Genomic DNA, 112,697 nt, shown 5'->3' with positions numbered 1-112,697 from the left:
GTTATGCACCAAAGCAGGCTCGGGCATCTTTGTAGCCGACGTACTGGGTTCGGCTTTTTCGCCCGCTTTGATCCGGCTCTTTTCGAGCAATGAACAAGCCCTGTTTGACTACATCTCATTTCGCCGCGATCTGGAGGGCTTGGCCGCGGAGCGGGCGGCGATTTATGGGTCTGACACCGATCTGAAAGTCGTCGATACGCTGTTTGCGCAGATGGAAGCCGCGCATGCAAAGCGCAACCCAACCGAAGAAGCCCAGCTGGATGCGCAGTTTCACATGGCTATCATTGAGGCCAGCCACAACGTCGTCATGATCCACATGATGCGCGCGATGTTTGATTTGCTGGCCGAGGGCGTGTTTTACAATCGGGCGATCATGTTCCGCAATCGCACGACGCGCGGGCGCTTGCTGGAACAACACCGTGCGATGAACGCCGCGATTCAGCTGCGCGATCCGGTCGCGGCACGCGCGGCCGTGGCGGGGCACATGGATTTCGTCGATCACGAGATGACCGCAATGGGCCGGGCAGAGCGCAACGAAGCTACCGCGCGTTTGCGCCTGTCGCATAACGGTGACCTATAGCGTCGCCCCTTTTGAACACCTCGAAATAGAGAACCCCGGCCACATGGACCGGGGTTCTCTATTCTAAAGGAAAGCCAGCGACCTAGTTGAAGCGGCGTTCCACTTCGCCTAGCGATGCGTCGATCAGCGCGGCGCGATCCTTGGCGGTGAACTGCTTGGCAAGCACATCGCCTGCAGCGGCCACGGCCACCGAAACGGCGCGATGCTTAACGTCGCGCACGGCCTGCGCCTCGGCAGATGCGATTTGCTCTTCGGCCGCTTTCAAACGACGCGCGATTGAGACTTGCAGGTCTTCCTTGGCTTTTTCGGCCATCGCCTCGGCGTCGCGCTTGGCAGCCGCAATGATCTGATCGGCCTGAGTCTGCACTTCGCGGGACTTGCGCTCGTAGCTGGCCAGAACCGATTGCGCCTCTTCGCGCAAACGGCGAGCCTCGTCGAGATCCGAGCGGATATTACCCGAACGCTTGTCGAGCATCTTGCCCAGCGTTCCCGGAACCTTTGCATAGAGCACAATCCCAACGAACAGCAGGAAGGCCAACATCACGATGAAGTTGGTGTTCCAGAGCGAGAAGAACGGACCTGTTGCAGCAAAGGCAGGCTGCGCAGCTATCAGGAACAGAAGTGAGAGTTTTTTCATCTTCTTACCCTTTCATCCGCGCATCAACAGCGCCGTTCACAGCGCTCTTATCGGGCTTGCCACCCAGCGCCGCGACGATCTCGCCAGCGGTATCCTTGGCGACCTCGTCAATCGCGGCCAGCGCACCGTCGCGAATATCCGTGATGCGCTTTTCCGATTCCGCAGAGCGTGCGGCAATCTCGGCATCGGCTTTGACGATAGCCGCGTCGAGATCTTTCTGAATCTCGGCCTTGGTCTCGCCAGCAATCTTTTGCGCATTTGCGCGTGCCTCGGCCAGTGCCTTTTCATAGGCGGCCTCAGCCTCTTCGGCTTTGCGCTTGAAATCTTCAGCAGCGGCAATGTCGCCGGCAATCGTGCCTTGACGATCGCCCAGCACGCCCGCAATGCGGGGCAGCGCAATGCGCGACAGCAACCAGTAGATCACCGCAAGGGCAACCATAAGCCAGAAGATCTGGTTCGGGAAACTCCCGAAGTCAAGCTGCGGCATGCCACCGGCGTCGGCGGTATGCATTTGCTCAGCGCCTGGCAGCCCGCTTGCGGCTGCGCTCGCCATGTCGTGCGTTTCGCTTGCCATGTCGTCCCTCGACCCTGCTACACGGTTTCCCTGAAAGGTCACGGGATGGGCCCCGGATGGGCCCACCCGCCTCAAGGAAAGGAGTGCCGGATTAGACGGCGAACATCAGCAGCAGAGCGACGAGGAACGAGAAGATCCCCAGAGCTTCTGCGAATGCGATGCCGATGAACAGCGTCGCGGTTTGGCCAGCGGCGGCCGAGGGGTTGCGCAATGCGCCCGACAGGAAATTGCCGGCAACATTACCCACACCGATGGCCGAGCCGCCCATACCCATACAGGCCAGACCAGCGCCGATGTAAGCACCCATTTGAACGATATCGCCTTCCATGTTCGTCACTCCTTGAGGTTGGAATTGGCAGATTAGTTGTGAACCGTGTGATCCGTTATCCCGTTAGTGTGCCGGGTGAAGCGCGTCTTTCAGATAGACGCAGGTAAGGATCGTAAAGACATAGGCCTGAATAAAGGCCACGAGAACTTCGAGCCCGTACATAGCAGCAATCGCGACGATTGAGAGCGGCGTCACCGCGATGCCGACACCTGAAAACAGGATCAGCGGCGCAAAGGCGGCGAACACTTTCATAACGGCGTGTCCCGCCATCATGTTGCCCGCAAGACGAATGGAATGGCTAACGGGGCGTACGAAGTAGGAAATCACCTCGATCAGGGCGAGGATTGGACGCAGCGCCAGCGGCGCCGAAGCAACCCAGAACAGCCCCAGAAAACCCGCGCCATGCTTGACAAAGCCAACCACGGTGACCGTCACGAAAACCAGCAACGCCAGCACGCCGGTCACGGCGATATGCGAGGTGGTGGTGAAGGCGCGCGGCAGCAGGCCAAGGAAGTTCGAGAACACGATGAACAGGAACAGCGTGAAGATATAGGGGAAGAACTTGAGCCCATCCTTACCCGTGACATCCTCGACCATCTTGTGGATAAACCCGTAGGCCAACTCCGCGATGGACTGCGCACGGCTCGGGATGACCGCGCGACCACGTGTGCCGATCACCATCATAAAGAAGATCGCAGCCACAGTGACCGCAAGCCAAAGCGTCACGTTGGTGGGCGTATACCAATGCACGGGGCCATCCCCAAAGAGCGGCCTGACGATGAACTGGTCCATCGGGTGAAACACCAGCTCATTGTGGACATCCTGCGGCACATCAGTCACGTCTGTCATCCTCTTCATCAGCTACCGATAGCGTCTCAGCCTGCTCGGCAGCACGGTCTTCGTTCATCTCTTTGGCAGAGCGCAACATTACCTTCACGCCCGCCGCGAAACCCAGCATCGTAAACAGCACCATGAACAGGGGCATCGTGCCAAACAGCGCATCCAGCCCCAATCCGATGCCGAAGCCGATACCCAGCCCCGAAACCATCTCGATCACCATGCGCCACGCCATATTGGCCTGACTTAAGTGGTGATCGACCCTTTGCGGGGGCGGCTCTTGTGCCTTTCTCACCGCAGCAAGCTTTTTCTCTAGCGCGGCAAGGCGCTTCGGATCTGGCTCGTCTGGGGGGAGATCGGACATGGAGTGACCCCGCTAAACTTGCAAGTTTGATAGCCGCCGCCCGCGCCTGAGTCAATCGCGTTAAACCCCGCTGAAGGAGCGATTAACACACTGTTTTCACAAGACATTTTTAATTTGCGTGGATTCATGGCGACGCGGAGTTCACGCAAATGCGAGCTACAGCATATTCAACCAATCGGTTGACGTTTCAAACGGCGCGCGCCATCAGATGGCTATGATGCCCCCTGCCCGCCCCTCACTCGACGCGATTTTTGCCGCCCTGTCAGATCCGACGCGGCGGGCGATACTGACGATGTTGCTTGAAGATGACATGGCTGTCACCGATGTCGCCGAGCCGTTCGAAATATCGCTGGCGGCGATTTCCAAGCATTTAGGGATTCTGGCAGAAGCCGGTTTGATTTCGCAGGAAAAACGCGGGCGCGTGAAGTGGTGCAAGCTGGAACCGCTGTCCATGCAAGAGGCGATCATCTGGATACAAGGATTTGGGCAGTTCGAGCCGCTGGATTTTGACGCGTTCGAGCGATTTTTGGAAACTGAGCTAAACGCGCCGAGCGATACGCAAAAAGAGACCCCGGACGCGATGCCGGGGTCAGGTTCGCCACGATAGAAAACGCGGGCGATCTGCGGGCCGCTCAGGCGGCGTTATAATACTCATACATCAGGTCCAACGCCTCGAGCCCGGTGATATCGGGTGCTTTTACTTCGGGTTTGGTGGCCTGAACGCGGGCTTCGGGCGTGTAATAGGCCAAATGTTCGTCGGCCTCGGTCGTAACTTGCTTGCCCTTAGGGAAGTTTACGATGCTCGTCATGGGAACTCTCTTTTTTGCTCGAGTTCCTCCCTGCGCAGTAACTTAAGGAGGTTTTTGGCTTTGCACAGTGCCCAATGCTGCAACTGCGATATGCATTTGCTGCAATGCAGCAAAAAGGGCGGCCTAAGCCACCCTGTTTGTTAGATATTGTAGCGGGTGAATTCCCGCCCCCCATGATCTAGGGCGATCAAACCGTGCGGCTGACCATCATTTTCTTGATCTCGGCGATGGATTTCGCCGGGTTCAGACCCTTCGGGCAGGTCTTGGTGCAGTTCATGATGGTGTGGCAGCGATACAGTTTGAAGGGGTCTTCAAGCTGATCAAGACGCTCGGCGGTGGCCTCATCGCGCGAGTCGATGATCCAGCGATACGCGTGCAGCAGGGCTGCTGGGCCGAGGTATTTATCGCCATTCCACCAGTAGCTCGGGCAAGAGGTCGAGCAGGACGCGCACATCACGCATTCATACAGACCATCCAGTTTTTTGCGGTCTTCGATCGACTGACGCCATTCCTTTTCGGGACGGTTGGTCTTGGTTTCCAGCCACGGCATGATCGAGGCATGCTGAGCGTAGAAATGGGTCAGATCGGGGATCAAATCCTTGACCACCGGCATATGCGGCAGCGGGTAGATTTTGACATCGCCCTTCACCTCATCCAGCCCGTAAATACAGGCCAGCGTGTTGATGCCGCCGATATTCATCGCGCAGGACCCGCAGATCCCCTCGCGGCACGAGCGGCGGAAGGTCAGTGTCGGGTCGATCTCATTTTTGATCTTGATCAGCGCGTCCAGAACCATCGGACCGCATTTGTCCATGTCCAGAAAATAGGTGTCCAGACGTGGGTTCTCCCCGGTGTCCGGATCCCAGCGATAAATCTGGAACTTTCGGATATTCTTGCCATCCGGCTTCGGCCATGTCTTGCCAACGCGGATTTTGGAATTCTTCGGAAGCGTGAACTGAACCATTTCGGTCCCCCTTTTTCCGTCAATACGAATAGAGCGGTCGCGTGGGCATGCGGCCGGATTTGCGATAGACACAGGCGTCATAGGCGGCTGAGGCGTCGCCCTGAGCCGTCCCACCAAGATTGAGCTGAAGCTCCATCTTGGTGTAGGCACCGTCGGTGGTGGCGCCCATGCGCCCCTCGCCGCTGATCGGCGCCTTCGGGGCATATTGCGTGTAGCACTGGCGTTCTGCCGTCTCGACAGGCACAGGGGCACAGGCCGAAACAACCAGCGGTAGGGCCAGCACAGCCATCGTGCGCCCCAAAGGGGCCGCCGATCCGCTTTTCTGATCTGTCCGACCCATGCGCATCCCCTAGTTCAGCCCGAACTTGTTCTTGGCGATGCAGGTCACGGTATCGGGGCGTTTGGCGATATCCATCACGGTCGAGACCGTGCTGTCGTCAATCCCCGTCACCGCAGCCTTGGCGATTGTGAACACTTCATCCATCGTGGCATTGTCGATGATGCAGTCAGTCACCGGAGCGGCATTCAGCCCCGGCATCTTGCTTTCAACGACTGTGTTGACCACCGTCTTGGCTTGCCCGCGAGCGGCCTCTTCAGCGGATTGCTGAAGCGGCGCGCTCATTTGGCAGGCGCAAAGCCCGGTCAGCGCCACAATGGACAAAAACGCGCGCATCAATAGACCCGCTTCTTGGGCGCGATCTTTTTGAGATCAATGCCGCCCTGATCTTGCGGCGTCAGCGGGTCCATATGGACGGGGCGGTAGGTCAGATCGACCTTATTGCCATCCAGATGCATGATCGAGTGCTTGCGCCATTCCTTATCGTTGCGATCGGGATAGTCCTCGTGGGCGTGCGCACCACGGGATTCCTTGCGCGCCTCGGCCCCGACGATAGTCGCCAAGGCGTTGGGCATCAGGTTTTCCAGTTCGAGCGTTTCCATCAGGTCCGAGTTCCAGATCAGCGAGCGATCCGTAACCTTGACGTCTTCGAGTTTGGCGGCAATCGCCGTCATCTTCTCGACCCCTTCGGCAAGCGATTTATCGGTGCGGAAGACGGCAGCATCAGATTGCATCGTCTTTTGCATCTCAAGGCGCAGGTCGGCGGTCGAGATGCCCCCATCGGCGTAGCGGATCTTGTCGAACCGGTCGAACACGGCGTCGATTTTGGCTTTCGGGATCGCACGGTTTTCGGTCTCGGGGTCGATGATCTGACCGGCCCGAATGGCAGCAGCGCGACCAAACACGACAAGGTCGATCAGCGAGTTTGAGCCCAGACGGTTCGCCCCATGCACCGAGGCTGAGCCAGCCTCACCTACAGCCATCAGGCCCGGGACAATTGCATCGGGGTTATCAGCGGTGGGGTTGATCACCTCGCCATGATAGTTCGTCGGGATACCGCCCATGTTGTAGTGCACGGTCGGCAGAACCGGGATCGGCTCTTTGGTCACATCGACGCCAGCAAAGATCTTGGCGCTTTCCGAGATCCCCGGCAGGCGCTCATTCAGTGCCTCGGGCGGCAGGTGGCTGAGGTTCAGGAACATGTGGTCCTTGTGCTCGCCCACGCCGCGACCTTCGCGGATTTCCAGCGTAATACAGCGCGACACCACGTCTCGCGAGGCGAGGTCTTTGTAGGTCGGCGCATAACGCTCCATAAAGCGCTCGCCTTCGGAGTTGGTCAGATAGCCCCCTTCGCCGCGCGCGCCCTCAGTAATCAGACAGCCCGAACCGTAGATGCCGGTCGGGTGGAACTGCACGAATTCCATATCCTGCAACGCAAGACCGGCGCGCGCCACCATACCACCGCCATCGCCGGTGCAAGTATGCGCCGAGGTCGCCGAGAAGAACGCGCGACCGTAGCCGCCCGTCGCCAGCACGACCATCTTGGCGTTAAAGACATGCATAGTGCCATCGTCGAGCTTCCAGCAGAGCACGCCCTGACATTCCCCGTCATCAGACATGATCAGGTCGATTGCGAAATACTCGATGTAGAATTCGGCGTTATGCTTGAGCGACTGACCGTAAAGCGTGTGCAAGATCGCGTGGCCGGTGCGGTCAGCAGCCGCACAGGTGCGTTGCACGGGCGGGCCTTCGCCGTATTCGGTGGTGTGGCCGCCAAACGGGCGCTGATAGATCTTGCCCTCTTCGGTGCGCGAGAACGGCACGCCGTAATGTTCCAGCTCGTAAACCGCCTTGGGGGCTTCACGCGCGAGGTATTCCATCGCGTCATTGTCGCCCAGCCAGTCAGAGCCCTTGATCGTGTCATACATGTGCCACTGCCAGCTATCGGGGCCCATATTGCCCAGAGAGGCAGCGATGCCCCCTTGCGCGGCCACAGTATGCGAGCGGGTCGGGAACACTTTGGTCACGCAGGCGGTGCGCAGGCCCTGTTCGGCCATACCAAGGGTCGCACGCAGGCCAGAGCCGCCAGCACCCACCACCACGACATCGTAATTATGCGTCTCGTATTCGTAAGCTGCCATTCGTCTTGTCCTGACTTATCCGTTCGCGCCCGGCAAAAGGCCGATAAAGACCATCTTGCCGAGGGCATATAGCACCGTCGCCATAATTACGTAGGCGAGCGAATGCATGGCGATTATGGCACCCTTGGCGGCGGTGCCCCGCAGGTAATCCTCGATCCAGACTTCGGTGCCTTTTGCGAAGTGGCGCATACCGACGATCACGACCAGTGCGGTCAGGATAGCCGGAAAGGGCTGTGCGAAGGTGGCGATCACCGATTGCCGGTCCATCCCAAGGGTCGTGCCCACGATGTAAAGCCAGGTCGGGATCATGAAGGCCAGTGCCACGGCCGAGGCCGACATCCACCAGTGATGTTCGGTGCCGGTGCCTGAGGCGCCTTTGCCAACGGCGCGTTTGCGATCAGTGAGGTAACGCATCTCGAGCCTCCGTTATAGATGAATGATGATAAGGGTAAGCGCGGTCAGCACGACCGAACCGATGACGCAGATCCAGCCCAGCATCTCGGCTGTCTTGATATCCATCATCTTGGCGCTGTCCCAGATCAGGTGCCGGATACCCGCAAGGTAGTGATACCAGACGCCCAGCAGCGACAGCGTGAACACCAGATCGCCGAACCACGAGGTCGCGATCGCGTTGACGAAGTTGAAATAGTCCGGGCTTGTGACAGCGGCGAGCAGCCACCACGCAAGCAGGAGAACCCCGACGATGATTCCGTTGCCGGTGATCCGCGTCAGGATCGAGGACATCGAGGTCATTTGCGGGCGGTAAATCTGGAGATGGGGGGAAAGCGGGCGTTCAACCGGTTTCGCTTCTGCCATGTTTGGTCCCTTCGTGCTGCGCCACGTGCCACGCACGATAACACCCGTGCGGCGAGGCTGGCCGGAATTCAATCTGGTGTAACGCAATTTTCACCGGAGTCACGAGGGCAGACGCGTAAAATCGACGGATTCCCGTCAAACAGGCGTGAAAAATTAATTTTGTGATCACAAATTTTTAGAGCGTGATCACATGTTACCGCTCGCAGCGCGAGTCGCGCCACGAGTCCGGCCACGCCGCCACCTAGAGCGGCATCAAGGCCCAATAGTCGAGATCAAGCAGCACCTCGGGGTCGTATTTGTCGTCTTCGCCCTTATATGCAAACGCCGCCGCGCCTTGTTTGGTGGCCACCAACCGCAGCCGGATCGCCCCCACGCCCGGCGTATCGGTTTCGACCTTATCAAGCACCTCGGACCACGCCTTGATCGTGTCGCCCGCGAAACACGGATTGGCATGGGCGCCACTGTTCAGCGCCACGATCATCTGCGCATTGGCCAGCCCGTTGAACGACAGCGCCCGCGCCATGCTGATGACATGCCCGCCATAGATCAGCCGCTGGCCATCCTCGCGGAAGGTCGCGTCGAAATGCACCTTGGCGGTGTTCTGCCACAGGCGTGTAGCGATCATGTGCTCGGCTTGCTCAATCGTGACGCCATCCACATGGTCGATCTTTTCGCCGATCTCGTAATCGCCCAAGCGATGGGACTCGCCGGCAAGGCCAAAATCGTAATCGTCGAAAGTCAGCCCGTCTGGGATCACCAGATCCTCTGCCGCCACAACTGGCGCAAGATCGGGCAGCACCGTTTCGGGCGCAGGCGCGTCAAAATCGCGTTTGCGCACCATCACCCAACGCACATAGTCCAGCACGATCTCATCAACCTGATTGAACCCGCGCGTGCGCACATAGACGACGCCCGATTTGCCGTTCGAGTTCTGCTTGACCCCGATCACCTGTGACTCTGATCGCAACGTATCACCGGCATAGACCGGCTTTAGCCAGCGCCCCTGCGCGTAACCAAGATTTGCCACGGCGTTGAGCGAAACATCCGGCACGGTTTTGCCAAACACCACATGAAAGGCGATCAGATCATCGAGCGGCGCGCCCTCCAGCCCGCAATTAGCGGCAAATTCATCACTGGAATAGAGCGCGTGCCGCGCCGGATAGAGCGCATGGTAAAGCGCGCGCTCGCCCTCCGCGACGGTGCGCGGCACGGCGTGACGGATCACTTCGCCAACCGCGTAATCCTCAAAGAAACGGCCCGGATTGGTCTTGTCCATCATTGCTCTCCCAGCTTCATGTCGGGGTGATAGTCCCCGTCGATTTCCTTTGTCACCGCCTGCGCACAACGCATCACACCGCGCGCGCCATCAAAGGCATATTGCGGATCGCCGTAGAGCTCCCAGCCCTTGGACAGGACCAGAGAGACCTTGTGACAAAAGGCCGAGGTGTCGTCCTCGGTGAGCAGGCGATAGAGTTTCATATCACGCACCAAATGGGTTGTAGCCGAACCAGATATGGATCCACGCAATCACGCCATACAGCACCAGCGTGCCAACGATCCCGCCGATTTCTTTGCCGATATTGACCTGCGGATGGGGCATGGCCGGCTTGCTTTGCTTGTTGATCAAGATCACCTCAAGCACCGCCCAAGCCAGCAGCCCGCCGAACAGGATGATCCCCGGCAGGGTCGGATTGACCAGCAAATGCGCAAGCGCCCAAGTTTTCACACCCGTAAGTTGCGGATGGCGGATCTTGCCGCTCAACCACAGCTTCATCCCCGAGACCGCAAACAGATACACCGCAAAGATCATCAGCAGGTTGTTGATGCCTTTGAGCGCCGCGTTGGGCGTCCAGAGATAAAAGACCGGATCGCTGCCGCGCCAGCCAACGAACATCAGCACAAGACTGAGCAGAACCAGCGCCGTCACCATCGGGCGCTCGGCCCCTTTCATGGCGCGTCGGAAGCCCGGAAACAGCCGTTTTGCAAGATGTGCAAGCGACCACATAAGGACGCCGAGAATTAGTAATGCCATTGTGTTAGCCCTTTAGCTGCCTAGCGCGGCAATTGCCTGTGCTTTCGCCAAGACCTGCCGCGCGGTCACGATATGCAGATTTTCCACGATCTTACCATCCACAACGGCCACGCCCTGCCCTGCAGCCTCGGCGGCCTCGAAGGCCGCGATCTGGCGCTGCGCAAGGTCGATTTCTTCCTCGGACGGGGCAAAGGCGGCGTTGCAGACCGCCAATTGCGCCGGATGGATCAGCGTTTTGCCATCAAAGCCCATGTCGCGGCCCTGATCGCATTCGAATTTGAGACCCTCGTCATCCTTGAACGCGTTGTAAACACCATCGACGATGATCTTGCCATGCGCTTTCGCCGCCAGCAGACACAGGCCCAGCCCCGCCTGCATCGGCAAACGATCTGCGCGAAAGCGGCTGCCCAGCTCCTTGGCCAGATCATTGGTGCCCATTACCATGCCTGCAAGACGCGGATGCGCAGCGATTGCCCCAGCATTCAGCATCCCCAGCGCGGTTTCCATCATCGCCCAAAGCGGCACGCCCTGAATCAGATCGGCCACCGCATCAATGTCAGCAGGGGTTGAGACCTTGGGGATCAGGATCGCGTCAACCTTGGCCCCCGCGCGGATCGCATCGGCAAAAGCCAGCACATCTTCGCGCCCCCAGGCGCTATCCAGCCCGTTCACCCGCACAATTTTCAACCGCGCGCCGTAATCGGCCTCGCTTAGCGTTTTCGCCAATAGCGCCCGCGCATTGACCTTTTCGTCAATCGCCACCGCATCTTCGAGATCGAAGATGATCGCATCACAGGCCAGTCCCGTGGCCTTTTCCAGCGCACGCTCTTTCGAGCCGGGGATATAAAGGACGGAACGGGTCGGGTGGGTCATTTGATTCTCCATCTCGCAATTTTCTTTCGCCAGATCGCACATTCCGGACAGAATCGGCAAGCCCAGATTTGCCGCGTCGCAGAAAATCGCCGCTGCAAACGGGCGATGGGCGCCCGGTTAACCTTATTTTCGCATCTTTGGCGGCAGGCTGGGGCCACGTTGTCGCGAAAGGTTTGCGCCATGCTACACAAGATGATCGCCCTGTCCTTTGGTTTTGTCGCGCTGATTTTTCTCGGCGGGCGCAGCTTTGCGCAAGAAGCCACCTGTGCGCCGCGTGATGACCTGATCGCCCAGTTACACACCCGATATTCTGAAACCCGGCGTGCGGTGGCACTGGCGGCAAACAATTCGGTGCTAGAGGTTTTTGCCGCAGATTCCGGCAGTTGGACAATTCTTGTAACCCAAGCCTCGGGGCTAAGCTGTCTGATCGCCTCGGGCGAGGCATTTGAAGCGGTGCGCGACAGCCTGCCTGCAAAGGGCGCGCCAACTTAGGCAAATAGCGATTGCTGCACCAGTTTCAGCGAGATCAGCAACAGCGCCCAGATCACGATTTTATAGAAAACCGCCGTTGGCATCCGTTTCACCAGCCACACCCCCACGAACACCGAGACCGAGGCCGGAACTGCCAAGATAAGCGCCGTGCCAAGGCTGTGCCAGTTCACCTCACCCAGCGCGATATAAGGGCCAAGCTTGGCAAGGTTCACATAGGAAAACAGCACTGTCGCCGTGCCTGCAAAGACCTGCTTTGGCAGGTTCAGCGGGATCGCATAGGTTTGAAACGGCGGCGCGCCGGAATGGCTGACAAAGCTGGTGAACCCCGCGATTGTGCCCCAGAACAGACCCGGCGCGACCTTGGCCTCTTGGCGCGCGCCCATCCTGTGGCGCAGCAGCGCGTTGAGTGAAAACACCACGCCGATAACGCCCACCAACAACGTCACATAGCGTTCGGGCACGATTTCCGCGGTGGCCCAGCCGATCCCGATGCCGAGGGTTGTGGCCGGAATCATGATCAGCAAGACGCGTTTATCGAACTCCTTGCGATAGGCCCAAAGCCCGAACATGTCAGCGATAATATAGACAGGCAGCAGCAAGCCAGCCGCCTCGACCGGGTTCATCACCACCGCCAGCACCGGAACCGAGATTGAGGCCGCCATCGGGATACCGCCCTTGGACAGCCCGACCATCACCGCCGCGAATAGCGCAAGCGCCCATCCCCATGTGCCCAGTTCGAGCATAAGCCGTCAAAACCCTGAAAAGAATCACCGCGCCGTGCTGCGTTGACCCTAAATGCCACGCGCCTGCCCGATTGGGAACCGCGCACGATGCACAGCGCTTGCGCACGTCCCGAACTCCCGCAATTTTTGCATACGATTGCATACATTTCGCGCCCCACTGCCGCGCCGCAGCGCAGAACCCTTGCCCTCGGGCAGTCAAAGGGCTAGGTCAACGGCGTCAGATTTTTCCATTCCATCCACTCGGAGGACCAAATGGCCAGACCCAAAATCGCGCTTATCGGCGCAGGCCAGATCGGCGGCACGCTCGCTCATCTCGCAGCCATCAAAGAACTCGGTGACGTTGTTCTGTTCGACATCGCCGAAGGCACGCCGCAGGGCAAAGCGCTCGACATCGCGGAATCCGGTCCCGCCGAGGGCTTTGACGCCTCGCTCAAAGGCACCACCGATTATGCCGATATCGCTGGCGCAGATGTGTGCATCGTGACCGCTGGCGTGCCGCGCAAGCCGGGCATGAGCCGCGACGACCTGTTGGGCATCAACCTCAAGGTGATGAAATCGGTCGGCGAAGGCATCGGGGCACATGCCCCCAATGCGTTCGTGATCTGCATCACCAACCCGCTGGATGCGATGGTCTGGGCTCTGCAGCAATTCTCGGGCCTGCCGAAAGAGAAAGTCGTCGGCATGGCTGGCGTGCTTGATTCGGCGCGTTTCCGTCACTTCCTAAGCCTCGAATTCGGCGTCTCGATGCGCGACGTCACCGCTTTTGTTCTGGGCGGTCACGGCGACACGATGGTGCCGCTGGCACGGTATTCGACCGTTGGTGGCATCCCGCTTCCCGACTTGATCAACATGGGTTGGACCACGCAAGAAAAGCTAGACGCGATCATCCAGCGTACCCGTGATGGCGGCGCTGAAATCGTTGGCCTGCTGAAAACCGGCTCGGCCTTCTACGCGCCCGCCACCTCGGCAATCGAGATGGCCGAAGCCTATCTCAAAGATCAAAAACGCGTTCTGCCCTGTGCCGCTTACGTCAAAGGCGCGCTTGGCCTGAACGGTATGTATGTCGGCGTGCCGACCGTGATCGGCGCTGGCGGCATCGAAAAGGTCATCGACATCAAGCTCAATAAAGACGAGCAAGTGATGTTTGACAAATCGGTCGACGCCGTGAAGGGCCTTGTTGAGGCATGTAAAGCAATCGACGGCTCGCTGGTCTAAGCGACCGCTTAGCGCGAAAAGTTTGGGGGCGTGCCGTTTGGTGCGCCCTTTTTCATGCGCTCATCAAGGGCGTCGGGTCAAAACCAAACGCATCGCCCAACCGCGCGATCAAATCGGCCTCATGCGCGATGAGGGCGCGATCAAACGCAGCCGGGCTTAGATCAACCTTGTCGCCAAACAACGCGCTCACCTCACCCACGATTGACACATTGGGGCGTGTGAGTAAGCCGTGCTCCTCTAGTTCAGCCGCCTCGTAATCGCGCACGCCCTGCACCTGCCACCACAGATCGCGCAGCCCTTCGGGATCATCTGCGCGCTCAGCCGCTTCGGAAAACTGCGCGGTACGCGGCCCGACATAGGGCACGGGTTCGCCCTTTACCTTAGTCGTGGCGCGACGCAGCATTTTGAGGATGTAATGCAGCGGCGTCAGCCCGTCGAAATGTAGCAATCGCGCGTTATAGCTGGGCCGATAGGGCAGATCATTGACCTTGCTATCCCAATGCGACAGCGGAAAATGCACGCCAATCGCGTAGCCATGCCCCGAGCGCACAATCGGTTTGCCCGCGACATGCCCGCCGACGCCGCGATTGAGAAAGCGTTTGCGCGTGCCGTAAAACAGCAGGCCCTCTTTTTCGAACCCGTCCCATTTGCGCCGGAACGCGCCTTCGAAGATCGTCGCGCCGGGTGCCTCATCCAAAAAGCAGCGCTCATCGACCTCAAAGCGGATCCACGCCTTTTGCGGGCCGGTCTTTTCCAGTTCCCACTCCAACGGGCGTTCCAGTCGGACATATTCGTCTGCGTCGCAATGCACGAGCCAATCCAGCTTGGTCTCGTTCAGAATACGCGTCGCATTGTATTTCTGGCGGCCCTGATGGCGCGCGGGGCGTTTTTTGCGCCAGCCGCGTTCCCAACCATCTTCACCGCTATGATGAATATACGCGCCCTCAACATCGGCCAGCAACGCCTCGGCCTCGGGGTTGGGGCGGTCGCAAAACACATGCACCTCGCGCGCGCCCGCGGCCAGATGATGCGCGACGAAGGCCGCAACGAGGGGCGCAGGCTCATCCACGGTCGAAACCACACCCCAACTGGGCATTCGCGTGTCTTGCGTCATACGGCTGTTATACTCCGTTCGATTACTGCGCGCGCAGGTGACTCGATTTTCGCGAGTCGCGCCAGTGCAAGCAGGCCACAGGCTGGAAATATGCATTTGTGATCACACCCAGATAGCGCGTGATCACAAATGTCGGATTTTCACCCGCATGGCGACCAAACCGGGCGATTTTGGTTTGTTACACGGCACAAACCCCCTAGAACCCCTGCCAATCGCACCAGCAACCAGCATGGGGTATCTGAGGATGAACATCCACGAATATCAGGCCAAACAGCTTCTCAAAAGCTATGGCGCACCGGTCTCTGACGGCCGCGTTGTGCTACGGGCCGAAGACGCCAAAACCGCAGCAGGCGAGCTTGACGGCCCGCTTTGGGTCGTGAAAGCCCAAATTCACGCGGGCGGACGTGGCAAAGGCCACTTCAAAGAGCCCGAAGCGGGCGAAAAAGGCGGCGTGCGCCTTGCGAAATCGGTCGAGGAGGCCGCGACGCTGGCCAAGCAGATGCTTGGCAAAACGCTGGTCACGCACCAGACTGGGCCGGCGGGCAAGCAGGTCAACCGTATCTATATCGAAGACGGTTCCGATATCGAGCGCGAGCTGTATCTTGCGCTGCTCGTGGACCGCGTGTCCTCGCGCGTGTCGATCGTGTGCTCGACCGAAGGCGGCATGGACATCGAAGAAGTCGCGGCCTCGACCCCAGAAAAGATCCTGAGCTTCTCGATCGACCCAGCTACGGGCTACCAAGCGTTCCACGGTCGCCGTGTCGCGTTCTCGTTGGGTCTGCAAGGCGTGCAGGTCAAGCAAATGGTCGCGCTACTTGGCCAGCTTTATAAAGCCTTCATGGAAAAAGACATGGAGCAGCTTGAGATCAACCCGCTGATCGTGATGACCGACGGCAATCTTAAGGTGCTTGACGCCAAAGTCGGCTTTGACGGCAACGCGATGTATCGCCAGCCCGACGTCGCAAATCTGCGCGACGAAAGCGAAGAAGATTCCAAAGAGCTCGAAGCGTCGAAATACGACCTCAACTACATCGCGCTTGATGGCGAAATCGGCTGCATGGTGAACGGTGCCGGTCTGGCGATGGCCACGATGGACATCATCAAACTCTACGGCGCAGAACCGGCCAACTTCCTTGATGTGGGCGGCGGCGCGACGAAAGAAAAAGTCACCGAAGCGTTCAAGATCATCACCTCGGACAAAAACGTCAAAGGGATCTTGGTCAACATCTTCGGCGGTATCATGCGCTGCGACATCATCGCCGAGGGCGTGATCGCCGCGGTGAAAGAGGTCGGCCTGCAAGTGCCGCTCGTCGTGCGCCTTGAGGGCACGAATGTCGAAAAAGGCAAGGAAATCATCAAGAATTCCGGCCTGAACGTGATCGCAGCCGACAACCTGTCGGACGGTGCCGAGAAAATCGTCAAAGCGGTGAAAGGCTAATTTTATGGCAATCCTCGTTAACGAAAACACCAAAGTCATCTGTCAGGGGTTCACCGGCAGCCAAGGCACGTTCCACTCGGAACAGGCGATTGCGTATGGCACCAAAATGGTTGGTGGCGTGACGCCGGGCAAAGGTGGTCAAGACCATCTCGGCCTGCCGGTCTTCAACTCGGTCCATGAGGCGAAAGCCAAGACCGAAGCCAACGCGACCGTCATTTACGTCCCCCCGCCCTTCGCAGCGGACTCCATCCTTGAGGCGATCGACGCCGAAATGGAGCTGATCGTGTGCATCACCGAGGGTATCCCGGTTCTGGACATGATGAAGGTCAAGCGCGCGCTGATCGATTCCAAATCGCGCCTGATCGGCCCGAACTGCCCCGGTGTCATCACGCCTGACGCCTGCAAAATCGGCATCATGCCCGGCCATATCCACAAGCGTGGCTCGGTCGGTGTAGTGTCGCGCTCGGGCACGCTGACCTATGAGGCCGTGAAACAGACCACCGATATGGGTCTGGGCCAGTCCACAGCAGTGGGCATCGGCGGCGACCCGATCAAAGGGACCGAGCATATCGACGTGCTCAACATGTTCCTCGACGATCCCGAAACCACTTCGATGATCATGATCGGTGAAATCGGCGGGTCTGCCGAAGAAGAAGCCGCCGAATTCCTTGCCGCCGAGCGCAAAAAAGGCCGCTGGAAACCCACCGCGGGCTTTATCGCGGGTCGTACGGCCCCTCCAGGTCGTCGCATGGGCCATGCCGGTGCGATCGTGGCGGGCGGCAAAGGCGATGCCGAATCCAAGATCGAAGCGATGAAATCGGCCGGTATCGTGGTCGCCGACAGCCCCGCGACGCTGGGCGAAGCGGTCATGACGGCGATCAAAGGCTAAGGCTAAGGCTAATCGCGCCGCGCCTTTCGGGGTGCGGCGCGGCGAAACGGAGGGCGACCCGATGCTGCTGCACACCGCCATGCGCGCGCGCCACCCCTTTGCGGGGCTGGTGATTTGCGCGCTGCTTGCGGGCTGTGTGACGCAGAGCGATCCCTCGGTCGGAACGGGGGCCGTTGGTCCCGGTGCCGAGCTTGCCCCGGCGCAAGTCAGTTCGTCCAATCATCCGCTTGGCCCGGCGGTTCCCGGCGATGGCCAATCGCATGCAATGTTTCAATCCCTTACCGGCATCAATGGCGACGCGGTCGCAGGCGTGCAAATCGGCACACCGCGCAGTTACGTCTGGTTTGACGCAGCCGCTGCGAACCCGCAACTGGTCGCCCAAGCGCCGGTGCGAATGTGCACGGCACGTGGCGCGCTCGTAAAAAGCTCCTATATCACCAACCCAGAGGACAATACGCCCGGGGTCAAAGTGCTGGTAATCGAGTGTCTGACATGAATTTTGTTTCCCCTACCATCGGTCGCGCGGCGGCTACTCAAGGAGCATTTGCATGACGAAATCGTATTTCCTGCCGGTCGTCGCCGTTCTGGCTGCCTCTGCGCTGGCGGGTTGCACCGCTCCGGGCCATCCCGACCGCGCGTTTGATGCCTATGTCGCGCCCGCTGATGTCGCGCCCGAGGGCTATGTCAGCCCCTACGCCATCCAGCCGGGCTATGACGCCGTGCGGCCCTCGACCGCTGCCACTGACACCAACCTGATCAGCGCGCCCGCACGGGTGCGTGTCGCTGTGGTCAACCCGGCAACGGGCCAAAGCGCAATGGTCACAGACCGCCCTCTGACGCTGAACGAACGCGAGCGCATGAGCGCCGAAAAGTGCCGTTCTGTCGGCAAAATACTCGTTTCAACACGGCATGTCGGCAATTCGACACTCGCTGACTGCCGCTGATCCAACTTACCCTTCGAGGTTACAAAATGACCGAACAATCCCCCAATGATCAGTTCAACGCCTCGCAATTCCTGCAAGGCGCTAACGCGGAATACGTCGAGCAGCTTTATGCCCGCTTTGCCGAGGATCCAACCTCTGTTGATACGGCTTGGGCTGCGTTCTTTGCCTCGCTGGGTGATCCCGAACAGGACGTCAAGAAATCCGCCGCCGGCGCAAGCTGGGAGCGCAACGATTGGCCGCCGGTCTCGTCGGACGATCTGACGGCTGCCCTCACGGGCGAATGGCCTGCGACCGAGGGCAAGGCCGTTGCCGAGAAGATCTCGAAGAAAGCCGCCGCTGCCGGTGTCGCCGTTGATGAGGGGGCGATCAAACGCGCCGTGCTGGACTCGATCCGCGCGCTGATGATCATTCGCGCCTACCGGATCCGGGGCCACCTCGCCGCTGATCTTGATCCGCTGGGAATGCGCGAAGATGTGCCCCATCCTGAACTCGACCCCAAAAGCTATGGCTTTACCGATGCCGATATGGATCGCCCGATCTTCATCGACAACGTGCTGGGGCTGGAAGTCGCCTCGATGCGTCAGATCATGGATCTGGTGAAGCGCACCTATTGCGGCACCTTCGCGCTGCAATACATGCACATCTCCGACCCCGAGCAATCGTCTTGGCTCAAAGAGCGGATTGAGGGTTACGGCAAGGAAATTACCTTTACCAAAACCGGTCGCCGCGCGATCCTCAACAAGCTTGTCGAGGCCGAGGGTTTTGAGAAATTCCTGCATGTGAAATACATGGGCACCAAGCGGTTCGGGCTTGATGGCGGCGAGGCGCTGATCCCCGCGATGGAGCAAATCATCAAACGCGGCGGTCAGTTGGGCCTTGAAGAAGTCGTCATCGGCATGCCCCACCGGGGCCGTCTGTCGGTTCTGGCAAATGTGCTCAGCAAGCCGTTCCGCGCGATCTTCCATGAATTCCAAGGCGGCTCGTTCAAGCCAGAAGATGTCGATGGGTCAGGCGATGTCAAATATCACCTCGGCGCTTCGGCGGATCGCGAGTTTGACGGCAACAAGGTTCACCTGTCGCTGACTGCCAACCCCAGCCACCTTGAGGCCGTGAACCCCGTTGCATTGGGCAAAGTGCGCGCCAAGCAGGACCAGCTGAACGATCAGGCTGATCGCTCTAAGGTGATGTCGATCTTGCTGCATGGCGATGCGGCCTTTGCCGGTCAGGGCGTTGTTGCGGAATGTTTCCAGCTTTCGGGCATTCGCGGTCACCGCACCGGCGGCACGATCCACCTTGTCGTGAACAACCAGATCGGTTTCACCACTGCACCGCACTTCTCGCGCAGTTCGCCCTATCCGACCGATCTTGCACTGATGGTCGAAGCGCCGATTTTCCACGTCAACGGCGATGACCCCGAGGCCGTGGTCCATGCCGCGCGCGTGGCCATCGAGTTCCGCCAGAAGTTCCACAAGGACGTCGTGCTCGACATCTTCTGCTACCGCCGCTTTGGTCACAACGAAGGCGACGAGCCGATGTTCACCAACCCGGTGATGTACAAGGCAATCAAGACCCACAAGACCACCTTGCAGCTTTATACCGAACGTCTGATCGCCGACGGGTTGATGCCCGAAGGCGAGATTGAGGATATGAAAGCCGCGTTCCAATCCCATCTCAACGAGGAATTCGAGGCGGGCAAGGTGTTCAAACCGAACAAGGCCGACTGGCTTGACGGTCGCTGGTCCGGCTTTGAGCAGGAAAAGGCGGAATATGAGCCCGGCTCGACCGCGCTTTCCCCCGATACGCTGGCCGAAATCGGTCACGCTTTGGTCACGCCGCCCGATGGGTTTGCGCTGCATAAAACCGTCGCGCGTCTGCTTGAGAATAAAAAGCAGATGTTTGAAACGGGTACGGGCTTTGACTGGGCAACCGCCGAGGCGTTGGCTTTTGGTTCGCTCGTTACCGAAGGGTGGCCAGTGCGCCTGTCAGGGCAGGATGCTACACGCGGTACCTTCTCGCAGCGCCATTCGGCCTTTGTCAGCCAGACCGACGAAGATCGTTATTACCCGCTCAATCACATCCGTGAGGGACAGGCCCGGTTCGAAGTCATCGACTCGATGCTAAGTGAATATGCGGTGCTAGGCTTTGAGTATGGCTACTCGCTGGCCGAGCCGAACACGCTGACCCTTTGGGAAGCCCAGTTTGGCGATTTCGCCAATGGCGCGCAGATTATGTTCGATCAGTTCATCAGCTCGGGTGAGCGCAAATGGCTGCGCATGTCGGGTCTTGTCTGCCTGCTGCCGCACGGCTTTGAGGGGCAAGGCCCCGAACACAGCTCGGCCCGTCTTGAACGGTTCTTGCAAAATTCGGCGGAAGATAACTGGATCGTTGCGAATTGTTCGACCCCGGCGAACTACTTCCACATTCTGCGCCGCCAGATCCATCGTGACTTCCGCAAACCGCTAATCCTGATGACGCCGAAATCGCTGCTGCGTCATCCCAAATGCGTGTCTAAGGCCGATGAATTCACCACCGGCTCCACCTTCCACCGCGTGCTGTGGGATGATGCCGAAATGGGCAACTCGGATCTCAAGCTGAAACCCGATGACAAGGTCAAACGCGTCGTGATTTCCTCGGGTAAGGTCTATTATGATCTGCTCGCTCAGCGCGATGAACGCGGGCTTGATGATGTCTATCTGCTGCGTCTCGAACAGTTCTATCCGTTCCCCGCGCAGGCGATGACCAAGGAACTCACCCGGTTCAAGAACGCCCAGATCGTCTGGTGTCAGGAAGAGCCGAAAAACCAAGGCGCGTGGAGCTTTGTCGAGCCCTATATCGAATGGGTTCTCGCCAAGATCGACGCCAAACATGCCCGTGCGCGCTATGTCGGTCGTGGGGCTTCGGCCTCGCCCGCAACGGGTCTGGCGAGCCGCCACAAAGCCGAGCAAGAAGCGCTCGTCAACGATGCATTGGAGGGTTGATCAATGTCCACTGAAGTCCGCGTCCCCACGCTTGGTGAAAGCGTCACCGAAGCCACCGTCGCCACCTGGTTCAAGAAGCCCGGCGATCCGGTAGCCGTCGATGAGATGCTGTGCGAATTGGAAACCGACAAGGTAACCGTCGAAGTGCCCGCCCCCGCGGCTGGCACTTTGGGCGAGATCGTCGCCGCCGAGGGAGAAACCGTTGGCGTTGACGCCTTGCTGGCAACAATTGAAGCCGCTGGTGCAGGTGCCAGCACTCCGAAACAACAAGATAAACCGGCGGAGAAGCCCGCTGCAGCCCAATCGAATGAGGGAAAAATGGTCGATGTAATGGTGCCCAGCCTTGGTGAATCTGTCACTGAGGCCACAGTTTCGACGTGGTTCAAAAAGGTTGGCGACGTGGTCGCGGCCGATGAGATGCTCTGCGAGCTGGAAACCGACAAGGTTTCGGTCGAAGTGCCCGCCCCTGCGGCTGGTGTGTTGAAAGAAATCGTGGCCGAAGAAGGCGCGACCGTCGATGCCTCGGCCAAACTCGCGGTGATCGCCGAGGGCGAAGGTGCAGGGTCCGGTGACAGCGCACCCAAGGCTGACGAGAGCAAAGCCAAGGCCCCCGCCAAAGGTGGCAAGGACGTCGAAGATGCGCCCTCGGCCAAGAAACTGATGGCCGAAAAAGGCGTGGACCCGTCCTCGGTTCAAGGCTCGGGCAAAGATGGCCGGATCATGAAAGAAGACGTGGCGAAGGCGGCAAGCGCACCGCAAGCGGCCTCGGTCTCGGTTGCGCCCGCCCCCGCAGCCGCCCCGCGCGGCCCGGTCAATGCCGATGACGGCGCACGCGAAGAACGGGTGAAAATGACCCGCCTGCGCGCCACCATCGCCAAACGCCTGAAAGACAGCCAGAACACCGCCGCGATGCTGACCACCTATAACGAGGTGGACATGTCGGGCATCATGGGCCTGCGCAACGAATACAAAGACCTGTTCGTCAAAAAGCATGGCGTGAAACTGGGCTTCATGTCTTTCTTCGTCAAAGCCTGCTGCCACGCGCTCAAAGAAGTTCCCGAGGTCAATGCCGAGCTTGACGGCAACGAGGTGGTTTACAAGAACTACGTCCATATGGGCGTGGCCGTTGGCACGCCTTCGGGTCTCGTGGTGCCAGTGGTGCGCGATGCCGATCAGATGGGCTTTGCCACGATCGAGAAAACCATCGCCGAAATGGGCACCCGCGCGCGTGACGGCAAACTCTCGATGGCCGATATGCAGGGCGGCTCGTTCACCATTTCGAACGGCGGCGTCTATGGCTCGCTGATGTCCTCGCCAATCCTCAACCCGCCGCAATCGGGCATCCTTGGCATGCACAAAATCCAAGACCGCCCGATGGTCGTGAACGGTGAAATCGTGATCCGCCCGATGATGTATCTCGCCCTGAGCTACGATCACCGCATCGTCGACGGCAAAGGCGCGGTGACGTTCCTTGTGCGGGTAAAAGAGGCGCTCGAAGACCCGCGCCGCCTGCTGATGGATCTGTGATGCAGAAGGAGGACTTTGATCAACAAGTTCGCTTGGAATATTATCGTTCTGGAGTGCAAGTGACCCGCGAGATTGGCGTCATGGCACTTCGGACGCTAATAACGCTGAACAGCGGCGCGTTCGTAGTCCTCCTAACTTTCATTGGGAATACAGCAGCACAATCGCAATTCTCAGTTCCCTTGGAGAACCTAAAATACGCAATGTTTGCGTTTCTGGTGGGTATCTCGCTTAGCTTCGTCGCGATAGCATACACCTACGCTGTCTCGCAGTCAGCGAGCCCTTATCCGAAGGAGAGTTCCAATCTCGACGGGCTGTATCTCTATGTGGTGCTCGGTATCTCCACTCTTAGCTTTGTCGCGTTTGTAACTGGGGTTGGGACAGTGGTCGCGGGGGTTCAACTTGCTAATTCTTGAGACCCTGCCCCTTCCTCTTGATCGAAATATCCTCTGGGGGTCCGGGGGGCAGACAGCCCCCCGGTCGACCCGCGCAATGGGAGCACCCGCATGACCCCCGAACTCACCATCCTCGCAGTTTCGATCATTCTGCATATGGGCGTCATGGCCGCCTATTCGGTTAAGGCCAACCGTGAACTTGGCCCGAAATACCCGCTATCCCCGCGTGATGGCGCGCCGCCAAAGCCGCTGTCGCAAAGTTGCTCGCGGCTGCAACGGGTGATGAATAACTCGTTCGAAAGCCTGATCCTGTTCGCCCCCGCCGCGCTGATGGTCGGCCTGACGGGGCAGTCAAACGGGGTCACGGCGACGCTTGCGGTGGTCTTTTTGATCGCCCGCATCCTTTATATTCCTGCCTATGTGATGGGGCTTGTGCCGGGGCGCTCGCTGATCTGGGGCTTTGGATTTTTTGCAACTCTGGCGCTGGCGATTGCCGCGCTGATCTGACCTTTAAGGAGCAAAAGCAATGGCTGACTATGATGTGATCGTGATCGGCGCGGGTCCGGGCGGCTATGTCTGCGCGATCCGCTGCGCCCAACTGGGCCTGAAAACCGCCGTGGTCGAGGGCCGCGAAACGCTGGGCGGCACCTGTCTGAACGTGGGCTGTATCCCGTCCAAGGCGATGCTGCATGCCACGCATTCGCTGCACGAAGCCGAACATAACTTTGCCAAGATGGGCCTTAAGGGCAAATCTCCTTCGGTCGACTGGAAACAGATGCAGGCCTACAAACAAGATGTTGTTGATGGCAACACCAAGGGCATCGAATTCCTGTTCAAAAAGAACAAGATCGACTGGCTCAAAGGTTGGGGTTCGATCCCCGAGGCGGGCAAGGTCAAGGTCGGCGATGACGTGCACACCGCCAAGTCGATCGTGGTTGCGACCGGGTCCGAGCCGTCTTCGCTCCCCGGCATCGAGATTGACGAGAAAACCGTTGTGACCTCGACCGGCGCGCTGTCTTTGGGCAAAATCCCGAAGGCGATGGTCGTGATCGGCGCGGGCGTGATCGGACTGGAAATGGGCTCGGTCTATGCGCGTCTGGGCACCGAGGTGACGGTGGTTGAATATCTCGACGCGATTACGCCAGGCATGGATAGCGAGGTCGCGCGCGGCTTGCAGAAAATCCTCACCAAGCAGGGGCTGAAATTCGTCCTTGGCGCGGCGGTGCAGGGTGTCGAGGTCAAAAACGGCAAGGCGACCGTTAAATATCAACTGCGCAAGGACGACAGCGAGGCCACGATTGACGCCGAAACCGTGCTTGTGGCCACGGGTCGCAAACCGTTCACCGAGGGGCTGGGACTTGACGGTGCGGGCGTGGAACTGCTGCCGCGCGGCCAGATCAAGACCGATGAGCATTGGCAAACCACCGCCAAGGGCATCTACGCCATTGGTGACGCGATTGTCGGCCCGATGCTGGCCCATAAGGCCGAAGACGAGGGCATGGCGCTGGCCGAGGTCATCGCGGGCAAGCATGGCCATGTGAATTACGGCGTGATCCCCGGCGTGATCTACACCACCCCCGAGGTTGCCTCGGTGGGCCAGACCGAAGAGGCACTCAAGCAAGAGGGGCGGGCCTACAAGGTCGGGAAATTCTCATTCATGGGCAATGCGCGCGCCAAGGCGGTGTTTCAGGGCGACGGTTTTGTAAAGCTGATCGCGGACAAGGAAACCGACCGTATCCTTGGCTGCCACATCATCGGCCCCGGCGCGGGCGATCTGATCCACGAGATTTGCGTGGCGATGGAATTCGGCGCCTCGGCGCAGGACGTGGCCCTGACCTGCCACGCCCACCCAACGTTCTCGGAAGCCGTGCGTGAGGCCGCCCTGGCTTGCGGAGACGGCGCAATCCACGCCTGAACGAAGAGTGCCCTACCAAAAACCAAGGGCGGCTCTGTGGCCGCCCTTTTCCAAATTTAAATACGAGAAATCTTAGTTCTTGACGCCTTTGAATTGCGCCACGATGTCGGGGTAGCCGTAAACATCCAGATTGGCATCACGGCGCGCGCGCTGCGAACTTGACGAAATACCCGTCACGATCACACCGATCAGCCCCGCGCCTGCCCCCGCAGCCGACGCGTTCTGGTCGATCTTTGTGGTCGTGTCATTGATCGGCTGCACGATTTTGAAATACTTCTCGCCCTCATAGGTGCAGGTCAACGAGGCCACCGGAGTGCGCGGCCCCATATTAGGCGACACGACGACCGCCGGGGTCACGAAATCGGCATAAAACCCATCAGCTTTGAACTGGCACGGAACGCCTTTAACTTCCTGATAACTTCCTTTGGTCGAATAGGTCCGAACGGTAAAATTCGACGTGCCTTTTTCGTTCAATGTCTTGGTCGCGCGATACGGAATCGGTTCCTGTTCAATCGGTGCCGCAGCGCAGGCGGATAGAATAGCCCCCGCCCCAATCAGAAGAATAGCTTTGTTCACGAGTGTCCCCTTGTCTTTGTCTTTAACACCGCCGTGTTAGCGCAACTTGTTTTAAAGAAAGATAAAAAATGTGCCGTCTCGCCGAAGTCACAGGAAAATCTCCGCAGGTGCGTGGCCCGGGCGCAACAAACCTACACAGCTACCGCCCGTCCTCAATCCTCGCTATGATCCGCTGCGGCTTGCATTTTATCGGCGAATTCACGGCGCAGTTCTCGGCGCAATTCGGCGGCATGCCAGCGGTGTTTTTCTTCGCGCGTTTCCGGCTCCAACCTGGCCACGGCCACGGGTTTGCCGTCCTCATCGACTGCGACCATCGTGAAATAGCAGCTATTGGTGTGGCGGCGTGTCCCTGCGGTGATGTTTTCCGCCTCAACCCGGATCCCGATCTCCATCGAGGTGCGACCCGTATGGTTCACGCTGGCGCGAAACGTTACCAGCTCGCCCACATTAATCGGTTGCTGAAAGGTCACCTGATCGACGCTGAGCGTCACCGCGTAGTGGCGCGAATAGCGCGAAGCGAGAGAAAATGCGACCCGATCAAGCCACGCCAACAACGCGCCGCCATGCACCTTGCCCGAGAAATTCGCCATCTCGGGTGTCATCAGCACCGACATTTCCAACCGCTTGCGTTCTTCGGCGCTGAGTGGGGTCGTCATGGTCTTCCTTTCAGATTACACCGCGATATTGTCGATCAGGCGCACATCACCCAGCCAAAGCGCCGCCAGCATCCGCACCGGCTCTGACAGATCGGACGCAGGGCGCAGACCATCGACTGTGCGCAGCTCCAGATATTCGATGTCGCGAAAGCCGGCTTCAAGCAGTTCGGCCTGCGCATCCATCAGCGCGCCTTGCACGGACTTGCCCTCGCGCATGTCGCTGGCCGCCGCCTGCATCATCGCGTACAAAACAGGGGCGATGGCACGTTCCGCCGCGCTAAGGCGAACATTGCGCGACGACATCGCCAGCCCGTCTTCCTCACGGATCGTGGGACAGCCGATAATGCGCACCGGGATATTGAGATCGCGCACAAAACGCTGCACGACCTGCAATTGCTGCCAGTCTTTTTCGCCAAAGAATGCGCGCCCCGCCTGCGTCATGCCAAACAGCTTGGAGCAGACCGTGGCGACCCCGTCGAAATGGCCGGGACGAAACGCACCTTCCAGCGGTTCGGTGATGCCGCTGACCGAGACGGTGGTGGCAAAGCCATCGGGGTAGACCTCATCAACGCCGGGCGCGAACAGCACATCGACGCCCTCGCTATCAAGCAGCGCCAGATCATGCGCCTCGTCGCGGGGGTATTTTTCCAGATCCGAGGCATTGTTGAACTGCATCGGATTGACGAAAACCGTCACGATCACGCGGTCAGACTGTTCACGCGCGGCGCGGGCCAGCGACAGGTGACCATCATGCAGCGCGCCCATCGTCGGCACCACGCCCACCAGCATCCCCGAGCGTTTCCACCCCGCCACCTTCTCGCGCAGCTCATCAGCGCTGCGGATCACTTCGGTCATTTATTCACCTCATCGGCAAAGACATGTTCGGGGCCGGGGAAGGCGCGCGCACGGACCTCGGCAGCGTACCCGGCCACGGCGGCTTCGGCGGCCTCGCCCAGCGCGCCAAAGCGTTTGACGAATTTCGGTTTGAACTCGGTGAACAGGCCCAGCATGTCATCAACCACCAGCACCTGCCCGTCACAGCCCGCCCCTGCGCCGATGCCCACGGTGGGAATGGCAATGTCAGCGGTGATCTGATCGGCCAAGCCTTGAGGCACCTTTTCCAGCACGACCGAGAACGCGCCCGCATCCGCCACCGCGCGCGCATCCGCAATCAGACGCGCGCGATCGTCGCCACGCCCCTGCACCTTGTAGCCGCCCAGCGTGTTCACCGACTGCGGCGTAAGGCCAATATGCGCCATCACCGGAATACCCCGCGCGACCAGAAAGGCGATGGTGTCGGCCATATGCTGACCGCCCTCCAGCTTGACCGCGCCTGCCCCGGTTTCGGCCATCAGGATTGCGGCATTGGCAAAGGCCTGCTGCGGGCTTTCCTCATAGCTGCCAAATGGCATGTCGATCACCATCAGCGCGTGCTGCAAGCCCCGCGCCACCGCCTGCCCGTGCATCACCATCATCTCCATCGTGACGCCAAGGGTTGAGGGCAGGCCATGTAAGACCATCCCCACGGAATCCCCGACCAGCACCAGATCGCAATGCGGATCGACCGTTTTGGCGATCGGCGTGGTGTAGGCGGTCAGGCACACAATCGGCGCGCCGCCTTTCATCGCGGCAATATCGGCGGGCATTTTCTGGCGAACGGTTCCGGTGACACTCATCGCGGGTTCTCCCTTGCTTTGGGGCCAAATACCTAGCGGCACGCGCCCGATAAGAAAAGATATGACTGCGCCAACGCCGCGTTACAGGGCAAAGCGGCACGATTATTCCCCCTGTGGCTCGCGATTGATCGCCCCGCCGTGATCTTTGCTTGATCGCCAAGGCAAACCCGCCGATCATCCCCTTGTTCAAAGCTATCGGAGAACCCCATGAAGATGCGCCTTTTCACTGCCCTCGCAGCGCTCGCGCTATCGGCCACAAGCGCTTGGGCTGCCAAGGATACGATCACGCTGGGCATGGTGCTTGAGCCGCCAAACCTTGACCCCACGGCGGGTGCGGCGGCGGCGATCGACGAGGTGGTTTACGCCAATGTCTTTCAGGGTCTGACGCGGTTTGGCCCCGATGGGTCGATCCGCCCCGATCTGGCGAAAAGCTGGGATGTGTCGGGCGATGGCACGGTTTACACCTTTCATCTGCAAGATGGCGTGACGTTTCAGGACGGTTCAAGCTTTGACGCGGAGGATGTGAAATTCTCGCTCGATCGCGCGCGTGCCGAGGATAGCGTCAATGCGCAAAAGCAGTTGTTTGCGGGGATCGAAAGCGTTGAAGTGGTCGATCCGCTGACGGCGAAAGTGACGCTGAACGCCCCCGATGGCGCGCTGCCGTTCAAGCTGGCTTGGGGCGATGCGGTGATGGTCGCGCCTGAAACTGCCGATCAAAACGCAACCCACCCTGTTGGCACCGGGCCGTTCATGTTCAAGGATTGGGCGCAGGGCGATCATATCACGCTAAGCGCTTATGAAGGTTATTGGGGCACGCAGCCGAAACTGCGCGAGGCAACGTTTCGCTTTATCTCTGATCCGACGGCGGCGTTTGCCTCAATGATGGCAGGCGATGTCGATGCCTTCCCGAACTATCCCGCGCCTGAAACGGCGGCGCAGTTCAAATCCGATCCGCGTTTCAAGCTCATCATCGGCTCGACCGAGGGCGAAACCATTTTGGCAATAAACGAGCGCAACGCGCCGCTCAACGATATCCGCGTGCGTGAAGCGATTGCCCATGCAATCAACCGCCAAGACCTGATTGATGGCGCGATGTTTAGCTATGGCACGCCGATTGGCACCCATTTTGCACCGCATAATCCGGCCTATGTCGATTTAACGGAACTGTCGAATTACGACCCTGAAAAATCCAAGGCACTGCTAAAAGAGGCAGGCGTGAGCAATCTAAAACTTCGACTTGCGTTGCCGCCGCCCTCTTATGCGCGCCGCTCGGGCGAGATCATTCAGGCGGAACTGGCCGCCGTAGGTATCCAGACTGAGATCACCAATATGGAATGGGCCGATTGGCTGGAACGGGTGTTCAAGGGCCATGATTACGACCTGTCCATCGTCAGCCATACCGAGCCGATGGATATTGGCATCTACGCCCGGCCCGATTACTATTTCGGCTATCACAGCGAGAAATTCGACGCGGTGATGGCAGAGTTGGACAAGACCTCGGACGCGGCCAAGCGCACCGAATTGCTGCAAGACGCCCAGCGTATTCTGGCGCAGGATTATGCCAATGCCTTCTTGTTCCAGCTGCCCAAGATCGGCGTGGCCAATGCCAAGATCGAAGGCTTGTGGGAGAACGCGCCCACGCAGGCCAATGATCTGACCGAGGTCTATTGGGACGATTGAGAGGGCATCGATAAAACGCCACCGCGCACCCTGCCCTTTATGGATTTAACAGACAGTTTGGCACGAATGTAGCCAACCGACGCTCGCTAACAGGAGAAAACTATGAACCAAATCAAACGCCGCCTGTCCGCCCTCATGCTGGGGGTCGCCGCAACAGGGATGCTCGCCGCCGCCCCCATTCAGGCCGAGACCGTCAAGCTGACCATCCTTGGCGTGGGCGATATCTACAATTTCGACGGTGACGGGGAGCGCGGTGGTTTTGCACGTCTCAACGCGGTCGCCAAGAAAGAGCGCGCCGACAATCCCAACACGCTGTATGTTTTTGACGGCGATATGCTGTCGCCCTCGCTGCTATCGGGCATCGACGAGGGGCAGAACACGATTGATCTGACCAATCTCGTGCCCTTCGACATCGCGGTGCCGGGCAATCACGAGTTCGATTTTGGCCCCGAGAATTTCGAGCAGAAGATGGCGGAATCGAAATATCCTTGGGCCGCGATCAATATCGCGCAGGCCGATGGCTCGCCCATTCAAGGGCTTGGCGGCGTGATGACCAAAGAGATCGCGGGTCTGAAAATCGCGCTGATCCCGGTCGCCCAAGACACCACCCCCGAGGTCGCGAATTCCGGTGATCTAGTTTTCAAACCCACCGTCGACACCGCCATTGCAGCTGCCAAAAAGGCGCGCGAAGACGGGGCGGATCTGGTGATTGGCGTGGTGCAAACAGATCAGAGCAACGACCGCAAGCTGATCGCGAGCCAGGATTTCGACGTCATCATGTCGGGCGACGATCACCTCAACGCCATGTTCTATGACGGGATCACCGCCTATGTGGAAACCTCGATTGACGCACGCTTTTTGCAGCCGCTCGATCTGACGGTCGATGTCACCGAAAAAGACGGCGAGCGCAAAGTAAGCTGGACGCCCTCCTTCCGCTGGATCGACACCGCCGATGTGACGCCCGACCCGGACTCGATGAAACTTGTCGACGGGTTCAAAAAGCAACTCGATGACAATCTAGGTCAGGTGCTTGGCACTTCCGAGGGACCGTTGGATTCGCGGCGCAACGTGGTGCGTTCGCAAGAAAGCGCGATGGGCGATCTGATTGCCGATGCGCTGCGCGATGCGACCAAGGCCGATGTGACGCTGATCAATGGCGGCGGGATTCGCGGCGATACGACCTATGACGCGGGTCACAAGCTGACGATTAAGGACGTGATGACCGAGCTGCCCTTTGGCAACAAAACCGTCGTGACCGAGATCCCCGGTTCGCAGCTACTGGCGGCGCTCGAGAACGGCTTTAGCCAAGTCGAAAAAGGCGCGGGCCGCTTCCCGCAAGTCTCGGGGATGGATGTGGTCTATGACCCGAGCGCACCTGCTGGATCGCGTGTGGCCTCGGTGATGATCGGTGGTGAGCCGCTTGATCCGAACAAGGTCTATAAGGTTGCGACGAACGATTACATGCTGGGTGGCGGTGATGGCTATACCGCACTGGGCGGTGGCAAGGTGATCATCAATGCGGGCAATGGCAATCTGATGGCCAATGACGTGATGACCTACATTGAGACCGCTGGCACCGTGACAACCAAGCTGGACGGTCGCATCAAAAAGGTTGGCGAGTAAAATCGAACGCTGAATCGCATCGCCCTTGGCCGCGGCCTTGGACGATGCCTTTTTTCGCGGGTGGCTTTTTTAGCGGGTGGCTTTAGGCGTTTTCAGCCATCTTTTTCGTCCAGGCGAATTGCTGCATCGGCGCATCTACCGGCGTTCGCGCAAAGTGATTGGTGTAGTTCGACATCACCTTTTGCGCGACGCCAAGGATCACTTCTAGGATTTGGCGCTTAGTATAGCCCGCATCAAGAAAAGTCTGCGATTGCACATCTGTGACATAGCCACGCTGGCGAACCACCTGCAAGGTGAACGTCCGCAGCGCTTCGAGATGGACATTGGGCAGCGGCGTCTCATCGCGCAACGCATCAGAAATCGCGTCATCCACCTTCATCATTTTCGCGATGCCGGTGTGGGCGGGCACGCAATAATGGCAGGCATGCTCGACGTTGATGGTCTGCCAAATGACCGTCAACTCGTCTTTGTCAAAGCTGGTTTCCTGCGCGAACAAGCGGTGCAGTTCCTTGTAGCCTTCTAGCAAAGCCGGCGCTTCGGCCATGGTGGCATGCAGGCCGGGCAGCCGCCCGAAAGATTTTTTAGAATCTTCCAAAAGCGCGCGGCTCGCTTGCGGGGCACTGTCGAGTGTGTGGATCGGAAAGTCGGTCATGCTTATCTCCCAAGGGGCATTTTTGAGCGATCACTCAAATTCATTTCTCATCCCTAACTTTACTTGAGCGATCATTCAATATATATTTTGAGTGATCGCTCAAGTATCGACAAATCGGGATCGAATGAAATGGCAAGACAGGCCAGCTACGACAGGGACGCCGTGCTGAAACGCGCGCTCGAACTCTTTTGGGCCAAGGGGTATCACGCAACCTCGCTCAAGGATCTGGAGGTCGCGCTTGATATGCGCCCCGGCTCAATCTACGCGGCCTTCGGGTCAAAAGAGGCGCTCTATGGCGAGACGCTGCGTCTTTATGCGCAGATGTCCCAAGCTCAATTCGAGGACTTGCTGGCCAAGGCGCCAACCCGACTGGCAGGTCTGGCCGCGCATGTGCGCGCCTTAGGATGCGTCGCGCCGGGCAGCGTGCCTTCGCGCGCCTGCATGCTGGTCAAAACGCTGCTTGAGACGCCCGATAATGACCCGATCTTGCGCCAGTTGACCGAGGACATGATGCGCAAGGTCGAACTCGCGTTCGCCAACATTTATCGCGCCGCGCGCGACGCCGGAGAAATCCCCGAAACCGCCGACCCCGAGCGTCTGGCCAGCCGGTTACAGATCGAGATTTTCGGCCTGCGCGCGTATGCTCAGCGCACCGATTCGGGGGCGCGCGTTGCGGCGCTGGCCGATGATATTGCACGCGATATCGAAGCACTGGCCATATCTGCGCCCGAACCCGCAAACTAAAAGCGGCGCCGTTCTTTTACAAACGACGCCGCCGGATCAAGATCACACGCTTTATCTTAGTTGCTGGCGGTGCAGGGGACCGTTCCCGGATAGCCGCAATCCGGAGAATTGGCAGTCTCGCCCGAGGCCCCGACCTGCTCAGCCATTTGCACCGAAGCCTGATGCTGTTCTTGCTCGACCTTGTTGGGATCTTGGATCATCCCGGCCTTCCAAGCCTCTGCATCGGCGTTAATCGCAACCTGATTGTAGGCTGACACGACATACCCTGAATGCAATTGCACGACCGGGCCTTCCATCTCGAGGCTTTCTTCGCGGTTGCGCACCTTCACCTCAGTCCCTTTCGGGATCTTCGCGAACAGGTCGATGATGTCTTGGTTGAACAGCCGGATGCAGCCCGCCGAGGTCGCCCGCCCGATCGAGGACGGGTCCATCGTGCCGTGAATACGGTAATAGGTATCCCTGCCGTTCTTATACAGATAAAGCGCACGCGCCCCGAGCGGGTTATCCAGACCGCCGGGCAGCCCGTCTTTGAGCGGGCCATACAGATCAGGATCTTCCTTGATCATGTTCTGCGTCGGCGTCCAGCTGGGATATTGTTGTTTGCGATCAATCGTGGCGTCACCGGCAAAGCCCTTGCCCTCACGTCCGACAGCCACGCCGTAGCGTTCTGCCTCCCCCGGTGCCGTGATGTAATACAGAAACCGCGCATAAGGATCGACGACGATCGTGCCGACCGCCTCGGGGCCATGATAGGGGACCGTCTGGCGGCGGTTGCGCTCGACCAGATACTTTGGATTGACCGCCTTGATTTCGTTACCGTCATCTTCGCGTGCCTGATATTCCGACGGAACAGCTTTGCTGGACTGCGTGGGCTGGGCATATTGATGCGGATCGCTGGCACAGGCGGCCAGCGCTACCAAAGCGGCAGCCATCAAGGCGGGGCGGGTCACTCGTTTGAATAGCGTAGAACTCGTGATCACTTAACTTTTCCTGTCTGTCTACGGGGCATGCGCAAGCGCCCCTCGGCCGAAGGTCAACCCCCCAGATAGTGCAAAGTTCCTCTAGCTCACACTAACATGAATGTGAACAACATATATCGGCGGGAATCTGCCCCCTTGACTGTCCGGGGGCGGCAGCGGACCTTGCCGTTTATGCGCCGCTACCTGTTTCGCCGCCTGATAATATTACTGGCCAGCCTATGGGTGGCAAGCGGGGTGATTTTTCTCCTCGTCGAAGGCGTGCCCGGCGATCCGGCGAGTTTCATGCTGGGCGTCAATGCCGCGCCCGATACGTTGGCCGCCTTGCGCGCGCAGATGGGGCTCGATCAACCTTTCGTATGGCGCTATCTGCATTGGCTGGGCGGCATGCTTAGCGGCGACTTCGGCACCTCGTTTACCTATAAAGTTCCGGTGGCAGGCTTGATCGCGGCGCGGCTGGCAGTATCGCTGCCGTTGGCGGGGATTGCGCTGGCTCTGTCGGTGGCGTTGGCCTTGCCGATGGGGTTGCTCGCGGCGGCGCGGCGCGGAAAAGTCAGTGATGGTGCGGTGATGACGGGCACGCAGCTTGGCATTGCGGTGCCCAATTTCTGGTTTGCGATGCTGTTAGTGTTGCTGTTGGCCGTGCGCTGGCAATGGTTTCCGGCCGGGGGTTTTCCGGGCTGGTCCGATCCGCTGATGGCGCTGCGTGCGCTGACGCTACCCGCCATCGCGCTGGCGCTACCGCAGGCAGCGATCCTGACGCGGGTTCTGCGCTCGGCGCTGATTGAGACGTTGGGGCAGGATTACATCCGAACGGCCCGCGCCAAGGGGCTAAGTCGCGCGCGCGCCCTCACCCGGCACGCGTTGCGCAACGCGCTGATCCCGGTGCTGACGATTTTGGGACTGCAATTCTCGTTCCTACTGGCGGGCGCAATCATCATTGAAAACGTGTTCTATCTGCCCGGCCTTGGGCGGCTGATTTTTCAGGCGATCACCCAGCGCGATTTGATCGTGGTCGAATCGGTGGTGATGGTGCTGGTTTTTGCCGTGATCATGGTGAACTTTCTCACCGATCTGGCCTATGCGGCGGTCGATCCCCGCTTGCGGAGGCGCACATGAAGATGTCGCTAATGATCGGGGCCGTGCTGAGCCTAGGCGCGCTACTCGCCGCGCTGATCTCGCTGGTCTGGACGCCTTATGACGTCGGCGCGCTTGATATTGCGCATAAGCTGCAGGGGCCAAGTGCCGCGCATTGGCTGGGCACCGATCATTTCGGGCGCGATATTGCCTCGATGCTGATGGCGGGCGCGCGCACCTCGCTGGCGGTGGCACTGGTGGCCGTGAGCATCGGAATGGGGCTGGGCGTGCCGCTGGGGTTGTGGGCGGCGGCCCGGCGCGGATCGTGGCTGGATGAGGGGATTATGCGCGCCAATGACCTGATCTTCGCGTTTCCCGCGCTGGTGATTGCGATCCTGATCACCGCGACCTTCGGCCCCTCGGCCACCAATGCGATCATCGCTATCGGCATTTTTAATATCCCCGTTTTCGCACGGGTCACGCGGGCAGGCGCACTTAGCCTGTGGCAGCTTGACTACATCCGCGCGGCGCAAGTGGCGGGCAAAAACCGCGCGCGGATCTCGGGTGAGCATATCCTGCCTAATATCGCCAATCTGCTGATCGTTCAGGGCACGATCCAGTTCAGCCTTGGCATTCTGGCCGAGGCCGGGCTGTCCTATGTCGGGCTTGGCGCGCAGCCGCCCACGCCAAGTTGGGGGCGGATGCTGGCGGAATCGCAAACGATGGTCACGCTGGCGCCCCATGTCGCGATCATGCCGGGGCTGGCGATCGTGCTGACGGTATTGGGGCTGAACCTGCTGGGCGACGGGCTGCGCGATGCGCTGGACCCGCGCTTGCGGGGGCGGTTGGCATGACGCTGTTGACGCTTGATCACCTGAACGTCCAGATCGGCAAACTGGCGATTCTGCGCGATGTCAGCCTAACACTGGCGCGCGGCGAGATCCTTGGCCTTGTGGGCGAAAGCGGCTCGGGCAAGTCGATGACCGCCTTGGCCGTGATGGGCCTGCTCCCCGAGGTCACGCGGATTTCGGGCGATATCATGCTGGGCGGGGTGAACCTGCGCCACCGATCAGAGCGCGAGATGTGCCAACTGCGCGGCAATGACATTTCGATGATCTTTCAGGAACCGATGAGCGCGCTCAACCCGATGATGACCATCGGCGACCAAGTGGCCGAGACGCTGATGCTGCACCGCAAGATGCCGCGCAGCGAAGCCCGCAGTATCGCACGCGAGAAACTGGACCGAGTGGGGCTACGGGCACCACGTTTTCCGCTGTCGCTGTATCCCCATGAACTGTCAGGCGGGCAGCGTCAGAGGGTGGCGATTGCGATGGCGATTGCACTGCATCCCAAGCTGCTGATCGCAGATGAGCCAACCACCGCGCTGGATGTTACCACGCAAGCCGAGGTTCTGGATCTGCTGCGCGATCTCGCGCGCGAAGAAGGCATGGCGCTGATCCTGATCACCCATGATCTGGCGGTCGTGGCGGGAATGGCCGACCGGGTAGCGGTAATGCAAGCGGGGCAGATCGTGGAGACCGCGCCGACCGAGCCGCTGTTTCGCGCGCCGCGCGCCACTTATACCCGCACCCTGTTGGCCGCCTCGACCCATCACCCGCCGCCCGCGCGGCGCCCTAGCGCCAAGCCGCTGTTGCAGGTCGAAAACGCCACGCGCACATACAGCCTGCCCCGCCCCTCTGCCTTTGCGCCCCGGCCCGAATTGCGCGCGGTCGATGACGTGTCCTTCACCCTTCATGCCGGGGAATCGCTGGGGCTGGTGGGTGAAAGCGGCTGTGGCAAATCCACCCTCACCCGCGCGATCCTTGGCCTTGATGCGCTGCAAGGCGGCGCGATCCAGCTTGACGGCCACTCCATCAGCCCCGCGATGCCCAGCGCGCAGCGCGCCAATATGCAGATCGTGTTTCAAGACCCCTACGGCTCGTTCAACCCGCGCCAGAAGGTCGAGCGGCTGGTAGCAGAGCCGTTTCACCTGTCGGGGCGGCCCACCGATTGGCGCGACCGCGTGGCCGAGGCACTGCGCGAGGTAGGCCTTTCCCCGGACGACAAGTCGCGCTTCATCCATGAGTTTTCCGGTGGCCAGCGACAGCGTATCGCGATTGCGCGCGCGCTGATCATTCGCCCCAAGCTGATCGTTCTGGATGAAGCCGTGTCGGCGCTGGATGTGCAGGTGCGCGCGCAGGTGCTTGATCTGCTGAGCCATCTGCAAGCCACGCATGATCTGGCCTACCTGTTCATCTCGCATGACCTGTCGGTGGTGCGCGCGGTGACCTCGCGTTGTCTTGTGATGCAAGCGGGGAAAATCGTCGAGGAAGGGACGAGCGAGGCCCTCTTCACCACCCCGCAAAACCCCTATACACAAACTCTGATCGCTGCCACGCCGCGCATTCCGCAACATTGGAAGGAGCCTGCATGACCCTGCCCCTCTGGTTCGACCCGACCGAAATGCTGATCGGCGGGACATGGCAAACTACGCAGCACACCCTGCCCGTCGAAAACCCCTCTACCGGAGAGGAAATCGCGCAGATCGCACGCGGACAGGCCAGCGATATCGACGCAACCGTTGGGGCCGCCCACGCCGCGCTAGAGGGTGAATGGGGCCAGTTGAGCGCCGCCGAGCGTGGCCGCCTGTTGCTGGCAATGTCGCGCCGAGTCACCGAGCGCGCGGTAGAACTGGCAACGCTTGAGGCGATGGACGTAGGCAAGCCGCTTGCCCAAGCGCGCGCCGATGTCACGGCACTGGCGCGCTACCTCGAGTTTTATGGTGGGGCGGCCGATAAGGTGATGGGCCAGACGATCCCGTTCCAGCAAGGCTACACCGCTTACACCCTGCGCGAGCCCCATGGCGTGACCGCCCATATCGTGCCGTGGAACTACCCGATGCAGATTATCGGGCGCTCGGTCGGGGCGGCGCTGGCGATGGGCAACGCGGCGGTGCTCAAACCCGCCGAGGAAGCCTCGCTAACCGCATTGGCATTTGCACGCATCGCGCAAGAGGTCGGGATGCCGCCCGGTGCGATTAACATCGTGCCCGGCCTTGGCGAAGAGGCGGGCGCGGCGCTATCGGCCCATCCCGGCGTGAACCACATTTCCTTTACCGGATCGGTCGCCGTGGGGCAAAAAATCCAAGAGGCGGCGGCAGCCAATGTCGTGCCGGTGACGCTGGAACTTGGGGGCAAATCGCCGCAACTTGTGTTTGGGGATGCCGATCTGAACCGCGCCCTGCCGTTTCTCGTGAATGCCGGTATTCAGAACGCGGGCCAGACCTGTTCGGCCAGCTCACGTATTCTGGTGCAGCGTTCGATTTACGATGATGTGCTTGAACAGATGGCCGCGCGCTATCGCGATCTGGTGGCCGGGCCTGCAATGGCAGATCGCAATCTCGGTCCGCTGATCTCGGCGCGCCAGAAAGAGATTGTCGAGGGCTATCTGCGCCTTGCCGCCGATCTGCCGATTGCCGCGCAGGGTCAGATCGCCCCCGATGCGCCTGAGGGCGGCCATTACGTCGCGCCCACGCTGATCGGCGGCGGCTTTGGCGCGCATCGGCTCGCCCAAGAGGAAATCTTTGGCCCGGCGCAGATCGTGATCCCGTTCGAGGATGAGGACGAGGCCATCGCGATTGCCAATGGCACCGAATACGGCCTCGTCGCCTCGGTCTGGTCCGAGAATGGCGGGCGCACGATGCGGCTGGCGAAACGGCTGCGCGTGGGGCAGGTGTTTTTGAACAATTACGGCGCAGGTGGCGGGGTCGAACTGCCCTTTGGCGGGATCGGCAAATCGGGCCATGGCCGCGAAAAAGGGTTTGAGGCGCTTTACGGATTTTCCGCGCTCAAGACGGTGGCGGCGTGGCACGGATAGTGCTTTGATCGGGCATACGAAGTTGGGGGAGACGGGATGAGACTTGAGGGAAAGACCGCGATCATAACCGGCGCGGGATCGGGTTTTGGCGCGGGGATTGCACGGCGCTTCGCCGCAGAGGGCGCGCAGGTGATGGTGGCCGATCTCAACAAGGAAGCCGCGCAATCGGTAGCGGATGAGGTCGGTGGGATTGCCTGCGAGGTCGATGTCAGTCGCGACGCCTCGGTCAAGGCGATGGCGCAGGCCGCGCAGGAGGCCTGGGGGCGGATCGACATCCTGGTAAACAACGCTGGCATCACGCATCTGCCCAAGCCGATGGAAGATGTCAGCGAAGACGAGTTCGACCGCGTGCTCGCGGTGAATGCGAAATCGGTTTACTTATGCGCGCGCCATATCGTGCCGTTAATGAAGGCTGCAGGGACTGGCGCGATCCTGAATGTCGCCTCAACAGCCGGGGTCAGCCCGCGCCCCAATCTGAGCTGGTATAATGCCTCGAAGGGCTGGATGATCACCGCGACCCGCGCGATGGCGGTGGAGCTGGCTCCGATGGGCATCCGGGTGAACGCGATCAACCCGGTTGCCGGCGAGACGCCCCTGTTGAAAAGTTTCATGGGGCAGGATACGCCCGAGATCCGTGCGAAATTTCTGGCCACGATCCCGCTGGGGCGGTTCTCGACCCCTGAGGATATGGCCAATGCGGCCTTGTTTCTGTGCTCGGACGAGGCCAGCATGATCACCGGAGTCGCGATGGAAGTGGATGGCGGGCGCTGCATCTGACAATAGAGCCGGGGGCGCTGCCCCCGAAACCCCCGGAGTATTGAGAGCTAGATGAAAGCAGGGCCGAAAAATCTGATTACCGATGTCGAGGGATTGCTGGTGGGCAACGCCCAAGATGCGTCTTTGAGTTCGGGAGTGAGCGTGCTGACCGGCGCGCGCCCGTTCACGGCGGGGCTGCATGTGATGGGCGGTGCGCCGGGCACCCGCGAGAGCGATTTGCTCGCCCCTGATCGGCTGGTGCAGCAGGTTGACGCGCTGGTTCTCTCGGGCGGTTCGGCCTTTGGTTTGGCGGCGTGTGACGGCGTAATGGCCGGGCTGCGCGCACAGGGGCGCGGGTTCGCGGTGGGCGATCAGCACGTGCCGATTGTGCCCGGCGCGATCCTGTTTGATTTGCTCAACGGCGGGAACAAGGATTGGCAGGCGAACCCCTATCCGGGGCTGGGGCTGGAGGCGTTTCTGGCGGCAAGCGACAAGTTTGCGATCGGCACAGCGGGCGCTGGATTTGGCGCGATGACGGGCACGCTGAAAGGCGGGTTGGGCTCGGCCTCGGCAGTGCTGGAAAACGGGCTGACGGTTGGCGCGCTGGTGGCGGTAAACGCCTTGGGATCGGTGAACGTGGGCAAGAGCGCGCAGTTCTGGGCCGCGCCTTGGGAGATTGATGCAGAGTTTGGCGGGCTTGGTGCGGCGCGCGCGCACGACCCTCATTTTGAACCCGAACCCGCCAAGCGGGCGGGCGAAGCCACGACGATTGCGATTATCGCTACCGACGCGGCGCTGGATCAGGCGCAAGTGACGCGGATGGCAACGGCAGCGCATGACGGGATGGCACGCGCAATCCATCCCTCGCACAGCCTGCTTGATGGCGATCTGGTTTTTGGCGCTGCTACCGGGGCAAAAGAGCTTGCCGATCCGCTGCGCGACACGTTCCAACTTGGCCATGTCGCCGCTTGCGTGCTTGCCCGCGCGATTGCGCGCGCCATCTATGAAGCCCAGACGATGCCGGGTGATATCCAGCCCTGCTGGCACGACATTCACGAAACTTCGGCGCGGGGCGCGGATTAACCTTGCGACCGAGCACTGAAAATTGCGGAGGACACCATGCTTGACGACAAGACTGACCTGAAATCGATCCTCAAAGACCCCTCACTGCTGGTGAGTAAGGCCTTCGTGGCGGGCGAATGGGTCGATGCCGATGACGGCACGACCTTTGATGTCACCAACCCCGCGCGCGGCGATGTAATCTGCACCGTGCCCGATCTGGGGCGCGCTGAGACCGCGCGCGCCATTGAAGCTGCGCGGATCGCAATGAAGGCGTGGGCGGCGCGTACCGGCAAGGAGCGCGCGCAGGTGCTGCGCAAATGGTTCGATCTGATGATGGAGAACCAGGACGATCTGGGCGCGATCCTAACCGCCGAGATGGGCAAGCCGCTGGCCGAGGCCAAGGGCGAGGTGGCCTATGGCGCGGCCTTTATCGAATGGTTCGGCGAAGAGGCCAAGCGCGTTTATGGCGAAACCATTCCCGGCCACATGCCCGACAAGCGCATCACCGTTATCAAGCAGCCGATTGGTGTTGTCGGCTCGATCACGCCGTGGAATTTCCCCAACGCGATGATTGCGCGCAAGGCCGCGCCTGCGCTTGCGGTGGGCTGTGGTTTCGTGTGCCGTCCGGCCTCGGAAACTCCTCTATCGGCGCTGGCGATGGCGGTGCTGGGCGAGCGCGCGGGGCTGCCCAAAGGGATCTTGTCGGTCGTAACCTCAAGCAAAGCGTCCGATATCGGCAAGGAGTTCTGCGAGAACCCGACCGTGCGCAAGCTGACCTTCACCGGTTCGACCGAGGTGGGACGTATCCTGCTGCGCCAAGCTGCCGATCAGGTTATGAAATGCTCGATGGAGCTGGGCGGCAACGCGCCTTTCATCGTATTTGACGATGCCGATCTGGATGCGGCTGTGCAGGGCGCAATGGCGTCGAAATTCCGCAACAATGGCCAAACCTGCGTCTGCGCCAACCGGCTATATGTGCAGGCGGGTGTCTATGATTCCTTTGCGCAGAAGCTTGCTGATGCGGTCAATGCGCTGAAGGTAGGCGACGGGCTTGAGGATGGCACTGATGCCGGTCCGCTGATCAACGAAAAGGCGGTCGTAAAGGTGCAGGATCACATCAAGGATGTGGTCGATCACGGCGGCAAGGTTGTCACCGGCGGCGCGCGCCACTCCAAGGGCGGCACCTTCTTTGAACCGACGGTACTGACCGGGGTGACGCAGGATATGAAGGTCTCGACCGAGGAGACCTTTGGTCCCGTCGCACCGCTGTTCAAGTTCGAAACCGAGCAAGAGGCAATCGACAAGGCCAATGCGACGATCTTCGGTCTGGCGAGCTATTTCTACGCCCGCGATGTCGGACGCATCACGCGGGTTCAGGAAGGGCTGGAATACGGGATTGTCGGCGTGAATACCGGCATCATCTCGACCGAGGTCGCGCCCTTTGGCGGGGTCAAGCAATCGGGGCTTGGTCGCGAAGGCTCGCATCACGGGATCGAGGATTATCTCGAGATGAAATATATCTGCCTATCGGTTTGACGCTAGGAAATCAGGAGTTGTCCCCGCTCGTATCGGCTAGGTTCGGTGCGGGGGCAGCGCCACTCAGACTGGACGGCGGATCTCAGGCAGGGCGGCTTTAACCAGCGGATGCAGCGCTTGTTCAGGCGCGCCATCCAGAAACTGCGCGCGCATCGCAGGCGCCCAGTTGGCATTGATATGATCGGCCACGGCGCGCGCCTGATCGCCTGGCTGGCTTTCAAAGAAGGTTGCGATCTGATTGGCCATATGACCGAGTTTCTCTGGGCTCATATGATGGCCTCCTGCGGTTGGGTGAATATGGCAAGGTTGCGCCCGGCCCGTGCGATCAGGGTCAGGCCGGCGGCCTCGGCCTCGGTCACCGCGAGGGCCGTGGGGGCAGAGGGACCGGCGATCACCGGAATGCCGTAAATCGCGGCCTTCTGCACCAGATCGACCGACAGCCGCGAGGTCATCACTAGCGCGCCGCTTGCGCCTGCGATGCCAGCACGCGCGAGCGCGCCGATCAGCTTATCCAACGCATTGTGGCGGCCCACATCTTCGCGCAGCGCCACGATGCCACGCCCCGGCTGCCAAAACGCGCTGGCATGGGCGGCGCGGGTTTCGTCTTGCAGGGGTTGATGATGGCGCAGCGCATCAATCGCCGCCTCGGCCTGCTGCGGCGTGATTTGCCATGCCGCAGGGCGCAGGCGTGGCAGGCTGCGCCGGGCCTGTTCGAGCTGCTCGATCCCGCAGAGCCCACAGCCGACCGGGCCAATCGTGGCGCGCCGTCGCTGCGCAAACCGCGCACCGGCGGGCGCGGCAAGCCAGCTACGCAACTCAATCCCGGCCTCTTGATGGGCGATTTCATAGCGGGTGATCTCGGCGGGCGTTTCGATCAGCCCCTCACTCAGCGCAAAGCCCAAGGCGAAATCTTCAAGATCGCCCGGCGAGGCCATCATCACCGCCTGCGCGACCCCGTCATAAATCAGCGCGACCGGCACTTCCTGCGCCAGCTGCACGCGCCCGCCACCGGGCAAAGCCCAATCGCTTACGCTCATTGCGCGGGCTCGATCTGGCGCGTCAGCACGCTTTGCGCCTCGTAAAGTTCCTGCCAGCTTGAGGGTCCGTTGGACAGCGCCACCTGCACCGCCGTGACCTTGTATTCCGGGCAGTTCGTCGCCCAGTCGGAATTGTCTGTGGTCACCACATTGGCCTGCGTATCGGGGTGGTGGAAGGTGGTGTAGACCACGCCGGGCGAGACCCGATCCGTCAGTGTCACGCGCAAGGACGTCTCGCCCGCGCGCGAGGCTAGACGCACCCAGTCCCCATCCGAAATGCCGCGCGTTTCCGCGTCATGAGGGTGCATTTCCAGCAGATCCTCGCCATGCCACACCGAGTTTTCCGTGCGCCGGGTCTGCGCGCCCACGTTATATTGCGACAGGATGCGCCCGGTCGTCAGCAGCAGCGGGAAGCGCGGGCCGGTGCGTTCCTCCGTCGCGATATAGGCGGTGCGGATAAACCGCCCCTTGCCGCGCACGAACCCATCGATATGCATCACCGGCGAGCCCTCGGGATGGGCTTCGTTGCAGGGCCATTGAATCGAGCCTTGTGCATCAAGCAGGTCATAGGTGACGCCTGCAAAACTGGGTGTGGTGCGCGCGATCTCATCCATGATCTGCGAGGGATGCGTGTAGTCCCAATCCGCGCCCAGCGCATTGGCCAAAGCCTGCGTGACCTCCCAATCGGCCAGCCCTGCTTTGGGCGCCATCACGCGGCGCACCGGGTTGATCCGGCGCTCGGCATTGGTGAAGGTGCCGTCCTTTTCAAGGAAGGTCGAGCCGGGCAGGAACACATGCGCATAGCGCGCAGTCTCGTTGAGAAACAGGTCATGTACGATCACGCAATCCATCGCGGCAAGCCCGGCAGCGACATGGCGCGTGTCGGGGTCGGATTGCAAGATATCCTCGCCCTGAATATAGAGCGCTTTGAAATCGCCCGATACCGCCGCATCCAGCATATTGGGGATGCGCAGGCCCGGCTCGGGGTCGAGCATGGTGTTCCACTCGGCCTCAAACATCGCGCGCGCAGCGTCATCGGACACATGGCGATAGCCCGGCAGTTCATGCGGGAAGCTGCCCATGTCGCAACTGCCTTGCACGTTATTCTGGCCCCGCAACGGGTTCACGCCCACGCCGGGACGCCCGATATTGCCCGTCATCATCGCAAGGTTGGCAATCGCGATTACGGTGGTCGAGCCTTGGGAATGCTCTGTCACGCCCAGCCCGTAATAGATCGCCCCGTTCGGTGCGCTGGCATAGGTGCGCGCGGCTTTGCGCAGAGTTTCGGCGGGCACGCCGGTCAGCTCGGCCACGGCCTCGGGGGAATGGGCGGGATCGGCGGCGAATTCGGCATAATCGGCCCATTCATCCCAATCGCAACGGCTACGAATGAAGGCATCGTCGAACAGCCTCTCGGTCACGATCACATGCGCCAGCGCGGTCAGCACCGCGACGTTCGTGCCCGGACGCAGCGGCAGATGCAGCCCGTCGCCCATATGCGCGGATTCCAGCAGGTCAATCCGGCGCGGGTCGATCACGATTAGCGCGGCCCCCTGACGCATGCGCTTACGCAAGCGCGAGGCAAAAACCGGGTGGCCATCGGTCGGGTTCGCGCCAATCACTACGGCACAATCCACCTGCTCGACGCTATCAAAATCCTGCGTGCCTGCCGAGGTGCCAAACGTCTGCTTCAACCCGTAGCCGGTGGGCGAGTGACAGACCCGCGCGCAGGTATCGGTGTTGTTCGTGCCCATCACCGCGCGCGCAAGTTTCTGCACGAGGAAGGTTTCCTCATTGGTGCAGCGCGACGAGGTAATGACGCCGACCGAGTCCTTGCCATGTTCAGCTTGCGCGCGCTTGATACCCTTCGCGGAGAATTCTAGCGCCTCGTCCCAGCTTACCTCGCGCCACGGCTCGGTAACGGCATCACGGATCATCGGATTCAAGATACGGTCGCCGTGATTGGCATAGCCCCAGGCAAAGCGCCCCTTCACGCAAGAGTGGCCCCGGTTCGCCTTGCCCTCTTTCCACGGCACCATGCGTACCAGCTGATCGCCGCGCATCTGCGCCTCAAAACTACACCCCACACCGCAATAGGCGCAGGTCGTTACCACCGCGTGTTCGGGGATGCCGATGTTCTCGACGGTTTTCTCCTGCAAGGTGGCGGTCGGGCAGGCCTGCACGCAGGCACCGCAACTAACGCAATCGGAGTTCAGGAAATCATCCGTGCCCGTTGAAATACGCGCATCAAAGCCGCGCCCCTCAACGGTCAGCGCGAACGTGCCTTGCACCTCTTCGCAGGCGCGCACGCAGCGCATGCAGACAATGCATTTCGCCGGATCATAGGAAAAATACGGGTTCGAGACATCCTTGGCGATGTAGCGCGGGTTTTCGCCCTCGGCGGCGCGGGTCTCGAAATGGTTTTCGCCCGGTGCGTAGCGTACATCGCGTAACCCCACCGCGCCCGCCATATCCTGCAATTCACAATCGCCATTGGCCGCGCAGGTCAGGCAATCGAGCGGATGATCCGAGATATACAGTTCCATCACGCCACGGCGCAGACGGCCCAACTGCTCGGTCTGGGTCTTGACCACCATGCCTTCGCGCACCGGGGTCGTGCAGGACGCGGGCGTGCCGCGCATTCCCTCGATCTCGACCACGCAAAGCCGACACGAGCCGTAGGCGTCCAGCATGTCGGTGGCGCACAGCTTGGGCACGCTGATTCCGGCCTCGGCGGCGGCGCGCATCACGCTGGTGCCTTCGGGGACGGTGATATTCATGCCGTCGATGGTCAGGCAAACGGGCGCACCAGTTTTCGCGGGCGTGCCCTTGTCCTTGATCGGGATAATGAAGTCTTTCATTCCGCAGCCTCCCGCACCGGGGTGAATTCGTCAGGGAACAGCCGGATCGCCGAGCGCACCGGGTAAGGCGTAAATCCCCCCATTGCGCACAGCGATCCCTTTTCCATAATCTCGCACAAATCCTGCAATAAAGCGATTGCCTGCGGGTTGCCCGCCGCGATCTGGTCCAGCGTTTCCATGCCCCGCACCGCGCCGATCCGGCAGGGCGTGCATTTCCCGCAGCTTTCAATCGCGCAGAATTCCATCGCATAGCGCGCTAGTGCAAGCATGTCGGCGCTCTCGTCATGAACCACGAAACCGGCATGACCGACCAAGCCGCCCTGTTCGGCGAAGGCTTCGTAGCATACCGGCAGATCGAAATCCTCGGCCCCATGATAGGCCCCCAAAGGCCCGCCCACCTGCACCGCCTTAAAGGATCGCCCCGAGGCCGTGCCGCCACCGATATCATTGACCAACTCGCCCAAGGTCAGTCCGAACCCGGTTTCAAACAGCCCGCCATGGGCGACATTGCCTGCGATCTGGATCGGGATCGTGCCACGCGAACGCCCGAGGCCATATTCGGCATAAGCCGCCCCGCCATGCGCCATGATCCACGGCACAGCGGCCAGCGACAGCACGTTGTTCATCACCGTGGGCTTGCCAAAAGCCCCTTCCAGCGCGGGCAGAGGCGGCTTGGCGCGCACCATGCCACGCTTGCCCTCCAGCGAGTTCAGAAGCGACGTTTCCTCGCCGCAAATATAGGCCCCCGCGCCCACGCGCACTTCAAGATCAAAGCGCGGCCCCTGCCCCAGCAGCGCGCCGCCGATGACGTTGGCATCGCGCGCGGCAGCAATCGCGGATTGCATCACGCGGATCGCATCGGGGTATTCCGAGCGAATATAAAGATAGCCCTTGGTCGCACCCACCGCGAGCGCGGCAATCGCCATGCCTTCGATCAGGCAGAACGGGTCGCCCTCCATCAACATACGATCCGCAAACGAGCCGCTATCCCCCTCATCCGCATTGCAGACGATGTATTTCTGCGACGCGTCCGCGTCAGCAACGGTTTTCCATTTGATCCCCGTCGGGAAACCCGCGCCGCCACGCCCGCGCAGGCCGGAATTGGTGATTTCCACAATCGTAGCCTCTGCGCCAAGCTGCATTGCGCGTTTCAGCCCGTCCCAGCCCTCGGCTGCCTCGTAATCGGCGAGGGACAGCGGGTCGTTGCGCCCACACCGCGCGAAGGTCAGCCGCGACTGACGCGCGAAAAAGGGGATATCCTCTACCGGGCCAAGCGCATTCGGGTGCGCGCCCGGTTCAAACAAGGCTGGCACGTCCTCGGGGGTCATCGGACCAAAACCGTGCCGCACGCCGTCCACCTCAATCTCGACGAGCGGTTCCAGCCAGACCATCCCGCGCGTGCCGTTGCGAATGATCGTGACCTCGCGCCCGCGCAGCCCCGCAGCCGAGGCGATCGCGGCTGCAATCTCATCGGCACCATAGGCTTTGGCGGCTGCATCAGCGGGAACCCAGATTTTCATTGCGCGCCCTCCGTCACTAGCGCCTCAAGACGCGCCGCACTTGCGCGGCCGATCAACTGCCCATCGACCTGCGCGGCGGGGCCACAGGCGCACAGGCCCAAACAATAGACCGCCTCTAGCGTGATATCGCCCTTGGTCTGACCCATTTTCATTCCCAAAGCCGCCTCAAGCCGCGCGATCATGTCAGCTCCGCCCATCGCCTGACAGGCCTCGGCCCGGCACACCTTGATCACATGACGCCCAGCGGGTTGCGCGCGAAAATCATGATAGAATGAGACCACGCCCGCGACCTCGGCGCGACCAAGACGCAGCGCATCGGCGATGGGCTGATACACCACCTCGGGCACATGGCCGAATGCCGCTTGCACGTCATGTAAAATGGGCAGCAGCGCCCCTTCGCGCCCCCGATGGATCGCAAGGATTTCGGCCAGCCTGTCATTGGTATTCATAGCGTCCTCCCACGCCCATAGTGCGACTAGCTTGCCCCACCTGACAAGTCACGGATCTGACAATCGCGAACAGGCGCGGTCCGGATGCGTCATTTGCCGTGCCTGCGCTTGCGCGGGCGGGGGCGAGCCTCTACATCCCTAGACATGAAACTGATCCAGCGCCTCCCCTTCGTCAAGAAACCGCCCTTTGTTGCCGTGCTGCGGTTGCACGGGGCGATTGGAATGTCGCGCCCCGGATCGCCGGGTCTGTCTGATGCCGCAATGGCGCCGCTGATCGAACGCGCCTTTGCGCGGGGCAAGCCGGTGGCCGTGGCGCTGCTGATCAACTCGCCTGGCGGCTCTCCCGTGCAATCGGCGCTAATCGCAAGTCGTATTCGCCGACTGGCCGAGGAAAAAAACATTCCCGTTCATGCCTTTGTCGAGGATGTGGCCGCTTCGGGTGGCTATTGGCTGGCATGTGCGGCCGATCACATCTGGGCCGATCCGACCTCGGTTATCGGCTCTATCGGGGTGATCTCAGCTGGCTTCGGCCTTGATCAATTCATCGAAAAATACGGGATTGAGCGGCGCGTGCATACGGCGGGCGGATCGAAAAGCTTCATGGACCCGTTCCGCCCCGAAAAAGACGAAGATGTCGCGCGTCTGAAACGGCTTCTTGAGGATATGCATGTCAGCTTCGTCGAGCATGTGCGCGCGCGGCGCGGGGCCAAACTGGCGAGTGATCGCGACCTGTTTACCGGCGATATCTGGACCGGGCGGCAGGCGCTGGCCGAGCAAACCGGGCTGATCGACGGAATCGCCCATGCTGTGCCAAAGCTTAAAGAGTTATACGGTGACAAAGTGCGCACGCTGGCCTATGCGCCCAGACGCTCGATTTTCAGCCGCTTTGGCGCGCAGTTCGGTGCCGAGATCGGGATGGGCGCGTCCGGTGCGCTGATCGACACCGCAGAGGAGCGCGCGTTGTGGGCGCGTTACGGGCTGTAATCCCATGTTGATCAAGGGCATGACCCTGTTTCTCGTCGTGATGGCGGTGCTGGCAATGTTCGGCAAGCTGCGCATTCCAGGCAGCAAAACCGCACGAAAATTGTCAGGGCGCTGCCCCGATTGTGGCCGTCCCAAGATTGGCCGCGCACCTTGCCCGTGCAAAAAAGGGCGGCGTGGATGACTTGGGATTTGGGCTATATCGCGGTCGGGCTAGTCTTGCTGGTCGTCGCGGGCGATCTGCTGGTCAAAGGCGCGGTGGCCTTGGCGCTGCGCTTTGGCATTCCGGCGCTGATTGTCGGGCTGACAATCGTGGCCTTTGGTACCTCGGCCCCTGAGTTGATGGTGTCGGTCGCCGCAGTTCTGGACCACGCGCCAGCGCTGGCGCTAGGCAATGTTGTGGGCTCGAATATCGCTAATATCCTGCTGGTGTTGGGCTTGCCTGCGATCATCTCGGCCATTCGCACGGATGAGCAGGACATGCGCGAGAGCTTTGTTCTGATGATCGGGGCGACGGTTCTGTTCATTGTAGTGGCCTATCTTGGCCCGATCGGCTGGCCGCAGGCGCTGGTGCTGCTGGCGGGGCTGGGGGTCATCTTATTTCGCCAGATCCGCGAGGCATTGGCCCATCGCGCCAATCGCGTGCCCGATGATGAGATCGCCTCGGTCGATCCCCACACGCCGGGCTGGCAGATTGCTCTATTGTTGCTGGCCGGGCTTGTTGGACTGCCGATCGGGGCGGATCTGCTGGTGGACGGCGCTAGCAACATCGCCTCGGCGATGGGCGTTTCGGATGCAGTGATCGGACTGACGCTGGTGGCGCTGGGCACGTCCCTACCAGAACTGGCGACCTCGGTCACGGCGGCCATGAAGGGGCGATCCGATGTGGCGTTGGGCAATGTCGTTGGCTCCAACATATTCAATTTGCTGTGCATTATCGGTGTGGCGGGGATGTTCGGCAATATCCCGGTGCCCGCGCAGATGCTGCATTTCGACTTTTTGGTGATGCTGGGCGCATCGCTGTTGCTGATACCGTTCATCTTTCGCAAGCGCGCAATCGGGCGCTGGGTGGGCGTGGCATTCACGCTGATCTATCTAGTCTATATCGCAGCACTCTTGATTGGGGGGCGGGTATGAAGCGGGCTTTGATAACTGGCGGGGCCATGAGGCTGGGACGTGCGATGGCGCTGTATCTGGCGGGGCGCGGCGTTGACGTGGCGATCCATTATCACGGTTCGGACGCAGAAGCCGAGACTACGGCGGATGAAGCCCGCGCCAAGGGCGTGTGCGCCGAGATCCTGCAGGCAGATCTGCTGGATGAGTGTGCCACCGCCGATCTGGTAGAGCGCGCGGCGCGGGCGCTGGACGGACCGCTCGATCTGCTGATCAACAATGCCTCAATCTTTGAATATGACACACTGAAATCTGCGAGCCGAGAAAGCTGGGACCGTCATTTCGGCTCGAACCTACGCGCGCCCTTCGTGCTGATGCAGCATTTCGCAGCCCAAGTGCCGCAAGCCGAGACCATCCACGCAGAGCCGCGCGCGCGCGCAATGGTGCTCAACATGCTCGATCAGCGGGTGCGCAAGCTGACCCCCGAATTTATGACCTATACGCTGGCGAAGATGGGGCTGTGGACACTGACCCAGACCGGGGCGCAGGCGCTGGCGCCGCATATCCGCGTCAATGCAATTGGCCCCGGCCCGACCCTCCAAGGCGCACGCCAATCAACCGAGCATTTCATCAAACAGCGCGCCGCCACGATCCTCGAGAGGGGCGCAAACCCCGACGATATCTGCGCAGCTTTGGGCTATTTCATGGATGCACCCGCCGTCACCGGGCAGCTTCTCTGCGTCGACGGCGGGCAACATCTGGGCTGGAAAACTCCCGATGTTCTCGGCCCGGAATAGCGCCCCGCAAAGCGACGCAACGTCAAGTTGTGCACCGCCCCGAACTTCGACACGAATCTGTTACAAAAGTCTTAATTTTTTCAATACCTTGCGTGATGTTGAAAAAATTTCGGTTTGCTTACATGCGTTTAGCGTTGTGCCTATTTTTTGTGCAAATCAGTTTTCTGCCAAGAGTCCAAGGAAGAATCCGCGTTCCACGGAATTTGCCAACAGTGTTATCCACAGAAATGGTGGACATGTTTATCCTTGAACCCACATCCGTAAGGTTGCAGCCAAAGCAGAGAATCAAAGCCGCGATATGACCAAGACTGACGACGATCCCGAAAATGCCCAGGCCCCCGCCGCGACACGCCCCGCGCATGGGATGACGGGGCATGCGCTGATCGCGGATTATCTCAAGCGGCTCGACGGCTCGCCCGGCGTTTACCGGATGCTCAATGCCAAGGGCGAGATCCTCTATGTCGGCAAGGCGCGCAATCTGAAAGCGCGGGTGTCGAACTATGCGCGCCCCTCGGGGCACAGCGCGCGGATCGCCCGGATGATTCGCGAAACCGCCTCGATGATGTTTCTCACGACGCGCACCGAGACCGAGGCATTGCTGCTGGAACAAAACCTCATCAAGCAACTCAAGCCGCGCTACAACGTGCTGGCGCGCGATGACAAAAGCTTTCCCAATATCCTGATCGCGACCGATCACCCCTATCCGATGATCAAAAAGCATCGCGGCGCGCGCAAGGAGAAGGGCCACTACTTTGGCCCCTTCGCGAGTGCTGGCGCGGTCAATCGCACGCTCAACCATCTGGAGCGGGTGTTTTTGCTGCGTAACTGTTCGGATTCGATGTTTGAAAGCCGCACCCGGCCTTGTCTGCAATATCAGATCAAGCGCTGTTCCGGCCCCTGCGTGGGCAAGATTTCCGAGGCCGATTACGGGGCCTTGGTCGATGACGCCAAGCGGTTCCTCGAAGGGAAATCGACGACGATCCAGCGCGAGCTGGCCGACCAAATGCAGGCCGCCTCTGAGGCGATGGAGTTCGAGCGCGCCGCCGCCCTGCGTGACCGGATCAAGGCGCTGACCAACGTGCAACAAAGCCAAGGGATCAACCCGCGCACCGTGCCCGAGGCCGATGTGATCGCGCTCCATTCGGAGGGCGGGCAGGCCTGCGTGCAGGTGTTCTTCATCCGCGCCAATCAAAGCTGGGGCAATCACGATTTCTACCCGCGCACCGGGTCGGGCGCGGAAGCGCCGGAAATCCTGCAGGCCTTTATCGCGCAGTTTTACACCCACCGCCCGCCGCCGCGCCTGTTGTTGCTGTCCCATCCCGTCGAGGACGAAGAGTTGCTGGCCGATTTCCTGTCCGAACGCGCCGAGCGCCGTGTCGAAATTGCCGTGCCGCAGCGGGGCGAAAAGGCCGAGCTGGTGGAAAACGCCGCGCGCAATGCCCGCGAAAGTCTGGGCCGGAAGATGTCGGAGAGTGCCGCGCAGGCAAAACTGCTGGCCGGTGTGGCCGAGGCGTTCGGGTTGCCCGCCCCGCCTGCGCGCATCGAGGTTTACGACAACTCGCATATTCAGGGCGCGCATGCGGTGGGCGGGATGATCGTGGCGGGGCCTGACGGTTTCATCAAAAGCCAGTATCGCAAGTTCAACATCAAGGGCACCGATCTGACGCCGGGTGATGATTTCGGCATGATGAAAGAGGTTCTGACCCGCCGTTTTGCGCGACTTCTGAAAGAAGACCCCGAGCGCAAATCCGATGCTTGGCCCGATCTGCTACTGATTGATGGCGGCGCGGGGCAGGTCTCGGCGGTGCATGAGATCATGGTGGAGATGGGCGTGACCGATATCGCGATGGTGGGCATTGCCAAGGGCATTGACCGCGATCACGGCAAGGAAGAATTCCACCGCATCGGCCAGCGTCCCTTTGCGCTGCCGCGTCAAAGCCCGGTTTTGTATTACATTCAACGTCTGCGCGACGAGGCCCACCGCTGGGCGATTGGCACGCATCGCGCGAAACGCGCCAAGGCAACGATGGCCAATCCGCTGGATGAAATCCCCGGCATTGGGGCCACGCGAAAACGCGCGCTGTTGCAGCATTTCGGTTCGGCCAAGGCGGTCAGTCGCGCGGCGCCGATTGACCTGATGGAGGTTGAGGGGATATCGGAGGCGATGGCCGAGACGATCCATAACTTCTTCAATGAAAAGGGCTGAGGCAATGGCCGATCACAGTCCGCGCGCCCTGACCCGCATCGCTGATCTGGAAGATGTGGGGCTGACCACGCCGCATGCGCGCGATGATCTGCAAGCGGTGGCTGATGCGTTTCGCATTCGCCTGACGCCGGAAATGCACCACGCCATCGCGACGCCCAGCGATCCGGTGGCGGCGCAATTCGTACCGAGCGCTGCGGAACTGGTGACGCGCCCCGAGGAGCTAGCAGACCCGATTGGCGATAACGCGCATTCCCCCGTGGCGGGGCTGACGCATCGCTATCCCGACCGAGTAATTTTGCACATCACCAAGACCTGCGATGTCTATTGCCGCTTTTGTTTTCGTCGAGAAACGGTAGGCGAAACCGGACCCTTGCCACAAGACCAACTTGACGCGGCGCTGGATTATATTGCGGCAACTCCGGCGGTGCGCGAGGTGATCTTAACGGGGGGCGATCCGCTGACGCTGTCGCTGCGGCGGCTATCAGAGGCGCTGAAACGGCTTGGCGAGATTGCGCATGTCGACCAGATCCGGCTGCACACCCGCGTGCCAGTTGTCGCGCCCGAGCGCATCACGCCCGATCTGTGCCAAGCTCTGCGCGCCGCACGTCCCGCCGTATGGATCGTGCTGCATACCAACCACGCGCAAGAACTGGCACCCAATGCGCGCGCCGCGATTGCGCGATTGGTGGATCACGGCATTCCGATGCTGTCGCAATCGGTGCTGCTTGCGGGGGTGAACGACACTATTGATAGCCTTGAGGGTTTGATGCGCGCGCTGACAGCCCTACGCGTAAAACCCTATTACCTGCATCACTGTGATCTGGCGCGGGGCACCTCGCATTTTCGCACCACGATTGCCACGGGCCGCGCGTTGATGGCCAAGTTGCGCCAGCGGTGTTCAGGCATGATGATCCCGACATATGTTCTCGACATTCCCGGAGGGTTTGGCAAAGTGGCGATCAATGCTGATCATGTCACACCCGACCCGATGCCCGGCCACTGGCGTATCACCGACCGTCTGGGCAATATTCATGATTACATAGACCCCGTGCCTGAGACGCGGTGACGCGCCCTCTTTCTCTTTTCTCACCGCCCCGCTAGGTTGCCAGACATGAAATGGAACATCCCCAACATTCTGACTGTGCTCAGACTTCTGGCGGCCCCCGGTGTGGCCGTCATGTTCCTGTATTTCCAGCGCCCTTGGGCGGATTGGTTTGCGCTGGCACTATTCGTTGGGGCTGCGGTCACCGATTGGTTTGATGGCTACCTTGCGCGGCTGTGGAAACAGGAAAGCAAGTTTGGCGCGATGCTCGACCCGATCGCCGATAAGGTAATGGTGGTGATCGCGCTGGTCGTTTTGACAGGTTATTCGGGGATGAATCCGTGGTTGATCTTGCCCGCGACGGTGATTTTGTTTCGCGAGGTATTCGTGTCGGGGCTGCGCGAGTTTCTGGGTGCAGATTCGGGGCGTTTGCGAGTGACCAAGCTGGCCAAGTGGAAAACCACCGCGCAGATGGTGGCGATTGCAGTGCTGTTTCTGGGCACCGGGCTGGCCTATCTGGAACAGGGGCGCGCACCGCGCGCGGGTGAGGGCGACATTCCGATGGGCGCAAGTGTGGCCGATATCGCAACCCATGTGGGGCTGGTGCTGATCTGGATTGCGGCGATTTTGACGGCAATCACGGGTTGGGATTATTTCCGCAAGGCACTGCCCTATCTCAAGGATTCGGGCGATGATTGATGTTTTGTATTTCGCTTGGGTGCGTGAACGCATTGGCCTGCCGCGTGAGCAGATTGAGACGCAAGCGGCCACGGTGAACGATCTGGTCGCAGAGCTGCGCACGCGCGAGCCGCGCTACGAGGCTGCGTTCGCCGATCTGAGCGCGCTGCGGGTGGCGCTTGATCAAGAGCTGGCCGCTTTTGACAGCCCGCTTTCGGGCGTGCGCGAGGTTGCGTTTTTCCCGCCGATGACGGGGGGCTGAGGTGAAAGTCTCGGTCCAGCCCGAGCCCTTTGATCTGGGCGCTGAACTGGCCGGATTTGGCGCAGGCCGATACGATGTCGGCGCGGTGGTCAGCTTTACCGGCGTGGTGCGCGATGACAGCGGCGCCATGGAGGCGCTTGAGCTGGAACATTACCCCGCCATGACACAGCGCGCGATTGCCCAGATTGTCGATCAGGCCGTGATGCGCTGGGATCTGGCGGATGTGATCGTGATCCACCGGCATGGGCGGCTGGGCATTGGCGAGCAGATCATGATGGTCGCCACCGCCGCGCGCCATCGCGCTGCGGCCTTTGAAGCGGCAGAATTCCTGATGGATTACCTCAAATCCCGCGCCCCGTTCTGGAAGAAAGAGCACGGGCGCGACGGAACCTCATGGGTGGCCGCGAAAGAAGATGATGAAGAGGCGCTGAAACGCTGGTGATCAGCGCATCAGCAGCATCGGTCCCATCGGACGTCCGGCCAGAATATGCAGATGATAATGGGGCACTTCCTGCACGCCATCCTCGCCCGCATTGGTGATCGCGCGAAATCCGCTGCCCGTGCCATCCGGCGCCGCGCCGATCATCTTGCAGACCTGCCCGGCGGTGCGGGTGAAATCAAGGATCTCGGCATTGGAAGCCGCATTGCAGAAGTGATCGAAGGTCACATAAGGCCCTTTCGGGATCACCAGCACATGCTCGGGGGCCTTGGGGGAGATATCACGAAACGCCAGCGTATACTCGGTCTCAAGCACCGTATTGTTGGGAATCTCTCCACGCAAGATCTTAGCGAAAATATTTTGATCGTCATATGCGTATGCCATCGCGCCGCTCCTCAGTCTTTGAACAGATACTCAATTTGTGCCAACTCTTGCGCCAGCTCGGGCGAGATGTCGAGCGTCTGGACCAAGGCACGGGTGTTATCCTCAAGCGAGCCATCCTCGCGCATCAGGGCGAAATGTTCAAACTCGGCGTCGCGCAACCGCTCGCTTTCAAAGGCCATATCGGCGCGGATCGTGGGCAACACCTGCTCTAGCACCTGAGGCGGCGTTGTCTTACCAGCCAGCCCGACACGACGCGCATGCCCAGCAAGATAGTCATCACTGAAAGAACACTCGATTTCCAATAGTCGCGTTTCGCATTTATCGGCAGCAAAATCGCGGATCACGTCGAAGGCCGCCAGATCAAGGCAAATCAGCATCCGGTCCGTCCCGGCATGTTCAAACAGCATCCGCATCAGCGCGCGACGATGGCGATTGCGCTTTTCCTTGGTCTTCTCGATGCCCCCAAGGTCCGGCAGCTCACCCATCTCGTCAAAGACATATTCCATCGCTGTCATCTCGTGGCGTTTGCGTAGTTCGGCCACCAAGCGCTTGGCAACATGCCATTTTTTGCACGTCACAATGATCAAGGTGCGTTCGCGCCCCAGCGTCGATTCCGTCTCCCAGAAACGCGGGGCGAACCGGCGCCCTTCGCGCCCGCGCCCGGTCAAGAACGCATGCAACGCGCGCCCCTCGTTCGAGATTGCGAATTGCGTATCTTCCTGCGTCCAAAGTGCCCCGAGCCGCGCCTTGAGATCGCTGGCCTCGGCGCTGATTTTGCGCGCGAACAGATAGTCCTGCGCCAACAGCAAGTCATAGTGATCATTGTAGAAATGTGCGGGCATCCCGTAATCGGTGAACATTAAAAACGTCAGCGTGCGGGTGCGAATTTCGGATTCAGGGACAACATGGCGCACGATGGTCTGGAAAAACGTCTCATCGGGAATCCATGAGGTGCGGAAAAACCGCATTACATCGGGGCGAGTGCGGGCGAAATCGAGCACCCATTCGATCGTGCGACGCCGCAGACACCACCATTGCGAGCCGATCATCATCTGGATATCGGCGGGCACCTCACGTGTCAGGCCAAAGCGTTTTTGCAAATTGTAGCTGGCATAAAAGCGCTTGGGTTGCGTGCGCTCGTTGAAGTGGTGACGGTAGATCAGTCGCTCTTCCTTCATCCCGGTCTTGATCCAGCCCGAGGTGAAGAAATCGAAACTCTCGATGTAATCCGCCTCTTCGGCATCCAGAAAATCATGGGCATATTTGGCTGTCTTGATCTGCATGCAATCGCCCGAAAGCATGTAGAAATGCGTGGCGCGCGGGAAGTCCTCGACGGCGGCTTTCACCGCCTCTAGCGTGGCGGCGACAAGGCTCCATTCGCCCCAACCACATTTCAACCGTTTGCGGGCAAATGTAACGTTGGGGTTGGCGTCGAGAGCCGCGTGCAGCTTGCGAAAATCAGCCGGAGCCGCGCTGGCATCAAAATGGATCGCCACGAAATCGCCCGCTGCGGTCAACCGCTCAGCTTGCGCGATAATGCCTTCGGGGTCTTTATGGGTCAGCAAGATGAAGGCGATTCGGGCCATTCGGGAAACGATACCGTGTTTGTTGCGGTCATTATCTGCCTTGTTAGCGTCAATTGACGTTGAAAAGACAGTGCTTCTTTGATCTTTAAGGCATATTTATTGCGTCTTGGCTAAGATGGCCAACACTGACGCGTGCGGAGGTTGCGTATGGGCTTTCCAGGTACCTGGATGACAGAAAGCGAGAGCATGGTGTACCGCGTGGTGCCCAAATGCGCTTGCTCATCCATCGGTCAGATCATGTTCTATAGCGATCACGGGCGCTTCTTTGACGGCGATATCCACGACTCGACCAAGGGCCTGCATAAGTGGGCGCAAGACAATAGCCAAAAGCTGATTACGTCGAATGTGAAAACCCATAAAAGCTATGCGTTCACCTGCGTACGCAACCCCTATGGGCGCATCCTGTCGTCCTTCTTCGATAAGATCGCGGGCATTCAGCGCAACGGCAAACGATATCGTGGCAATCTGGTGCCCAAGCTGGTGCAAAATTACGGGATCGAGGTCGGCTCACCCGAGGATGAGTTCGATTTCGACCAGATCGCCTCGTTCCGCCGTTTCCTACTGTTTGCGCGCGATACCATCCGCTGGCGCCGCCCGATGGAGCCCGATATCCACTGGTCGGCCATGTCGGGCCATGTCTCGACCTTCATCGTCAATGGCGGGCGCTACAACAACATCTTTTTCACCGAGAAATTCGATGAGGGCATGCAAAGCGTGCTCGATGACATCGAAACGCCGGTCAAAATAGACCTGAAGAAAGTGCCTCGTTTCAATGAATCCGAGGGGCATGGCCCCAAGCGCGCCCATAAGATCAGCGAATATTTTGACGATCTCTCGCGTCATCTGATCTGGGAAATCTACAAAAAGGATTTCCAGCTGTTCCAATATGATTTCGACGATCCTGACAACAAAATGCCAATCGGTGAGATTGATCTCGAAGAAGTGCACGCGAAACTGGGCGACTGATCTGCGTAAGGGCGCTTGTCGCCATCCGGGCGCGCTCTACTTGGGGCGGGTCTAATTCTCCTGCAAGCGGAGCCCTCCCTCATGACGCTTAGCCCCCGCGACGCACGGGCCGTGATTCTTTCACTGGCCCTTGGCACTTTTGGTATTGGCGTGATCGAGTTCGCCTCGATGGGGCTATTGCCGTTTTATGCGGCTGATTTCAGCATTACCGAGGCACGCGCCGGGCACGCGATTTCGTCTTATGCGCTGGGGGTGGTTATTGGCGCGCCGATTTTGGCGGTGTTAGGGGCCAAGCTGCCGCGAAAGGGGTTTCTGATCGCTTTGATGGCGTTTTATGCGCTGGCCAATCTGGCCGCCGGGGCCGCGCCCAATTTCACCAGCTTTGTCATTGCGCGGTTTTTCTCTGGGCTGCCGCATGGCGCTTATTTCGGAATGGCGATGCTGTTTGCCGCCGATCTCATGCCCAAAGGCAAGCGCGCGCAGGGGATTGCGTGGGTGATCAGCGGTTTGACGGTCGCCAATATCATCGGGGTGCCGCTGGCTGGGGCCATCGGGCAATATTTCGGCTGGCGCTGGGGCTTTGCAATTGTCGCGGCACTGTGTGGGGGATCGGCCATGATGATCGCACGCACCGCGCCCGCCGTTGCACCCGACCCCAATGCCAGTCCCATGCGGGAACTGGGCGCGCTGACCAATCGCTCGGTCTGGTTGACGTTGGCGGTGGGGGCGATCGGCTTTGGCGGTGTGTTTGCCGTTTATTCCTACCTGTCAGCGGCAATGATTGCGACCCACGCGGGGCCGGATTGGACGATCCCGATCGCGCTTTCGGCCTTTGGTGTGGGCGGCACGGTTGGCAATGTGATCGCGGGCAAACTGTCGGACTGGTCGCGGTTTGGCGCAGGACTAATCCTGCTGTGCGGGATGGTCGTGATGCCGCTGCTCTATACGCTGACGATCGGGGATTGGCGGGCGATGGCGCTGGCCATGGTGGCGTTGGGCATGACCGCAGGCATGGTCATTCCAATGCAGGTGCGCCTGATGGAAGTCGCGGGAGATGCCCAGACGCTGGCGGCCGCGCTCAACCACGCAGCGTTTAATTTTGCCAATGCGCTGGGGCCATTTCTGGCGGGGTTGGCGCTCAGCGCGGGCTATGGCTGGCAGGCGACGGGCTATGTCGGCTCGGCGCTGGCCGTGGCCGGGTTGGCGTTTTTAGGTATCGCCTACCTAGATGCCCGGCGCGCCAGCCCGCTTAGGGCGGTATCGATCAGGCCGCCCGCTTAAGGCCGATCTCGGCGGGAATAAACACCTCATGCAGCGCCTTGATCGCGGGTTGCAGATCATCGCGTTCCAGCACGAATTGCACATCAACATTGCGCGGACCCTGCGTGGCCCCCACGCTTTCCAGCCCCGCGTCGGCAAGCGCCTGCAAACCCCGCGTCAGCGTCGAAAGCCCGCGCAGATCGCGCCCGATCACCGCCGCCATCGCCAGCATCCGCGCCGAGATTTGCGCCGTAGGGTAGCGCTTGCTCAGATCTTTTTCGACGCGTTGCAGCACCTCGATGGGGGCATCGACATAATGAGTGATCGTGTTCGCATTAGACGCCTTGGAAACGATGCGCACGTCATGGCGCGTTAGGGTTTCAAGGATCGCCGCGTCATAGCCTTTGACGCCAACCATATCCTGTTCGAACACCTCGAGAGAGATGATTTCCAGCCCCGTCACGATTTCCACGGCGGGCGTATCGGCGGGCTTGTCATCAATCAGCGTGCCCGGATCGCCCGGCTCAAACGCATTGGTCACGCGCAGCGGCACATCGGCCTGACGCAGGGTCTTGGCAGCTTTCGGGTGGATCGCCTCCATCCCCATGTTGGAAAGCTGATCGGCCACGTCATAATTCGTGTGGCCCAGCTTACGGACGCTGCCCGTGCCGACCAAATTCGGATCGGCAGAGGACAGGTGAAATTCCTTGTGAATGATCGCTTCGCGCGCGCCCGTTAGCGCCGCAAGCCGCGAAAACGTCACTTCGGAATAGCCGCGATCAAACTCGCGCATCAGCCCCTCAGAGCACTGCGCGTAGCCCGTCACGATGGGCATTTCGGTGCTGGGATCGACGTCTTTCATCGCGTTCAGGATGCGCGAATCCAAGTCGTGATCGGTCTCGTCACGCCAGCCAGACAGATCTACCAGCCGCGCATTCACGCCCGCACGTTGCAGCAAAAGCGTGGTGACATAGGCCGAGTGCGCCTCGCCCAGACCCGACAGCAATTCGCGGATCTGCAGCATATGCTGGGACAGCCGGAAATGCCCGTATGAACACAGCCGTTGCAGATCGATCAGGCAGTTGCGCGCGCCCTCGATCCGTTCGCGCACGAATTCTCCCGCCTGCGCACGATCACCGAGATGATCGAGCACAGCCTCATGCGCCGCGACCATCGCCGCCGAGACACGGTTCAACGCCTCGTGCCAGCCATGGTCGCTATCGGCCTTGGCAAATTGCGCATAAACCCCGGATTCGCCGGTTTTCTTATGCTCAAGCAACAGGTTGGTGATGCCACCAAAGGCCGAAACCACGAAAATTCGACTATACAGATCGGCCTCTTTGCGATCCCCGATGAACAACGTCTCGCGCAACTCGTTGAGGCGGCTCATCGAGCTACCGCCGATCTTCTCAACAGTGTGGTTTTGCTGGGTCATATCTGCCCTCATGCTTGTGCGAGATCTTCAGCCGGGGCGTAAGATCCATCCTCGCGGTGGACCTCGGTGCCAGTGACGGGCGGATTGAAACAGCACGCCATCACAAGGTCTTCGTCCCCTGCCACCAAGCGGTGATGATCATGCAGGTTAAGCGCATACATCACGCCGGGCTTGATCTCGTGGCGGGTGCCATTGTCGAGCTCGGTGATATGGCCATTGCCCGAGATGCAATAGACGCTCTCAAAGTGGTGCTTGTAGTGGAAGGTGTGATCCGAACCCGCCTTGAGCGTCGTGATGTGAAACGAAAAGCCCATCTTGTCATCAGCCAGCAGCATCCGCACGCTGGTCCAGTCGGCATCCGCCACGGCGCGGTCGGTCGTTTTGAGTTCGTTGAAGTCGCGAACGATCATATCGTGTCTCCGTATCTGTGTAGTTGAGGCGGCGAGGCGCTTATTCTGCCGCGATCTTGGTGCCCGAGGCCATCACTTCGCTGGTCGCCTCATGCAGGATTGCCAGACCCGTGCGGAAAGTTTCCATCGGCGTGGTGAGCGGCGCAAGCACCTTGACCACCTGATCTTCATTGCCCGAAGTCTCGATCACGAGACCCTTTTCAAAGCACAGGCCGCAGATTTCCGACGCCAGTTCACCAGTGCCAACATCGACGCCTTGCATGAGGCCACGGCCCTTGAGAAACGCGCCCGGCACCAGATCGGCCACGGCGGCGAGGCCCTCACGCAGCACGTCAGATTTCACGGCCAACTCACGCTGGAACGTATCATCGGCCCAGAATTTTTTGATCGCCACGGTCGCGGTCACGAAGGCATGGGTGTTGCCGCGGAACGTCCCGTTATGCTCGGCCGGGCCGAACACGTCGTAATCGGGGCGGATAAGCAGCAGCGCCATCGGCAGGCCGAAGCCCGAAATCGACTTGGCCTGCGTCACCAGATCGGGCATCACACCCATCTTCTCGAACGAGAAGAACGTGCCCGTGCGCCCGCAACCTGCCTGAATGTCATCGATAATGAACAGCGCGCCATGTTTGCGCGCGACTTTCTCGACGCCCTGAATAAATTCGGGGCTGGCGGCGTTCAGACCGCCCTCGCCCTGCACGGTTTCCAGCATGATCGCGGCGGGGGCATCCACACCGCCCGAGGCGTCCGAAAGCATCTGATCAAGCAGCGCGACCGAATCCACGCCATCAGCGTAATCGTCGTAGGGCAGGCGGGTGACGCCCTGCGTCTCCATCCCCGCGCCGCCTCGGTGATAGCCGTTGCCGGTCGCAGCCAGCGCGCCCATCGTCACACCGTGAAAGCCGTTGGTGAAAGCGATAATGTTGGTGCGCCCGGTGGCCTTGCGCGCGATTTTCATCGCTGCTTCCACGGCATTCGCTCCTGTCGGGCCGACGAACATCACCTTGTGATCCATCCCGCGCGGGGCAAGGATATGATCAGTGAACGCGTTCAGGAAATCGGCCTTGCTGTCAGTATGCAAATCCAGCGCGTGACCCATCTTGTTTTCCAACAGATGGTTGATCAGTGCCTCTTTCATATCCGGGTCGTTATGCCCGTAATTGAGCGAGGAGCAGCCCGCGAGAAAGTCAATATAGGTGTTGCCCTCGGCATCGGTCAGCTCCGAGCCTTGGGCGCTGGTGAACACGGTATCGAAGCCACGGCAATACGAGCGGGCATTGGATTCGCGCTGGGTGAAGATCGTTTTGTCATGAGGGGAGGTCATGGGTGGCTCCGTCTATTTGGGATGAAAGGGCGGCGCGATCGGTTTAGGCGGCGGCGCGGGCCTCTTGCGGGAAGGTAATCGTGACCATGTGCTCGGTCGCGGCATGGCCGTCAAAATGGTCGTCTTTGTGGAAATGCGCCGCGTCGGTCAGCTCACCGCCAACCGAGCGCGCGAAGGACCGAAATAGCCCCCAGCTTGCGTCGTTGGACTTCGTGATGGTGGTCTTGAGCCGGGTGCAATCGGCCGTCTCATCTCGGTCAGTCAGGTGGCGCAGCATCCGCTTGCCAAGACCCAGACCCCGCGCCTCGGGCGCCACGGCGACTTGCCAGACAAAAAAACTTTGCGGGTCCGAGGGCGCGATATAGCCCGAAACCCACCCCAACAACTGACCGTTCCGCTCGACCATCACGCAGGTGTCGCGGAAATGGTCGCATTGCAGCAGGTTGCAATACATCGAGTTTTCGTCAAGCGGCTTGCAACGCTGGATTAGCTTCCAAATCTCGCTGCCATCCTTGGCATCGGGCTTGCGGAATACCAGAGCGGGCTTTGACTTGATCGACTCGATTTGCGGCACGTTTCCTGTCCTTCTTTTGCTTCGAATGACTAAGTAACCCACCCAGCCAGAAATTTCAACAAGCGAACTACAAAAGCGCAGCAAAGGCTCATAATCCCCTTTAAATAAAGGACAAATTGCTATAGATATCATTCGTATGGCAAATGAAAATAACTTCGCCCAAACGAGTAAGCTTAGGAAAACAAAGCAATTGAACGCCTCGGCGCTCTCTGCAATATTGGGCCATCTTGATGACAAAGAGGCCCGCCATCTCATGGACCGCGTTGATACCAGCCTGATTGCGCTGCGCCGAATTCTGCGCGCAACCGAGATGTTCGGGCGTGATCTAGCCAAGGCAGCGGGACTAACGCCGGCGCAGTTTCGCGTCCTTCAGGTAGTGGCCGAAAACGGGTCATCGACGCCCAAAGCCATCGCCACCCGGATGAGCGTCAGCCAAGCCACGATGACAGCCCTGCTCGACAAGCTTGAACGCAAAGAAATGCTGACGCGTCAACGCTCGCAGAAGGATCGCCGCCAGACCGATATTGCGATCACCCCTCAGGGGCGCGCCGCAATGGAGGATGCACCAGACGCGCTGCAGCAGATTTTCGTGCGCCGCTTTGAGGCGCTTGAGGATTGGGAACAGGCACAGCTGATCGCCTCGCTTGAACGGGTCGCCTCGATGCTGGATGCGCAGGAAATTGATGCCGCACCTGTACTGGATTGGGGCGATATTTCGGGCCGTCCCAGCTAGGGCGCAACCGCTATTGCAACTGGCGAACCTCACCGCCACTGTGGCTTGATCAACGATCGGAGCCATATATGCCGCTTGCCAAAGCCCCCTTCAGCCAGTCTGAATATGATCGCCGCATCCGGCTTGTGCGCCAGTCGATGGCGGAACGCGGCATCGATGTGCTGTTCGTCACCAACCCTTCGAACCAGTTTTGGTTGACCGGATATGACGGCTGGTCGTTTTACACCCATCAGGGCGTGATCCTGCCGCTTGAGGGCGCACCCTCGTGGTGGGGTCGTTTTATGGATGCCAATGGCGCGCGCCGAACGGTCTGGATGGAGGAGGAGAACATCCTTCATTACAACGATATAATGGTGCAATCGGAGGTATCGCACCCGATGGAGGATCTGGCATCGCGCCTGCGGATCATGGGCTATGGAAATGCCCGGATCGGGGTCGAGATGGAGACCTATTTCTACACCGCCAAGGCTCATGCCGTTCTGCTCGAAGGGCTGCCCGAGGCCGAGATGATCGACGCCAGCGTCTTGGTGAACTGGCGCCGCGTAATAAAATCGGAAGAAGAATTGACCTTCATGCGCCGCGCGGCGCGGATTTCCGAGTTGGTGATCACCCGCGCTATGGATCTGATCGAACCGGGGATGCGCAAGCATGACCTCGTGGGCGAGCTGTATCGCACCGCCGTGCAGGGCGAGGAGGATAGTTGGGGCGACTACCCCGCGATCGTGCCGATGTTGCCCTCGGGCGAAGATGCCTCGGCCCCGCACCTGACTTGGAATGGCGAGGCGCTGAAATCGGGCGAGGCGACCTTTATCGAGCAATCGGGCTGTTACCGCCGCTATCATGCGCCGCTGTGCCGCACGGTTTTCCTGGGCAAGCCGCCACAACATATGGTGGATGCCTCGCAGGCGCTAACCGAGGGGTTGAATGCCGGCATCGAAGTGGCACGCGCAGGCAATCGGGCCTGCGACATCGCGCGCGCGCTTAGCACTGAATTGCTCAAGGTGGGGATCGAGCGACCCAATCGCGCGGGCTATGCTGTGGGCTGCTCCTACCCGCCCGATTGGGGAGAGCATACTGTCTCGATCCGCGATACCGACGAAACCGTTCTGGAACCCGGCATGACATTTCACTTCATGCCCGGCCTATGGATGGACGATTGGGGGATGGAGACGACCGAGACGATCCTGATCCGTGAAAACGGGGCCGCCGAACCGCTGAGCCATATCCCGCGCAAGCTGTTCATCAAGGATTAGGGTGATGCGTCTTGCCACCACCCGCGCGATCCTTGGCGATCTGATCGGATTTCCCTCGGTCTCTTCGCAAAGCAATCTTGCGATCATCCACTACATCGCCGAGCGGCTGGAGACAGGGGGCGCGCAGGTCGAGGTGATGCTGGATGAGAGCGGGCAGAAGGCGAATCTCTTTGCCACTTTGGGCGCCCCGCGCAGCGGCGGGCTGGTGCTGTCAGGGCATTCCGACGTGGTGCCAGTGAGCGATCAGGACTGGTCGAATGATCCGTTCGTGATGCGCGAAGACGGGGGGCAGCTGTATGGGCGCGGAGCGTGCGACATGAAGGGTTTCATCGCGGCATGTCTTGCCAGCCTTGATACGCTCAGCGCCGCCGCGCAGACGCGCCCGATCCATTTCGCCTTCACCCATGATGAAGAGGTCGGCTGTCTGGGCGCGCAATCGCTGGTCAAGCTGTTGGCCGCGCGCGACGTAAGGCCCGCGCTTTGCATCATCGGCGAGCCGACCTCAATGCAGGTCTATGATGGCAACAAGGGGTGCTGCGAATATACCGTGTGCTTTGAAGGGCTGCCCGGTCACAGCTCGGCCCCCGACAAGGGCGTGAACGCGGTGGAATACGCTGTGCGCTATATCAATCGACTGTTCGATTTGCGCGCCGAGTTGGTGGCGCGCTGTCCGCCCGGATCGCGGTTTGATCCGCCGGAAACGACGCTGAACGTGGGCGCCTTGCATGGCGGCGTGTCGCATAATGTGATCGCCTCACGTGCCGAGTTGAACTGGGAGATGCGCCCGATCAACGCCGCCGACATGCAATTCGTGAAAGACGCGATCGCCACCTATGTCGCCGACACCCTCCTGCCCGAGATGCGCGCCATTGCTCCCGAGGCGGGGATTGCGACCGAGACCGTGGGAGAGGTGCGCGGACTGGAGCCAATGGATGACAACGCCGCGCGCGATCTGGTTTTCGCGCTGACGGGGCAAAACCATGCGGGATGTGTGGCCTTCAACACTGAGGCCGGGCTGTTTCAAGCGATCGGGATGGACGCGGTGATCTGCGGGCCGGGTTCGATCGAGCAGGCCCATAAGGCGGATGAGTTCGTCACGCTTGATCAACTATCCCAATGCCTAGGTATGCTAGAGCGGCTGGGCGAGCCGCACTAGAGGCGCGAGCCCTTACCGACAGCTCTGGCGCCAAGTCACCAACCCCAATATTTTCTTGCGTTAAATCGGGGAGTATCTTCATCTGAACGCAACGTAGTAACGTCGAAAAGGTTGCGCCCAAGGTGAAGTCCATTTACGACACGCCTATGTCGGATTTTGACAATTCCAATATTTGCCCCATCATAGGCAACATCTTGCCGACACTGGCCCGGTCAAAGTTCCGGGCCCGATGGCCGATCCCGCGGCGGCAGCCCGCGCGGCCCTACTTTCATAATAGCTGCCACCACAGGAGGATACGCATGAAGAATTCCACACTCGCCAGTCTATTTCTGGCACTGCCGCTGAGCGTGCTTGCCGCACCGGCCGCATTCGCCGCTGACGGTGAATGCGGAAAGGTCACCGAAGCCGAAATGAACTGGGCTTCGGCCGGTGTCGCGGCATGGGTGGACAAGATCATCCTTGAAAACGGCTATGGTTGCGATGTGACGCTGGTCACTGGCGACACGATGCCGACCTTTACGTCGATGAATGAAAAAGGTGAGCCAGACATCGCCCCCGAGCTTTGGGTGAACGCCGTGAAAGTCGCGCTCGACAAAGCTGTCAGCGATGATCGCATGGTGATCACAGCTGAAATCCTCAAGGATGGCGGCGTCGAAGGCTGGTGGATCCCGAAATACATCCAAGAAGCGCATCCCGACATCAAGACCGTTGATGATGCCCTGAAGTATCCCGAATTGTTCCCCGATCCCGAGGATTCCTCGAAGGGCGGCATCTATAACTGCCCGGCGGGCTGGAACTGCCAAATCTCGACCTCGAACCTCTATCGCGCCTATGACGCCGAGAATAAGGGATTCAATCTGGTCGATACCGGATCCGCAGCCGGGCTTGATGGCTCAATCGCGAATGCCTACGAGCGCAAGAAAGGCTGGCTGGGCTACTACTGGGCCCCGACCGCAATCTTGGGCAAATACGAGATGGTCAAGCTGGATGCCGGCGTGCCCAACGACAAAGCGAATTGGGACGAATGCACCTCGCAGCCTGACTGCCCCAATCCCGTGCCGAATGCCTATCCGGTGTCGGATGTGTTCACGGTCGTGACCAAGGACTTCTCGGAAAAGAACGCCATCGCAATGGGCTACCTGTCCAAGCGCGAATGGTCGAACGACACCGTGGGCAAATTCCTGGCTTGGCAGACCGACAATCAGGGCACGAACGAGGATACGGCTTACTACTTCCTCGAGAACTACCCGGACGTCTGGAAGGCTTGGGTATCCCCGGAAGTGGCCAAAAAGGTCGAGGACGCGCTCTGATCGCGACCTGAAATCTTTGGCGCGCGTGGGGTCTCCTTGCGCGCGCTTCATATTTGCAAAATCTTATCGGCACGCGACCAGAGGACTTTATAGATGGCAGCTTCCTGCTGGGGCCTTCCGGAACTCTTGTGTGAGTTCCCCGCCCTCTCCGACAAAAGCCTGCGCCTGATGCGTCTGGGAATCGACAATGGTTTCCGTGACATCGTGCGCCATTATTCCAACCAGATCGACGCGGCGACCCGCCCGTTGCAATGGTTTCTCAACACGCTTGAGAACGCCTTTACCAATACGCCTTGGTTTATCGTTCTCGCGGTCATCCTTGTCGTGGTCTGGCTGGCCTCGCGCAGCATCAAGATTGTGATCGGCTCTGCTATCGGCATGGCGCTGATCGGGGTCTTCGGTCTGTGGGAAGATACGATGACGACGCTGGCGATGGTCGCCGTGGCAACAATGATTGCGATTGCACTTGGCTTGCCGATTGGCATTCTCGCCGCGCGCTCTGACCGCTTTCAATCGGTGCTCAGCCCGGTGCTGGACGTGATGCAGACGATGCCGTCTTTCGTCTATCTGATCCCGGTCGTGGTGATCTTTGGCATCGGCAAGGTGCCCGGCGTGATTGCCGTTGTGATTTATGCCGTACCGCCGATGATCCGCTTGACGAACCTTGGGATTCGCCTTGTCGACAAAGAGGTAATCGAGGCTGCCGACGCGTTTGGTGCCAACTCGCGCCAAAAGCTATTTGGCGTGCAGTTGCCGCTGTCCCTGCCCACGATCATGGCAGGCGTTAACCAAACCATCATGATGGCGCTGGCGATGGTCGTCGTGGCCTCGATGGTCGGCGTTGGCGGTCTTGGCAAAAACGTTCTGCAAGCCATTAACAACCAGTTCTTCACGATCGGGTTCCTGAACGGGTTCGCCCTTGTCGCGATTGCGATTATCTTCGACCGTGCCAGCCAAGCCTTTGGCAAACGGTTGCAGAAACATTCGGAGGTCGGCCATGACTGATAGCACGAGCAATCCGCCCGAAAACCGCTCGGGAATTGAGATCCGCAATCTCTACAAGATCTTTGGCCCGAACTCCGAACGCTATGTGGATGCCGTCAAGAACGGCATGAGCAAGGACGAGCTGAACGACAAACACAACCACGTGCTGGGGTTGCAGAATATCAACCTCGAACTGCCGCCGGGTCAGATCTCGGTGATCATGGGGCTGTCGGGGTCGGGCAAGTCGACCCTGATCCGTCATATCAACGGGCTGATCATGCCGACGGCGGGAGAAATCCTGTATAACGGGCGCGACGTCATGAAAATGACGGCCGATGAGTTGCGCGAATTTCGTCGCCACGAAACGGCGATGGTGTTTCAAAAATTTGCGCTATTGCCCCACCGCACCGTGCTAGAGAACACCCGCTACGGGCTGGACATTCAAGGCATCGACACCGCCAAATCCAATCCGATTGCGCGCAAATGGATCGACCGCGTGGGCCTGTCGGGCTATGAGGATTACTATCCCAACCAGCTTTCGGGCGGTATGCAGCAGCGCGTCGGTCTGGCGCGTGCGCTGGCCAATGACGCAGATATCTTGCTGATGGATGAGGCGTTCTCGGCGCTTGACCCGCTTATTCGCATGGATATGCAAAAGGTTTTGCTGGATCTCCAGGCCGAGTTGAAAAAGACCATCGTCTTCATCACCCATGACTTGGATGAGGCGCTGCGCCTTGGCGATACAATCGCGATTCTGCGCGATGGCAAAGTAGAGCAAGTCGGCACGGGCCAAGAAATCGTACTGCATCCTGCCAATGATTACATCGCGGAATTCGTGCAAGAAGTGAACCGTGGCCGTGTGATCCGCGCGGCAACCGTTGCCACCCCGCTGCCCGAGGGAGATGTCGCCCTGCCCAAGCTGCGGGTGAAGGGGACGACCACGCTGGAACTTGCCGCGCGCAAGCTGGCCGACAAGGATGTGCGCAGCGCGACCGTTCTTGGCAAGGATGGGCGCCCGATGGGTGTGATCGACATGCATACCATGCTGACGGCAATGGTCACGCCGTCCGAGGTGGATGATAGCGATGACGATCTGGACGAAGAGGACGCCGCCTGATCGGGCAGCGTCTTACTGGCGGAGCATATGGCAATAGGCCAACTTGCTCCGCCAAAGCCTTGGCGCAAAGGCGCTAATCAAACAGTTTTGGATGGGTGACGCAGTCAGGATCGCTTGAATGCGACCCGCTTCTAAAGCGACGCGATTAGAACCAGCTCGGCCCGCGTTTGGACAGGCGTGCCATGTTCGCTTGAGTGTGATGGCCGATGCGGGCCATTGATTCCGAAACCACCCGGTCAGGAGTATGCCCTTTCATCAGCGCGGTAAAAGCGGCGTGTCCCGCCTCAAGCACGGCCATCGGCTTTTCCTGCACCATGCGGACATTTTCATTTTCGGGAACATTCCAGAGCCCGGCAATGCCGGCTAGGCGCATCGCGATTACCGATTGCGCCTCAAAGCCAATTTTTGCTGCATCGAAACCGATACGGATCGCTTGAAGGGGGTCCATGTAGTGCCTCGCATTTTTTGCCATTGCAGGCCCGGAAATCCGAGACTTACACATCATTGTTAAAATATTGTGCCCTTTGTACCCGATCCGCCACCCCAATATGAAATTTACGTTGAGTCATGCACGATCAGATGAAAAACGCGCCTCATAAGACACAGTCGCGCCCCTCAGCACCAATTCGCCTTGATTTCACACCTTTGTGAGCCAAATTCGTCAGCAGTTCTTAGTGTTTGTTGTTTATTGTGCGCCTATGCAGTGACCCATGTGCATTGACTCCACCCGCCAAAGCGAACCATCCGGTTCAAAACCCGACGAACCTCGCACGAATGTGACCGAATTAACCGACGGACCCTATAAAATGATCAAACGCCTCCTCATTGCCATCGTGCTGCTCGTTCTCGTCGTGGGCGGGATCGTCGGCTACAATATGTTCCGCTCCAAGATGATCGCGCAATACTTTGCGACGATGAAGCAACCCCCCGTCGCGGTTTCCGTGAGCGAGGTAAAACCGATCACCTGGACGCCAGGGCTTGAGGCGATCGGAACAGCATCGGCAGCGCAAGGCACAGATCTGGCCGTCGAAATGGGCGGCACGGTGCAGGAAATCAATTTCAAATCCAATGACAAGGTCACGAAAGGTCAGCTTTTGCTGAAAATCGACGACCGGTCCGAGCGCGCCGATCTCGAAGCTGCGAATGCTGGATTGGATCTGGCGGAAACGTCTCTCAAGCGCGCGCGTGAACTGTCGCAGCGCGGCGTGTCGGCAACCTCGAACCTTGATCAAGCCGAGGCCACCGCGCAAGAAGCCCGCGCAAGCGTTGCAAAGCTGCAAGCAGTGCTTGAGAAAAAGCGCCTTGTTGCACCCTTTGACGGCGTGGTGGGTATTCCACAGGTAGAGCTGGGCCAATACGTGGCCACCGGTGCGACCTTTGCAACGCTGCAAGATCGCGACCACATGCGCGTCGATTTCACGCTGGCCGAACAGCAGGCGCGTCAAGCCGTGGTCGGTCAAGCCGTGGAAGTCACAACTGAAGATGGCACGCTTGATCTCAAGGGAGAAATCACTGGCGTGGAGCCCAAGATCGACGCCAATTCACGCCTTGTGACCCTGCGCGCCGATGTCGCCAATGACGATGAGCGCCTGACCCCGGGCCAATTCGTGCATGTCCGGGTGGTCCTTCCCGAGGAAAAGAACGTGATCGCGCTGCCGCAAACGGTCGTCAGCTCAAACCTTTATGGCGATTCGGTCTTTGTCGTGCGCAAGGAAACGCCTGAAGGCTCGGACAAGCCGCAACTGGTTGCCAAGCAGGTCTTCGTCACTTTGGGGCGTCGTTCTGGCACGCTGATCGAAATCACCAAGGGCCTGAAAGCGGGCGACTTGGTGGTGAATGCCGGACAGAACAAGCTGACCTCGGGCGCGACTGTGAGCATCGACAACACGATCTCGCCCGATCCGGATGCCCCGAGTCAGGCTGACGTGATGAAGGCGCTCGGTATGCCTGAAAGCACCGGCCAAGACGCCGCGAAATCGCAGTAAGGGGCGCTGAATATGAACGTCTCTGAAATCTTCATCCGCCGCCCCGTCTTGTCGATGGTGCTGGGTGCCTTCATGCTGCTGATCGGCGCGCAGGCCTATTTTAACCTGCCGGTGCGCGAATACCCAGAGGTCGAGGAAACGGTGGTCACCATCACCACCGCCTATCCCGGGGCCTCGCCGGAACTGATCCAAGGCTTTATCACCTCACCGATCGCGGCTGCGGTCGCCACGACCGAAAATGTCGATTACGTCACCACGCAATCGCGCCCCTCTGCGTCAGTGATCTCGGTTCATATGAAATTGGGCTCGAATTCCGACGCCGCGATGACCGAGGTTCTTTCCAAGGTGCAGCAGGTCAAGGGAGAGCTGCCAAGCGATGCCAAGGATCCGGTCATCGTCAAGGGCACGGGGCGTACATTCGCGCTGATGTATCTCGCCGCGATGAACCCCAACATGACGCCCGAGCAACTGACCGAATACCTCAATCGGGTCATCAAGCCGCGCATGTCCACGATCCCCGGCGTAGCCCAAACGCAGATTATCGGCGCGTCCGATTATGCAATGCGTATCTGGCTTGATCCCGACAAGCTGGCAGCCCGTCAGGTAACCGCCTCCGAAGTGCTTGGGGCCATTCGCGCATCCAACTTCCTGTCCGCACCGGGCAAGACGAAAAACGAATATGTCGCCCAGTCGATCACCCTGCAATCGACGCTGCAAACGCCTGAGGCTTTTGGCAAATTGCCGATCCGTTCTAACGGCGACGAAGTCGTACGTCTGCGCGATGTCGCCCGGATCGAGCTTTCAAAAGCCGCCGAAAACGAGATCGTCACCTTTGACGGCAAGCAAGGCACATTCCTTGGCATTTCGCCGACGCCCGCAGCCAACCCCTTGGATACAGCGGCAGCCGTGCGCAAGGAGCTGCCTGCGATCAACGCCACACTCCCCGAAGGCATGAAGATCGAACTGGTCTATGACTCCACCGAGACGATCTCGGCCTCGATCAAAGAGGTGTTCAAAACCATCGGCGAGGCAGTGGCGATCGTTGTGGTTGTGATCTTGCTGTTCCTCGGTTCGTTCCGCTCGGTCGCGATGCCCATCGTGACGATCCCGCTGTCGCTGATTGGCGTGCTTGGGGTGCTGATGGCGCTGGGTTATTCGATCAACTTGCTTACGCTGCTGGCAATGGTGCTGGCAATCGGTCTGGTGGTTGATGACGCTATTGTCGTGGTGGAAAACATCCACCGCCATATCGAGGACGGAATGAAACCGATCCCCGCCTCTGTGCAGGGCATGAAGGAAATCACGGGTCCTGTGGTTGCTATGACGATCACGCTGGCCGCCGTGATGACGCCTCTGGGCTTTACCGGCGGGTTGACGGGGCAGTTGTTCCGCGAGTTCGCATTTGCGCTGGCGGGGTCGGTGATCTTGTCGGGCATAATTGCCTTGACGATCACCCCGATGATGGCGGGCAGGCTACTGGTGCATGGCGACGCCAAAGGCTTCCAAGCCTTTGTAGATCGCAATTTCGAACGGCTATCGAACTGGTACGGGCGGCGCGTGGGGGGATCGCTTGATGTGCGCCCCGTGACGCTGCTGATCGTCGTCGCACTGATGGGTGTGACGGGCTTCATGCTGGTGAACACCTCAACCGAGCTGGCCCCGGACGAAGATAACGGCGCGCTATTTGCACTGCTAACAGGGCCGCAATACGCAACTACGGACTACACGCAAAAATACATCGACAAGATTGCCAAGGACACGGCTGGCATCCCCGAAGTGCGCACCGATTTCTCGATTGCAGGCTTTGGCGGGGCGACCAATTCGGGCATCTATATCTGGGCGCTCAAGGATTGGTCCGAACGCACCCGCAGCCAGAAAGAAATCCAGCAGGAAATCCAAGGCGATCTGGGTAAATCCACCGGACTCCAAGGCTTTGCCTTTGCGCCGCCCTCCCTGCCGGGCACGGGCGGGGGCTTGCCGATTTCGGTCGTGCTGCAATCGATCCATTCGTCCAAGCGCGTGGCCGAGGTCGCAGAGGAAATCAAGAACAAGGCACAGGCCTCGGGCAAGTTCATCATCGTGCAAAACTCGCTCAATTTTGATAGCCCGCAGGTGAGTGTGACTATCGACCGGGACCGCGCGGCGGCACTGAATGTGCCGGTGTCCGATATCGGGACAACATTGGGCCTGCTGGTGGGTGAGGCGTCAGTGGCGCAATTTGACCGCGATTCCAATAGCTACGATATCATCCCGCAGGTGCCGCAAAAATTCCGCGCCAACCCTGAAGAACTGGGGCGCTATTATGTGCGCGCGGCCAATGGTGCGATGGTGCCGCTCTCGGCGCTGGTCAAGATCGAAACCGGGGTGAATGCAGCCTCGATCGAACAGTTCAATCAGCTTAACTCGGCCACGATCACCGCCCTGCCCCTGCCCGGACAATCAACGGGGCAAGGGTTGCAAACAATCACCGACATCGCCGATCAGGTCATGCCCGAGGGCTTTTTCCTGAACTATTCGGGCCAGTCACGGATCGAGAAAAGTCAAGGCAACACGATCCTGATCGCCTTCGCTGCGGCTGTGCTGGTGATCTACCTGGTGCTTGCCGCGCAATTTGAAAGCTTCCGCGACCCCTTCATCATCTTGATGACCGTGCCGCTGGCGATCTTTGGCGCAGTGCTGCCGCTCAACCTTGGGTTGGGCACGCTCAACATCTACTCCGAGGTGGGGCTGATCACGTTGGTCGGGCTAATTACGAAACACGGCATTCTCATTGTCGAGTTCGCCAACCAGCAACGCGCGCAATCGGGACTGACACGGCGACAGGCAATTGTTAAGGCCGCCCAGACTCGTCTGCGTCCGGTCCTGATGACCACGGCGGCTATGGCGCTCGCCGTGGTGCCTTTGATCTTGGCAGAAGGGGCTGGCGCGGCTGCGCGCTCGGCCATGGGTATCGTGATCTTCTCGGGGCTGCTGATCGGGTCGATGTTCACGCTATTCATCGTGCCGATGTTTTACACCTTCATCTCGCCCTCGGACAAAGCTTGGGACGCAGCAGAAAAACGGCGCGTCGAAGCGGGCTAAACCGTTGCTCTACCTTCCGGACCGCGCGCGTGTTTGGCGCGCCCGGGACGCTCCGCGGGGAGTAATTTGAGCTAGATGAAAGGCGGTTTTTATTAACCCGGCTTTCATCCTGATTTGCTACCCTGTCAGAGCAGTACAGGCTGGAGAGCCGATGACTGCGCTAGGTGAAACGCGCCCCGCCTCCCTTACTCAGGCTTGGTGGGGTGCGTGACCGCCATTTCATCTAGCCAGAAATACTCCCGCCGGAGGCATGCTTTTTAGCAAAGGTGCGGGACGCGGCTTAGCGCTTAGCATCCTCCAAGATCATCGCCGCCGCCTTTTCGGCGATCATCATCGTGGGCGCGTTGGTATTGCCCGATGTGATCGCCGGCATGATCGACGCATCCGCGATGCGCAGCCCCTTGAGCGCCTTAAGCCGCAGCCGCTCATCAACAACCGCGCCATCATCCGCGCCCATCCGGCAGGTGCCGACGGGATGAAAGATCGTCGTGCCGATTTCACCCGCGGCGCGCACTAGATCGGCCTCGGTCTGATAGCTTGGGCCGGGTTTGTATTCCTCGGGGTGGAATTTCGAGAAAGCTGGCTGCTCGGTTACACGACGGACTTGCCGAATGGCTTGCGCAGCCACGCGCCGATCGCCCTCGGTTGAAAGGTAATTGGGTGCAATTGTGGGATGAGCGCGCCAATCTGGGCTGTTGATATGGATCGAGCCACGGCTTTCGGGGCGCAGATTGCACACGCTGGCTGTCATCGCTGGAAAGGGGTGAACCGCGTCGCCGAACTTATCAAGGCTGACGGGCTGGACATGATATTCCAGATCGGGCGTTTCCTTTTCGGGAAAGCTGCGTGTGAAAACCCCCGCTTGCGAAGGCGACATCGACATCGGCCCCGAACGGAACAACGCATATTCCATCCCGATCTTGGCTTTGCCCCATAGCGTTGAAGCCATCGTGTTCAGGCTTTTGACCCCATGAACCTTGTAAATCAACCGCAGTTGCAAATGGTCTTGCAGGTTTTCGCCCACGCCGTCCACTTCGGCAATTGACGTAATGCCATTATCGCTGAGCACATCGCCGCGCCCGATCCCGGACATCTCAAGGATTTGCACCGATCCGACCGAGCCCGCCGAGAGCACCACCTCGCCCGCACGCACCTCGCGGCTTTCGCCGTTCTGGTTATAGCGGATGCCGATCACCCGGCCCTCTTCGATCACCAGTCGTTCGACCTGCGCCCCCGTCTCAACGCGCAGATTGGGCCGCCCCATCGCTGGTTTGAGAAACGCTTTCACCGCGCTCCAGCGCCAGCCCTTTTTCTGGGTGACGTGAAAATAGCCGCCGCCCTCGTTTGTGCCGGTGTTGAAATCATCGGTGCGCGGGAAACCAGCCTGTTCGGCAGCCTCAAGAAACGCATCCAGCATATCCCAGCGCACGCGGGCTTTTTCGACGCGCAACTCGCCGCCCGCACCGTGCGAGTCACTGTCGCCTTCGTAGAAATCTTCCTGTTTTTTGAAAAGGGGCAACACATCATCCCAGCCCCAGCCGGTGCAACCGGCTTGACGCCACATGTCAAAATCTCGTGCCTGACCGCGCATGTAGATCATGCCGTTGATCGACGAGCAGCCGCCCAAAATACGCCCGCGCGGATACAGTAATTCGCGCCCGCCAAGGCCCGGATCGGGGGCGGTTTTATAGCCCCAATCGGTGCGCGGATTGCCGATGCAGTAGAGATACCCGACCGGAATATGCACCCAATGGTAATTGTCGCGCCCGCCTGCTTCGAGCAGAAGCACCCGATTTTTGGGGTCCGCCGAAAGCCGATTGGCCAAAACGCAGCCCGCGCTTCCCGCGCCCACTATAACGTAATCGAACTGATCCATGCGCCCCTCCCTGACATGCCTCCGGTGGCGAGTGTCGCAAGTGCTGCGCGCAGGAACAAGGGCCGCACCGGGCCAATCGCGCAAAACGAGTTTGCGAAAACGCCTGATCGGGGCTTGCCCCGGGGTGGGGGCATCCGATCTAAGACGTGAAAGTATCGGAGAAACCCTGTTGTTCGCCTATCGACTTTTGAGCAATCTGATCGCGCTGCCGGTTCTGCTGTGGCTGGTTTGGCGTGTGTTGCGGCGCTCGGAGAGCGGTGCGCAGGCGCGTCAGCGTCTTGGCGGCGGGGCGCGTGTTTCCAATGCGATTTGGGTGCACGCGGCCTCCAATGGCGAGTTGACCTCGGCACGCCCGTTGATCGAGGCGCTTTTGGCCGACGATCCCGCGCTGCGCGTGCTAATCACGACCAATACCGTGAGCGCGCAGGATCTGGCTCATAGCTGGAACGATGCGCGGATCATGGCGCGGATGGCACCGCTTGATCATCGCGCGGTGGTGGCCCGGTTTTTAAACAGCCATCGCCCGCGCGCGTTGATCATAGTGGAAAACGAGCTTTGGCCCAATCGCATGGTGCTGTCAGCGGCGCGTGGAATACCGGTGATAGTGATCGGCGCGCGCATGTCAGCGCGCTCGGGCGCGCGTTGGACCAAGACCGGCTTGGGGCGGCGGGTCGTCGCGCAGGTCAGCGCGCTTTCGGCGCAGGACAAGCAGTCGGAAGCACGGTTTCTTGCATTGGGCTTGGCGCCGGATCGCCTGCTGCCCTGCACCAACCTCAAGACCGCAACTGCGACACGCGAGGCCCTGCCGCTGGACTGGCCACGCGCGACTACCGTGCTGGCAGCCTCGACCCATGAGGGCGAGGAGGCGCAGGTGCTGGCCGCGTTCGCGCAGGCCCGCGCGCACCGTCCCGACTTGCGCCTGATCCTTGCGCCGCGTCACCCGCGCCGCGCCCCCGAGATCGCCGCGCTGATTGCCAAGGCGGGGCTGGCCCATACCACCCGCTCGATGGGTGATCCGCCCAGCGCCGAAGTCTATCTTGCCGACACGATGGGCGAGATGGACAATTGGTATGCCAGCGCCGGGATCTGTTTCGTGGGAGGCTCTCTGGTGGAAAAAGGCGGGCACACCCCGTTCGAACCCGCCGCCCATCACTGCGCCATCCTGCACGGCCCGCATGTCGAAAACTTCCGCGACGCTTACGCTACGCTTGATGAGCAAGGGGGTGCAGTACTGTGTAAAACCACCGCGGATCTTGCCGATGCGATGGCCACCATAAGCGCCGCTGATCAAACCAAATTAACGCAGGCCGCGACCACTGCATTAGGGCCAGCGGCAGATATTTCTGCCTTGGCTAGGGCCGTGCGCGCGCGGCTCTGAACGTGCCAAACCCCTTGCATTGCGGCGGATTTTGCTTATCTGCTGAGGTATCAGAACGGAGTTTCGTAAGATGATCCGCTACACTTTGCAATGCGATCAGGGCCATCGATTTGATAGTTGGTTCCCCTCGGCCGATGGGTTCGAGGCGCTTGCGACTGCTAGGCAACTTGACTGCGCAATCTGTGGTTCCACGGCGATCTCCAAAAGCCTGATGGCCCCGTCTGTGACGCCCGCGCGTGACAAGACGGTAAAATCCGAGGCTCCGGAACGCCCGCTGTCCACCCCGCAAAATGAAACCGAGCAGGCCCTCGCCATGATGCGTCGCCAGATTGAGAAAAATTCGGATTATGTCGGGGTAAATTTCGCCACCGAGGCGCGCGCGATGCATAGCGGCGACAGCCCCACCCGTGCGATCCACGGCGAGGCAAAGCTGGAAGAGGCGCGCAAAATGTTGGAAGAAGGGATACCCGTTCTCCCCCTGCCCTTCCTGAGCGGTCGCAAAACCAACTGAACCGTTTCAGCATCCAACGGTTGCACGTTGAAGGAGACACAATGCTCAATCCTGCCGATCAAGCCTTCGCGGTGCAGTTGACGCAGGCCGTCCCCGACTTGCGCATTGACGCCCCCGAGCCGCGCTATCTGCAAGAGCCGCGCGGCCGCCATCAGGGCAATGGCGGGCTGCTGGTGCGCCCTCAAAACACTGCGCAGGTGGTCGACGTTTTGCGCACCTGCAACGCTGCACGCGTCGGCGTGCTGCCCTATGGCGGGGGCACCGGGTTGGTTGGTGGGCAGATCATCGAAACCGGTCCTGCGCCGGTCATCTTGAGCCTTGAAAAGATGAATGCCGTGCGCGCGGTGACGGGCCATGTGCTTGAAATCGAGGCCGGGGCAACCCTGCAGGATGCCCATGACGCTGCCGAAACTGCGGGACGACTTTTTCCCCTGACCATCGCCAGCCAAGGCAGTGCGCAGATCGGCGGTGTGTTGGGCACCAATGCGGGCGGCGTGAACGTGCTGCGCTACGGCAATGCGCGCGAGCTGTGTCTGGGGGTTGAGGCGGTGCTGGCCGATGGCACGGTGATCTCGGGCCTGCGCCATCTGCGCAAGGACAATACGGGCTATGATCTCAAGGACGTGCTGATCGGATCCGAAGGCTCGCTTGGCGTTATTACGGCGGCCACGCTGCGGTTATTCCCGCGCCCCGCCGCGCTTGGCACGGCGATGATGGTGGTGCCCAATCCGGCCGCAGCGCTGGCCTTGCTGGAACTGGCCGAGGCGCGCATGCCCGGCTGCGTATCCGCGTTTGAACTGATCGCGGGGCAAGGTTTGGCGTTTCTCAATGCGGTCGGCCCGCAGGTGCATCAACCCTTTGCGCAGCGCCCCAAATGGTCGGTGCTGATAGAAATCGGCCTGCCCGAGGGCCTTGATCCGCAAGACGCGCTGGCGGGGCTATTTGAGGCCGCAGAGGGTCTTGTCAGCGACGGGGTGATTGCCAGTTCCGACACACAGCGCGCGCAGATGTGGGGCCTGCGCGAAAGCCTGCCCGAGGCGAACAAGCGTATCGGCTCAATCTCAAGCCACGACATTTCGCTACCCTTGCCCAAGCTTGCGGAATTCATCGGCACCGCACGCCGCGAACTGGCTGCGCTGGGGGACATGCGGATTAACTGCTTTGGTCATGTCGGCGATGGCAACCTGCATTTCAACGCTTTCCCCGCCGAAGGGCGCAACCGGGCGGAATACGAAAACCTGCGCGGGCGCGTGGCGCAGGTGGTCTATGATCTGGTGGATGGATTTGGAGGCTCGATCTCGGCAGAACACGGGATCGGGCGGGTGAAAGTGCGCGATCTGGAACGCTACGCAGACCCCGGCAAGCTGATCGCGATGCGCGCCATCAAGGCCGCGCTTGACCCGAACGGCATCTTGAACCCCGGCGCGGTGCTGGCGCAAAACTGAATGCACCCCGTCAGATCACTCTGACGAGGTGCAGCGCTTTGGTTCACGTGTTTGCAAGCAGCCGAACCATCAGCCCTGCATAGCTATCCGTGATTCCCATTGAGATTTGGTTAAGCGCCGTCGAACTCGCACAGAACATGCACATTCATTCCCAGTTTCTCCAGCAGCTTGCGCCCTCCCAATTCCGGCAGATCGACGATGAACGAACAGCCCACAATCTCACCCCCCACGCGCTCGATCAGCTTGATCCCGGCCCCGCAAGTGCCCCCCGTTGCCAGCAGATCATCGACGATCAGCACCTTTTCGCCGGGTTGGATCGCGTCCTCATGCATCTCCATCACCGCCTCGCCATATTCCAGTTTATAGGCCTGCGAGATCGTCTGGCCAGGCAGCTTACCCTTCTTGCGGATCGGCACGAAGCCCTTGGAAAGTTGATGCGCAATTGCGCCACCCAGAATAAACCCGCGCGCCTCAAGCCCGACGATCTTGTCGATCTGCTGGCCCGCCCACGGGTGCAGCATCTGATCAATTGCCATGCGAAACCCGCGTGGATCGGCAAACAGCGTGGTGACATCGCGAAACATGATCCCCTCATGGGGAAAATCGGCGATGGTGCGGATGTAATCTTTGACAGTTTTGGTCTGGGGGCTCATCTGATCAGGCTCCGAATTGGGGTTTGGCCACCATTAGCCAGAAAACGCCGAGAAGGCCAAGAAAAGCAGGCCAGCCCAGCGCAAACCAGAGGCGATAGTGCCGCAGGGCGCGGGCGGGCAGCGGCTGGCCCGTTTGCAATGCGGTGTCTGCGAGATCGCGGATCTGCATTTGCAGGCGCACCACCGGAACCCAGCAGAGAAACGCCAAAACATAGAGCGCATAGCTTGCCAGCAACCACGGCTCGCTCAGCGACCACCCCTGTAGCAAGATCAACCACAGTCCCGTCAGCGGCTGCAAGATGCCCGCAGGTGTGGTGAATATCCAATCGGCCACGACAACACCCGAGGCCACCGAATGGATCGTCTCGACGCGGCGCGTGCGGATCGCCCAAACCATCTGGAAAGCCGTGCCGATGCCAGTGCCGAACAACACCGTCGAGGATAAGATGTGCAGCCATTTGCCGATCAGATACCAGTCCATCAGCGCTCATCCACAAGGGCGAGATGGATCAGAAGCAGCGCAAGCACCGGCAGGTTTTTCAGCATCCCGCCAATCGGATCCAGCCAGAGGCCGGGCGACAGGATCGACAGGCCAAGCGTATATCCGGCAACGACCAGAAACTGAGCGATGGCCGTCGCCTTTGGCTGCCAATTGGTCAACAGCGCCACGCCGATCGCCGGATCAACCACGCCACCACTGCGCGCCAGTGGCATCGCGATGGCGGCGGGCAGGCTTGGCACCGTGGCGATCACCGCCATCATCGGGGCCATTAGCCCGACCACGCCCGAGCCAAGCCACATCACCGCCAGCACAAGCCGGGTCAGCGGCTTGAGCAGATAAAGCCGCGCGTGCCACAAATCTTGCGTGCCTGCGGGACGCGCGGCGATGAACGCGGTTGCGCTGCGCGGACGTTTTGAGATGGCTTGCAGCAGATCGGTCGGGTCGGCCAAAACTCCCGCATCAAGCTGCGCCACCGCCGTGGAGGAGATCGGCCCAAGCGCCAGCCAATCGCCAAGCCGCCCCAGCACGCGGGCGACCGGGCTGGGTAAGCACAACTCGGGCACAGCGCGCAGCCCCAGCCAGCGCCGATACATCGCGCCAAGCTGCGATTGGCTCAGTGTCTCGGGGCCACCGATGTCATAGGGACCGAAACCGGGCGGGGTGCTCAGACACTCAAAAATCACCGTTGCCAGATCGCTGGCATGGACCGGGTTGAACGGTTGCGTGCCAGTGCCAACCACCGGACGCAGAAACGGCAGCGCCGCAAAGGCGCGCAGGGCGGATGAGCCGCCATATGACGTCTCACCCAGCACCAGACCGGGGCGCAGGACGGTCACGTTTGATTGACCCGTCAGCCGCGCCTCGCCTTCGCGACGCCACTGGGCAAACGGCGTATCAGCGTGATCAATTCCTACGGCGGAAATATGAACCAGATGCCCACCATCACGCGCCGCAAGAACGGCCTTGGGGGCGCATATGTGCACCGTGCGAAACGCGGTCTCGGGCCCGGTTAAGAGTCCTGCGCAGTTTACCACATGCACCCCGCCTGCCAAACGCGAGCGCCAAAACGCGGGGTCATGGGTTTGCGGATCGCCTAAATCAGCGCGCAGCGTGGCAAAACCCATCTGCTCAAGCCGCGAGACGCAGCGCGCGCAGGCGATCACCTCAACCCCTTGACCCCGCAAGAAGAAGGCGACGTGACGGCCAATAAACCCGTCCGCGCCCAGCAGCAGAACTTTCACAAGACGCGACCTGCCACGGTTTTCAACTTCGCCATTATCGCAGGATCGCGCTTGGCCGGAGCGGTCATAATCGCGCTATCAAGCGCATGAGAGCACCCCTCGCTGCAATCGCTGACAGGCCCCGCCAAAAGCGCGGGCAGCGCGGTCACGAGGTCACGCGCCTTGGACGCATTTTTCTGCGCCACCGCAATCACTTGGGCCACATCCACCGCGTCGTGGTCGGGATGCCAGCAATCGTAATCGGTGATCATCGCGATGCAGGCATAGCAAATCTCGGCTTCACGGGCGAGCTTGGCCTCTGGCATGCCGGTCATGCCAATCACATCCGCACCCCAACTGCGATACAGCTCGCTCTCCGCCTTGGTCGAGAACTGCGGCCCTTCCATCGCAATGTAGGTGCCGCCTTGATGCACGCGCACGCGGATTGATTGCGCGGCGGTTGCGCATTGACCCGCGAGGCGCGCACAGACCGGATGCGCCACCGAAACATGGCCAACTAAACCGGGGCCAAAGAACGATTTTTCACGCGCAAAAGTGCGGTCGATATATTGATCCACGATCAGGAAATCGCCAGGCGCATAGGCCTCTCTCAGCGAACCAACAGCCGACACAGCGACCAGATCGGTCACGCCAAGCTGTTTCATCGCGTCGATATTGGCGCGGTAGGGCACAGTCGTAGGCGTGTGCACGTGGCCCCGCCCGTGACGCGGCAAGAATGCCATTTTGACGCCATTCAAAGCACCCGTCAAAACCTGATCCGAGGGCGCGCCCCACGGCGTTTCCAGACTGACCCAAGTGGCATCTTCCAGCCCGTCGATTTCATAAAGGCCCGAGCCGCCGATCACCCCGATCATCCTGTCCATTCCGCAAATCCCTTGGCTGTCATTTGATGTCGACGCGAGCCTATGCGCAGCGGGCGCGCGATAAAAGGGGATTGCGGCACCGTGATGAGCAGTCTATCGGCGCTCAGGGGCGCAGCGATTGCGCGAGGGGGTTGGCAGTGGAAAATATACGCGGATCGATCCTGATGGTGGCGGCGATGGCGGCCTTCTCGATGGAGGATATGTTCGTCAAATCCGCCGCCTCCCATGTCGCGGTCGGGATCGTTTTGATGATCTTTGGCCTTGGCGGTATGGCAGTGTTTGCCACGCTGGTTGCGGCGCGCGGGCAGTCGTTAGGGCATCGCGCAATCTTGTCCCCGCCGATGCTGATCAAGCTATGTTTGGAAGTGGTGGGGCGGCTTGGCTACACGTTGGGCATCGCGCTGACGCCTTTGACGAACGCCTCGACGATCTTGCAAGCAACCCCGCTTGTCGTCGTCGCAGGCGCAGCGATTGTTTTTTCCGAGCGCGTCTCGGCGCGGCGCTGGATTGCTATCGGGATCGGATTTCTCGGCGTGCTGATCGTGTTGCGGCCGGGGCTTGAGGGGTTTGTGCCAGCCGCTATGTGGACTGTGCTGGGCATGTTTGGCTTTGCGGGGCGCGATTTGGCCACCCGAGCCTGCCCACCCGTTTTGTCAAATTTCCAGCTTAGCTTTTACGGCTTTGCAATGCTGGTGCCGACCGGCGCGCTGATTTTGGCGATCACCGGGGGGGCTGGCCTGCCCGACGGGGTCGCGCTGCGCGATATCGCGGGCGCGGTGTGTTTTGGCACCTTCGCATATTGGGCGCTGACCAAGGCGATGCGCATGGGCGAGGTCTCGGTCATAACGCCGTTCCGCTACACGCGGTTGATTTTTGCGCTGATCCTTGGCGCTTTGGTCTTTGGCGAGCGCCCCGATGGCGCGATGATCATCGGCTCGGTTCTGATTGTGGCAAGCGGGCTATATACGTTGCTGGAACAGCGCCACGCGCGCCGGTTGGCTTAATCGGGCCGCTTCATTTCGAACAGATCGCTCACGGCAGCATAATCGTGATAGCCCAGCCGAGACAGCCGGTCGGCGGGCAGATAGCGACCATCGTGCAGACAGGCGTCTTGAATGTGGATGCCCGTCACCTCGCCATGCACAAGAAAATTGGCCTGCCCGAGCAGCTTAATCACCTGCACCACGCGACATTCCAGTGCCGCGGGAGCCTGTGCCACACGCGGGCAGATAATTGTTTCGCACTCGGCCTTTTCAATCCCGCATTGCGTAAACTCATCCGTGCCAGCAGGGAAATTCGCGCAAGAGGCATTCATCTGATCTTTCAGCGCCGAGGTCACGAGGTTCACGCAAAACACCCCCGATTCACGCAACTGCGCCACGCTGTCCTTAGTGCCCTCGCGATCCGGTTTCACCCCGGTCGAGGCAAAGATTACCTGCGGCGGCGTATAGGCGACCGCGTTAAAAAATGAATACGGCGCAAGGTTGTCGCCCAACGCCGCTCGCGTGGAGATCCACGCAATCGGACGGGGGGCAACAATGGCGTTGAACGGGTTATGCGGTAGGCCATGGCCATCTTGGGGTCGGTAAAACATCGTCACTCCTATTTGATCCCGAACTTAGCGCGTGATACCGCCTCTGACAGGGTAAAAGGGCATGCGCGATGTATCAGCTCGAAGAAGAGACTGACGGGGACTGGTGGGAGGTAGAGGCGCTGTATGACCTGTGCTTTGCGCCCGGTCGCACGGCGCTGTCGTCTTACCGGCTGCGCGATGGCGTCGATAAGGTGCGCCCGCTGTGCCTGACCCTGCGCCAAGACGGTATTCTGTCCGCTGTGATCCGTTATTGGCCAGTGCGGGTCGGCGAGGCGCAGGTGTTGCTTCTTGGGCCGATTGCCGTGCACCCGACGCGCCAAGGCGAGGGCTTGGGAGGCTTGTTGATACATGAAAGCCTGACCGAGGCGCATCGGCTGGGATGGGAACGTGTGCTGCTGGTGGGCGATGCGCCCTATTACGCGCGCTTTGGCTTTGAGCGCCTTGAGGGCGTCGAGATGCCGCCGCCCACAAACCCGGATCGCGTCTTGGGTCTTGAACTGGTGCCGGGGGCTTGGGAGCATGTGCGCGGCCTGGTCGAGAAAGCCAGATAATTGCCGAACCGCCCCAGCGGCCCCATATATGGGGTTAAGACATGGAGGCTTTGATGGCAGAGATTCTTCCCCCGGTAACCGATCCGGTCCTACTCAAGCAAATCGACGCGCTGGCCAAACGCCACCGTGCTGCGGGCGGCGTGGTGATGCATCTGATTGGCTATATCGGCAGCTCTGCCGAAAGCCTGTTGGGCAAGCTGCCCGGCCCGGTCCGCTCGGGGCTTGAAGGCGCGACAGAGCACGCTTTGTCTGGTGCGATGGTGGCGGCGGAACGCTCGCGCGGGATCGTGGCGGATCGCCCCGACTGGATGAACCGCACGCTCACGGCGGCGATGGGGGCGGCGGGCGGCGCTGGCGGGCTTGGCAGTTCGCTGGCGGAATTGCCCTTTACCGTGACAATGCTGCTGCGCGCGATTCAAGGGATCGCGGCAGAACACGGGTTTGATCCGTCTTCCGAGGAGGTGCGGGTGGAATGTTTGCGCGTTTTCGCCTCGGCGGGGCCGCTTGATGATGATGACGGGATGGATCTAAGCTTTCTGGCCGCGCGTACCACGATCACCGGACCAAGCCTGAAATCGCTTGTCGCCAAGGTCGCGCCGCGCCTGTCCGCCGTTCTGGGCCAAAAACTTGCCGCGCAAGCCGCCCCTGTTTTGGGCGCGGTGGCGGGCGCTGCGGTGAATTATTCCTTCACCAGCTATTATCAAGAAATCGCGCGGGTGCATTTCGGGTTGAAACGGCTGGCACGTGACAGCGGCGCGGATGAAGGCGTGTTGCGCGAAGAACTGGTAGCGCGGCTGTCAAAAAATTAAGCCGCCACGCCCCTCACAAATGTGCCAGATAGCTGGTCACGGCGGGCCGCACCGAGGCCTGCCCCTCATTGCGCGCGCGTTGAATGATCTGGCGCAGCTCGGTGAGGTCCGAGCGCCGGATTAGATGCTTGACCGGCCCGATTGAGGCCGGGCGCATCGACAACGTGCGAATGCCAAGCGCAGCGAAGGTCAGCGCCTCAATCGGGCGGCCTGCGTCTTCGCCACAAAAACTGAGCGGCGTATTCGCTACCGCACAGCGCGCGATGATGCGTTCAAGGAAGGTCAGGAATGACGTGTCGAGCGTGTCATAGCGCTTGCGCACCCGTTCGTTTTCACGATCTGCGGCAAAGAAGAACTGCTTGAGATCATTGCCCCCGATCGAGATAAAATCACAGGCATCGTAAAAGCTATCAGGCGCAAAGCCCAACGACGGGGTTTCGAGCATTGCCCCAATGCTCAGCTCCTCGGGCACGGGTCGGCCCAACTGTGCCTCACGGTCGCGCACCCGCAACAGCATATCGCGCGCGGCGTAAAATTCCTCGGGCAGCGCGATGAACGGGAACATGATCGACATCGCGCGCCCGTTGCCTGCGCGCAGCAACGCCTGCAACTGCATCCGCAGCACGCCCGGCTTGTCCAAGCCCACCCGCAGCGCGCGCCAGCCCATCGCGGGGTTCGGCTCGTCCTGCGGTTTCATGTAGGGAACGACCTTGTCCGAGCCGATATCGAGCGTTCGGAAATACACTCGCTTGCCAGCGGCGGCATCCATCACCTTGGCGTAAAGCTGCGCCAACTCACCGCGGCGCGGCACGCGGGTTCGCGTCAGGAATTGCAACTCGGTGCGAAACAGCCCAACGCCCTCGGCACCAGATCCCTTGAGCGAGGGCAGATCCGCCATCAGCCCCGCATTCATCACCAGCGAAACCGTCTGCCCCGACAGGTCCGTCGCGGGCAGATCGCGCAAATCGGCATAGCGTTTTTGTGCCTCGGCCTGCATCGCGATCTTGTCGCGGAAGGCATGGGCGACACTTTCCTCGGGGCGCAGATGCACCACGCCCTGATCGCCATCGACCAAAATTTGATCGCCGTTCAGCGCCTCGGCGGTGATGCGCCCGGCATGGATCACCAGCGGGATCGACAACGCGCGCGCCACGATCGCGGCATGGCTACCCACCGAGCCTTCTTCCAGCACCACGCCCTTGAGCTTGCGGTCGTAATCCAGCAGCTCTGCAGGCCCGATATTGCGCGCCAGAAGTACCGGGTTTTCGGGCATTTCCGCCCCGGTATCGCTGCCCTGCCCCGTCAGGATGCGCAGCAGGCGGTTGGACAGATCGTCCAGATCATTTAGCCGCTCGCGCAGGTAGGGATCGGGGGCCAGCTTCATGCGGGCGCGCGCGGAGTTCTGTTCTTTCTCGACCGCAGCTTCGGCGGACAGGCCGGCGTCGATGTCTTCGCTCATCCGGCGCTTCCAGCCCTTGGAGGCCGCCAGCATTTTGAAGGTCTCAAGAACCTGACGCTGATCCTTGTCTATCACCTTGATATTACCCAACATCTCGTCGACGCGCTCGCGCAATTCTTTGATGCCAGCATCAAGACGAGCCTGTTCGGCCTCGGGGTCTTCGCCAACGGGATTGGTCACAACAACGCGCGGTTCGTGCAGCCAGACCCGGCCTTCGGCGGCGCCCTCTTGGCCGGAGGTGCCGCGAAACATCGACGGAAAGCGGTGGGTTGCACCAATCTCGGCGTTCTCGCCCCCGACGAATGCGCCAAGTTCCGTCATTTCGGCCAGCACCATCGCGACGACATCAAGGCCGTAAAGCTCGTCTTCGGTAAACGAGCGTTTTTCCTTGGATTGCACCACCAAAACGCCCAGCTTTTCCCCCACGCGCTGGATCGGCACGCCGACAAAGCTGGAATAAATCTCCTCGCCCGTCTCGGCCATATAGCGAAAACCGGGCTCGGAGGGGGCGTCAGCGGTGTTGATCGGACGCCCCGAGCGCGCAACACGCCCCACCAGACCTTCGCCAAGGCGCATGCGCGTGTGGTGCACAGCTTCGGGGTTCAGCCCCTCGGTGGCGCACAATTCCAGCGTTTCAGGGTCGCGAAACAGATAGATCGAGCACACCTGTGTACCCAGCGAATCCGCGATCAAATGGGTGATCCGGTTCAGCCGATCCTGACCATCGCCATCGGTCGCCAGCGTGTCGCGCAGCCGCTTGAGCAGCGTGCGACTATCGCTATCGCTATAGTCCACCATTAAAAAATTCGCGCCCCCGTGTGGAAGGCCTGTCAAAATCTATCAGGCTTTGTCCAGTTCGAACACATCATGCAGGGCCTGAACCGCAAGTTCCAGATATTTGCGGTCCACCAGTACCGAAATCTTGATTTCCGATGTCGCAATGACCTTGATGTTGACGTTTTCAGCAGCCAGCGCTTTGAACATCTGCGCCGCAACACCAGCATGGCTGCGCATGCCAATGCCAACAACCGAGATCTTAGCGACATCTTCATCTGCAATCAGATCGTCGAAATTGATCAATCCGGCGTCGCGGGCATCTTCCATCGCCTTGCGGGCGCGCGGCACTTGGTTGATCGGGCAGGAAAAGGTCATGTCGGTGACTTTCACCGCATGTTTGGCCTGATGCTCCGAGATGTTCTGCACGATCATATCGACATTTACACCCGCATCGGCGAGCGGCCCAAAGATCGCGCCAGCAATACCGGGGCGGTCCTCGACCGTGACCAGTGTCATTTTCGCCTCTTCACGCGAAAAGGCCACGCCGGAGACAACTTTCGATTCCATGATTAGATCCTCGTCGCAGACCAGAGTGCCCGATTTCTCGTCGGTTTCTTCAAAAGAGCTTAGCACACGCAGCGGCACCTTGTAGCGCATCGCCAACTCAACCGAGCGGGTTTGCAGCACTTTCGCGCCAAGGCTTGCCAGTTCCAGCATTTCTTCAAACGCGATCCGGTCGAGCTTGCGCGCCTTGTCCGACACGCGCGGATCGGTGGTGTAGATACCGTTCACATCGGTGTAGATATCGCAACGCTCGGCGCCAAAGGCGGCGGCAAAGGCCACAGCGGTCGTGTCCGAGCCACCCCGGCCCAGCGTGGTGATCCGGCCCTCATGGCTCAGCCCCTGAAAACCAGCGATCACCGCGACCTTGAACCCTTCGGCGAATTTCGCATCTAGATTGTCGCGCGGGATCGACGTGAAGCGCGCCGCGCTATGCGCCGAGGTCGTGTTGATCGGCACCTGCCAACCCTGCCAGCTACGCGCCGATACGCCCATCTCCTGCAGGCGCAGCGCCATCAGCCCGGCGGTCACGTTCTCACCCGACGAAACCACAGCGTCATATTCGCGCGCGTCATAAAACGGCGATGTGGTCTCGACCCAGTTCACCAATTCATTGGTGCGCCCCGACATGGCCGAGACGATGACGATCACATCATAGCCGCGTTCAACCTCGCGCTGCACCTTTGCGGCTGCATGCGCGATCCGGTCGAGGTCGGCAACCGACGTTCCGCCGAATTTCATTACCAGAATTGGCATCGAAACCCCCTTGGGCTTAATCGCGCCCCTGCTAGCGCGAAGCGCACGCACACGCAAGGGATTTGGCGTGCGCGCTCAGCCGACATCCGTGCGCCCGCGTCGATCAGATCGCAGGTTGGAATACAGCACATGATTGCGCCAGCGTCCGTTGATCTGCAGATAGCTTTGCGCCACGCCCTCGTATTTGAAGCCGGATTTTTCCAGCACCCCGCGCGAGGCGGCATTTTCGGGAAGGCAAGCGGCCTCGATTCGGCTGAGATCGAGCGTGGTAAAGGCGTAATGCACCACAGCCTCGATGGCCTCGCGCATATAGCCTTGGCGCGCATGGCGCTGCCCGACCCAATAGCCCAAAGTGCCCGCCTGCGCCGGTCCGCGACGGATATTGTCCAGCGTCAGCGCGCCTAGAAAGCGTTGATCGTCACGCCGGATCAGGAACACCGGCAATGCCGTATCGGACGCAACCGCCCGCGCGGCCCAATACACCCGATTGGAAAACGCCTTGCGGCTCAGGTGATCTGGTGACCAGCTTGGCTCCCACGGGACCAGAAAATCACGTCCTTCGGCACGCAGGCTGGACCAAGCGCCATAGTCGCCGTGCTGGGGCGGGCGCAACGTCATGCGCTCCGTCTCAATGCGCACCTGCCGACGACGCTGGAACATTACGCAGCAAGCCTTTCGCGCACGGATTGCAGCGAGGGCGCCTCATCTACCGGACCATAGAGCGCCAGCGCCGTGCGCCCGCTATCGGCCAGCCGTTCAGCAAAGGCGCGCACAGCGTCGCGGGTGACGCCGTCGATGCGCTCCGAGGCCTCTTCGATGCTGGGCACACGCCCCCAGACATGCAGGCTGCGCGCCATGCGTTCGGCGCGCGCAGAAGCACCCTCAAGCCCCATCAAGAGCCCCGCCTTGATCTGCACACGGGCGCGCGCGATCTCGGACTCAGACATATCCTCGGCGGCGCGCTTCATCTCGTCCACGGTCAGTTCCGATAGCCCCTTGATCTCCTCACCGGAAGTGCCCGCATAGATCGTGAACATGCCGGTATCTTCATAGGCCCCGGCCTGCGAGAAAATCGTGTAGCACAGCCCGCGCTCTTCGCGGATCTTCTGGAATAGCCGCGAGGACATGCCACCGCCCATAGCAGTTGAATAGACCTGCACGGTGTAAAGATCGGCATCGCGATAGCTTGGTGCCTCAAAGCCCAGCGCGAAATGCGCTTGCTCGAGCGTCTTGACCTCGCGCCGCTCATGGCCCGACCAAGCAGCGCGCTCTGGCGCGGGGTTGAGCGAGGGCGCCATGCCGCCAAAAATCGCCTCAGCGCGTTTGACGATATCGGCGTGATCGACCGCACCCGCCGCCGAAAGAATCATCTGATCGGGGCCGTAATGTTCACGCACGAATCCCGACAGATCGTCACGCGCAAAGGCGCGCACACGCTCCGCCGGACCAAGGATCGTGCGCCCCATCGGCTGGTTGGGATAGGCCGCCTCTTGCAGCCAGTCAAAAATCACATCGTCGGGCGTATCCAGCGATTGCCCAATCTCTTGCAAGATCACGCCACGCTCGACCTCGATTTCGCGCTGATCGAAAATCGGGTTGAGCAGAATATCGGAAATCACATCCAGCGCGAGCGGCACATCGGCCTGCAAAACACGCGCGTAATAGGCGGTCATCTCACGCGAGGTATAGGCGTTGATATAGCCGCCCACATCTTCAATCGCCTCGGCAATTTGCAGCGCAGTGCGCGATTTCGTGCCTTTGAATGCCATGTGCTCCAGAAAATGTGCGATGCCGTTCTGCTCGGGGCGTTCGTGGCGCCCGCCCGCCGTAACCCAGATCCCGATAGAGGCCGAGGCCAGCCCCGGCATCTTTTCGGTCACAATACGCAGCCCGTTTTTCAGGGTCGTCATTTCAATCATTTACGGCGTCTTTCACGGATCAGCGCCTCAAGGGCGGCAAGGTCATTGGGTACGCGGGTGACGCGCTCGTCTCGCTCAAATAAATCGGCCATGCGCGACGGCAAGGCGGGGCGGATGCCCGTGGCCTCCTCGACCGCATCGGGGAATTTGGCGGGATGCGCCGTAGCGAGTGTTACCATCGGCGTGGACGGATCGCGCGCCAGCGCCTCCTTGGCAACATTCACGCCCACGGCGGAATGCGGGCACAGCAATTCACCGGTTTCGCGCAAGCTGTCGCCGATCTCTTCCATCGTGCGCCCCTCACCGACCGCACCACTGTCATAGACTGCGCGCAAGGCCCCGATGGCGTTGGGCGAAACGGTGAAGCTACCGTCTGTTTTCAGCTCGTCCATCAGCGCCGAGATCGCCGCCCCGTCTTTGCCGTAGGCCCAGAACAGCGCGCGCTCGAAGTTCGAACTCACCTCGATATCCATCGACGGGCTGATAGAGGGCGTCACGCCGCGCTTGGTGTAATCGCCTACCTCAAGACAGCGATGCAGAATGTCGTTCTGGTTCGTCGCGATCACCAGACGCTCAATCGGCAGACCCATTTCCTTGGCGAGGAAGCCAGCAAAGATATCGCCGAAATTGCCGGTGGGCACTGTGAAGCTGATCTTGCGATGGGGCGCGCCCAAGGCCACGGCGGCGGTGAAAAAATAGACGATCTGTGCCAGCACGCGGGCGAAGTTGATCGAGTTCACACCCGCCAGCCCGACCTCGTCGCGGAAGGTGAAATCGTTGAACATATCCTTCAGCTTGCCTTGGCAATCGTCGAAATCGCCATCCATCGCGAGCGCATGCACATTGCCCTCAATCGGCGTGGTCATCTGGCGACGCTGCACCTCGGAAACGCGGCCATGCGGGAACAGGATGAACAGATCGACATTATCCAGACCGCGAAACGCCTCAATCGCGGCAGAGCCGGTATCGCCCGAAGTCGCACCGACGATGGTGATCTTCTGGTCGCGTTTCGCCAGCTCGATCTGGAACAACTGCCCGATCACCTGCATCGCGAAATCCTTGAACGCGAGGGTGGGGCCGTGGAACAGTTCCAGCAAGAAGTGGTTGGGCGCAAGCTGCACCATCGGGGCGCGCGCCGCGTGATCAAAGCCCGCATAGGCCCGCTTGATCGCACCACGCAGCTCTTCCTCGCTGAACGTCTCAGAGACGAAGGGCTTCATCACCCGATAGGCGACCTCTTCATAGGGCTGCCCGGCCAGTGCCGCGATCTCATCGCTGCTAAACTGGGGAACGGTTTCGGGCACATACAAACCGCCATCGCGCGCAAGGCCCGTCAGCATCGCATCGCCAAAATTCAGAACCGGGGCCTGCCCCCGTGTGGAAACATAACGCATGCTCAATCCTTAGATCGGTTGCCGCCTGATACGCCACAGAAGAAAGATTGTCATCCCGGCCCAGACGATTGCGAGCAAAAACCAAGTGATCGCGTATTGCAGGTGATCGTTGGGAATGCCGGTGATGGTGATCGGCTCGGGGGTGATGCCTTGCGCGTCGCCCTGAACTTGAGCGGCGACAACGAGGATCGGTTCAGTTCCCAGCGCCTTAGCCATCGCGGGCACGTCGCGGGCAAACCAAAGGCCCGTCTTGGCATCAGGGGGCGGGGTGTAGCTGTCGGTCTCATTGGGCCAGTGCAGATTGCCCGTGACGATCAGCGCGGTGGGCGGACGGGCGCTATCGCGGCCCGACTCGGGTAGAAATCCGCGATCCAGCAAGATGCGGCGGCCATCGCCGGTCTCAAACGCGGAAATCACGCGATAACCCGCGCCCACACCTTTCTGCCCCGATAGCACCAGAATCTCCTGTCCCGTCGTGCCGCCCGCTAAATCCACGGGATGATATTTCAACGCCTGAGTATCGGTGCCTTCGGGCGGCAGTTCTTGCGGATCGCCGCCGATCTTGGCGGAAATCTCGGTCAGCATCGCGCGTTTCCATTCCAGCCGGTTGAGCTGCCATACGCCCAACGAAATCAGGATCGCGCAGCCCACCACGCCCAGCAGTAACGGAAATACAAAACGGGTCATTGCCCCTCCAGAAATACGGCGCGCCACGAAAACGGCGCGAAGGTCACCCCCCGCGCCGTCTGAAAGCCAGCCAAAAGGGGGCGCTTACGCGCTGCCCCAGACATAGATCGAAGCGAATAGGAACAGCCAGACCACATCGACAAAGTGCCAATACCAGGCCGCCGCTTCAAAGCCGACATGACGATCCGGCGTCATCTGGCCCTTGGTAATACGGATCAAGCAGACCAGCAGGAACAGCGTGCCGATGATCACATGTGCGCCATGAAAGCCCGTCGCCATGAAGAAGTTCGCGCCGTAGATATTGCCCGACAGGCCGAAGGCCGCATGGCTGTATTCATAGGCCTGCAACACGGTAAAGCTGAAGCCCAGCACCACCGTAAGGATCAGGCCTTGCTTGACCGCCTTGCGATCATTGTCATGCACCAGCGCGTGGTGTGCCCAAGTCAGCGTCACGCCCGACAGCAGCAAGATCACCGTGTTGATCAGCGGCAGATGCCACGGGTCAAACGTCTGGATGCCCGCCGGGGGCCAAACACCATCCACCGCCGGGCTTTGCGGGCCCATCGGATACATCGCATGCTTGAAGAAGCTCCAGAACCAGGCGGCAAAGAACATCACCTCGGACATGATGAACAAGATAAAGCCATAGCGCAGCCCGATCGCGACGACAGGCGTATGGTCGCCAACTTCGCCCTCGTGGACAACATCAGACCACCAGCCATACATGGTATAAAGCACCACCAAAAGCCCGGCGAAGAACATGTAATGCGTGATGCCAGCCATCCACATGACGGCCCCGAACAGCATGATAAAACCGCCCAGCGCGCCCAGTAACGGCCAGATTGAGGGCGGCAGGATGTGATAGTCGTGGTTCTTTGCGTGGGCCATGCGTCTCCCTCCGATGGCTTTAATTGACCGTCTCTGCCGCCAAAGGCGGGACCGAGGCGTGTTGCTCGGGCAGATCGGTTTCGTAGAAAGTGTAGCTCAGTGTCAGCGACTTGATCCGTTTCGCATCGGCATCATTGACGATCTCTGGATCGACAAAGAAGCTGACCGGCATTTGCACCCGCTCGCCGGGTTGCAAGACTTGCTCGGTAAAGCAGAAACACTGGATCTTGTCGAAATAGTAGCCCGCCACATCGGGCGAGACGTTATAGCTTGCCGTGCCCGCGATCACGCGGTCGGTGGGGTTGTAGGCCTCATAAAAGGCCAACCCGTTCTGCCCAATTTTCAGCTTCATCTCGGTCTTGACGGGTTTGAATTCCCACGGCATGTCGCGCGCCACATTGGCATCAAAGCGCACGGTGATCTCGCGATCCAGTACATGATCGGGCAATTGTTCCGCGACATTTGTCGTGCCGCCATAGCCCGTCGTTTTGCAAAACCAGTTGTAAAACGGCACCGCCGCCCAAGCCCCCGCCCCCATCACGACGACCAGCGCAAGCAGCGAGAGCACCACGCGCGTGTTCGACTGTTGTTGGGGGGATTGGCTCACTTTTCCACCTCGGTTTTGGCGGGGACGGCACTGGTCGGCTCGACAGGCAGTGCCGAAACGCGCGGTTGGTGGTCATAGCCCTCTAGCTTGCTGCCACGCTCGACCTTGACCACGGTCAGGCCGAAAACGATGGCGACAAAGCCCAGCAGAACCACGCCCAGCCCCGCATTGCGCGAGAACCGGCGGGTGTGAAGCTCACTGTCACGCGTGATTGCCATGTCTTACCAGATCCCCATACCAAGATAGCTGAGCCCAGCCTCGCCCAGCAAAGCCAGAAAATGTCCAAAGAGATAGATCAACGAGAAGTAGAAGAACCGCTTTTCAACAGCGTATTTATCGGCCTCTGCCTGCGCCTCGGAGCGGCCATGAATCGCGATTGCGCCCTTGATGAACAGCGCATTCATCACGATTGCCGTCGCGAAATACAGCGGCCCGCCGATCGAGGTAAACCCAATGCCAACAGCCAGAGGCGCAAGGACCAGCGCATAGCCAAGGATATGTTTGCGCGTCACCGTGCGGCCATGCGTCGAGGTCAGCATCGGCACCTTGGCTTCGTCGTAATCTGCCTTCATGAACAGCGCGAGCGACCAGAAATGCGGCGGCGTCCATAGGAACACCAACAGGAACATCGCCACCGATTCGATGGAAATCCCGCCCGTGGCCACAGCCCAGCCAATCATCGGCGGGAAGGCCCCCGCCGCGCCACCGATCACGATATTCTGCGGCGTCGCGCGTTTTAGCCACATCGTATAGACGACAACGTAGAAGAAGATCGTGAAGGCAAGGAAAAGTCCGGCAAAAACATTGGTAGCCAAGGCCAGCATGACGCAGGAAATGCCCGACAGCGCGAGGCCAAAGCCCAGCGCCTCACGCTCACTCACCCGGCCAGCGGGGATCGGACGGTTGCGCGTGCGCCGCATAATCCGGTCGATATCGGCATCATACCACATGTTCAACGCGCCCGAGGCACCACCACCCAGCGCAATGAACAAGATCGCGACGAATCCCACAAAGGGATGCACCGGGACAGGCGCCACAACCAGCCCGACGAAGGCGGTGAAGACAACAAGCGACATCACCCGCGGCTTCAGCAGCGCGATATAATCGCCAAACCGGGCCTCGTTGTCTTGCTGGATATAGCTAATGTCACTCATCTACGCTGCCTTTCAGGTGCCAATGTCACGCGCTCAGTTCTGCGCGACCTGGATCGCCTGCCTTGCCTCGACCGAAGCAAAGTCGTTTTTCGCGCGGGCAAGCCAGTCAGCGTAAACCTCGGGTGAAACAACTTTCACCACGATCGGCATATACGCGTGGTTGGTGCCACACAGTTCCGAGCATTGCCCGAAATACACACCTTCTTGATCAGCCTTAAACCACAATTGCGCGATCCGGCCCGGAACGGCGTCTTGTTTCACCGCAAAGGCCGGCACGGTCCAGCTGTGAATCACGTCAGATCCCGTGACCTGCACCACGATCGACTTGCCCACAGGCACGACCATCGCATTGTCAGCGGCCAGCAAATATTCATCCGGCGCATAGCCGTGGTCAGCCAGTTCATCCTTGCCCAGCATGATCGAATCAAAGCTGACGCCCTCATCAGGGTATTCATAGCCCCAGTACCACTGATAGCCCGTGACCTTGACGGTGATGTCACCCTCGGGGATTTCCTGCGAATTCCAAAGTGCGGGCAGCGAGAACGCCCCGATCACAACCAGAATGGCCACCGGCACCAGCGTCCAGGTGATTTCCAGCGGCGCATTGTGGGTGAACTTGCGCGGCGTCGGATTGGCGCGGCTGTTAAAGCGTAGCAGCGCATAGAAGATCAGCGCAAAGACGACGACGCATGTCGCGGCGACAATCACCAGCAGCATGTGATCCAGCCATTGCTGATCTTCCGCGATGTTTGACGAGGCCGGTTGGAACCCGGTTCCGCCCAGATGCGGCTTGCCGATCACCGGCAGCCCCTTGATCATGTCCTGAGCCGAGGCCTGCCCGGCGACAAAAGCCGTCAGCAAAAACGATGTGACAGCGGCCGCGAACGCGCGACTGTTGCTTGCAAAACGCATTATTCCCATTTCTCCCTTATGACGACACTCCCAGCCGCCTAACAGGAAACCGACACTCCCATATCGGTCACCCGTTGTATGATCTTAGTTTAAAATCATATTAGAGGGGGATCGCAAGCAAAAGCTGCGACAATCTGTCAGAATTGATCACATACGTTTGGAGACCCAATGCCCCAGCAGGACCGTTTTGCCCCTTTCGAGACTGCGCTCGATCAGTCTTCGGCCCTGCATCTGCTGCGTGAGGCCACCGCTGGCGCCGAAGATGGCGAGCTGTTTTTAGAGCAACGCCGGTCCGAGGCGCTGGTCTTTGATGATGGTCGCGTCAAGACGGCATCTTATGATGCCTCCGAGGGATTCGGTCTGCGCGCCGTCAAGGGCGAGGTGGCGGGATACGCCCATTCCACCGAGATTTCCGAATCTGCGCTGCGCCGCGCCAGCGAAACCGCACGTCTCGCCGTGGGCGATGGCGGCGGCGAGATGGCACCGCCACCCCAAGGCACCAATTTGCATCTATATAGTGACGTCGATCCAGTCTCGGACACGCCCTTTGCCGCCAAGATCGACATCCTGCGCGAAATCGACGCCTATGCCCGCGAATTGGATAAACGCGTGGTGCAGGTTTCGGTCAGCATGGGGGCAAGCCTGCAAGAGGTCTTTATCCTGCGCCCCGAAGGCGGCTTGGTCAGCGATATTCGCCCGATGGCGCGGCTCAATGTGTCGGTCATCGTCGAGGAAAACGGCAAACGTGAATCTGGTGGCCATGGTGGCGGCGGGCGGTTCGGGCTGACGGGATTGATTGAGCCTGCGCATTGGAAACCCGTCGTCTCCGAGGCCCTGCGAATCGCCCTTGTAAACCTACGCGCTGAGCCTGCGCCTGCGGGGCAGATGGATGTGGTGCTTGGCCCCGGCTGGCCCGGAGTGCTGCTGCATGAAGCGGTGGGTCACGGACTTGAAGGCGATTTCAATCGCAAGAAATCCTCGGCCTTCGCCGGGCTGATGGGGCAGCAAGTGGCGGCCAAGGGCGTGACCGTGCTGGATGACGGCACGATCCCGGATCGGCGCGGCTCGATCTCGATTGATGATGAGGGCACGCCCTCGGGCAAGAACGTGTTGATCGAAGATGGCGTGCTGGTCGGCTTTATGCAGGACCGCCAGAACGCGCGGCTGATGGGCGTCAATCCCACGGGCAACGGGCGGCGCGAAAGCTATGCCCACGCGCCAATGCCGCGCATGACCAACACTTATATGCTCAATGGCGACGCCGAGCCGGGCGCGATTCTGGCCGATCTCAAGGACGGGATCTACGCGGTGGGCTTTGGCGGTGGTCAGGTCGATATCACCAATGGAAAGTTCGTCTTTAACTGTACCGAAGCGTATCGCGTGAAAAACGGGGTTGTCGGTGCGCCAGTCAAGGGCGCCACTTTGATCGGTGATGGCCCCACGGCGATGCGTCAAATCCGGGCTATCGGTAACGACCTGGCGCTGGATCCGGGCATCGGTAATTGCGGCAAGGCGGGGCAATGGGTGCCCGTGGGCGTGGGGCAACCGACGCTGATGATCGGTGGGCTGACCGTTGGCGGATCTGCGGCGCGCTAAATCTTAGCCAAATCTGCATACGCCCCGACGGTCTCTGGACGGTCGAATTAAGCGCGCGCATAGGCCCCTCAACTTAAACACGAAAAATTTTCACAAAAATCGCCTCAACTCCGGATCTAGTAACGACTTGTTAACACTAACGAGTCAGAAAGGGAGTGCGATTGAGGCGGAGGATCGGATGAAAGCAGATTTGTTTTCTTACCCCACCCCCTTCACCCCACCCACCACGGAAGAAGATGAGCTGTCCTTCCTCCGCCTCATTCGTTCCCGTCGGGTTGGGCCGACGACCTTTCACCGCATGATCCGCGAACATGGCACGGCGCAGGTCGCACTGGCCGCTTTGCCCGATGTGGCGCACGCGGCGGGTGTGTCAGATTATCAAATCTGTCCCGAAGGCGTGGCGCTGGCCGAAATCAAGGCGGGACGGCGCGCGGGTGCGCGTTTGATCTGCCACGGCAGCCCCGCTTATCCCCGCGCGCTTGCTGAAATCGACGATGCTCCGCCGATCCTTTGGGCGTTGGGTCGCCTTGAATTGCTGCACAGCCCAATGGTTGCGATGGTTGGCGCGCGCAATGCCTCGTCGCTGGGGCTGCGCATGGCGCGCCGTCTGGCCGAGGGGTTGGGCGAGGCTGGTGCCACTGTAGTTTCGGGGCTAGCGCGAGGCATTGATACCGCAGCCCATACCGCTGCATTGCCAACAGGTACGATCGCGGTGCAAGCAGGCGGCATTGAGGTGACCTACCCGCAAGAAAATGCGAAACTGGCGGCGGAAATTGCCGAACACGGCCTGCGGTTGTCCGAAAATCCGCCCGGAACACAGCCTCAGGCGCGCCATTTCCCGCAGCGCAATCGGATCATTTCGGGACTGTCCTCAGGCGTTGTCGTCGTCGAGGCCGCAACGAAATCGGGCAGCCTGATCACGGCGCGCGATGCATTGGATCAGGGCCGCGAGGTGATGGCCGTGCCGGGGCACCCGATGGATGGCCGCGCAGGCGGGTGCAATCTGTTGATCCGAGACGGGGCGATTTTGGTGCGCGGGTCTGAGGATGTGCTGGCGGCATTGCAGGCCGTGACAGCGCCCCCGCAAGCCGCGCCCGATGAGATCGCCCCATCGCCCGCCCCGCGCGAAACCGCGCAAAAACCTGCCTCAAGTGCTCCCCCGCTAGAAGTTCGCATTACCGCCTGCCTCACCCCGTCTCCGGTGGCCGAAGATCAGGTGATCCGCGATTTGGGCGTGAGCGCCGCAGAATTCGCCCGCGCGCTGATGGTGCTTGAAATCGAAGGCCACATAACCCGCCATCCCGGCGGATTGATCAGCGCCCCCGTCTAAGCGCCCTACCGCGCGTGCAAACCTGCCGGTCATTCAGGGCGCATTGACAATCGCCCCCAAACGCCCACATGTTCCGCGCCCAGAGCATTTACCCTAAGAATTGTGAGGTCCGTTATGGCTGTTGTCGTCGTCGAATCCCCGGCTAAAGCCAAGACGATCAACAAATATTTGGGGTCTGACTACACCGTTCTCGCCTCGTTTGGGCATGTCCGTGACCTGCCACCGAAAGACGGTTCGGTCGATACGGACAACGATTTCGAGATGAAATGGGAAGTCGCGAGCGACTCCAAAAAGCACATGAAGGCGATCACGGATGCGTTGGCGGATGACGACACGCTGATCCTCGCAACTGACCCTGATCGCGAAGGCGAGGCGATTTCGTGGCACCTGCAAGAGGCGCTGGAGAAGAAGCTTAAGGGCAAGAATGTCAGCCGCGTCACGTTTAACGCGATCACGAAATCCGCGATTCTTGAAGCGATGAAACATCCCCGCCAAGTCGATGCGCCCTTGGTTCAGGCCTATCTGGCCCGCCGCGCGTTGGATTATCTGGTCGGGTTCAACCTGTCGCCCGTTTTGTGGCGCAAGCTGCCCGGTGCGAAATCGGCAGGGCGGGTGCAATCGGTCTGCCTGCGCTTAATCGTTGAGCGCGAGATGGAGATCGAGGCGTTCAAGGCGCGCGAATACTGGAGCGTGGCGGCAAAACTACTGACCCCGCGCGGTCAAGAATTTGAGGCACGGCTTGCAGTTCTGGGCGGCAAGAAGCTAGAAAAATACGATCTGGCCAATGAAACGGCGGCCGAAATGGCGGTGCAGGCGGTCAGCTCGCGCGATTTGTCGGTGACCTCCGTTGAGGCGAAACCCGCCTCGCGCAACCCCTACCCGCCCTTTATGACCTCAACGCTGCAACAGGAGGCCAGCCGCAAGTTCGGCATGGGCGCCAAGGCCGCAATGTCGGCGGCGCAGCGGCTCTATGAGGCCGGGCACATCACTTATATGCGGACCGACGGCATCGACATGGCCCCCGAGGCAGTGACGGCCGCGCGCGAAGCGATCAAGGACAAGTTCGGCGCGAAATACGTTCCCGACAGCCCGCGCATCTACAAGAACAAGGCCAAGAACGCGCAAGAAGCGCACGAATGTATCCGCCCCACCGAGATGGCCAAAAGCCCCGATCAGCTCAAGCTGGCCGATGATCAGTTCAAGCTGTATGACCTAATCTGGAAGCGCACGATTGCCAGCCAGATGGAGGCCGCGCGGTTCGAGCGCACCACCGTTTTGATCGGCTCGGATGACAAACAGGTCGAGTTGCGCGCGACCGGGTCTGTCGTGACGTTTGACGGGTTTCTCAAGGTCTATGATCAGGGCCGCGACGATGATGAGGGCGAGGATGCCAACCGCCTGCCCCAGATCGCGCAAGGCGAGGCGCTGAGCCCCGCGAAAGCCTCGTTTGAAGAAGCGTTCACCAAAGCCAAAGGCGACGAAGACGCTGTGATTGAGGCTGACGGGGGCGCGCTGCGTCGCTGTCCGGCGGCGATCATTGACGGACATGGCGCGGTGCTGGGCGCACAGCATTTCACCCAGCCCCCGCCGCGCTATACTGAGGCCACGCTGGTCAAGCGGATGGAAGAGCTCGGGATCGGGCGTCCCTCGACCTATGCCTCGATCGTGACGACGATTCAGGACCGCGGTTATGTGCGCAAGGACAAGAACCGGCTGATCCCCGAGGATACCGGGCGGCTGGTGACAGCATTCCTAAGCAATTATTTCAAGCGCTATGTCGAGTATGATTTCACCGCCGATCTGGAAGATCAGCTTGATGATATCTCGGCAGGAGATCGCGATTACAAAGAGGTTCTGGCCCGGTTCTGGCGTGATTTCTCAGCCGCGCTTGCGGAAACATCCGAACTGCGCATCACTGAAGTGCTCGACAAGATTGACGAAGTTCTCGGCCCTCACATCTACCCCCCGCGCCCCGACGGGTCCGATCCGCGCGTCTGTCCTCTGTGTGGCAAGGGCCAGTTGCATCTGAAAACGGCGCGCTCGGGCGGGGCCTTTATCGGCTGCGGCAACTACCCTGAATGCCGCTATACGAGGCCCCTGTCGGCACCTGATGGCGACGATGACTTGCAGGCGCTCGATGGCAAGGTTCTGGGCTATGACGACGATCAGCCCATCACCCTGCGCGTCGGGCGTTTCGGCCCCTATGTGCAAAAGGGCGAGCCGACCGAGGATGTGCCCAAGCCGCCGCGTGCGTCCCTTCCCAAAGGCTGGAAACCCGAGGAAATCGACCTTGAAAAAGCGTTGATGCTACTGAGCCTGCCGCGCGAAATCGGCCCGCATCCCGAAGATGGCGAGTTGGTCGAGGCCAGCATTGGGCGCTACGGGCCGTATGTGAAACATGGGCGCGTTTATGCCAATATCCCCGATGTCGATGAGGTTTTCACCATCGGCATGAACCGCGCGGTCGAAGTGCTGGCACAAAAGGCAGCCAAGGGCGGGCGCGGTGCTGCGGCCACGCCGATCAAGGAACTCGGCGAGCATCCCGATGGCGGACCGGTGCAGGTCATGCCGGGGCGCTACGGACCTTATGTGAAATGGGGCAAGGTTAATGCGACCCTGCCCAGCGGCATCGAACCCGAAGCCGTCACGATGGAAGAGGCCCTGCCCCTGATCGCGGTGAAAGCGGCCAAAAAGGGTGGCGCAAAGAAGAAGGCCGCCCCGAAAAAGGCGGCAGCCAAGAAACCGGCAGCTAAAAAGCCTGCCGCCAAGAAAACAGCCGCTAAAAAACCGGCGGCCAAGAAGGCCCCGACGAAAAAGGCCGCCGAAAAGGACGAGTGAGGGCGCACCCGCCCCACTGCGCGCGCCCGGCCCATATGTCGGTCGCGTCCCTTTGCCCGCACGAAAGTGACTGCAATCCGTGCTCGCGCCGCATTGCGGCAATTGACTCCGCTGCGCCCCCTTGCAAGGATCGCGCGCAAATGAGCGGAGGAATTCATGAACAAGGTTTACGGTTCTGCGAAGGAGGCTCTGGACGGGCTGCTCTTCGACGGGATGCTGATCGCTGCAGGGGGCTTTGGCCTGTGCGGCATTCCCGAATTGCTGATCGACGCGCTGGTCGAAAGCAAAGTCAAAGACATCACCATCGCGTCCAACAATTGCGGCGTGGACGGATTTGGTTTGGGCAAATTGCTCGATACCAAACAGATCAAAAAAATGATGTCATCTTACGTTGGGGAAAACGCCGAATTCATGCGCCAATACCTAAGCGGTGAGCTGGAGCTGGAGTTCAATCCGCAAGGCACGCTGGCCGAACGGATGCGCGCCGCCGGTCACGGCATCCCCGGTTTTTACACCAAAACGGGCGTGGGCACGGTGATTGCCGAGGGCAAAGAGCACAAAGATTTCAACGGCGAAACCTATATCCTTGAAGAAGGCATCTTTGCCGATGTCTCGATCGTCAAGGCGTGGAAAGCCGATGAAACCGGTAACGCGATTTTCCGCAAGACCGCGCGCAACTTCAACCCGCCCGCCGCGATGTGCGGCAAGACCTGCGTGATGGAGGTCGAGGAAATCGTGCCCGTCGGCTCACTTGATCCCGACTGCATCCACCTACCGGGCATCTATGTGCATCGCCTCGTTCAGGGCGAGCATGAAAAGCGCATCGAGCAGCGTACGGTACGGCCCCGCAGCGACAAGAGCAAAACGCCTGCGGGCACGGGGGAGGAAGTCTGATGGCTTGGGATCGCAATCAAATGGCGGCGCGCGCCGCGCAAGAACTGCAAGACGGAACCTATGTGAACCTCGGGATCGGCATCCCGACGCTGGTTCCCAATTTCATCCCCGAGGGCGTGAACGTCACGCTGCAGTCGGAAAACGGGATGCTCGGCATGGGGCCTTTCCCCTATGAGGGCGACGAAGACCCCGATCTGATCAATGCGGGCAAGCAGACGATCACCGAACTGCCCCAAACCTCGTATTTTGACAGCTCAATGAGTTTTGGCATGATCCGGGGCGGCAAGATCGCGATGGCGATTCTGGGCGCAATGGAAGTGGCCGAGAACGGCGATCTGGCGAACTGGATGATTCCGGGCAAGCTGGTCAAGGGTATGGGCGGCGCGATGGATCTGGTCGCGGGCGTTGGCCGTGTGGTCCTGGTCATGGATCACACCAACAAGCATGGCGACAGTAAGGTGCTCAAGGCTTGCACCCTGCCGTTGACCGGCACGGGCGTGGTTAATCGCATCATCACCAACATGGGTGTGCTGGATGTGGTCGAGGGCGGTTTGAAGATCGTCGAGACTGCCGACGGCGTCACCGAGGACGAGCTGCGCGCCGCGACCGAGGCGACGATCATCAACTAAACCGGGAAGGGGGCGCTGCCCCCGTCGCCGGACGGCGACAATCATCAGATAAAAGGGGGGCGCTGCCCCCGCCTCCCTGATGGGAACCCCCCGGGATATTTCAATCAAGAGGAAGGGCGGGCCAGTAGGTTCGCCCTTTGTCTTGGAAAGCTGTGAGCCAGACTCTATGCTCGCGCCATGATCAAGCTCGACCACCGCGATATTGAAATTCTGTGCGTTTTGGCGCGTGAGGGGCGCGTGTCCAAGGCGGTTCTCGCCGAGAAAATCAACCTGTCGGCCACCCCCGCGTGGGAGAGGCTGAAGAAGCTGGAAAAGCACGGGCTGGTCACCCGCTATTGCGCCGAATTCAACCTGCGCAAGCTTGGCCCGCATGTGACGCTGTTTGTTGCGGCTGAGCTGACGGACCACACGGCGGCCAGTTTTCAGCGGTTCGAGCGCGCGCTCGATCACCACGATGAGGTCGTTGGCTGTTGGGCGCTGGGGGGCGGGTTTGACTACCTGCTGCATATCATCACCCGTGACATTGAAGCCTATCAAACCCTGATCGACACGATGCTGGATGCGCGCATCGGCATCGCGCGCTATTTCACCTATATCGTGACGAAGCAGGTCAAAGGCCCCTGCGCCCCGCCCTTCGCGTTGCTCGCAGGTCAATCGGACTAGGTGGCGCGCTGAAATCAGGCCAAATCAAACGCGCGAGCAGTCCTTTTGGACTGTTATCTGGCGCAATTTCCGGCACTCTCGGGGCGAAACGAGGTGGCAAAGCCGCCCCGCCCGACAGACAAAGGAGAGAGCATGCTGACCAATGACCAACTCGACAAATGGGATCGCGAGAATTTCTTTCATCCCTCGACTCATCTCGCCCAGCACGCACGTGGCGAGACTCCGACGCGGATCATCACTGGCGGCAATGGTGTGTTCATTGAGGATCGAGACGGCAACAAGCTGCTGGATGCGTTTGCGGGGCTGTATTGCGTGAATGTCGGCTATGGCCGCACCGAAATTGCCGATGCGATTGCCGAGCAGGCCAAGGAACTCGCCTATTATCACGCCTATGTCGGGCATGGCACCGAGGCATCAATCACGCTCGCCCATATGGTGCTGGAGCGCGCACCCGCCCACATGTCCAAGGTCTATTTCGGGCTTTCCGGGTCGGATGCGAATGAGACCAACGTCAAGCTGATCTGGTATTACAATAACATCCTTGGCCGCCCCGAGAAGAAGAAGATCATCTCGCGCTGGCGCGGCTATCACGGCTCTGGGCTGATGACCGGCTCGCTGACGGGGTTGGAGCTGTTTCACAAGAAATTCGATCTGCCGCTGGCGCAGGTGGTCCACACCGAGGCACCGTATTATTTCCGCCGCCCCAAGGCCGACATGAGCGAGGACGAGTTCACCGCCCATTGCGTGAGCGAACTTGAGGCGCTGATTGCGCACGAAGGGGCTGACACCATCGCGGCGTTTATTGGCGAGCCGGTTTTGGGCACCGGCGGCATCGTGCCTCCGCCCGCAGGGTATTGGCAAGCGATCCAAGCCGTCTTGGACAAGCACGACATCTTGCTGGTCGCCGATGAGGTGGTCACAGGGTTCGGGCGTCTGGGCACAATGTTTGGCTCGGATCACTACGGCATGAAGCCCGACCTGATCACCATCGCCAAGGGTCTGACCTCGGCCTATGCGCCGCTGTCGGGGTCCATCGTGGGCGAAAAGATGTGGAAAGTGCTGGAACAAGGCACTGATGAAAACGGCCCGATTGGTCATGGCTGGACCTATTCCGCGCACCCGATTGGCGCGGCGGCAGGCGTGGCAAACCTTCAGTTGATTGACAAACTCGGGCTGGTTGCCAATGCCGGGTCGGTGGGCAAATACCTCAACGATGCGATGCGCGATGCGATTGGCGATCATGCCCATGTCGGCGATGTGCGCGGCGAGGGGATGCTGTGCGCGATTGAGTTTGTGAAAGATCGCAATGCCCGGACCTTCTTTGACCCCGCCGACAAGATCGGCGCGAAGCTAGCAGGCGCAATGGTCGAGCGCGGCGTGATTGCGCGGGCGATGCCGCAGGGCGATATCTTAGGCTTTGCGCCGCCGCTTTGCTTGACCGAAGCCGAGGCCGATCAAATCGTTGCAACCACCGCCGAGGCTGTGAAATCCGTGCTGGGCTAGGTCCAACGCACCAAGCATTTTAAAGGGGCGGCTCATCTCGGGCCGCCCCTTAAATTTTGTCGCCTCTTGCGAAACAACGCCATATTCCTGCCCCGATCTGTCGCTAAAACCGGGGCAATGAGCAGCACCTTTGAAAATACCGCCGCGCCCAAGCGCCCCCTGCCCCGCAAATGGCGAGATCGCGCATTGTTGGGCGGGCTTTTGGCATTGCTGGGCTTTGGCTTGATCGGGCTGGTTTCGGCCACCGGATGGCGCGAGACACTGGCCCAAATCGGGCGGCTGCATTTGTGGCAAATCGCGGGGCTTCTTGGCCTGTCGCTGGCGAATTATTTGTTGCGTAGCCTGCGCTGGCATGTGCTGGCGCGCCGTCTTGGCCTGCCCACCGGGCTGTTTCAGGATGCCCGCCATTTCTTGGGTGGGTTCGCGATGTCGGTCACGCCGGGTCGCGTTGGGGAGCTGGTGCGGATGCGGTGGCTCAAACGCGAAACCGGTTGGGCGGTGGAACGCACCGCGCCGCTTGTGCTGATGGACCGCGCCGGAGATCTCGCCGTGATGGCGCTGATTCTGGGGCTGTCGGTGTCGCTTGCTGCAGGCGGGATTGCAGGCGCTTTGCCTGTCACGCTATTGGCCTTTGGCGCTGCAATTGTCGCCACGCGTCCGCGCCTCCTCGCCGCGCTGATCACCTATTCCTACCGTGCCACGGGGCGCGCTGCCCGGATGTTTGCCCGCGCGCGCGGCGCTGCGCGCTCGCTGTCGCGGTTCACCCACGGGCCGACCTTGATCGCAGCGCTCGGGCTTGGCCTGATCGGCTGGCTCGCCGAGGGTTACGCTTTTCACCTGCTACTAGGATGGATGGGCACCGATATCGGGCTTTGGAAAGCGGTCGCGATTTTTGTATTCTCGACGCTGGCGGGTGGGCTGACCGGCGCGCCGGGCGGGCTTGGCGGAGCAGAGGCCGCAATGGTCGCGCTGTTGTCGCTTGATGGCGTGCCGCTTGAAGTGTCCGTGCCCGCCACCGCCGTTATCCGGCTGACCACCTTGTGGTTCGCCATCGCAATCGGTCTAGCGGTGTTTCCGTTGGCTGAACGCGCCTCTCAAAAGGGCCGCATATAAGGCCCCATGACACGAGCAGTATGATGGACTGGAAAGACAGTGAATATGCCGGTTGGGGCCGCGCCTTGCGCGCGAAGGGGGTGATTGCGCGCCCTGATACGCGCGCAGCCCTAAACCGGCTTGATGCCGCCCCGGCCTTCGGGATGCGCCGCTCTTATGGGGATGCGGCGCTCAATTCCGATGGGCGCGCGATTGATATGAGCGGGCTGGACCGCCTGATCGCGTTTGACCCTGACACCGGCCATTTGCAGGTCGAGGCGGGCGCGCGGATTGGCGAGATTGCAGCCGCCTTCGCCCCGCGCGGCTGGCTGCCCGCCGTGATGCCGGGCACCGGCTTTGCGACCGTTGGCGGCTGTATCGCGCAAGACGTGCATGGCAAGAACCACCATCATATGGGTAGCTTTGGCCAACATGTGCGCCAGATCGCTCTGCTGCAAAATGGTCAAGAAATCAGCGTTAAACCCGGCTCACGTCTGTTCCGGGCGACCGTCGGTGGGCTGGGCCAGACTGGGGTGATCTTGCGTGCCACGATCCAGATGCAACGCTGCGCAGGCGATGTGATGCTGGTCACCGAACGCCGCGCGCCCGACTGGGAAACGCATCTGGCGCTGCTGGATGCCTCTATGGCCAGTTATACGGTGGGCTGGATCGATGCCACAGCAACGAGTGATGCGCTTGGGCGCGGGATCGTCGAAGAGGGTGAAAGCGCCTCCGGCCTCGTGCGCAGACCCAAAGGTGCGCGCAAGGTGCCCTTTGACGCGCCCCATTTCGCGCTGGCCGCCCCGGTCGTGCGCGCCTTCAACCAAGCCTATTTCTATCGGGTGCCTGCGCGCGGACGTTCGGTCGTGCGCCCATTGCAGGATTTCTTCTTCCCGCTCGACAAGATCCACGACTGGAACCGACTTTATGGCAAGCGCGGGTTTCACCAGTTTCAATGTGTCGTGCCCCTTGAGGCCGCTGACAGCCTGCGCGCGATGCTGGCAGAGATTGCGGTGTCGGGGCTAGCCTCGCCGCTGGCCGTGCTGAAACGCATGGGGCCGGGGCGCGCGGGTTATCTGAGCTTTCCGATGGAGGGCTACACGCTGGCCATCGACTTTCCCAACCGCCCCGCCGCGCGCGCGTTGATCAAACGGCTCGAGGCGCGCGCCGCCGAGGCCGGGGGCAGATTGTATTTCGCCAAGGACAGCTTGGCCGAGGGCGCGCAGATCGCCGCGATGTATCCGGATTTGCCGAAATGGCAAACAGAAGTGGCCAAGGCCGACCCGGCGGGGGCATTGGAAACCGACATGACCCGCCGTCTGAATCTCAGGAGAGCAACATGAACAGCAGCTGGATTATCTTGGGCGCGACCTCGGGCATTGCCCGCGCCGTGATCCGCAAACTCGCAGCCCAAGGCCACGGGATGTTTCTGGCCGGGCGTAATATGGCCGAGCTGGAAGCAATCGCCGCCGATTGCCGCCTACGCGGCGCGCGTATGGCCGAAGTGATGGCATTCGATGCGCGAGATCACAGCAACTATGGCGACCTCATCACCCGGCTGCGCGATGAGGAGGGCGAACTGAACTGCGCCGTCTTCACAGGTTCAATGCCAGAGCAAGAGGCAATCGATGCCGATCCCAACATGATCGAGGGCGTGCTCGCCGATAGCCTAACGGGCCCCGCGACCTTCCTACAAATGCTCGCCCCGCTAATGGAAGAACGCGGCTGCGGCGCAATTGCGGGTGTCGGCTCGGTTGCGGGCGACCGCGGACGACTTGGCAACTATGTGTATGGCGCTGCGAAAGCGGGTTTTGCGACCTATCTGTCAGGGCTACGCAACCGCTTGGGCCGCTCGGGCGTGCATGTGATGACGATCAAACCCGGCCCGGTGGACACGCCGATGACCTATGGCATGGAACTGCCCCTGATGACCACGCCCGACGCAGTGGCCGAAGACATCCTTAACGGGCTCGCGCGCAAGACCAACGTGATTTATACGCGCAAGATCTGGCGCCTAGTGATGGGGATTATCCGAGTGATCCCGGAACCGATCTTCAAGAAAATGTCGATCTAAGGCGCTTGCCTCATGTTTGGATGCCTCCGGCGGGAGTATTTTTAGCCAGATGAAATGAGCATCTCTTTCATCTGGCTCGAAATACTCCACGGGGGTCTGGGGGTGTGAAACCCCCAGCGCGCGCCGCCAACCTAGCCGCCGAACCATTGCGCCCAAAGGCCAGCGGCCCAGAACATCAGCGACAACATGATCATGATCAACCCCAGCCCGAACTTGTCGCGCATGGCAAAAACGATCGGGTCGTAATCTTGTTTACCAAACCAGCCGAGCGCGACCATGCGGATCAGCCACCAGCCGAGCGGAATCATCGCAATCCACATCAACCAAGTGTCGGGATAGAGCACCTCTCCCTGATCGGAGACGGTATAGAGGAAGAACACCAGTAGCGCGCCGAATACGCCCAGCCCCGCGACATTGACCAGATCGCCTCTGTCGCCTCTGCCATAGCCGCGCCCGGGCAGGCGCTCATCCGAGGTGGCGAGTGTCAGTTCGGTCAGCCGCTTTACGCAGCCCAAAGCGATGAAGACAGGGAAGATGAAGATCAACATATAGACCGACACATCCACTTGCCCCGCAGCCGCCCCCGCCACGACGCGAATTGTATAGAGTGAGGCCAAAGTGGCGATATCGACCCAGCGCATCCGCTTGAGTTTCAATGAATAAGCGAGGGATGTGAGCGTGTAGAGCACAACAATGCCGAAGAACGCCCAATTGAGTATCGCGGCAATGCCAAGCGCGCTGAGCGCTAAGACCACAAACGCCATCATGCCGACCCGGATCGGCACAGCGCCGCTCGCGAAGGGGCGGCGGCATTTCGTCGGGTGCAGGCGGTCGGCCTCAAGGTCGAGCAAATCGTTGATGATGTAGATTGAGGACGCCGCAAAAGAAAACGCGACAATGCCCAGCAGGATCGGACCAAACGTATCCAAATCAAAACGGTGCGAAGCGATCAGTGGCAACAAGAGCAGCACGTTCTTGACCCATTGATGCGGTCGGATCGCTTTGAGCAGGGCGCGCCATGACCAGCCGCCCTCCAGCTCGGTCACTTTCGGCAAGCTGCTGACGGCGGTCACGTCGCCCACGACATAGGCTCGATCGGCATGGGTCCAGATCGCCATATCGGTGGCCTCGTTGCCCGCGTAGTCAAAGCCTTTCTCGCCATAGGTCGAAACAAGCGCCTGCGCCTTGGCCTCACCTTTAAGATTAGTCTGCCCGTCCGATGCAAACACGCGTTCGGACAAATCATGGACGGTGGCCAACGTCTTGACCTGCGTTTCATCCGAGGCCGAGGCCAGTACAACTTCACGCCCCTCGTCCTTTGCCTGCGCAACCTCAGCGGCCACCGAGGGTGTCACCGGCATCAGATCAAGGCGCAACGGCACGATGCGTGCCAATTCAGCCTTGAGCTTGGCGGGCTGCGAAAAGTAACGCGCGGCGGCGCGCAATGTCGGCAGCGGCGCGCGGCCAAGTCCGGCCCAAAATGCTTCGAATAAGAGATCGGTCTTTAAAAATGTGCCATCGACATCCAGCACAAGCGGTTTCTTATTCGTCATTCCTAACCTTTCACCCGAAATACGCAGCCATCGCTTACCAGCTCTGGCGGCGTCAGGCACAGGCCCCGCGCGACCGCCCAAGCGGCCAGCACCTTGGGCACGTAATCACGCGTCTCCGCGAACGGCGGGACGCCATCATTTTTCTTCACGTTATTTTCACCCGAGTTATAGGCCGCGATCACCATCAGCGGGTCGCGGTCAAACTCTTTCATCAGCCAGTTCAGATAGGTAACTCCGCCCGAAATATTCTGCGCCGGATCAGTGCTGTCGGCGACGTCAAAACGATCTGCTGTCGCCGGGATCAACTGCATTAGACCGACTGCGCCAGCATGGCTAACTGCGGCGCGATTGCCCCCCGACTCCACCGAGATCATCGCAAGAACCAGAGCGGGCGACACTTCGGTGCCAATTGTGGCCTTTAGAATATCGGTGCCGTGGGCCTGTGCGATCTTGGCAAGATCCGCCAGACGCGGCGCGCGCACGGCCCCGCCTTGGGGCCCCTGAGACAATGCCGCGACCGCTGATTCAAAGCGCCCGGCACGGTCTTCCCGTTTGGGCGACACCTTTTGCCAATACCAAGCGTATTTCGCGCGACCTTTCGGTGCGCTCGGGCCACCACTGGCCTGTTTGTCGCTATCGGGCGATGGTTTCGTCACGGGCTGCCAAGGCGCTTTTGACATCGCGGCCAACTCGCGCTGCTGCTCGGCAGGGTCGATTTGAATGGTGATGAACCGCTTTGTGCCCGGTTTCGGTGGCACTAAGCGTTTCGCTTTCCAATGATTCACGGTCGGCGTGGACATATCAGCCCACACCGGCACAGCGGCCATCGCCGCAAAGACTGCAATCGTCACTGCTTGTATCGCGCGCATTGCGCCACCCGCTCTTTGCCCCGCGCAGCTCTAACGGCCGCGTCTGTACCGTTTATAGGGGAAACAGAGCAAAAAAATCCAGAAAATCAAGCACTCAGCGGAACGATTCGCGCCAGAGAGGTGATGCAGCAACAGCAAAATTTGGAACAATAGAAGGCTATCAGAAATAATTTATCACTTCATTTCATATGGTTACATATAAAATCTCGAAAAGATTAAGCCTTCGTAAAAATTCCCCATCGCTGCCCCAATCCCGCCACCTTCCGGGGGCCATATGTACCCATGCCGCAAGACGGGGACCAAGGTCAGAACTGGTCGAGAACTCGAGGCGCGGATGTGTAAAGCA

Annotated in this window: 112 protein-coding genes (1 of these 112 cut by a window edge); 57 read left to right on the top strand and 55 right to left on the bottom strand. The window is 60.3% G+C overall.

Translation table 11 applies throughout. The features are described from left to right. On the top strand, positions 1-580 hold the 3' portion of the coding sequence (locus ACN0SD_RS12100) for a FadR/GntR family transcriptional regulator (protein WP_417808499.1). 188 nt of this gene lie to the left of the window's left edge; 580 of the gene's 768 nt are visible here — the last part of the coding sequence; its start codon lies beyond the left edge, outside the window; its stop codon occupies positions 578-580. 82 nt (positions 581-662) lie between these two features. On the opposite strand, the gene ACN0SD_RS12095 is transcribed toward ACN0SD_RS12100, so the two are convergent. The 5 genes from ACN0SD_RS12095 to ACN0SD_RS12075 all read right to left on the bottom strand — a co-directional run bounded on the left by ACN0SD_RS12095 (position 663) and on the right by ACN0SD_RS12075 (position 3,320). Beyond that, positions 663-1,217 (bottom strand): F0F1 ATP synthase subunit B, encoded by a 555-nt coding sequence (locus ACN0SD_RS12095; RefSeq protein WP_417808498.1) that lies wholly within the window; start codon positions 1,215-1,217, stop codon positions 663-665. A gap of 4 nt (positions 1,218-1,221) precedes the next feature. After that, a complete protein-coding gene (locus tag ACN0SD_RS12090; RefSeq protein ID WP_417808497.1) occupies positions 1,222-1,791 on the bottom strand; it encodes a F0F1 ATP synthase subunit B' in 570 nt (189 codons plus the stop codon). Positions 1,792-1,882: 91 nt separating this feature from the next. Next, the gene (locus tag ACN0SD_RS12085) at positions 1,883-2,119 is read right to left on the bottom strand and encodes a F0F1 ATP synthase subunit C (RefSeq protein WP_038066250.1); all 237 of its coding nucleotides are present in this window, start codon (positions 2,117-2,119) and stop codon (positions 1,883-1,885) included. A gap of 63 nt (positions 2,120-2,182) precedes the next feature. Beyond that, positions 2,183-2,968: a F0F1 ATP synthase subunit A gene (locus tag ACN0SD_RS12080; protein WP_417808496.1), complete on the bottom strand. Its 786-nt coding sequence runs from the start codon at positions 2,966-2,968 to the stop codon at positions 2,183-2,185. Further along, the gene (locus ACN0SD_RS12075) at positions 2,952-3,320 is read right to left on the bottom strand and encodes an AtpZ/AtpI family protein (protein ID WP_417808495.1); all 369 of its coding nucleotides are present in this window, start codon (positions 3,318-3,320) and stop codon (positions 2,952-2,954) included. The genes ACN0SD_RS12080 and ACN0SD_RS12075 overlap by 17 nt, the downstream gene beginning before the upstream one ends. A 217-nt stretch (positions 3,321-3,537) precedes the next feature. Here ACN0SD_RS12075 and ACN0SD_RS12070 point away from each other — a divergent pair, with 217 nt between their 5' ends. Further along, positions 3,538-3,927 carry an ArsR/SmtB family transcription factor gene (locus ACN0SD_RS12070; protein ID WP_417808537.1) on the top strand — a complete coding sequence of 130 codons (390 nt, stop codon included), beginning with the start codon at positions 3,538-3,540 and terminating at the stop codon, positions 3,925-3,927. Between the two features lie 25 nt (positions 3,928-3,952). Here ACN0SD_RS12070 and ACN0SD_RS12065 read toward each other — a convergent pair whose 3' ends face one another. The 11 genes from ACN0SD_RS12065 to ACN0SD_RS12015 all read right to left on the bottom strand — a co-directional run bounded on the left by ACN0SD_RS12065 (position 3,953) and on the right by ACN0SD_RS12015 (position 11,292). Next, a complete protein-coding gene (locus ACN0SD_RS12065; protein ID WP_417808494.1) occupies positions 3,953-4,129 on the bottom strand; it encodes a hypothetical protein in 177 nt (58 codons plus the stop codon). A gap of 187 nt (positions 4,130-4,316) precedes the next feature. Next, positions 4,317-5,093: a succinate dehydrogenase iron-sulfur subunit gene (locus tag ACN0SD_RS12060; protein ID WP_038132583.1), complete on the bottom strand. Its 777-nt coding sequence runs from the start codon at positions 5,091-5,093 to the stop codon at positions 4,317-4,319. Between the two features lie 19 nt (positions 5,094-5,112). Beyond that, a complete protein-coding gene (locus tag ACN0SD_RS12055; RefSeq protein WP_417808493.1) occupies positions 5,113-5,433 on the bottom strand; it encodes a hypothetical protein in 321 nt (106 codons plus the stop codon). Between the two features lie 9 nt (positions 5,434-5,442). Continuing rightward, the gene (locus ACN0SD_RS12050; protein ID WP_417808492.1) at positions 5,443-5,766 is read right to left on the bottom strand and encodes a succinate dehydrogenase; all 324 of its coding nucleotides are present in this window, start codon (positions 5,764-5,766) and stop codon (positions 5,443-5,445) included. Then, complete coding sequence (gene sdhA, locus ACN0SD_RS12045) at positions 5,766-7,571, bottom strand: succinate dehydrogenase flavoprotein subunit (RefSeq protein WP_417808491.1); 1,806 nt, start codon at positions 7,569-7,571, stop codon at positions 5,766-5,768. Before sdhA ends, ACN0SD_RS12050 begins: the two co-directional genes overlap by 1 nt. A gap of 15 nt (positions 7,572-7,586) precedes the next feature. Then, a complete protein-coding gene (locus ACN0SD_RS12040) occupies positions 7,587-7,985 on the bottom strand; it encodes a succinate dehydrogenase, hydrophobic membrane anchor protein (protein WP_417808490.1) in 399 nt (132 codons plus the stop codon). A 12-nt stretch (positions 7,986-7,997) separates the two neighbouring features. Continuing rightward, positions 7,998-8,387 (bottom strand): succinate dehydrogenase, cytochrome b556 subunit, encoded by a 390-nt coding sequence (sdhC, locus tag ACN0SD_RS12035; RefSeq protein ID WP_417808489.1) that lies wholly within the window; start codon positions 8,385-8,387, stop codon positions 7,998-8,000. A 241-nt stretch (positions 8,388-8,628) separates the two neighbouring features. Continuing rightward, on the bottom strand, positions 8,629-9,663 hold the full coding sequence (locus tag ACN0SD_RS12030; protein ID WP_417808488.1) for a MaoC family dehydratase: 1,035 nt from the start codon (positions 9,661-9,663) through the stop codon (positions 8,629-8,631). Continuing rightward, entirely contained in the window at positions 9,663-9,866 is a 204-nt protein-coding gene (locus ACN0SD_RS12025) for a DUF1737 domain-containing protein (protein WP_417808487.1), read from the bottom strand. Before ACN0SD_RS12025 ends, ACN0SD_RS12030 begins: the two co-directional genes overlap by 1 nt. A gap of 1 nt (position 9,867) precedes the next feature. Further along, positions 9,868-10,419 (bottom strand): NnrU family protein, encoded by a 552-nt coding sequence (locus ACN0SD_RS12020; protein ID WP_417808486.1) that lies wholly within the window; start codon positions 10,417-10,419, stop codon positions 9,868-9,870. A gap of 12 nt (positions 10,420-10,431) precedes the next feature. After that, a complete protein-coding gene (locus ACN0SD_RS12015) occupies positions 10,432-11,292 on the bottom strand; it encodes an HpcH/HpaI aldolase/citrate lyase family protein (protein WP_417808485.1) in 861 nt (286 codons plus the stop codon). A 180-nt stretch (positions 11,293-11,472) separates the two neighbouring features. On the opposite strand from ACN0SD_RS12015, the gene ACN0SD_RS12010 reads away from it, so the two are divergent. Continuing rightward, a complete protein-coding gene (locus ACN0SD_RS12010) occupies positions 11,473-11,784 on the top strand; it encodes a hypothetical protein (protein ID WP_417808484.1) in 312 nt (103 codons plus the stop codon). Here ACN0SD_RS12010 and ACN0SD_RS12005 read toward each other — a convergent pair. After that, the gene (locus tag ACN0SD_RS12005; RefSeq protein ID WP_417808483.1) at positions 11,781-12,527 is read right to left on the bottom strand and encodes a sulfite exporter TauE/SafE family protein; all 747 of its coding nucleotides are present in this window, start codon (positions 12,525-12,527) and stop codon (positions 11,781-11,783) included. The genes ACN0SD_RS12010 and ACN0SD_RS12005 overlap by 4 nt on opposite strands. Before the next feature lie 252 nt (positions 12,528-12,779). Here ACN0SD_RS12005 and mdh point away from each other — a divergent pair, with 252 nt between their 5' ends. Next, positions 12,780-13,742, top strand: a complete 963-nt coding sequence (gene mdh / locus ACN0SD_RS12000) for a malate dehydrogenase (RefSeq protein WP_417808482.1) — start codon at positions 12,780-12,782, stop codon at positions 13,740-13,742. Between the two features lie 52 nt (positions 13,743-13,794). Here the strand turns inward: mdh and ACN0SD_RS11995 are convergent, their stop codons facing one another. Then, the gene (locus ACN0SD_RS11995) at positions 13,795-14,838 is read right to left on the bottom strand and encodes a glycosyltransferase family 2 protein (RefSeq protein WP_417808481.1); all 1,044 of its coding nucleotides are present in this window, start codon (positions 14,836-14,838) and stop codon (positions 13,795-13,797) included. Between the two features lie 262 nt (positions 14,839-15,100). On the opposite strand from ACN0SD_RS11995, the gene sucC reads away from it, so the two are divergent. From sucC to lpdA, 9 genes are all read left to right on the top strand, one after another. Then, on the top strand, positions 15,101-16,294 hold the full coding sequence (sucC, locus tag ACN0SD_RS11990; protein ID WP_417808480.1) for an ADP-forming succinate--CoA ligase subunit beta: 1,194 nt from the start codon (positions 15,101-15,103) through the stop codon (positions 16,292-16,294). Between the two features lie 4 nt (positions 16,295-16,298). Continuing rightward, entirely contained in the window at positions 16,299-17,183 is an 885-nt protein-coding gene (gene sucD, locus ACN0SD_RS11985) for a succinate--CoA ligase subunit alpha (protein WP_417808479.1), read from the top strand. Between the two features lie 61 nt (positions 17,184-17,244). Beyond that, positions 17,245-17,679, top strand: a complete 435-nt coding sequence (locus ACN0SD_RS11980) for a hypothetical protein (RefSeq protein WP_417808478.1) — start codon at positions 17,245-17,247, stop codon at positions 17,677-17,679. 52 nt (positions 17,680-17,731) lie between these two features. Continuing rightward, positions 17,732-18,127 (top strand): hypothetical protein, encoded by a 396-nt coding sequence (locus tag ACN0SD_RS11975; RefSeq protein ID WP_417808477.1) that lies wholly within the window; start codon positions 17,732-17,734, stop codon positions 18,125-18,127. 26 nt (positions 18,128-18,153) lie between these two features. Then, entirely contained in the window at positions 18,154-21,105 is a 2,952-nt protein-coding gene (locus tag ACN0SD_RS11970) for a 2-oxoglutarate dehydrogenase E1 component (RefSeq protein WP_417808476.1), read from the top strand. Positions 21,106-21,108: 3 nt separating this feature from the next. Beyond that, a complete protein-coding gene (gene odhB, locus ACN0SD_RS11965) occupies positions 21,109-22,632 on the top strand; it encodes a 2-oxoglutarate dehydrogenase complex dihydrolipoyllysine-residue succinyltransferase (RefSeq protein ID WP_417808475.1) in 1,524 nt (507 codons plus the stop codon). Beyond that, positions 22,632-23,045, top strand: a complete 414-nt coding sequence (locus ACN0SD_RS11960; protein WP_417808474.1) for a hypothetical protein — start codon at positions 22,632-22,634, stop codon at positions 23,043-23,045. The genes odhB and ACN0SD_RS11960 overlap by 1 nt, the downstream gene beginning before the upstream one ends. 90 nt (positions 23,046-23,135) lie before the next feature. Further along, positions 23,136-23,531 (top strand): MAPEG family protein, encoded by a 396-nt coding sequence (locus tag ACN0SD_RS11955; protein WP_417808473.1) that lies wholly within the window; start codon positions 23,136-23,138, stop codon positions 23,529-23,531. Positions 23,532-23,550: 19 nt separating this feature from the next. Continuing rightward, positions 23,551-24,939: a dihydrolipoyl dehydrogenase gene (gene lpdA / locus ACN0SD_RS11950; RefSeq protein ID WP_417808472.1), complete on the top strand. Its 1,389-nt coding sequence runs from the start codon at positions 23,551-23,553 to the stop codon at positions 24,937-24,939. A 72-nt stretch (positions 24,940-25,011) separates the two neighbouring features. Here the strand turns inward: lpdA and ACN0SD_RS11945 are convergent, their stop codons facing one another. From ACN0SD_RS11945 to panB, 4 genes are all read right to left on the bottom strand, one after another. Continuing rightward, the gene (locus tag ACN0SD_RS11945) at positions 25,012-25,515 is read right to left on the bottom strand and encodes a hypothetical protein (protein WP_417808471.1); all 504 of its coding nucleotides are present in this window, start codon (positions 25,513-25,515) and stop codon (positions 25,012-25,014) included. Between the two features lie 152 nt (positions 25,516-25,667). Continuing rightward, complete coding sequence (locus tag ACN0SD_RS11940; protein WP_417808470.1) at positions 25,668-26,171, bottom strand: acyl-CoA thioesterase; 504 nt, start codon at positions 26,169-26,171, stop codon at positions 25,668-25,670. 15 nt (positions 26,172-26,186) lie between these two features. Further along, positions 26,187-27,026, bottom strand: coding sequence for a pantoate--beta-alanine ligase (gene panC, locus ACN0SD_RS11935; RefSeq protein ID WP_417808469.1), 840 nt, complete (start codon positions 27,024-27,026; stop codon positions 26,187-26,189). Beyond that, positions 27,023-27,847, bottom strand: coding sequence for a 3-methyl-2-oxobutanoate hydroxymethyltransferase (panB, locus tag ACN0SD_RS11930; protein WP_417808468.1), 825 nt, complete (start codon positions 27,845-27,847; stop codon positions 27,023-27,025). The genes panC and panB overlap by 4 nt, the downstream gene beginning before the upstream one ends. 207 nt (positions 27,848-28,054) lie before the next feature. Between panB and ACN0SD_RS11925 the strand changes: the two genes are divergently transcribed. Together ACN0SD_RS11925 and ACN0SD_RS11920 are read left to right on the top strand one after the other, a co-directional pair. Further along, complete coding sequence (locus ACN0SD_RS11925; RefSeq protein ID WP_417808467.1) at positions 28,055-29,527, top strand: ABC transporter substrate-binding protein; 1,473 nt, start codon at positions 28,055-28,057, stop codon at positions 29,525-29,527. Positions 29,528-29,629: 102 nt separating this feature from the next. After that, complete coding sequence (locus tag ACN0SD_RS11920) at positions 29,630-31,150, top strand: bifunctional metallophosphatase/5'-nucleotidase (protein ID WP_417808466.1); 1,521 nt, start codon at positions 29,630-29,632, stop codon at positions 31,148-31,150. An 82-nt stretch (positions 31,151-31,232) separates the two neighbouring features. Here the strand turns inward: ACN0SD_RS11920 and ACN0SD_RS11915 are convergent, their stop codons facing one another. Beyond that, complete coding sequence (locus ACN0SD_RS11915) at positions 31,233-31,802, bottom strand: carboxymuconolactone decarboxylase family protein (RefSeq protein ID WP_417808465.1); 570 nt, start codon at positions 31,800-31,802, stop codon at positions 31,233-31,235. A 129-nt stretch (positions 31,803-31,931) separates the two neighbouring features. Between ACN0SD_RS11915 and ACN0SD_RS11910 the strand changes: the two genes are divergently transcribed. Next, complete coding sequence (locus tag ACN0SD_RS11910; RefSeq protein WP_417808464.1) at positions 31,932-32,546, top strand: TetR/AcrR family transcriptional regulator; 615 nt, start codon at positions 31,932-31,934, stop codon at positions 32,544-32,546. 56 nt (positions 32,547-32,602) lie between these two features. Here ACN0SD_RS11910 and ACN0SD_RS11905 read toward each other — a convergent pair whose 3' ends face one another. Continuing rightward, positions 32,603-33,526 (bottom strand): L,D-transpeptidase, encoded by a 924-nt coding sequence (locus ACN0SD_RS11905; RefSeq protein WP_417808463.1) that lies wholly within the window; start codon positions 33,524-33,526, stop codon positions 32,603-32,605. A gap of 171 nt (positions 33,527-33,697) precedes the next feature. Between ACN0SD_RS11905 and ACN0SD_RS11900 the strand changes: the two genes are divergently transcribed. From ACN0SD_RS11900 to ACN0SD_RS11870, 7 genes are read left to right on the top strand one after another with little or no spacing between them, the layout of a single operon-like run. Further along, entirely contained in the window at positions 33,698-34,642 is a 945-nt protein-coding gene (locus tag ACN0SD_RS11900) for an ABC transporter permease (protein WP_417808462.1), read from the top strand. After that, positions 34,639-35,454 carry an ABC transporter permease gene (locus tag ACN0SD_RS11895; protein WP_417808461.1) on the top strand — a complete coding sequence of 272 codons (816 nt, stop codon included), beginning with the start codon at positions 34,639-34,641 and terminating at the stop codon, positions 35,452-35,454. Before ACN0SD_RS11900 ends, ACN0SD_RS11895 begins: the two co-directional genes overlap by 4 nt. Continuing rightward, the gene (locus ACN0SD_RS11890; protein ID WP_417808460.1) at positions 35,451-37,034 is read left to right on the top strand and encodes an ABC transporter ATP-binding protein; all 1,584 of its coding nucleotides are present in this window, start codon (positions 35,451-35,453) and stop codon (positions 37,032-37,034) included. Before ACN0SD_RS11895 ends, ACN0SD_RS11890 begins: the two co-directional genes overlap by 4 nt. Next, positions 37,031-38,476: an aldehyde dehydrogenase family protein gene (locus ACN0SD_RS11885; protein ID WP_417808459.1), complete on the top strand. Its 1,446-nt coding sequence runs from the start codon at positions 37,031-37,033 to the stop codon at positions 38,474-38,476. Before ACN0SD_RS11890 ends, ACN0SD_RS11885 begins: the two co-directional genes overlap by 4 nt. A gap of 36 nt (positions 38,477-38,512) precedes the next feature. Further along, complete coding sequence (locus ACN0SD_RS11880) at positions 38,513-39,253, top strand: SDR family oxidoreductase (RefSeq protein WP_417808458.1); 741 nt, start codon at positions 38,513-38,515, stop codon at positions 39,251-39,253. A 51-nt stretch (positions 39,254-39,304) separates the two neighbouring features. Next, the gene (locus tag ACN0SD_RS11875) at positions 39,305-40,315 is read left to right on the top strand and encodes a P1 family peptidase (RefSeq protein WP_417808457.1); all 1,011 of its coding nucleotides are present in this window, start codon (positions 39,305-39,307) and stop codon (positions 40,313-40,315) included. A 36-nt stretch (positions 40,316-40,351) separates the two neighbouring features. Next, a complete protein-coding gene (locus ACN0SD_RS11870) occupies positions 40,352-41,830 on the top strand; it encodes an NAD-dependent succinate-semialdehyde dehydrogenase (protein ID WP_417808456.1) in 1,479 nt (492 codons plus the stop codon). A 63-nt stretch (positions 41,831-41,893) separates the two neighbouring features. Here the strand turns inward: ACN0SD_RS11870 and ACN0SD_RS11865 are convergent, their stop codons facing one another. Genes ACN0SD_RS11865 through ACN0SD_RS11845 form a run of 5 tightly spaced genes read right to left on the bottom strand, consistent with a single transcriptional unit; the run spans position 41,894 to position 47,697 of the window. Further along, positions 41,894-42,100, bottom strand: coding sequence for a formate dehydrogenase subunit delta (locus tag ACN0SD_RS11865; RefSeq protein ID WP_417808455.1), 207 nt, complete (start codon positions 42,098-42,100; stop codon positions 41,894-41,896). Then, the gene (gene fdhD / locus ACN0SD_RS11860) at positions 42,097-42,867 is read right to left on the bottom strand and encodes a formate dehydrogenase accessory sulfurtransferase FdhD (RefSeq protein WP_417808454.1); all 771 of its coding nucleotides are present in this window, start codon (positions 42,865-42,867) and stop codon (positions 42,097-42,099) included. Before fdhD ends, ACN0SD_RS11865 begins: the two co-directional genes overlap by 4 nt. After that, positions 42,864-45,728: a formate dehydrogenase subunit alpha gene (gene fdhF, locus ACN0SD_RS11855; RefSeq protein WP_417808453.1), complete on the bottom strand. Its 2,865-nt coding sequence runs from the start codon at positions 45,726-45,728 to the stop codon at positions 42,864-42,866. Before fdhF ends, fdhD begins: the two co-directional genes overlap by 4 nt. After that, positions 45,725-47,248 carry an NADH-ubiquinone oxidoreductase-F iron-sulfur binding region domain-containing protein gene (locus tag ACN0SD_RS11850; RefSeq protein WP_417808452.1) on the bottom strand — a complete coding sequence of 508 codons (1,524 nt, stop codon included), beginning with the start codon at positions 47,246-47,248 and terminating at the stop codon, positions 45,725-45,727. Before ACN0SD_RS11850 ends, fdhF begins: the two co-directional genes overlap by 4 nt. Next, positions 47,245-47,697, bottom strand: coding sequence for a formate dehydrogenase subunit gamma (locus tag ACN0SD_RS11845; protein WP_417808451.1), 453 nt, complete (start codon positions 47,695-47,697; stop codon positions 47,245-47,247). Before ACN0SD_RS11845 ends, ACN0SD_RS11850 begins: the two co-directional genes overlap by 4 nt. A 144-nt stretch (positions 47,698-47,841) precedes the next feature. On the opposite strand from ACN0SD_RS11845, the gene ACN0SD_RS11840 reads away from it, so the two are divergent. The 8 genes from ACN0SD_RS11840 to ACN0SD_RS11805 all read left to right on the top strand — a co-directional run bounded on the left by ACN0SD_RS11840 (position 47,842) and on the right by ACN0SD_RS11805 (position 55,218). Next, the gene (locus tag ACN0SD_RS11840; protein WP_417808450.1) at positions 47,842-48,681 is read left to right on the top strand and encodes a S49 family peptidase; all 840 of its coding nucleotides are present in this window, start codon (positions 47,842-47,844) and stop codon (positions 48,679-48,681) included. Positions 48,682-48,858: 177 nt separating this feature from the next. After that, the gene (locus ACN0SD_RS11835) at positions 48,859-49,815 is read left to right on the top strand and encodes a calcium/sodium antiporter (protein ID WP_417808449.1); all 957 of its coding nucleotides are present in this window, start codon (positions 48,859-48,861) and stop codon (positions 49,813-49,815) included. Continuing rightward, on the top strand, positions 49,812-50,588 hold the full coding sequence (locus tag ACN0SD_RS11830) for an SDR family oxidoreductase (protein WP_417808448.1): 777 nt from the start codon (positions 49,812-49,814) through the stop codon (positions 50,586-50,588). Before ACN0SD_RS11835 ends, ACN0SD_RS11830 begins: the two co-directional genes overlap by 4 nt. 364 nt (positions 50,589-50,952) lie before the next feature. Next, complete coding sequence (uvrC, locus tag ACN0SD_RS11825; RefSeq protein ID WP_417808536.1) at positions 50,953-52,794, top strand: excinuclease ABC subunit UvrC; 1,842 nt, start codon at positions 50,953-50,955, stop codon at positions 52,792-52,794. 4 nt (positions 52,795-52,798) lie between these two features. After that, complete coding sequence (locus ACN0SD_RS11820; protein ID WP_417808447.1) at positions 52,799-53,860, top strand: lysine-2,3-aminomutase-like protein; 1,062 nt, start codon at positions 52,799-52,801, stop codon at positions 53,858-53,860. 45 nt (positions 53,861-53,905) lie between these two features. After that, a complete protein-coding gene (gene pgsA / locus ACN0SD_RS11815; RefSeq protein ID WP_417808446.1) occupies positions 53,906-54,535 on the top strand; it encodes a CDP-diacylglycerol--glycerol-3-phosphate 3-phosphatidyltransferase in 630 nt (209 codons plus the stop codon). Continuing rightward, the gene (gene moaD / locus ACN0SD_RS11810) at positions 54,528-54,776 is read left to right on the top strand and encodes a molybdopterin converting factor subunit 1 (RefSeq protein WP_417808445.1); all 249 of its coding nucleotides are present in this window, start codon (positions 54,528-54,530) and stop codon (positions 54,774-54,776) included. The genes pgsA and moaD overlap by 8 nt, the downstream gene beginning before the upstream one ends. 1 nt (position 54,777) lies before the next feature. After that, positions 54,778-55,218 carry a molybdenum cofactor biosynthesis protein MoaE gene (locus tag ACN0SD_RS11805; protein ID WP_417808444.1) on the top strand — a complete coding sequence of 147 codons (441 nt, stop codon included), beginning with the start codon at positions 54,778-54,780 and terminating at the stop codon, positions 55,216-55,218. On the opposite strand, the gene ACN0SD_RS11800 is transcribed toward ACN0SD_RS11805, so the two are convergent. Next, positions 55,219-55,599: a histidine triad nucleotide-binding protein gene (locus ACN0SD_RS11800; protein WP_417808443.1), complete on the bottom strand. Its 381-nt coding sequence runs from the start codon at positions 55,597-55,599 to the stop codon at positions 55,219-55,221. Positions 55,600-55,610: 11 nt separating this feature from the next. Further along, positions 55,611-57,185, bottom strand: a complete 1,575-nt coding sequence (locus tag ACN0SD_RS11795) for a DUF5928 domain-containing protein (RefSeq protein ID WP_417808442.1) — start codon at positions 57,183-57,185, stop codon at positions 55,611-55,613. Positions 57,186-57,332: 147 nt separating this feature from the next. Between ACN0SD_RS11795 and ACN0SD_RS11790 the strand changes: the two genes are divergently transcribed. Both ACN0SD_RS11790 and ACN0SD_RS11785 read left to right on the top strand, forming a co-directional pair. Beyond that, on the top strand, positions 57,333-58,151 hold the full coding sequence (locus ACN0SD_RS11790) for a sulfotransferase family protein (RefSeq protein WP_417808441.1): 819 nt from the start codon (positions 57,333-57,335) through the stop codon (positions 58,149-58,151). An 81-nt stretch (positions 58,152-58,232) separates the two neighbouring features. Further along, the gene (locus tag ACN0SD_RS11785) at positions 58,233-59,432 is read left to right on the top strand and encodes an MFS transporter (protein ID WP_417808440.1); all 1,200 of its coding nucleotides are present in this window, start codon (positions 58,233-58,235) and stop codon (positions 59,430-59,432) included. Here ACN0SD_RS11785 and ACN0SD_RS11780 read toward each other — a convergent pair. The 4 genes from ACN0SD_RS11780 to ectA are packed head-to-tail and all read right to left on the bottom strand — an operon-like array spanning position 59,416 to position 63,154. Next, positions 59,416-60,846 carry an aspartate kinase gene (locus tag ACN0SD_RS11780; RefSeq protein WP_417808439.1) on the bottom strand — a complete coding sequence of 477 codons (1,431 nt, stop codon included), beginning with the start codon at positions 60,844-60,846 and terminating at the stop codon, positions 59,416-59,418. The two genes, ACN0SD_RS11785 and ACN0SD_RS11780, sit on opposite strands and share 17 nt — an antisense overlap. A gap of 8 nt (positions 60,847-60,854) precedes the next feature. Further along, entirely contained in the window at positions 60,855-61,256 is a 402-nt protein-coding gene (locus ACN0SD_RS11775; RefSeq protein WP_038132671.1) for an ectoine synthase, read from the bottom strand. 40 nt (positions 61,257-61,296) lie between these two features. Beyond that, on the bottom strand, positions 61,297-62,580 hold the full coding sequence (gene ectB / locus ACN0SD_RS11770; protein WP_417808438.1) for a diaminobutyrate--2-oxoglutarate transaminase: 1,284 nt from the start codon (positions 62,578-62,580) through the stop codon (positions 61,297-61,299). 43 nt (positions 62,581-62,623) lie between these two features. Then, on the bottom strand, positions 62,624-63,154 hold the full coding sequence (gene ectA / locus ACN0SD_RS11765; protein ID WP_417808437.1) for a diaminobutyrate acetyltransferase: 531 nt from the start codon (positions 63,152-63,154) through the stop codon (positions 62,624-62,626). 253 nt (positions 63,155-63,407) lie between these two features. Between ectA and ACN0SD_RS11760 the strand changes: the two genes are divergently transcribed. The 6 genes from ACN0SD_RS11760 (at position 63,408) to ACN0SD_RS11735 (ending at position 69,707) form a co-directional block, all read left to right on the top strand. Next, positions 63,408-63,887, top strand: coding sequence for a MarR family winged helix-turn-helix transcriptional regulator (locus tag ACN0SD_RS11760; RefSeq protein WP_417808436.1), 480 nt, complete (start codon positions 63,408-63,410; stop codon positions 63,885-63,887). Positions 63,888-63,955: 68 nt separating this feature from the next. Then, the gene (locus tag ACN0SD_RS11755) at positions 63,956-65,140 is read left to right on the top strand and encodes a M24 family metallopeptidase (protein ID WP_417808435.1); all 1,185 of its coding nucleotides are present in this window, start codon (positions 63,956-63,958) and stop codon (positions 65,138-65,140) included. A gap of 4 nt (positions 65,141-65,144) precedes the next feature. After that, positions 65,145-66,296 (top strand): acetylornithine deacetylase, encoded by a 1,152-nt coding sequence (gene argE / locus ACN0SD_RS11750; protein ID WP_417808434.1) that lies wholly within the window; start codon positions 65,145-65,147, stop codon positions 66,294-66,296. Positions 66,297-66,595: 299 nt separating this feature from the next. Further along, positions 66,596-67,606, top strand: a complete 1,011-nt coding sequence (locus ACN0SD_RS11745; RefSeq protein ID WP_417808433.1) for an ABC transporter substrate-binding protein — start codon at positions 66,596-66,598, stop codon at positions 67,604-67,606. A 93-nt stretch (positions 67,607-67,699) separates the two neighbouring features. Next, complete coding sequence (locus tag ACN0SD_RS11740; RefSeq protein ID WP_417808432.1) at positions 67,700-68,611, top strand: ABC transporter permease; 912 nt, start codon at positions 67,700-67,702, stop codon at positions 68,609-68,611. Continuing rightward, on the top strand, positions 68,604-69,707 hold the full coding sequence (locus ACN0SD_RS11735) for a quaternary amine ABC transporter ATP-binding protein (RefSeq protein ID WP_417808431.1): 1,104 nt from the start codon (positions 68,604-68,606) through the stop codon (positions 69,705-69,707). The genes ACN0SD_RS11740 and ACN0SD_RS11735 overlap by 8 nt, the downstream gene beginning before the upstream one ends. A 145-nt stretch (positions 69,708-69,852) precedes the next feature. Here the strand turns inward: ACN0SD_RS11735 and ACN0SD_RS11730 are convergent, their stop codons facing one another. Then, entirely contained in the window at positions 69,853-70,155 is a 303-nt protein-coding gene (locus tag ACN0SD_RS11730; RefSeq protein WP_417808430.1) for an antifreeze protein, read from the bottom strand. 358 nt (positions 70,156-70,513) lie between these two features. Here ACN0SD_RS11730 and ACN0SD_RS11725 point away from each other — a divergent pair, with 358 nt between their 5' ends. Together ACN0SD_RS11725 and ACN0SD_RS11720 are read left to right on the top strand one after the other, a co-directional pair. Then, on the top strand, positions 70,514-71,692 hold the full coding sequence (locus tag ACN0SD_RS11725; RefSeq protein ID WP_417808429.1) for an efflux RND transporter periplasmic adaptor subunit: 1,179 nt from the start codon (positions 70,514-70,516) through the stop codon (positions 71,690-71,692). Between the two features lie 12 nt (positions 71,693-71,704). Continuing rightward, the gene (locus ACN0SD_RS11720; protein WP_417808428.1) at positions 71,705-74,773 is read left to right on the top strand and encodes an efflux RND transporter permease subunit; all 3,069 of its coding nucleotides are present in this window, start codon (positions 71,705-71,707) and stop codon (positions 74,771-74,773) included. A 280-nt stretch (positions 74,774-75,053) separates the two neighbouring features. Here ACN0SD_RS11720 and ACN0SD_RS11715 read toward each other — a convergent pair whose 3' ends face one another. Next, positions 75,054-76,649, bottom strand: a complete 1,596-nt coding sequence (locus tag ACN0SD_RS11715; RefSeq protein ID WP_417808427.1) for a GMC family oxidoreductase — start codon at positions 76,647-76,649, stop codon at positions 75,054-75,056. A gap of 169 nt (positions 76,650-76,818) precedes the next feature. On the opposite strand from ACN0SD_RS11715, the gene ACN0SD_RS11710 reads away from it, so the two are divergent. The 3 genes from ACN0SD_RS11710 to ACN0SD_RS11700 all read left to right on the top strand — a co-directional run bounded on the left by ACN0SD_RS11710 (position 76,819) and on the right by ACN0SD_RS11700 (position 79,983). Continuing rightward, the gene (locus ACN0SD_RS11710; protein WP_417808426.1) at positions 76,819-78,027 is read left to right on the top strand and encodes a 3-deoxy-D-manno-octulosonic acid transferase; all 1,209 of its coding nucleotides are present in this window, start codon (positions 76,819-76,821) and stop codon (positions 78,025-78,027) included. Positions 78,028-78,097: 70 nt separating this feature from the next. Continuing rightward, complete coding sequence (locus tag ACN0SD_RS11705) at positions 78,098-78,538, top strand: DUF1178 family protein (RefSeq protein WP_417808425.1); 441 nt, start codon at positions 78,098-78,100, stop codon at positions 78,536-78,538. 41 nt (positions 78,539-78,579) lie between these two features. Further along, entirely contained in the window at positions 78,580-79,983 is a 1,404-nt protein-coding gene (locus ACN0SD_RS11700) for an FAD-binding oxidoreductase (RefSeq protein ID WP_417808424.1), read from the top strand. A 110-nt stretch (positions 79,984-80,093) separates the two neighbouring features. On the opposite strand, the gene ACN0SD_RS11695 is transcribed toward ACN0SD_RS11700, so the two are convergent. The 4 genes from ACN0SD_RS11695 to ACN0SD_RS11680 are packed head-to-tail and all read right to left on the bottom strand — an operon-like array spanning position 80,094 to position 83,242. Further along, positions 80,094-80,636: an adenine phosphoribosyltransferase gene (locus tag ACN0SD_RS11695; protein ID WP_417808423.1), complete on the bottom strand. Its 543-nt coding sequence runs from the start codon at positions 80,634-80,636 to the stop codon at positions 80,094-80,096. Between the two features lie 4 nt (positions 80,637-80,640). Beyond that, entirely contained in the window at positions 80,641-81,117 is a 477-nt protein-coding gene (locus ACN0SD_RS11690; RefSeq protein WP_417808422.1) for a DUF2269 family protein, read from the bottom strand. After that, the gene (locus tag ACN0SD_RS11685) at positions 81,117-82,379 is read right to left on the bottom strand and encodes an SDR family oxidoreductase (RefSeq protein ID WP_417808421.1); all 1,263 of its coding nucleotides are present in this window, start codon (positions 82,377-82,379) and stop codon (positions 81,117-81,119) included. Before ACN0SD_RS11685 ends, ACN0SD_RS11690 begins: the two co-directional genes overlap by 1 nt. Next, on the bottom strand, positions 82,376-83,242 hold the full coding sequence (locus ACN0SD_RS11680) for an S-methyl-5'-thioadenosine phosphorylase (RefSeq protein ID WP_417808420.1): 867 nt from the start codon (positions 83,240-83,242) through the stop codon (positions 82,376-82,378). The genes ACN0SD_RS11685 and ACN0SD_RS11680 overlap by 4 nt, the downstream gene beginning before the upstream one ends. Positions 83,243-83,379: 137 nt before the next feature. Here ACN0SD_RS11680 and ACN0SD_RS11675 point away from each other — a divergent pair, with 137 nt between their 5' ends. Continuing rightward, on the top strand, positions 83,380-84,246 hold the full coding sequence (locus ACN0SD_RS11675) for a DMT family transporter (protein WP_417808419.1): 867 nt from the start codon (positions 83,380-83,382) through the stop codon (positions 84,244-84,246). Here ACN0SD_RS11675 and ACN0SD_RS11670 read toward each other — a convergent pair. Next, positions 84,243-84,836 (bottom strand): flavin reductase family protein, encoded by a 594-nt coding sequence (locus ACN0SD_RS11670; protein ID WP_417808418.1) that lies wholly within the window; start codon positions 84,834-84,836, stop codon positions 84,243-84,245. The genes ACN0SD_RS11675 and ACN0SD_RS11670 overlap by 4 nt on opposite strands. 68 nt (positions 84,837-84,904) lie before the next feature. Between ACN0SD_RS11670 and ACN0SD_RS11665 the strand changes: the two genes are divergently transcribed. Together ACN0SD_RS11665 and ACN0SD_RS11660 are read left to right on the top strand one after the other, a co-directional pair. Continuing rightward, positions 84,905-85,387, top strand: a complete 483-nt coding sequence (locus ACN0SD_RS11665; protein ID WP_417808417.1) for a GNAT family N-acetyltransferase — start codon at positions 84,905-84,907, stop codon at positions 85,385-85,387. Between the two features lie 53 nt (positions 85,388-85,440). Then, positions 85,441-86,196, top strand: coding sequence for an EcsC family protein (locus ACN0SD_RS11660; protein WP_417808416.1), 756 nt, complete (start codon positions 85,441-85,443; stop codon positions 86,194-86,196). Positions 86,197-86,209: 13 nt separating this feature from the next. On the opposite strand, the gene ptsP is transcribed toward ACN0SD_RS11660, so the two are convergent. The 11 genes from ptsP to coxB all read right to left on the bottom strand — a co-directional run bounded on the left by ptsP (position 86,210) and on the right by coxB (position 97,310). After that, positions 86,210-88,453 carry a phosphoenolpyruvate--protein phosphotransferase gene (gene ptsP, locus ACN0SD_RS11655; RefSeq protein WP_417808415.1) on the bottom strand — a complete coding sequence of 748 codons (2,244 nt, stop codon included), beginning with the start codon at positions 88,451-88,453 and terminating at the stop codon, positions 86,210-86,212. A 42-nt stretch (positions 88,454-88,495) separates the two neighbouring features. After that, complete coding sequence (locus ACN0SD_RS11650) at positions 88,496-89,749, bottom strand: aspartate kinase (protein WP_417808414.1); 1,254 nt, start codon at positions 89,747-89,749, stop codon at positions 88,496-88,498. Positions 89,750-89,824: 75 nt separating this feature from the next. Further along, on the bottom strand, positions 89,825-90,409 hold the full coding sequence (locus ACN0SD_RS11645) for a GNAT family N-acetyltransferase (RefSeq protein WP_417808413.1): 585 nt from the start codon (positions 90,407-90,409) through the stop codon (positions 89,825-89,827). Further along, entirely contained in the window at positions 90,409-91,668 is a 1,260-nt protein-coding gene (locus tag ACN0SD_RS11640) for a M16 family metallopeptidase (RefSeq protein WP_417808412.1), read from the bottom strand. Before ACN0SD_RS11640 ends, ACN0SD_RS11645 begins: the two co-directional genes overlap by 1 nt. Continuing rightward, entirely contained in the window at positions 91,665-93,062 is a 1,398-nt protein-coding gene (gene thrC / locus ACN0SD_RS11635) for a threonine synthase (protein ID WP_417808411.1), read from the bottom strand. Before thrC ends, ACN0SD_RS11640 begins: the two co-directional genes overlap by 4 nt. A 9-nt stretch (positions 93,063-93,071) precedes the next feature. Beyond that, positions 93,072-93,749: an SURF1 family protein gene (locus tag ACN0SD_RS11630; RefSeq protein WP_417808410.1), complete on the bottom strand. Its 678-nt coding sequence runs from the start codon at positions 93,747-93,749 to the stop codon at positions 93,072-93,074. Between the two features lie 84 nt (positions 93,750-93,833). Continuing rightward, entirely contained in the window at positions 93,834-94,637 is an 804-nt protein-coding gene (locus ACN0SD_RS11625) for a cytochrome c oxidase subunit 3 (RefSeq protein ID WP_417808409.1), read from the bottom strand. Positions 94,638-94,656: 19 nt separating this feature from the next. Then, the gene (locus ACN0SD_RS11620) at positions 94,657-95,244 is read right to left on the bottom strand and encodes a cytochrome c oxidase assembly protein (RefSeq protein ID WP_417808408.1); all 588 of its coding nucleotides are present in this window, start codon (positions 95,242-95,244) and stop codon (positions 94,657-94,659) included. After that, on the bottom strand, positions 95,241-95,462 hold the full coding sequence (locus ACN0SD_RS11615) for a hypothetical protein (RefSeq protein ID WP_417808407.1): 222 nt from the start codon (positions 95,460-95,462) through the stop codon (positions 95,241-95,243). Before ACN0SD_RS11615 ends, ACN0SD_RS11620 begins: the two co-directional genes overlap by 4 nt. A gap of 3 nt (positions 95,463-95,465) precedes the next feature. Then, positions 95,466-96,398, bottom strand: a complete 933-nt coding sequence (cyoE, locus tag ACN0SD_RS11610; protein ID WP_417808406.1) for a heme o synthase — start codon at positions 96,396-96,398, stop codon at positions 95,466-95,468. 33 nt (positions 96,399-96,431) lie between these two features. Further along, positions 96,432-97,310 (bottom strand): cytochrome c oxidase subunit II, encoded by an 879-nt coding sequence (gene coxB / locus ACN0SD_RS11605; protein WP_417808405.1) that lies wholly within the window; start codon positions 97,308-97,310, stop codon positions 96,432-96,434. Positions 97,311-97,478: 168 nt separating this feature from the next. Between coxB and tldD the strand changes: the two genes are divergently transcribed. From tldD to ACN0SD_RS11555, 10 genes are all read left to right on the top strand, one after another. Further along, the gene (gene tldD, locus ACN0SD_RS11600; protein ID WP_417808404.1) at positions 97,479-98,906 is read left to right on the top strand and encodes a metalloprotease TldD; all 1,428 of its coding nucleotides are present in this window, start codon (positions 97,479-97,481) and stop codon (positions 98,904-98,906) included. Positions 98,907-99,084: 178 nt separating this feature from the next. Continuing rightward, positions 99,085-100,236, top strand: coding sequence for a DNA-processing protein DprA (gene dprA / locus ACN0SD_RS11595; RefSeq protein WP_417808403.1), 1,152 nt, complete (start codon positions 99,085-99,087; stop codon positions 100,234-100,236). 114 nt (positions 100,237-100,350) lie between these two features. Then, entirely contained in the window at positions 100,351-103,074 is a 2,724-nt protein-coding gene (gene topA, locus ACN0SD_RS11590; RefSeq protein ID WP_417808402.1) for a type I DNA topoisomerase, read from the top strand. A 156-nt stretch (positions 103,075-103,230) separates the two neighbouring features. After that, the gene (locus ACN0SD_RS11585) at positions 103,231-103,968 is read left to right on the top strand and encodes a CoA transferase subunit A (protein ID WP_417808401.1); all 738 of its coding nucleotides are present in this window, start codon (positions 103,231-103,233) and stop codon (positions 103,966-103,968) included. Further along, on the top strand, positions 103,968-104,597 hold the full coding sequence (locus ACN0SD_RS11580) for a CoA transferase subunit B (RefSeq protein WP_417808400.1): 630 nt from the start codon (positions 103,968-103,970) through the stop codon (positions 104,595-104,597). Before ACN0SD_RS11585 ends, ACN0SD_RS11580 begins: the two co-directional genes overlap by 1 nt. Before the next feature lie 180 nt (positions 104,598-104,777). Further along, entirely contained in the window at positions 104,778-105,260 is a 483-nt protein-coding gene (locus ACN0SD_RS11575) for an Lrp/AsnC family transcriptional regulator (RefSeq protein WP_417808535.1), read from the top strand. 132 nt (positions 105,261-105,392) lie between these two features. Further along, on the top strand, positions 105,393-106,763 hold the full coding sequence (locus ACN0SD_RS11570; protein ID WP_417808399.1) for an aspartate aminotransferase family protein: 1,371 nt from the start codon (positions 105,393-105,395) through the stop codon (positions 106,761-106,763). A 117-nt stretch (positions 106,764-106,880) separates the two neighbouring features. Beyond that, the gene (locus tag ACN0SD_RS11565) at positions 106,881-107,876 is read left to right on the top strand and encodes a lysylphosphatidylglycerol synthase transmembrane domain-containing protein (protein WP_417808398.1); all 996 of its coding nucleotides are present in this window, start codon (positions 106,881-106,883) and stop codon (positions 107,874-107,876) included. 23 nt (positions 107,877-107,899) lie between these two features. Beyond that, on the top strand, positions 107,900-109,198 hold the full coding sequence (locus ACN0SD_RS11560; protein WP_417808397.1) for an FAD-binding protein: 1,299 nt from the start codon (positions 107,900-107,902) through the stop codon (positions 109,196-109,198). Next, the gene (locus ACN0SD_RS11555; RefSeq protein ID WP_417808396.1) at positions 109,195-109,929 is read left to right on the top strand and encodes an SDR family NAD(P)-dependent oxidoreductase; all 735 of its coding nucleotides are present in this window, start codon (positions 109,195-109,197) and stop codon (positions 109,927-109,929) included. Before ACN0SD_RS11560 ends, ACN0SD_RS11555 begins: the two co-directional genes overlap by 4 nt. 131 nt (positions 109,930-110,060) lie before the next feature. Here ACN0SD_RS11555 and ACN0SD_RS11550 read toward each other — a convergent pair whose 3' ends face one another. Together ACN0SD_RS11550 and ACN0SD_RS11545 are read right to left on the bottom strand one after the other, a co-directional pair. Then, positions 110,061-111,482, bottom strand: coding sequence for a UbiA family prenyltransferase (locus ACN0SD_RS11550; RefSeq protein ID WP_417808395.1), 1,422 nt, complete (start codon positions 111,480-111,482; stop codon positions 110,061-110,063). Between the two features lie 2 nt (positions 111,483-111,484). Next, complete coding sequence (locus ACN0SD_RS11545) at positions 111,485-112,351, bottom strand: lytic transglycosylase domain-containing protein (RefSeq protein ID WP_417808394.1); 867 nt, start codon at positions 112,349-112,351, stop codon at positions 111,485-111,487. Between the last annotated feature and the right edge of the window lie 346 nt (positions 112,352-112,697).

The sequence above is a fragment of the Thioclava sp. genome, from assembly GCF_048263065.1.
In the GTDB taxonomy this organism is placed as follows: domain Bacteria; phylum Pseudomonadota; class Alphaproteobacteria; order Rhodobacterales; family Rhodobacteraceae; genus Thioclava.
The sequence above is the reverse complement of the archived record's forward strand: the minus strand, read 5'-3'. Positions and strand labels throughout refer to the sequence as shown.

Bases quoted from the DNA above. Each gene is read 5' to 3' on its own strand.
- ACN0SD_RS12095 (WP_417808498.1), bottom strand. From the start codon at position 1,217: ATGAAAAAACTCTCACTTCTGTTCCTGATAGCTGCGCAGCCTGCCTTT.
- ACN0SD_RS12090 (WP_417808497.1), bottom strand. From the start codon at position 1,791: ATGGCAAGCGAAACGCACGACATGGCGAGCGCAGCCGCAAGCGGGCTG.
- ACN0SD_RS12085 (WP_038066250.1), bottom strand. From the start codon at position 2,119: ATGGAAGGCGATATCGTTCAAATGGGTGCTTACATCGGCGCTGGTCTG.
- ACN0SD_RS12080 (WP_417808496.1), bottom strand. From the start codon at position 2,968: ATGACAGACGTGACTGATGTGCCGCAGGATGTCCACAATGAGCTGGTG.
- ACN0SD_RS12075 (WP_417808495.1), bottom strand. From the start codon at position 3,320: ATGTCCGATCTCCCCCCAGACGAGCCAGATCCGAAGCGCCTTGCCGCG.
- ACN0SD_RS12070 (WP_417808537.1), top strand. From the start codon at position 3,538: ATGCCCCCTGCCCGCCCCTCACTCGACGCGATTTTTGCCGCCCTGTCA.
- ACN0SD_RS12065 (WP_417808494.1), bottom strand. From the start codon at position 4,129: ATGACGAGCATCGTAAACTTCCCTAAGGGCAAGCAAGTTACGACCGAG.
- ACN0SD_RS12060 (WP_038132583.1), bottom strand. From the start codon at position 5,093: ATGGTTCAGTTCACGCTTCCGAAGAATTCCAAAATCCGCGTTGGCAAG.
- ACN0SD_RS12055 (WP_417808493.1), bottom strand. From the start codon at position 5,433: ATGGGTCGGACAGATCAGAAAAGCGGATCGGCGGCCCCTTTGGGGCGC.
- ACN0SD_RS12050 (WP_417808492.1), bottom strand. From the start codon at position 5,766: ATGCGCGCGTTTTTGTCCATTGTGGCGCTGACCGGGCTTTGCGCCTGC.
- sdhA (WP_417808491.1), bottom strand. From the start codon at position 7,571: ATGGCAGCTTACGAATACGAGACGCATAATTACGATGTCGTGGTGGTG.
- ACN0SD_RS12040 (WP_417808490.1), bottom strand. From the start codon at position 7,985: ATGCGTTACCTCACTGATCGCAAACGCGCCGTTGGCAAAGGCGCCTCA.
- sdhC (WP_417808489.1), bottom strand. From the start codon at position 8,387: ATGGCAGAAGCGAAACCGGTTGAACGCCCGCTTTCCCCCCATCTCCAG.
- ACN0SD_RS12030 (WP_417808488.1), bottom strand. From the start codon at position 9,663: ATGGACAAGACCAATCCGGGCCGTTTCTTTGAGGATTACGCGGTTGGC.
- ACN0SD_RS12025 (WP_417808487.1), bottom strand. From the start codon at position 9,866: ATGAAACTCTATCGCCTGCTCACCGAGGACGACACCTCGGCCTTTTGT.
- ACN0SD_RS12020 (WP_417808486.1), bottom strand. From the start codon at position 10,419: ATGGCATTACTAATTCTCGGCGTCCTTATGTGGTCGCTTGCACATCTT.
- ACN0SD_RS12015 (WP_417808485.1), bottom strand. From the start codon at position 11,292: ATGACCCACCCGACCCGTTCCGTCCTTTATATCCCCGGCTCGAAAGAG.
- ACN0SD_RS12010 (WP_417808484.1), top strand. From the start codon at position 11,473: ATGCTACACAAGATGATCGCCCTGTCCTTTGGTTTTGTCGCGCTGATT.
- ACN0SD_RS12005 (WP_417808483.1), bottom strand. From the start codon at position 12,527: ATGCTCGAACTGGGCACATGGGGATGGGCGCTTGCGCTATTCGCGGCG.
- mdh (WP_417808482.1), top strand. From the start codon at position 12,780: ATGGCCAGACCCAAAATCGCGCTTATCGGCGCAGGCCAGATCGGCGGC.
- ACN0SD_RS11995 (WP_417808481.1), bottom strand. From the start codon at position 14,838: ATGCCCAGTTGGGGTGTGGTTTCGACCGTGGATGAGCCTGCGCCCCTC.
- sucC (WP_417808480.1), top strand. From the start codon at position 15,101: ATGAACATCCACGAATATCAGGCCAAACAGCTTCTCAAAAGCTATGGC.
- sucD (WP_417808479.1), top strand. From the start codon at position 16,299: ATGGCAATCCTCGTTAACGAAAACACCAAAGTCATCTGTCAGGGGTTC.
- ACN0SD_RS11980 (WP_417808478.1), top strand. From the start codon at position 17,245: ATGCTGCTGCACACCGCCATGCGCGCGCGCCACCCCTTTGCGGGGCTG.
- ACN0SD_RS11975 (WP_417808477.1), top strand. From the start codon at position 17,732: ATGACGAAATCGTATTTCCTGCCGGTCGTCGCCGTTCTGGCTGCCTCT.
- ACN0SD_RS11970 (WP_417808476.1), top strand. From the start codon at position 18,154: ATGACCGAACAATCCCCCAATGATCAGTTCAACGCCTCGCAATTCCTG.
- odhB (WP_417808475.1), top strand. From the start codon at position 21,109: ATGTCCACTGAAGTCCGCGTCCCCACGCTTGGTGAAAGCGTCACCGAA.
- ACN0SD_RS11960 (WP_417808474.1), top strand. From the start codon at position 22,632: ATGCAGAAGGAGGACTTTGATCAACAAGTTCGCTTGGAATATTATCGT.
- ACN0SD_RS11955 (WP_417808473.1), top strand. From the start codon at position 23,136: ATGACCCCCGAACTCACCATCCTCGCAGTTTCGATCATTCTGCATATG.
- lpdA (WP_417808472.1), top strand. From the start codon at position 23,551: ATGGCTGACTATGATGTGATCGTGATCGGCGCGGGTCCGGGCGGCTAT.
- ACN0SD_RS11940 (WP_417808470.1), bottom strand. From the start codon at position 26,171: ATGACGACCCCACTCAGCGCCGAAGAACGCAAGCGGTTGGAAATGTCG.
- panC (WP_417808469.1), bottom strand. From the start codon at position 27,026: ATGACCGAAGTGATCCGCAGCGCTGATGAGCTGCGCGAGAAGGTGGCG.
- panB (WP_417808468.1), bottom strand. From the start codon at position 27,847: ATGAGTGTCACCGGAACCGTTCGCCAGAAAATGCCCGCCGATATTGCC.
- ACN0SD_RS11925 (WP_417808467.1), top strand. From the start codon at position 28,055: ATGAAGATGCGCCTTTTCACTGCCCTCGCAGCGCTCGCGCTATCGGCC.
- ACN0SD_RS11920 (WP_417808466.1), top strand. From the start codon at position 29,630: ATGAACCAAATCAAACGCCGCCTGTCCGCCCTCATGCTGGGGGTCGCC.
- ACN0SD_RS11915 (WP_417808465.1), bottom strand. From the start codon at position 31,802: ATGACCGACTTTCCGATCCACACACTCGACAGTGCCCCGCAAGCGAGC.
- ACN0SD_RS11910 (WP_417808464.1), top strand. From the start codon at position 31,932: ATGGCAAGACAGGCCAGCTACGACAGGGACGCCGTGCTGAAACGCGCG.
- ACN0SD_RS11900 (WP_417808462.1), top strand. From the start codon at position 33,698: ATGCGCCGCTACCTGTTTCGCCGCCTGATAATATTACTGGCCAGCCTA.
- ACN0SD_RS11895 (WP_417808461.1), top strand. From the start codon at position 34,639: ATGAAGATGTCGCTAATGATCGGGGCCGTGCTGAGCCTAGGCGCGCTA.
- ACN0SD_RS11890 (WP_417808460.1), top strand. From the start codon at position 35,451: ATGACGCTGTTGACGCTTGATCACCTGAACGTCCAGATCGGCAAACTG.
- ACN0SD_RS11885 (WP_417808459.1), top strand. From the start codon at position 37,031: ATGACCCTGCCCCTCTGGTTCGACCCGACCGAAATGCTGATCGGCGGG.
- ACN0SD_RS11880 (WP_417808458.1), top strand. From the start codon at position 38,513: ATGAGACTTGAGGGAAAGACCGCGATCATAACCGGCGCGGGATCGGGT.
- ACN0SD_RS11875 (WP_417808457.1), top strand. From the start codon at position 39,305: ATGAAAGCAGGGCCGAAAAATCTGATTACCGATGTCGAGGGATTGCTG.
- ACN0SD_RS11870 (WP_417808456.1), top strand. From the start codon at position 40,352: ATGCTTGACGACAAGACTGACCTGAAATCGATCCTCAAAGACCCCTCA.
- ACN0SD_RS11865 (WP_417808455.1), bottom strand. From the start codon at position 42,100: ATGAGCCCAGAGAAACTCGGTCATATGGCCAATCAGATCGCAACCTTC.
- fdhD (WP_417808454.1), bottom strand. From the start codon at position 42,867: ATGAGCGTAAGCGATTGGGCTTTGCCCGGTGGCGGGCGCGTGCAGCTG.
- fdhF (WP_417808453.1), bottom strand. From the start codon at position 45,728: ATGAAAGACTTCATTATCCCGATCAAGGACAAGGGCACGCCCGCGAAA.
- ACN0SD_RS11850 (WP_417808452.1), bottom strand. From the start codon at position 47,248: ATGAAAATCTGGGTTCCCGCTGATGCAGCCGCCAAAGCCTATGGTGCC.
- ACN0SD_RS11845 (WP_417808451.1), bottom strand. From the start codon at position 47,697: ATGAATACCAATGACAGGCTGGCCGAAATCCTTGCGATCCATCGGGGG.
- ACN0SD_RS11840 (WP_417808450.1), top strand. From the start codon at position 47,842: ATGAAACTGATCCAGCGCCTCCCCTTCGTCAAGAAACCGCCCTTTGTT.
- ACN0SD_RS11835 (WP_417808449.1), top strand. From the start codon at position 48,859: ATGACTTGGGATTTGGGCTATATCGCGGTCGGGCTAGTCTTGCTGGTC.
- ACN0SD_RS11830 (WP_417808448.1), top strand. From the start codon at position 49,812: ATGAAGCGGGCTTTGATAACTGGCGGGGCCATGAGGCTGGGACGTGCG.
- uvrC (WP_417808536.1), top strand. From the start codon at position 50,953: ATGACGGGGCATGCGCTGATCGCGGATTATCTCAAGCGGCTCGACGGC.
- ACN0SD_RS11820 (WP_417808447.1), top strand. From the start codon at position 52,799: ATGGCCGATCACAGTCCGCGCGCCCTGACCCGCATCGCTGATCTGGAA.
- pgsA (WP_417808446.1), top strand. From the start codon at position 53,906: ATGAAATGGAACATCCCCAACATTCTGACTGTGCTCAGACTTCTGGCG.
- moaD (WP_417808445.1), top strand. From the start codon at position 54,528: ATGATTGATGTTTTGTATTTCGCTTGGGTGCGTGAACGCATTGGCCTG.
- ACN0SD_RS11800 (WP_417808443.1), bottom strand. From the start codon at position 55,599: ATGGCATACGCATATGACGATCAAAATATTTTCGCTAAGATCTTGCGT.
- ACN0SD_RS11795 (WP_417808442.1), bottom strand. From the start codon at position 57,185: ATGGCCCGAATCGCCTTCATCTTGCTGACCCATAAAGACCCCGAAGGC.
- ACN0SD_RS11790 (WP_417808441.1), top strand. From the start codon at position 57,333: ATGGGCTTTCCAGGTACCTGGATGACAGAAAGCGAGAGCATGGTGTAC.
- ACN0SD_RS11785 (WP_417808440.1), top strand. From the start codon at position 58,233: ATGACGCTTAGCCCCCGCGACGCACGGGCCGTGATTCTTTCACTGGCC.
- ACN0SD_RS11780 (WP_417808439.1), bottom strand. From the start codon at position 60,846: ATGACCCAGCAAAACCACACTGTTGAGAAGATCGGCGGTAGCTCGATG.
- ACN0SD_RS11775 (WP_038132671.1), bottom strand. From the start codon at position 61,256: ATGATCGTTCGCGACTTCAACGAACTCAAAACGACCGACCGCGCCGTG.
- ectB (WP_417808438.1), bottom strand. From the start codon at position 62,580: ATGACCTCCCCTCATGACAAAACGATCTTCACCCAGCGCGAATCCAAT.
- ACN0SD_RS11760 (WP_417808436.1), top strand. From the start codon at position 63,408: ATGGACCGCGTTGATACCAGCCTGATTGCGCTGCGCCGAATTCTGCGC.
- ACN0SD_RS11755 (WP_417808435.1), top strand. From the start codon at position 63,956: ATGCCGCTTGCCAAAGCCCCCTTCAGCCAGTCTGAATATGATCGCCGC.
- argE (WP_417808434.1), top strand. From the start codon at position 65,145: ATGCGTCTTGCCACCACCCGCGCGATCCTTGGCGATCTGATCGGATTT.
- ACN0SD_RS11745 (WP_417808433.1), top strand. From the start codon at position 66,596: ATGAAGAATTCCACACTCGCCAGTCTATTTCTGGCACTGCCGCTGAGC.
- ACN0SD_RS11740 (WP_417808432.1), top strand. From the start codon at position 67,700: ATGGCAGCTTCCTGCTGGGGCCTTCCGGAACTCTTGTGTGAGTTCCCC.
- ACN0SD_RS11735 (WP_417808431.1), top strand. From the start codon at position 68,604: ATGACTGATAGCACGAGCAATCCGCCCGAAAACCGCTCGGGAATTGAG.
- ACN0SD_RS11730 (WP_417808430.1), bottom strand. From the start codon at position 70,155: ATGGACCCCCTTCAAGCGATCCGTATCGGTTTCGATGCAGCAAAAATT.
- ACN0SD_RS11725 (WP_417808429.1), top strand. From the start codon at position 70,514: ATGATCAAACGCCTCCTCATTGCCATCGTGCTGCTCGTTCTCGTCGTG.
- ACN0SD_RS11720 (WP_417808428.1), top strand. From the start codon at position 71,705: ATGAACGTCTCTGAAATCTTCATCCGCCGCCCCGTCTTGTCGATGGTG.
- ACN0SD_RS11715 (WP_417808427.1), bottom strand. From the start codon at position 76,649: ATGGATCAGTTCGATTACGTTATAGTGGGCGCGGGAAGCGCGGGCTGC.
- ACN0SD_RS11705 (WP_417808425.1), top strand. From the start codon at position 78,098: ATGATCCGCTACACTTTGCAATGCGATCAGGGCCATCGATTTGATAGT.
- ACN0SD_RS11700 (WP_417808424.1), top strand. From the start codon at position 78,580: ATGCTCAATCCTGCCGATCAAGCCTTCGCGGTGCAGTTGACGCAGGCC.
- ACN0SD_RS11695 (WP_417808423.1), bottom strand. From the start codon at position 80,636: ATGAGCCCCCAGACCAAAACTGTCAAAGATTACATCCGCACCATCGCC.
- ACN0SD_RS11690 (WP_417808422.1), bottom strand. From the start codon at position 81,117: ATGGACTGGTATCTGATCGGCAAATGGCTGCACATCTTATCCTCGACG.
- ACN0SD_RS11680 (WP_417808420.1), bottom strand. From the start codon at position 83,242: ATGGACAGGATGATCGGGGTGATCGGCGGCTCGGGCCTTTATGAAATC.
- ACN0SD_RS11670 (WP_417808418.1), bottom strand. From the start codon at position 84,836: ATGTTTTACCGACCCCAAGATGGCCATGGCCTACCGCATAACCCGTTC.
- ACN0SD_RS11665 (WP_417808417.1), top strand. From the start codon at position 84,905: ATGTATCAGCTCGAAGAAGAGACTGACGGGGACTGGTGGGAGGTAGAG.
- ACN0SD_RS11660 (WP_417808416.1), top strand. From the start codon at position 85,441: ATGGCAGAGATTCTTCCCCCGGTAACCGATCCGGTCCTACTCAAGCAA.
- ptsP (WP_417808415.1), bottom strand. From the start codon at position 88,453: ATGGTGGACTATAGCGATAGCGATAGTCGCACGCTGCTCAAGCGGCTG.
- ACN0SD_RS11650 (WP_417808414.1), bottom strand. From the start codon at position 89,749: ATGCCAATTCTGGTAATGAAATTCGGCGGAACGTCGGTTGCCGACCTC.
- ACN0SD_RS11645 (WP_417808413.1), bottom strand. From the start codon at position 90,409: ATGTTCCAGCGTCGTCGGCAGGTGCGCATTGAGACGGAGCGCATGACG.
- ACN0SD_RS11640 (WP_417808412.1), bottom strand. From the start codon at position 91,668: ATGATTGAAATGACGACCCTGAAAAACGGGCTGCGTATTGTGACCGAA.
- thrC (WP_417808411.1), bottom strand. From the start codon at position 93,062: ATGCGTTATGTTTCCACACGGGGGCAGGCCCCGGTTCTGAATTTTGGC.
- ACN0SD_RS11630 (WP_417808410.1), bottom strand. From the start codon at position 93,749: ATGACCCGTTTTGTATTTCCGTTACTGCTGGGCGTGGTGGGCTGCGCG.
- ACN0SD_RS11625 (WP_417808409.1), bottom strand. From the start codon at position 94,637: ATGGCCCACGCAAAGAACCACGACTATCACATCCTGCCGCCCTCAATC.
- ACN0SD_RS11615 (WP_417808407.1), bottom strand. From the start codon at position 95,462: ATGGCAATCACGCGTGACAGTGAGCTTCACACCCGCCGGTTCTCGCGC.
- cyoE (WP_417808406.1), bottom strand. From the start codon at position 96,398: ATGAGTGACATTAGCTATATCCAGCAAGACAACGAGGCCCGGTTTGGC.
- coxB (WP_417808405.1), bottom strand. From the start codon at position 97,310: ATGCGTTTTGCAAGCAACAGTCGCGCGTTCGCGGCCGCTGTCACATCG.
- tldD (WP_417808404.1), top strand. From the start codon at position 97,479: ATGCCCCAGCAGGACCGTTTTGCCCCTTTCGAGACTGCGCTCGATCAG.
- dprA (WP_417808403.1), top strand. From the start codon at position 99,085: ATGAAAGCAGATTTGTTTTCTTACCCCACCCCCTTCACCCCACCCACC.
- topA (WP_417808402.1), top strand. From the start codon at position 100,351: ATGGCTGTTGTCGTCGTCGAATCCCCGGCTAAAGCCAAGACGATCAAC.
- ACN0SD_RS11585 (WP_417808401.1), top strand. From the start codon at position 103,231: ATGAACAAGGTTTACGGTTCTGCGAAGGAGGCTCTGGACGGGCTGCTC.
- ACN0SD_RS11580 (WP_417808400.1), top strand. From the start codon at position 103,968: ATGGCTTGGGATCGCAATCAAATGGCGGCGCGCGCCGCGCAAGAACTG.
- ACN0SD_RS11570 (WP_417808399.1), top strand. From the start codon at position 105,393: ATGCTGACCAATGACCAACTCGACAAATGGGATCGCGAGAATTTCTTT.
- ACN0SD_RS11565 (WP_417808398.1), top strand. From the start codon at position 106,881: ATGAGCAGCACCTTTGAAAATACCGCCGCGCCCAAGCGCCCCCTGCCC.
- ACN0SD_RS11560 (WP_417808397.1), top strand. From the start codon at position 107,900: ATGGACTGGAAAGACAGTGAATATGCCGGTTGGGGCCGCGCCTTGCGC.
- ACN0SD_RS11555 (WP_417808396.1), top strand. From the start codon at position 109,195: ATGAACAGCAGCTGGATTATCTTGGGCGCGACCTCGGGCATTGCCCGC.
- ACN0SD_RS11550 (WP_417808395.1), bottom strand. From the start codon at position 111,482: ATGACGAATAAGAAACCGCTTGTGCTGGATGTCGATGGCACATTTTTA.
- ACN0SD_RS11545 (WP_417808394.1), bottom strand. From the start codon at position 112,351: ATGCGCGCGATACAAGCAGTGACGATTGCAGTCTTTGCGGCGATGGCC.